The 113783-nt window shown below is 61.7% G+C and carries 105 protein-coding genes and 1 pseudogene (2 of these 106 running past the window's edge); 58 read left to right on the forward strand and 48 right to left on the reverse strand.

The window, feature by feature from the left end; genetic code table 11:
• The 5 genes from V6607_RS31750 to V6607_RS31770 form a co-directional block, all read right to left on the reverse strand.
• On the reverse strand, positions 1-286 hold the 5' end (the start) of the coding sequence (locus tag V6607_RS31750) for a heme biosynthesis protein HemY (RefSeq protein ID WP_003208828.1). 956 nt of this gene lie to the left of the window's left edge; 286 of the gene's 1242 nt are visible here — the first part of the coding sequence; it begins with the start codon at positions 284-286; its stop codon lies off the left edge, out of view.
• 5 nt (positions 287-291) lie between these two features.
• Positions 292-1410 (reverse strand): uroporphyrinogen-III C-methyltransferase, encoded by a 1119-nt coding sequence (locus V6607_RS31755; RefSeq protein WP_256662378.1) that lies wholly within the window; start codon positions 1408-1410, stop codon positions 292-294.
• A gap of 18 nt (positions 1411-1428) precedes the next feature.
• Positions 1429-2196 (reverse strand): uroporphyrinogen-III synthase, encoded by a 768-nt coding sequence (locus tag V6607_RS31760; protein WP_256662379.1) that lies wholly within the window; start codon positions 2194-2196, stop codon positions 1429-1431.
• Positions 2193-3134 (reverse strand): hydroxymethylbilane synthase, encoded by a 942-nt coding sequence (hemC, locus tag V6607_RS31765; protein WP_008439333.1) that lies wholly within the window; start codon positions 3132-3134, stop codon positions 2193-2195. The genes V6607_RS31760 and hemC overlap by 4 nt, the downstream gene beginning before the upstream one ends.
• Positions 3135-3272: 138 nt before the next feature.
• Entirely contained in the window at positions 3273-4019 is a 747-nt protein-coding gene (locus V6607_RS31770; RefSeq protein WP_003208820.1) for a LytTR family DNA-binding domain-containing protein, read from the reverse strand.
• Positions 4020-4581: 562 nt separating this feature from the next.
• On the opposite strand from V6607_RS31770, the gene argH reads away from it, so the two are divergent.
• Entirely contained in the window at positions 4582-5976 is a 1395-nt protein-coding gene (gene argH, locus V6607_RS31775) for an argininosuccinate lyase (protein WP_003208818.1), read from the forward strand.
• A 144-nt stretch (positions 5977-6120) separates the two neighbouring features.
• On the opposite strand, the gene V6607_RS31780 is transcribed toward argH, so the two are convergent.
• Complete coding sequence (locus V6607_RS31780; protein ID WP_134327518.1) at positions 6121-6780, reverse strand: glutathione S-transferase; 660 nt, start codon at positions 6778-6780, stop codon at positions 6121-6123.
• Between the two features lie 125 nt (positions 6781-6905).
• On the opposite strand from V6607_RS31780, the gene V6607_RS31785 reads away from it, so the two are divergent.
• The 3 genes from V6607_RS31785 to V6607_RS31795 all read left to right on the forward strand — a co-directional run bounded on the left by V6607_RS31785 (position 6906) and on the right by V6607_RS31795 (position 10593).
• The gene (locus tag V6607_RS31785; protein ID WP_134327519.1) at positions 6906-7190 is read left to right on the forward strand and encodes a hypothetical protein; all 285 of its coding nucleotides are present in this window, start codon (positions 6906-6908) and stop codon (positions 7188-7190) included.
• 148 nt (positions 7191-7338) lie between these two features.
• Positions 7339-7587, forward strand: a complete 249-nt coding sequence (locus tag V6607_RS31790) for a TIGR02647 family protein (RefSeq protein WP_003208812.1) — start codon at positions 7339-7341, stop codon at positions 7585-7587.
• A gap of 168 nt (positions 7588-7755) precedes the next feature.
• On the forward strand, positions 7756-10593 hold the full coding sequence (locus V6607_RS31795) for a class I adenylate cyclase (RefSeq protein WP_134327520.1): 2838 nt from the start codon (positions 7756-7758) through the stop codon (positions 10591-10593).
• On the opposite strand, the gene rnk is transcribed toward V6607_RS31795, so the two are convergent.
• The 3 genes from rnk to cyaY all read right to left on the reverse strand — a co-directional run bounded on the left by rnk (position 10590) and on the right by cyaY (position 11685).
• Positions 10590-11000 carry a nucleoside diphosphate kinase regulator gene (gene rnk / locus V6607_RS31800; RefSeq protein ID WP_003208808.1) on the reverse strand — a complete coding sequence of 137 codons (411 nt, stop codon included), beginning with the start codon at positions 10998-11000 and terminating at the stop codon, positions 10590-10592. The two genes, V6607_RS31795 and rnk, sit on opposite strands and share 4 nt — an antisense overlap.
• A 131-nt stretch (positions 11001-11131) precedes the next feature.
• Complete coding sequence (locus V6607_RS31805) at positions 11132-11350, reverse strand: DUF1289 domain-containing protein (RefSeq protein ID WP_003208805.1); 219 nt, start codon at positions 11348-11350, stop codon at positions 11132-11134.
• Positions 11351-11352: 2 nt separating this feature from the next.
• Complete coding sequence (gene cyaY, locus V6607_RS31810; RefSeq protein WP_003208803.1) at positions 11353-11685, reverse strand: iron donor protein CyaY; 333 nt, start codon at positions 11683-11685, stop codon at positions 11353-11355.
• Between the two features lie 239 nt (positions 11686-11924).
• Here cyaY and V6607_RS31815 point away from each other — a divergent pair, with 239 nt between their 5' ends.
• Genes V6607_RS31815 through V6607_RS31840 form a run of 6 tightly spaced genes read left to right on the forward strand, consistent with a single transcriptional unit; the run spans position 11925 to position 16505 of the window.
• The gene (locus V6607_RS31815) at positions 11925-12086 is read left to right on the forward strand and encodes a lipoprotein (protein WP_003208801.1); all 162 of its coding nucleotides are present in this window, start codon (positions 11925-11927) and stop codon (positions 12084-12086) included.
• Positions 12087-12095: 9 nt separating this feature from the next.
• Entirely contained in the window at positions 12096-13343 is a 1248-nt protein-coding gene (gene lysA, locus V6607_RS31820) for a diaminopimelate decarboxylase (protein WP_008439346.1), read from the forward strand.
• A gap of 4 nt (positions 13344-13347) precedes the next feature.
• The gene (gene dapF, locus V6607_RS31825; RefSeq protein ID WP_008439347.1) at positions 13348-14178 is read left to right on the forward strand and encodes a diaminopimelate epimerase; all 831 of its coding nucleotides are present in this window, start codon (positions 13348-13350) and stop codon (positions 14176-14178) included.
• Between the two features lie 13 nt (positions 14179-14191).
• The gene (locus tag V6607_RS31830; RefSeq protein ID WP_003208796.1) at positions 14192-14908 is read left to right on the forward strand and encodes a DUF484 family protein; all 717 of its coding nucleotides are present in this window, start codon (positions 14192-14194) and stop codon (positions 14906-14908) included.
• A gap of 2 nt (positions 14909-14910) precedes the next feature.
• Positions 14911-15810 carry a tyrosine recombinase XerC gene (gene xerC, locus V6607_RS31835; RefSeq protein WP_008439350.1) on the forward strand — a complete coding sequence of 300 codons (900 nt, stop codon included), beginning with the start codon at positions 14911-14913 and terminating at the stop codon, positions 15808-15810.
• A complete protein-coding gene (locus V6607_RS31840; protein ID WP_008439351.1) occupies positions 15807-16505 on the forward strand; it encodes an HAD-IA family hydrolase in 699 nt (232 codons plus the stop codon). Before xerC ends, V6607_RS31840 begins: the two co-directional genes overlap by 4 nt.
• Positions 16506-16760: 255 nt before the next feature.
• Here the strand turns inward: V6607_RS31840 and sutA are convergent, their stop codons facing one another.
• From sutA to glnK, 4 genes are all read right to left on the reverse strand, one after another.
• Positions 16761-17087 (reverse strand): transcriptional regulator SutA, encoded by a 327-nt coding sequence (gene sutA, locus V6607_RS31845; protein WP_003208791.1) that lies wholly within the window; start codon positions 17085-17087, stop codon positions 16761-16763.
• A gap of 103 nt (positions 17088-17190) precedes the next feature.
• Positions 17191-17616, reverse strand: a complete 426-nt coding sequence (locus tag V6607_RS31850) for a secondary thiamine-phosphate synthase enzyme YjbQ (protein ID WP_003208787.1) — start codon at positions 17614-17616, stop codon at positions 17191-17193.
• A gap of 209 nt (positions 17617-17825) precedes the next feature.
• Positions 17826-19166, reverse strand: a complete 1341-nt coding sequence (locus V6607_RS31855) for an ammonium transporter (RefSeq protein ID WP_008439352.1) — start codon at positions 19164-19166, stop codon at positions 17826-17828.
• 34 nt (positions 19167-19200) lie between these two features.
• Positions 19201-19539 carry a P-II family nitrogen regulator gene (glnK, locus tag V6607_RS31860; RefSeq protein ID WP_002555808.1) on the reverse strand — a complete coding sequence of 113 codons (339 nt, stop codon included), beginning with the start codon at positions 19537-19539 and terminating at the stop codon, positions 19201-19203.
• Positions 19540-19961: 422 nt separating this feature from the next.
• Between glnK and V6607_RS31865 the strand changes: the two genes are divergently transcribed.
• On the forward strand, positions 19962-20222 hold the full coding sequence (locus V6607_RS31865; RefSeq protein WP_003208783.1) for an accessory factor UbiK family protein: 261 nt from the start codon (positions 19962-19964) through the stop codon (positions 20220-20222).
• A 52-nt stretch (positions 20223-20274) separates the two neighbouring features.
• Here the strand turns inward: V6607_RS31865 and cfa are convergent, their stop codons facing one another.
• Complete coding sequence (gene cfa / locus V6607_RS31870; RefSeq protein WP_338742742.1) at positions 20275-21387, reverse strand: cyclopropane fatty acyl phospholipid synthase; 1113 nt, start codon at positions 21385-21387, stop codon at positions 20275-20277.
• A 233-nt stretch (positions 21388-21620) separates the two neighbouring features.
• Between cfa and V6607_RS31875 the strand changes: the two genes are divergently transcribed.
• Together V6607_RS31875 and V6607_RS31880 are read left to right on the forward strand one after the other, a co-directional pair.
• Positions 21621-22529 carry a LysR family transcriptional regulator gene (locus V6607_RS31875; protein ID WP_134327521.1) on the forward strand — a complete coding sequence of 303 codons (909 nt, stop codon included), beginning with the start codon at positions 21621-21623 and terminating at the stop codon, positions 22527-22529.
• 97 nt (positions 22530-22626) lie between these two features.
• Entirely contained in the window at positions 22627-24123 is a 1497-nt protein-coding gene (locus V6607_RS31880) for a YifB family Mg chelatase-like AAA ATPase (RefSeq protein ID WP_003208777.1), read from the forward strand.
• Here V6607_RS31880 and V6607_RS31885 read toward each other — a convergent pair.
• The gene (locus tag V6607_RS31885) at positions 24110-24694 is read right to left on the reverse strand and encodes a TetR family transcriptional regulator C-terminal domain-containing protein (RefSeq protein WP_003208775.1); all 585 of its coding nucleotides are present in this window, start codon (positions 24692-24694) and stop codon (positions 24110-24112) included. The two genes, V6607_RS31880 and V6607_RS31885, sit on opposite strands and share 14 nt — an antisense overlap.
• A 114-nt stretch (positions 24695-24808) precedes the next feature.
• Here V6607_RS31885 and V6607_RS31890 point away from each other — a divergent pair, with 114 nt between their 5' ends.
• Positions 24809-25732, forward strand: a complete 924-nt coding sequence (locus V6607_RS31890) for an ABC transporter six-transmembrane domain-containing protein (protein WP_008439408.1) — start codon at positions 24809-24811, stop codon at positions 25730-25732.
• 117 nt (positions 25733-25849) lie between these two features.
• Here V6607_RS31890 and V6607_RS31895 read toward each other — a convergent pair whose 3' ends face one another.
• Positions 25850-27826 carry a methyl-accepting chemotaxis protein gene (locus V6607_RS31895; protein WP_008439409.1) on the reverse strand — a complete coding sequence of 659 codons (1977 nt, stop codon included), beginning with the start codon at positions 27824-27826 and terminating at the stop codon, positions 25850-25852.
• 178 nt (positions 27827-28004) lie between these two features.
• Positions 28005-28925 carry a LysR substrate-binding domain-containing protein gene (locus V6607_RS31900; RefSeq protein ID WP_003208769.1) on the reverse strand — a complete coding sequence of 307 codons (921 nt, stop codon included), beginning with the start codon at positions 28923-28925 and terminating at the stop codon, positions 28005-28007.
• 152 nt (positions 28926-29077) lie between these two features.
• On the opposite strand from V6607_RS31900, the gene V6607_RS31905 reads away from it, so the two are divergent.
• Entirely contained in the window at positions 29078-30481 is a 1404-nt protein-coding gene (locus V6607_RS31905) for a NorM family multidrug efflux MATE transporter (RefSeq protein WP_338742747.1), read from the forward strand.
• A 128-nt stretch (positions 30482-30609) separates the two neighbouring features.
• Here V6607_RS31905 and V6607_RS31910 read toward each other — a convergent pair whose 3' ends face one another.
• Positions 30610-32280, reverse strand: a complete 1671-nt coding sequence (locus V6607_RS31910) for a bifunctional diguanylate cyclase/phosphodiesterase (protein ID WP_008439412.1) — start codon at positions 32278-32280, stop codon at positions 30610-30612.
• Positions 32281-32547: 267 nt separating this feature from the next.
• Here V6607_RS31910 and rep point away from each other — a divergent pair, with 267 nt between their 5' ends.
• Together rep and V6607_RS31920 are read left to right on the forward strand one after the other, a co-directional pair.
• On the forward strand, positions 32548-34557 hold the full coding sequence (gene rep, locus V6607_RS31915) for a DNA helicase Rep (RefSeq protein WP_008439414.1): 2010 nt from the start codon (positions 32548-32550) through the stop codon (positions 34555-34557).
• Between the two features lie 57 nt (positions 34558-34614).
• Complete coding sequence (locus V6607_RS31920) at positions 34615-35187, forward strand: xanthine phosphoribosyltransferase (RefSeq protein WP_008439415.1); 573 nt, start codon at positions 34615-34617, stop codon at positions 35185-35187.
• Between the two features lie 130 nt (positions 35188-35317).
• On the opposite strand, the gene V6607_RS31925 is transcribed toward V6607_RS31920, so the two are convergent.
• From V6607_RS31925 to dadA, 6 genes are all read right to left on the reverse strand, one after another.
• Positions 35318-37240, reverse strand: coding sequence for an acetyl-CoA hydrolase/transferase C-terminal domain-containing protein (locus V6607_RS31925; RefSeq protein ID WP_003208758.1), 1923 nt, complete (start codon positions 37238-37240; stop codon positions 35318-35320).
• 135 nt (positions 37241-37375) lie between these two features.
• Entirely contained in the window at positions 37376-37792 is a 417-nt protein-coding gene (locus V6607_RS31930) for a c-type cytochrome (protein WP_003208757.1), read from the reverse strand.
• A 182-nt stretch (positions 37793-37974) separates the two neighbouring features.
• On the reverse strand, positions 37975-38523 hold the full coding sequence (locus V6607_RS31935; protein WP_003208755.1) for a cupin domain-containing protein: 549 nt from the start codon (positions 38521-38523) through the stop codon (positions 37975-37977).
• A gap of 116 nt (positions 38524-38639) precedes the next feature.
• Positions 38640-39716 (reverse strand): alanine racemase, encoded by a 1077-nt coding sequence (gene alr / locus V6607_RS31940; protein ID WP_003208753.1) that lies wholly within the window; start codon positions 39714-39716, stop codon positions 38640-38642.
• A gap of 80 nt (positions 39717-39796) precedes the next feature.
• Positions 39797-40150: a RidA family protein gene (locus V6607_RS31945; RefSeq protein ID WP_003208752.1), complete on the reverse strand. Its 354-nt coding sequence runs from the start codon at positions 40148-40150 to the stop codon at positions 39797-39799.
• Positions 40122-41423: a D-amino acid dehydrogenase gene (gene dadA / locus V6607_RS31950; protein WP_003208750.1), complete on the reverse strand. Its 1302-nt coding sequence runs from the start codon at positions 41421-41423 to the stop codon at positions 40122-40124. Before dadA ends, V6607_RS31945 begins: the two co-directional genes overlap by 29 nt.
• A 156-nt stretch (positions 41424-41579) precedes the next feature.
• Here dadA and V6607_RS31955 point away from each other — a divergent pair, with 156 nt between their 5' ends.
• Positions 41580-42068 carry an Lrp/AsnC ligand binding domain-containing protein gene (locus V6607_RS31955; protein ID WP_003206849.1) on the forward strand — a complete coding sequence of 163 codons (489 nt, stop codon included), beginning with the start codon at positions 41580-41582 and terminating at the stop codon, positions 42066-42068.
• Positions 42069-42106: 38 nt separating this feature from the next.
• Here V6607_RS31955 and V6607_RS31960 read toward each other — a convergent pair whose 3' ends face one another.
• The gene (locus V6607_RS31960) at positions 42107-42460 is read right to left on the reverse strand and encodes a YkgJ family cysteine cluster protein (RefSeq protein WP_003208747.1); all 354 of its coding nucleotides are present in this window, start codon (positions 42458-42460) and stop codon (positions 42107-42109) included.
• A 115-nt stretch (positions 42461-42575) separates the two neighbouring features.
• On the opposite strand from V6607_RS31960, the gene V6607_RS31965 reads away from it, so the two are divergent.
• On the forward strand, positions 42576-43868 hold the full coding sequence (locus V6607_RS31965; RefSeq protein WP_134327523.1) for an FAD-binding oxidoreductase: 1293 nt from the start codon (positions 42576-42578) through the stop codon (positions 43866-43868).
• A gap of 1 nt (position 43869) precedes the next feature.
• On the opposite strand, the gene V6607_RS31970 is transcribed toward V6607_RS31965, so the two are convergent.
• The gene (locus V6607_RS31970; RefSeq protein ID WP_023659297.1) at positions 43870-44106 is read right to left on the reverse strand and encodes a DUF1127 domain-containing protein; all 237 of its coding nucleotides are present in this window, start codon (positions 44104-44106) and stop codon (positions 43870-43872) included.
• A gap of 165 nt (positions 44107-44271) precedes the next feature.
• Between V6607_RS31970 and V6607_RS31975 the strand changes: the two genes are divergently transcribed.
• Complete coding sequence (locus tag V6607_RS31975) at positions 44272-45696, forward strand: PLP-dependent aminotransferase family protein (RefSeq protein ID WP_008439421.1); 1425 nt, start codon at positions 44272-44274, stop codon at positions 45694-45696.
• 62 nt (positions 45697-45758) lie between these two features.
• The gene (locus tag V6607_RS31980; RefSeq protein ID WP_003208738.1) at positions 45759-47321 is read left to right on the forward strand and encodes a phospholipase D family protein; all 1563 of its coding nucleotides are present in this window, start codon (positions 45759-45761) and stop codon (positions 47319-47321) included.
• Between the two features lie 124 nt (positions 47322-47445).
• Here V6607_RS31980 and V6607_RS31985 read toward each other — a convergent pair whose 3' ends face one another.
• Entirely contained in the window at positions 47446-48588 is a 1143-nt protein-coding gene (locus V6607_RS31985; protein ID WP_134327524.1) for an MFS transporter, read from the reverse strand.
• 156 nt (positions 48589-48744) lie between these two features.
• Positions 48745-50238, reverse strand: a complete 1494-nt coding sequence (locus V6607_RS31990; RefSeq protein WP_134327525.1) for an aldehyde dehydrogenase — start codon at positions 50236-50238, stop codon at positions 48745-48747.
• A gap of 230 nt (positions 50239-50468) precedes the next feature.
• Here V6607_RS31990 and V6607_RS31995 point away from each other — a divergent pair, with 230 nt between their 5' ends.
• Positions 50469-50831, forward strand: coding sequence for a cupin domain-containing protein (locus tag V6607_RS31995; protein ID WP_003213261.1), 363 nt, complete (start codon positions 50469-50471; stop codon positions 50829-50831).
• A gap of 70 nt (positions 50832-50901) precedes the next feature.
• Here V6607_RS31995 and rpmG read toward each other — a convergent pair whose 3' ends face one another.
• A complete protein-coding gene (rpmG, locus tag V6607_RS32000; RefSeq protein ID WP_003176906.1) occupies positions 50902-51057 on the reverse strand; it encodes a 50S ribosomal protein L33 in 156 nt (51 codons plus the stop codon).
• Positions 51058-51068: 11 nt separating this feature from the next.
• Positions 51069-51302, reverse strand: coding sequence for a 50S ribosomal protein L28 (rpmB, locus tag V6607_RS32005; RefSeq protein WP_003213263.1), 234 nt, complete (start codon positions 51300-51302; stop codon positions 51069-51071).
• Positions 51303-51760: 458 nt separating this feature from the next.
• Between rpmB and V6607_RS32010 the strand changes: the two genes are divergently transcribed.
• On the forward strand, positions 51761-53353 hold the full coding sequence (locus V6607_RS32010) for an ABC transporter substrate-binding protein (RefSeq protein WP_134327526.1): 1593 nt from the start codon (positions 51761-51763) through the stop codon (positions 53351-53353).
• A gap of 28 nt (positions 53354-53381) precedes the next feature.
• On the opposite strand, the gene radC is transcribed toward V6607_RS32010, so the two are convergent.
• On the reverse strand, positions 53382-54056 hold the full coding sequence (gene radC, locus V6607_RS32015) for a DNA repair protein RadC (protein ID WP_003213267.1): 675 nt from the start codon (positions 54054-54056) through the stop codon (positions 53382-53384).
• 130 nt (positions 54057-54186) lie between these two features.
• On the opposite strand from radC, the gene coaBC reads away from it, so the two are divergent.
• The 4 genes and pseudogenes from coaBC to argB all read left to right on the forward strand — a co-directional run bounded on the left by coaBC (position 54187) and on the right by argB (position 58455).
• Positions 54187-55395: a bifunctional phosphopantothenoylcysteine decarboxylase/phosphopantothenate--cysteine ligase CoaBC gene (coaBC, locus tag V6607_RS32020; RefSeq protein ID WP_003213269.1), complete on the forward strand. Its 1209-nt coding sequence runs from the start codon at positions 54187-54189 to the stop codon at positions 55393-55395.
• 5 nt (positions 55396-55400) lie between these two features.
• Positions 55401-55856, forward strand: coding sequence for a dUTP diphosphatase (gene dut, locus V6607_RS32025; protein ID WP_003213270.1), 456 nt, complete (start codon positions 55401-55403; stop codon positions 55854-55856).
• 297 nt (positions 55857-56153) lie between these two features.
• Positions 56154-57530 (forward strand): annotated as a pseudogene (locus tag V6607_RS32030) (phosphomannomutase/phosphoglucomutase); the annotation flags it as partial.
• Between the two features lie 19 nt (positions 57531-57549).
• Positions 57550-58455 (forward strand): acetylglutamate kinase, encoded by a 906-nt coding sequence (argB, locus tag V6607_RS32035; protein WP_003213275.1) that lies wholly within the window; start codon positions 57550-57552, stop codon positions 58453-58455.
• Positions 58456-58623: 168 nt separating this feature from the next.
• On the opposite strand, the gene pyrE is transcribed toward argB, so the two are convergent.
• Positions 58624-59268 (reverse strand): orotate phosphoribosyltransferase, encoded by a 645-nt coding sequence (gene pyrE, locus V6607_RS32040; RefSeq protein WP_003213276.1) that lies wholly within the window; start codon positions 59266-59268, stop codon positions 58624-58626.
• An 82-nt stretch (positions 59269-59350) separates the two neighbouring features.
• Between pyrE and V6607_RS32045 the strand changes: the two genes are divergently transcribed.
• Positions 59351-60130 carry an exodeoxyribonuclease III gene (locus V6607_RS32045; protein WP_003176915.1) on the forward strand — a complete coding sequence of 260 codons (780 nt, stop codon included), beginning with the start codon at positions 59351-59353 and terminating at the stop codon, positions 60128-60130.
• Positions 60131-60188: 58 nt separating this feature from the next.
• On the opposite strand, the gene V6607_RS32050 is transcribed toward V6607_RS32045, so the two are convergent.
• On the reverse strand, positions 60189-60557 hold the full coding sequence (locus V6607_RS32050; RefSeq protein ID WP_134327527.1) for a DUF4870 domain-containing protein: 369 nt from the start codon (positions 60555-60557) through the stop codon (positions 60189-60191).
• Between the two features lie 22 nt (positions 60558-60579).
• A complete protein-coding gene (gene rph / locus V6607_RS32055; RefSeq protein WP_003213280.1) occupies positions 60580-61302 on the reverse strand; it encodes a ribonuclease PH in 723 nt (240 codons plus the stop codon).
• Positions 61303-61519: 217 nt separating this feature from the next.
• Between rph and V6607_RS32060 the strand changes: the two genes are divergently transcribed.
• The 6 genes from V6607_RS32060 to V6607_RS32085 all read left to right on the forward strand — a co-directional run bounded on the left by V6607_RS32060 (position 61520) and on the right by V6607_RS32085 (position 66824).
• Positions 61520-62383, forward strand: a complete 864-nt coding sequence (locus V6607_RS32060; protein WP_102604063.1) for a YicC/YloC family endoribonuclease — start codon at positions 61520-61522, stop codon at positions 62381-62383.
• Positions 62384-62394: 11 nt separating this feature from the next.
• Positions 62395-63015 carry a guanylate kinase gene (gene gmk / locus V6607_RS32065; RefSeq protein WP_003213284.1) on the forward strand — a complete coding sequence of 207 codons (621 nt, stop codon included), beginning with the start codon at positions 62395-62397 and terminating at the stop codon, positions 63013-63015.
• Positions 63016-63182: 167 nt separating this feature from the next.
• Positions 63183-63446 (forward strand): DNA-directed RNA polymerase subunit omega, encoded by a 264-nt coding sequence (rpoZ, locus tag V6607_RS32070; RefSeq protein ID WP_003176920.1) that lies wholly within the window; start codon positions 63183-63185, stop codon positions 63444-63446.
• A 60-nt stretch (positions 63447-63506) separates the two neighbouring features.
• Entirely contained in the window at positions 63507-65612 is a 2106-nt protein-coding gene (spoT, locus tag V6607_RS32075; protein WP_008439435.1) for a bifunctional GTP diphosphokinase/guanosine-3',5'-bis pyrophosphate 3'-pyrophosphohydrolase, read from the forward strand.
• A gap of 24 nt (positions 65613-65636) precedes the next feature.
• Complete coding sequence (locus tag V6607_RS32080; RefSeq protein ID WP_003213288.1) at positions 65637-66017, forward strand: RidA family protein; 381 nt, start codon at positions 65637-65639, stop codon at positions 66015-66017.
• Between the two features lie 63 nt (positions 66018-66080).
• A complete protein-coding gene (locus V6607_RS32085) occupies positions 66081-66824 on the forward strand; it encodes a hypothetical protein (RefSeq protein WP_003213290.1) in 744 nt (247 codons plus the stop codon).
• Between the two features lie 43 nt (positions 66825-66867).
• Here V6607_RS32085 and V6607_RS32090 read toward each other — a convergent pair whose 3' ends face one another.
• Positions 66868-67719 (reverse strand): SDR family oxidoreductase, encoded by an 852-nt coding sequence (locus V6607_RS32090; RefSeq protein ID WP_134327528.1) that lies wholly within the window; start codon positions 67717-67719, stop codon positions 66868-66870.
• Positions 67720-67908: 189 nt separating this feature from the next.
• On the opposite strand from V6607_RS32090, the gene exbB reads away from it, so the two are divergent.
• The 9 genes from exbB (at position 67909) to V6607_RS32135 (ending at position 76546) form a co-directional block, all read left to right on the forward strand.
• Entirely contained in the window at positions 67909-68895 is a 987-nt protein-coding gene (exbB, locus tag V6607_RS32095) for a tonB-system energizer ExbB (RefSeq protein ID WP_134327529.1), read from the forward strand.
• A 6-nt stretch (positions 68896-68901) separates the two neighbouring features.
• Positions 68902-69327: a TonB system transport protein ExbD gene (gene exbD, locus V6607_RS32100; protein WP_003213296.1), complete on the forward strand. Its 426-nt coding sequence runs from the start codon at positions 68902-68904 to the stop codon at positions 69325-69327.
• Entirely contained in the window at positions 69324-70073 is a 750-nt protein-coding gene (locus tag V6607_RS32105) for an energy transducer TonB (RefSeq protein ID WP_003213297.1), read from the forward strand. The genes exbD and V6607_RS32105 overlap by 4 nt, the downstream gene beginning before the upstream one ends.
• Before the next feature lie 167 nt (positions 70074-70240).
• The gene (locus V6607_RS32110) at positions 70241-70576 is read left to right on the forward strand and encodes a cupredoxin domain-containing protein (RefSeq protein ID WP_003213299.1); all 336 of its coding nucleotides are present in this window, start codon (positions 70241-70243) and stop codon (positions 70574-70576) included.
• Positions 70577-70579: 3 nt separating this feature from the next.
• Positions 70580-71398 (forward strand): FTR1 family protein, encoded by an 819-nt coding sequence (locus V6607_RS32115; RefSeq protein WP_008439439.1) that lies wholly within the window; start codon positions 70580-70582, stop codon positions 71396-71398.
• 19 nt (positions 71399-71417) lie between these two features.
• Positions 71418-71948, forward strand: coding sequence for an iron transporter (locus V6607_RS32120; protein WP_087693714.1), 531 nt, complete (start codon positions 71418-71420; stop codon positions 71946-71948).
• A 114-nt stretch (positions 71949-72062) separates the two neighbouring features.
• Positions 72063-72983, forward strand: a complete 921-nt coding sequence (locus V6607_RS32125) for a hydrogen peroxide-inducible genes activator (protein WP_003213305.1) — start codon at positions 72063-72065, stop codon at positions 72981-72983.
• An 8-nt stretch (positions 72984-72991) separates the two neighbouring features.
• Positions 72992-75067, forward strand: coding sequence for an ATP-dependent DNA helicase RecG (gene recG / locus V6607_RS32130; RefSeq protein ID WP_003213306.1), 2076 nt, complete (start codon positions 72992-72994; stop codon positions 75065-75067).
• A gap of 78 nt (positions 75068-75145) precedes the next feature.
• Positions 75146-76546 carry an aminoacyl-tRNA deacylase and HDOD domain-containing protein gene (locus V6607_RS32135; protein WP_087693715.1) on the forward strand — a complete coding sequence of 467 codons (1401 nt, stop codon included), beginning with the start codon at positions 75146-75148 and terminating at the stop codon, positions 76544-76546.
• Between the two features lie 135 nt (positions 76547-76681).
• On the opposite strand, the gene V6607_RS32140 is transcribed toward V6607_RS32135, so the two are convergent.
• From V6607_RS32140 to tagH, 13 genes are all read right to left on the reverse strand, one after another.
• Positions 76682-77062: a hypothetical protein gene (locus tag V6607_RS32140; RefSeq protein WP_008439448.1), complete on the reverse strand. Its 381-nt coding sequence runs from the start codon at positions 77060-77062 to the stop codon at positions 76682-76684.
• A 125-nt stretch (positions 77063-77187) separates the two neighbouring features.
• On the reverse strand, positions 77188-78111 hold the full coding sequence (gene tagQ / locus V6607_RS32145) for a type VI secretion system-associated lipoprotein TagQ (RefSeq protein WP_003213311.1): 924 nt from the start codon (positions 78109-78111) through the stop codon (positions 77188-77190).
• Positions 78112-78195: 84 nt separating this feature from the next.
• On the reverse strand, positions 78196-79908 hold the full coding sequence (locus V6607_RS32150) for an SUMF1/EgtB/PvdO family nonheme iron enzyme (protein ID WP_003213313.1): 1713 nt from the start codon (positions 79906-79908) through the stop codon (positions 78196-78198).
• Positions 79901-81085 (reverse strand): ABC transporter permease, encoded by a 1185-nt coding sequence (locus V6607_RS32155; RefSeq protein WP_134327530.1) that lies wholly within the window; start codon positions 81083-81085, stop codon positions 79901-79903. The genes V6607_RS32150 and V6607_RS32155 overlap by 8 nt, the downstream gene beginning before the upstream one ends.
• A complete protein-coding gene (locus V6607_RS32160; RefSeq protein ID WP_134327531.1) occupies positions 81085-81789 on the reverse strand; it encodes an ABC transporter ATP-binding protein in 705 nt (234 codons plus the stop codon). The genes V6607_RS32155 and V6607_RS32160 overlap by 1 nt, the downstream gene beginning before the upstream one ends.
• Positions 81789-84797, reverse strand: a complete 3009-nt coding sequence (locus tag V6607_RS32165; RefSeq protein ID WP_134327532.1) for a serine/threonine-protein kinase — start codon at positions 84795-84797, stop codon at positions 81789-81791. The genes V6607_RS32160 and V6607_RS32165 overlap by 1 nt, the downstream gene beginning before the upstream one ends.
• Positions 84794-85513 (reverse strand): protein phosphatase 2C domain-containing protein, encoded by a 720-nt coding sequence (locus tag V6607_RS32170; RefSeq protein WP_003213320.1) that lies wholly within the window; start codon positions 85511-85513, stop codon positions 84794-84796. The genes V6607_RS32165 and V6607_RS32170 overlap by 4 nt, the downstream gene beginning before the upstream one ends.
• Positions 85514-86167 (reverse strand): type VI secretion system-associated protein TagF, encoded by a 654-nt coding sequence (gene tagF / locus V6607_RS32175; protein WP_003213323.1) that lies wholly within the window; start codon positions 86165-86167, stop codon positions 85514-85516. It lies immediately after the preceding gene.
• Positions 86164-89664, reverse strand: a complete 3501-nt coding sequence (gene tssM / locus V6607_RS32180; protein ID WP_134327533.1) for a type VI secretion system membrane subunit TssM — start codon at positions 89662-89664, stop codon at positions 86164-86166. The genes tagF and tssM overlap by 4 nt, the downstream gene beginning before the upstream one ends.
• Positions 89661-90950, reverse strand: a complete 1290-nt coding sequence (locus tag V6607_RS32185) for a DotU family type VI secretion system protein (RefSeq protein WP_134327534.1) — start codon at positions 90948-90950, stop codon at positions 89661-89663. Before V6607_RS32185 ends, tssM begins: the two co-directional genes overlap by 4 nt.
• A 6-nt stretch (positions 90951-90956) precedes the next feature.
• Positions 90957-92291 (reverse strand): type VI secretion system baseplate subunit TssK, encoded by a 1335-nt coding sequence (gene tssK / locus V6607_RS32190; RefSeq protein ID WP_003213330.1) that lies wholly within the window; start codon positions 92289-92291, stop codon positions 90957-90959.
• 14 nt (positions 92292-92305) lie between these two features.
• Positions 92306-92812 carry a type VI secretion system lipoprotein TssJ gene (gene tssJ / locus V6607_RS32195; protein ID WP_003213332.1) on the reverse strand — a complete coding sequence of 169 codons (507 nt, stop codon included), beginning with the start codon at positions 92810-92812 and terminating at the stop codon, positions 92306-92308.
• A gap of 52 nt (positions 92813-92864) precedes the next feature.
• Positions 92865-94196 carry a type VI secretion system-associated FHA domain protein TagH gene (gene tagH / locus V6607_RS32200; protein ID WP_134327535.1) on the reverse strand — a complete coding sequence of 444 codons (1332 nt, stop codon included), beginning with the start codon at positions 94194-94196 and terminating at the stop codon, positions 92865-92867.
• A 403-nt stretch (positions 94197-94599) separates the two neighbouring features.
• On the opposite strand from tagH, the gene tssA reads away from it, so the two are divergent.
• From tssA to V6607_RS32275, 15 genes are all read left to right on the forward strand, one after another.
• Entirely contained in the window at positions 94600-95619 is a 1020-nt protein-coding gene (tssA, locus tag V6607_RS32205; RefSeq protein ID WP_003213337.1) for a type VI secretion system protein TssA, read from the forward strand.
• A 54-nt stretch (positions 95620-95673) separates the two neighbouring features.
• Positions 95674-96180 carry a type VI secretion system contractile sheath small subunit gene (gene tssB, locus V6607_RS32210; RefSeq protein ID WP_003213340.1) on the forward strand — a complete coding sequence of 169 codons (507 nt, stop codon included), beginning with the start codon at positions 95674-95676 and terminating at the stop codon, positions 96178-96180.
• Between the two features lie 2 nt (positions 96181-96182).
• Positions 96183-97679, forward strand: a complete 1497-nt coding sequence (tssC, locus tag V6607_RS32215; RefSeq protein ID WP_003213343.1) for a type VI secretion system contractile sheath large subunit — start codon at positions 96183-96185, stop codon at positions 97677-97679.
• A gap of 153 nt (positions 97680-97832) precedes the next feature.
• The gene (locus V6607_RS32220; RefSeq protein WP_003213345.1) at positions 97833-98321 is read left to right on the forward strand and encodes a type VI secretion system tube protein Hcp; all 489 of its coding nucleotides are present in this window, start codon (positions 97833-97835) and stop codon (positions 98319-98321) included.
• A 78-nt stretch (positions 98322-98399) separates the two neighbouring features.
• Positions 98400-98915 carry a type VI secretion system baseplate subunit TssE gene (gene tssE / locus V6607_RS32225; protein ID WP_003213348.1) on the forward strand — a complete coding sequence of 172 codons (516 nt, stop codon included), beginning with the start codon at positions 98400-98402 and terminating at the stop codon, positions 98913-98915.
• Positions 98912-100771: a type VI secretion system baseplate subunit TssF gene (tssF, locus tag V6607_RS32230; RefSeq protein WP_063033828.1), complete on the forward strand. Its 1860-nt coding sequence runs from the start codon at positions 98912-98914 to the stop codon at positions 100769-100771. The genes tssE and tssF overlap by 4 nt, the downstream gene beginning before the upstream one ends.
• Entirely contained in the window at positions 100735-101778 is a 1044-nt protein-coding gene (gene tssG / locus V6607_RS32235; RefSeq protein ID WP_134327536.1) for a type VI secretion system baseplate subunit TssG, read from the forward strand. Before tssF ends, tssG begins: the two co-directional genes overlap by 37 nt.
• Positions 101771-104428: a type VI secretion system ATPase TssH gene (gene tssH, locus V6607_RS32240; RefSeq protein WP_134327537.1), complete on the forward strand. Its 2658-nt coding sequence runs from the start codon at positions 101771-101773 to the stop codon at positions 104426-104428. Before tssG ends, tssH begins: the two co-directional genes overlap by 8 nt.
• Positions 104429-104586: 158 nt before the next feature.
• Positions 104587-106533 carry a type VI secretion system Vgr family protein gene (locus V6607_RS32245; RefSeq protein ID WP_134327538.1) on the forward strand — a complete coding sequence of 649 codons (1947 nt, stop codon included), beginning with the start codon at positions 104587-104589 and terminating at the stop codon, positions 106531-106533.
• 15 nt (positions 106534-106548) lie between these two features.
• Positions 106549-106983, forward strand: a complete 435-nt coding sequence (locus tag V6607_RS32250) for a DcrB-related protein (protein ID WP_017476738.1) — start codon at positions 106549-106551, stop codon at positions 106981-106983.
• Positions 106984-106997: 14 nt separating this feature from the next.
• Positions 106998-111356 carry an RHS repeat-associated core domain-containing protein gene (locus V6607_RS32255; protein ID WP_134327539.1) on the forward strand — a complete coding sequence of 1453 codons (4359 nt, stop codon included), beginning with the start codon at positions 106998-107000 and terminating at the stop codon, positions 111354-111356.
• A gap of 22 nt (positions 111357-111378) precedes the next feature.
• Positions 111379-111825 carry a hypothetical protein gene (locus V6607_RS32260; RefSeq protein WP_134327540.1) on the forward strand — a complete coding sequence of 149 codons (447 nt, stop codon included), beginning with the start codon at positions 111379-111381 and terminating at the stop codon, positions 111823-111825.
• A 350-nt stretch (positions 111826-112175) separates the two neighbouring features.
• Positions 112176-112739, forward strand: a complete 564-nt coding sequence (locus V6607_RS32265) for a hypothetical protein (RefSeq protein ID WP_338742782.1) — start codon at positions 112176-112178, stop codon at positions 112737-112739.
• A gap of 230 nt (positions 112740-112969) precedes the next feature.
• Positions 112970-113518 (forward strand): hypothetical protein, encoded by a 549-nt coding sequence (locus tag V6607_RS32270; RefSeq protein ID WP_256662381.1) that lies wholly within the window; start codon positions 112970-112972, stop codon positions 113516-113518.
• A 123-nt stretch (positions 113519-113641) separates the two neighbouring features.
• Positions 113642-113783, forward strand: the 5' portion of a protein-coding gene (locus V6607_RS32275) for a hypothetical protein (RefSeq protein ID WP_017476743.1). Its footprint extends 56 nt past the window's final position; only the first 142 of its 198 coding nucleotides appear in the window; its start codon is at positions 113642-113644; its stop codon lies off the right edge, out of view.

Below are 113783 nucleotides of genomic sequence, written 5' to 3' on the forward strand. Positions count from 1 at the left end.
CCATCTGGCCCTGCTCGATGGCAACCTGGACCCGACGGCTGCGGTTGCGCCGCGACCACGGATTGACCACGCCACCCGAGGTCAGCACCAGGCCCAGCAGCACCCTGGCCAAATAGATCACCAGGCCGATGGCAAACAACGCCACCAGCGTCGACCACAGCCCGGACTCGTAATGCAGCACATGGGGATAGGTAATCAGCACGTAGCCGGTATGTTTCGAAATGCCCACGGCCAGTGCCAGGGCGATCGCAATCGCCAGCACCAGGATCACATAGAAGCGCTTCATCGGCTTTACTCCTGGGTCGCCGGCTTGCCAGCGGAAGCCTTGGCTTCCTCGGCAGACAGGTGGCGACGGTCAAGGTAAGCCTGCACGGCAGCCAGGCTCGCGGCCAGGTCCGGCGTGACCACCGAGACGGCCTTGGGCTCAAGCTCGGCAATACGGGCCAGCATGGCTTTGCTTTGTGGGTTGTCTTGATTGAAGTTGTCCTGCAACACGCTGCGAGCCTCGCCCAGGGATCGGCTGTACACCGCCGGCTCGCCGTTGAGCGCCGCCCATTGCGCCTGCTCAAGTGCAAGGCTCAGGGCCAGGCGCACCTGGTTCAGGCCTTGCCCTGCCAGGAGCGGGCGAATGTTGTCATCAGGATTGAAGTCGATGCGGAAATACCGCGAGATCTGCGCCCACCACTGACTCCAACGGCTGTCCGTGTCGGTGGTCGGACGCCCATCATTGGCCGCTTCAGGGAGTTGGTATTCCGGCGCGATGGCCGCCAGTTGCACGACCTGATCGCGCAATGCCGCCAGTTGCAGGTACAGCCCGGTACGGTCGGGCTGTTCGATATTGCGCAACGCGGCGAGGCTCTTGGCCAACTGCTCACGGGCGGCGTAGGAGCCAGGGTCACTTTGTTCGCGGAGGATTTCGTCAGCGCCCTGGACCAGTGCCTGGGCACTGTTGATGTCCTGCAAGGCGGAAAGACGCAGGCTGGCCAGGCGGATCAAGTGCTCGGCCTCGGCCAGGCGCCAGTCCTGGCGGCTGGCCCCCAGCACCGTTTCCAGGCGCTGGCTCAGGCGTTGTTGATCACCCTGCAATTGCGCCACCAGCCGGCGACGGTCTTCCAGCTCATCGGCGCCGGGCAGTTGCCCCAGACGGGCCGACAGCTGCTGCTGGCTCTGCTTGAGGCTCTGGGATTGGTCGTCCAGGGTTTGCACTTGGCCCAGCTGTTGCTGGCTGCTCGCCTGCAGTGCGCGGACCTGCCAGATCCCCCAGCCACCGGCGGCAACGCCGGCGGCGCCGAGCAACAAGGCCACGATGGCCAGGCCGTTGCCACGGCGCGGGGCGGTGGTGACCGGTGTCTCAACAGGCGCATCAAGCGCGGGCTGAGCTTCATCTTTAGGCAAGGCTGTTTCGCTCACGTATCCATCCTTTGCGTATTAGAGAGTGGGAACGGAAACACTCCGTAACGCCACTAACAAAGCCGCGGCACTGGCGCCACGACAATCCACAACTTCTTGCGCGCCAGCGGCACGCGCCATCTCGGCGACTCGCGGGCTGGGCACGAACAACGGCAGCTGTGCCACCTGGGGCCAATCTGTACCGGCCAGCGCTTGCAGGTGTAAAAAACCCTGCCCACTGCTGACCACCACGCCGTTCAAGCGTTCCACGTTTATGCGCTGGGTCAGCGTTGCACGGTCGTAGTCCGGCAGGAAACGGCGATACAACTCCAGATAGTCGACACTAGCACCTTGCTCGCGTAAACGCTCAGCCAGCAGCTCTCGCCCGCCCTCGCCCCGCAGGATCAGCACCCGGGCGCAGGGCTTCGAGATAGCCTCGCGCAAGGCGACCAGTTCAAGCAAGGCTTCACTGTCGTCGCCGTCGTGGGGATAACTGACATCAAGGCCATGCTCGGCCAACACCTGCGCCGTAGCAGCGCCGACACTGAACCACGGTAACGCCGGCGGTTGCGGCCAGTGTTGAGCCAACAACTGCAAGCCCAGGCGCGCGGCCGGCTTGCTCACCACGATCACCGCGCAATAGCGGTCCAGCTCGCGAAAAACAGTCTGTTGTTCAGGCGTGACAGGCAGCGCTTCAATCTCCAGCAACGGCAGGCTGCTGCTGAAAACACCTTCTTCGGATAACGTCGCCGCCAGGGCCGCCGACTCCTCGGCAGGCCGCGTCAGCAGCACACGCCATTGCATCACTGCGGCCCGGCCTCGCCGTACACCGCTTGCAGAATGGCACCGGCGCCTTTTTCCAGCAGCTCCTCGGCGACCTTAATACCCAGGCTGGTGGCCTCGCTTTGCGGCCCGCGAATCTCTGCGGTGAGCAACAACCCACCACTCGGGTCGCCCACCAGGCCACGCAGCCAGAGGTTTTCGCCCTCAAGCACGGCGTAACAGGCGATCGGCACCTGGCAGCCACCGTTGAGGTGCTTGTTCAGGGCACGTTCGGCGGTGACGCGAATTTCGGTGTCCTGGTGATCCAGCGGCTTGAGCAGCGCATGAATTTCGCTGTCGGCGGTGCGGCATTCAATGCCCACAGCGCCCTGCCCGCCGGCCGGCAAGCTGTCTTCGACGCTGATGGCCGAGGTGATGCGGTCTTCAAAGCCCAAGCGGATCAAGCCGGCTGCCGCGAGAATGATCGCGTCATATTCACCGGCGTCGAGCTTGGCCAAGCGAGTATTGACGTTGCCCCGCAGGAAGCGGATTTGCAGGTCCGGGCGGCGGGTCAGCAACTGCGCCTGGCGACGCAGGCTGGAGGTGCCGACGACGCTGCCCAGCGGCAGCTCATCCAGGGAGGCATAGGTATTGGAAACGAAGGCGTCGCGGGGGTCTTCGCGCTCGCAGATGCAAAACAGGCCCAGGCCTTCGGGGAAGTCCATGGGCACATCTTTCATAGAATGCACGGCGATGTCGGCTTCGTTCTCCAGCAGAGCGGTTTCCAGTTCCTTGACGAACAGGCCCTTGCCGCCGATTTTCGACAATGGCGAATCAAGCAGCTTGTCGCCGCGACTGACCATGGGCACCAGGGACACCTTCAGGCCAGGATGAGCCTGCTCAAGGCGTGCTTTGACGTATTCGGCCTGCCATAAGGCCAGGGCGCTTTTACGGGTGGCGATGCGGATTTCGCGAGAGGACATGGATCAATCCGTACTGAATAGATACGGCAGATAATAACAGCTCAGGCAAATGCGCTTTGATTTGAATCAGCAAGTGCGGGGCCTCCCTGGCCGCGTCGCACCGGGATATGGGCGGTGAAGCTCGCCTCGGCCCTCGGGCTAAAGCTGCTGCATCATCTTGCGCACACCAGCGACATGGCGCCGGCTGACGATCAAGGCGTCGCCATTGAGGCCCTTCAGGAACAGCTGAAAGTGCCCAAGCGGCGTGCGCTGCAGACGCTCGATGCGCTCCCGTGCCACCAGCGCGTTGCGGTGGATGCGCACAAAACGGTCGCCAAATTCGTCTTCCAGCGCCTTGAGTGGCTCATCGAGCAGCACTTCACCAGCCTCGTGACGCAAGGTCACGTACTTGTGATCGGCGATGAAGTAGACCACCTGGTCCAGGGGAATCAACTCGATGCCCTTGCGGGTACGGGCGCTGATATGGCTGCGAGGCCCGTTGCCGCCCTGGGCTGCGGGCTGGGTCAAGGCTGCCAGTTGGACACGATTGGGACGCTCGGCCTTTTTCAAGGCGCGAAGCAACGCATCGGCATTGATCGGCTTGACCAGGAAACTGGCGCCGCTGGCATCCAGGGCCTCGGAAGAGAACTCATCCTGGGAGGCGCACAGCACCACCGAAGGCGGCGATTCTCGCTCGCTCAGGCGGGCAGCCACCTGCAAGCCATCAAGGCCCGGCATGCGGATGTCGAGCAACACGACGTCCGGCTTGAGGCTGTCAATAAGGGCCAAGGCTTCCTCGCCACTGGTGGCGCTCGGCTCAAGGACATTGTAACCCTCGAGTTCACTGACCAAACGGCTCAGTCGCTCGCGGGCTTGGGGTTCGTCATCAACGATCAGGACATTCATATTGCGCTGGATTCCTGCGTGAGTCTCGCACAAGGATAGCGTAGACAGGTGCGGTGACTTCCGTCACGGCGATCCACGCTAAGACTAGCGCGAGCGGCAAAAAGTGCCCCGAGAGTGGCACCAATATTTACCCGGACCTGTTCAATCGCGCCCAAAGCCTGCTGCCTTCGGGCATCGTCGTAGGGTTTGCTGATACACAATACGAACACCCCCTCTCTAATGGATAGCCTGGAGTTCGACCTCATCGCCCGGCATTGGTGCAGTGCACCTTCTGTCAGCGCGAAGCTCTATCAGTGCAACTGTAGACGCTGGCGAAGACGATATTGCTCAATCGTCAAATATCGTTTCAATAAACACGCTTTGTTTGACCAAGGACCGCAAGTTTCCCCCCCGATCGGTCCTGGCTCCAGTCTCGTCCTGCGCGAGTCCGGGGGCAAGGCACTTAGCCATCTTGGAAACAAATAAAAATGCCCCGCCCCGCCATCGTCGCCTCCGGGGGCAACCCTGTTATTATCGGCGCCACACTTTCATGCCCTCTTTCCAGCAGATCACGAGCGAATCCATGAGCACCGACAAGACCAACCAGTCCTGGGGCGGCCGCTTCAGTGAACCCGTCGACGCCTTCGTCGCGCGCTTCACCGCCTCCGTCACTTTCGACCAGCGCCTCTACCGCCACGACATCATGGGCTCGATCGCCCACGCCACGATGCTGGCCAAGGTCGGCGTGCTGACCGACGCCGAGCGCGACAGCATCATCGACGGCCTGACCACCATCCGTGGCGAGATCGAAGCCGGCACCTTCGACTGGCGCGTCGACCTGGAAGACGTGCACATGAACATCGAGGCCCGCCTCACCGACCGCATCGGTGTGACCGGCAAGAAACTGCACACCGGTCGCAGCCGTAACGACCAGGTGGCTACCGATATCCGCCTGTGGCTGCGGGACGAGATCGACCTGATCCTGGCAGAAATCACCCGCCTGCAAAAAGGCCTGCTGGAGCAGGCAGAGCGTGAATCCGGCACCATCATGCCCGGCTTCACCCACCTGCAGACCGCACAGCCTGTGACCTTCGGCCACCATCTGCTGGCCTGGTTCGAAATGCTCAGCCGCGACTACGAGCGCCTGGTGGACTGCCGCAAGCGCGCCAACCGCATGCCTCTGGGCAGCGCTGCACTGGCTGGCACCACCTACCCGATCGACCGCGAATACACCGCGCAGCTGCTGGGTTTCGACGCTGTGGGCGGCAACTCCCTGGACGGCGTGTCGGACCGTGACTTCGCCATCGAATTCTGCGCCGCGGCCAGCATTGCGATGATGCACTTGTCGCGCTTCTCCGAAGAGCTGGTGCTGTGGACCAGCGCGCAATTCCAGTTCATTGACCTGCCGGACCGCTTCTGCACCGGCAGCTCGATCATGCCGCAAAAGAAAAACCCCGACGTGCCGGAGCTGGTACGCGGCAAGAGCGGCCGTGTATTCGGTGCGCTGATGGGCCTGTTGACCCTGATGAAAGGCCAGCCGCTGGCCTACAACAAGGACAACCAGGAAGACAAGGAACCGCTGTTCGACGCCGCCGATACCCTGCGCGACTCGTTGCGTGCCTTTGCCGACATGATCCCGGCGATCAAGCCCAAGCACGCCATCATGCGTGAAGCGGCCCTGCGCGGTTTCTCCACCGCCACCGACCTGGCGGACTACCTGGTACGCCGTGGCCTGCCGTTCCGCGACTGCCACGAGATCGTCGGGCATGCCGTGAAGTACGGCGTGGACACCGGCAAGGACCTGGCGGAAATGAGCCTGGAAGAACTGCGCCAGTTCAGCGACCAGATCGAGCAGGACGTGTTTGCGGTGCTGACCCTGGAAGGCTCGGTGAATGCCCGTAACCATATCGGCGGGACTGCGCCGGCGCAGGTGAAGGCTGCCGTGGTTCGCGGCCAGGCATTGCTCGCCAGCCGCTAACCCAAAGGTAAGTACCCCTGCAAACAAGGGCAAACACTGAACCTGTGGCGAGGGAGCTTGCTCCCGTTGGACTGCGCAGCAGTCCCATTTTGGGGCCGCTCCGCTGCCCGACGGGAGCAAGCTCCCTCGCCACAAAAGCAGTTTTTATTTCTTCGCAGCAACCATCGCCATAAACGCCGGCATCGCCGCTTCCTTGTCCGCCGCCACCCGCTGGGCATTCGGCAGCGCCTGCAAGCGCTCCAGCAACGCCTTGGCCTTCGGCAACTCAGCCAACAGATCCAGCCCGAACAGCTTCCCGGCCACGGCACAGGCCAGGTCCACGCTGTACACAAAATACAAATCCGCAATCGTGAAACTGGCCCCCGCCACATACGGCGCAAACTTCCCGTGCCGCCCCAGCGATGCGATCCCCAGCAATAACTCCGCCCTGGACTTTTCCTTGATCGCCTCCGGCACCGGCATTCCGAAAAACGCCTCGGCAAAACACGCCCGGGCCGGCAACTCGATGTACAGCTCGATTTCCCTGCACAACGCCAGCACCTGGGCGCGCTGGAACGGCTCGCTCGGCAGCAGCGATCGTCCGCCCTGGGTCTGTTCGAGGTATTCGAGGATCACGCTGGTTTCGTTGATAAACCCTTGCTCGACACCCAGCACCGGCACCTTGCCCCGCGGGCTCACGGCCAAGGCTTCAGGGGTCTGGCCTGCGTAGAACGGCACCTCTTCGAAGGGCAGCCCTTTCTCCAGCAGCGCCAGTTTGACCATGTTGTAGTAGTTGCTGACCGAAAATCCATAAAGCTTGAGCATCACAAAGCCTCCAGGCCGTGTACGGGGTTGGCAGCAGTGGTTATAGATCGGGAGGCCGCGCCTGGCCAGCAGCATCAGCCGAGTGAATGGGGGTAGACTGGCGCCCTTTCCTCCAGGAGCCTGCCATGAGCGAGCCAACCGATATCGACAACGACGAAGAAGAGTTCGCCGAGACCACCTTGATTGAAGCGATCGAAAACCAGATCGAAAGCGACAACCCGCCCGCCGCCAAGGCCACGTTCAACAAGCTGACCCTGGTGGGCTACGAGCGCGAAGACATCCTGCAAATGATGGCCCACGTCCTCGCCATCGAAATTGACGCGCTGCTCGAAGAAGATCGCGCCTTCAATACCGAATGGTATGAAACTGCGTTGCGTGCGCTGCCGGAGCTGCCGCTCGAGAAGCAATAAGCCTCACACCGCGCTGGCCAGCAAACTCTTGCTGGCCACAATCCTGCCCCACATCAACACCGCATGAGTTCCGACTGGACAGCTCGCCCAAGTGCGTTCACCTTATGGCTGCTAACGTCTAAAAATTCCTAGAAAGTCTGGAGTCCTTATGTCGTATACCCCTGAGTTGGTTGCCGAACTGGAAATCCTTGCACTCTTCAACCTGGGCAGCTCCCAGGAAGGTCTGAAAGTTCATCAGACTGCCGCTCCCACTGCCATTGCCGCCGCCCGGCGCCTGTTTGATAAAGACCTGATCGACCAGCCAGACGGTGGTTACCTCACCAGCCTCGGCCGGGACGCTGCCGAACACGCGCAAAGCCTGCTGACTATTCTGACGACCGCCAAAGAAGCCGCCTGACACCTCGTATCGCCCACGGGATCCTCTCTTCACGGATTCCGCGGGCATTCCCGCGCCCGGGATAAAATTCCGGCGTCAAAAACAAATTCCCTCTAAACCTCCTACGCTACTGGCTGTAAACTCCCACACGGCCGCCCACGTCGGGCCCTGCGAGCCACCGAGTTCGACATGACCCGCACCCACGAAATCCGCCCCGACCTGGACGAAGGCATCGACCGCAAGGTGCTGGCCCAGTTACGCGCGCGGTTTCTGGCCCTGAACGAAGGCCGCATGGCCCGGGCCGTCGAAGGGCTGACGCCACGCCAGCAAAGCGTATTGACCCTGCTGCCGCTGTTTTTCCACGTAAATCACCCGCTGTTGCCGGGCTATGTGTCGGGCAGCACGCCGGCCGGCCTGTCGAATTTTGAACCCGACGCGCAAGCCTTGGCCGAGGCCCAGCGCCTGACCCGCACGTTTTCCTACAAGCCCCGCCACGGCAACCCACCGCGGCCGATTCACGGCCTGTTCCTGATGGGCAGCCTGGGCACCCTGGCCCAGGCCGATCAAAGTGATATGGACGTGTGGGTCTGCCATGCGGCCGATCTCAGCGAGAACGAGCTGGCCGAGTTGCGCAAGAAATGCCAACTGCTCGAAACCTGGGCCCTGAGCATGGGCGCCGAGGCGCACTTCTTCCTGATCGAGCCGACGCGGTTTATCCAGGGCGAGCGCGACACCCAACTGAGTTCAGAAGACTGCGGCACCAGCCAGCATTACCTGCTGCTGGACGAGTTCTACCGCACGGCCATCTGGCTGGCCGGGCGCACGCCGATCTGGTGGCTGGTGCCGGTGTACGAAGAAACCAGCTATGCCGACTTCACCCACGCGCTGATTTCCAAACGCTTTATTCGCGCCGATGAAACCCTCGACCTGGGCCACCTGGCGCACATCCCGCCGGGTGAATTTATCGGTGCCGGCTTGTGGCAGTTGTTCAAGGGCATCGAATCGCCCTACAAATCAGTACTGAAACTCCTGCTGACCGAGGTCTACGCCAGCGAGCACCCGAAGGTGCAGTGCCTGAGCCTGCGCTTCAAGCGCGCTGTGTTTGCCAATCATCTGGACCTGGACGAACTGGACCCGTACATCGTCGTCTACCGCCGGATCGAGGAGTACCTCAAGGCCCGTAATGAGCCGGAACGCCTGGAACTGGTGCGGCGCAGCCTGTACCTGAAGGTCAACCGCAAGCTCAGCGCGGGCCAGCGCACCGGGTGGCAGCGTTTGCTGCTGGAGCGCCTGGCCAGCGAATGGGGTTGGGACCAGCGCCAACTGGCCCTGCTGGACAGCCGCAGCCAATGGAAAGTCCGCCAGGTGGCCTCCGAACGCCGGGCGCTGGTCAACGAGCTGAACTACAGCTATCGCTTCCTGACCCAGTTTGCCCGCACCGAACAGACCGTCAGCCTGATCAACAAGCGCGATCTCAATGTGCTGGGCCGGCGCCTGTACGCCGCCTTCGAGCGCAAGGCCGGCAAGGTCGAGTTCATCAACCCCGGCATTGCGCCCGACCTTGCCGAAGACACCCTGACCCTGGTGCAGTCGCCCAACCGCAAAGAGCCCGGCCAGCATCATTGGGGCTTGTACAACGGCAGCCTGACCGCCCTGGAATGGGAGCACTTCGCGCCGATCAAGCGCAGCCGCGATTTGCTGGAAATGCTCACCTGGTGCCACCGCAACGGCGTGATCGACAGCAGTACCCGCCTGGCGCTGCATCCCGGCAGCAGTGACATGACCGAATTCGAGCTGTTCAACCTGCTGGGCAGCCTGCAACAAACCGTCGTCCTGCCCCTGGCCAGCGTCGATGAAGACCGCCTGCTGCGCTCGGCAGTGCCCGAGGAAGTGCTGCTGCTGATCAACGTCGGCGTCGACCCGCTCAAGCATCACCGGGACTTGAACATCCTGATGACCACCGAGCGCACCGACTCCCTGAGTTACGCGGGCGTACGGGAAAACCTGGTGCTGACCCTGGACCAGGTCACGCTCAACAGTTGGAACGAGGTGATGGTCAGCCGCTATGACGGCCCCCACGCGCTGCTCGACTGCCTGCGCGACTACCTCAATCAGCTACCGCCCAATCACTTGCCGCGCTTGCGGGTGCGCTGTTTCTGCCACAACCGCGCGCAGTTCATTGCCCAGCGCGTGGAGGAAATCTTCGACACCGCGCAAAACCTACTGCTGGGCCAGGAAAACCACCGCTACCTGGTGCAGGTGCAACAGCACTACCACGTGATGGAGCTGACACCCGGCCAGGCCAACCATGTGTCACTGGCGACCCAGGACGCGCTGATCGCCTACCTCAGTGAGGAACTGGCCAGCTACAGCCCGCTGCACCTGGACACCATGGCCCTGGAAGACCACGACCTGGCGCTGCTGCTGCCCATGGGCCTGCCCGACTGTGTGCAGGTGTTCTACCGGATCAACGACGGAGTTGCCGAGCTGTACGTGCTGGATGAGTTCAACGCGCTCTGGCAGCAGCGCCTGCCGTTCCACGACGAGCAAAGCCTGTTGGTGCCGTTGCAGCGCTTCCTGCAGTCGATCATTTATCGCCGCGACGCGCTGCTGCCGCTGGATCCGCAACAGCCCTTCGGCGCGGTGCAAATCCTGTATTACCAGCTGTTGCCGTCAGGCAGCGGCCGTGCACGGCGGGCCGAACCGCGCCCAGCGCCGCAAACCCCGGCCAACAAGCCGTTCTACGACGTGCAGGCGATTATCGGCAAGGCAGCACCGGGCCAGGTGGGGATCACCTTGTACTGCAATCAACGGGAGTTTTCCGAGCTGGAATTTGGCGACCAACTGTTTGCGGTGGTCGCCCAGCAAATCGTCGGGCAACGCCGGGAAGCCGAGCGTTACCGCTGCTACATCACCGATCTGGACCTGTCCGGCCTGCTCGGTGATGTTCAAAGCCCGAGCAATCTGTACCTGCGCTACAAGGCTGATCTGGAACTGGCGCTCAATGAAGCGCTGAACCAGGTTTAGAGAGGAAAGGCGCCACCGTCTTTCGGCTGGCCTTCGACGCCGAGCAATTCAAGCTTGAGGGTCTTGCCACCCGGTGCTGGCCAGTCGATGTGCTGGCCGACTTGCAGGCCCAGCAATGCACTGCCCACCGGCGCCAGGATCGAGATTTTGCCTTCGTCGGCGTTCGCGTCCTTGGGGTAGACCAGGGTCAGGTGATAGTCCTTGCCACTGCCTTGTTCACGGCAATGCACGCTGGAGTTCATGGTCACGACAGATGCAGGCACTTCATCGTGGCCAACCACTTCTTCGGCGCGGTCGAGTTCGTGTTGCAGGGCTTCAACGCCCGGCGACGCCTCGCCGACACGGTCGATCAGTTGCTCAAGACGCTGCACGTCAAGACGGGTGAGGATGATGGAAGGTGCGGTCATGATTCAGGCAGACTCCTTTTTTCTGCACAAAAAAGCAAAACCCCGCCAGGAAAAGGCGGGGTTCTCACGGACCTCGATGAGTTGAGGTGTATCCGGACACTACCACAGCACAATAAATAAACAAGACGGCCTCAGGCGCAGGTCCTGCGCTGCTCGGCCTGGGCGACGATCACGCGGCGTCGCGCATCGTCGGCAGAGCGCCATTCGCGGATGTCTTCCACATGACGGAAGCAACCGAGGCAGACTTTGTGCTCATCCAGCCGACATAAACTGATACAAGGTGACGGCACCGCCGGGCTGACATTGCTGAACAGCGGCTTGGGCGGGCGTACGGGAACGGGCTGCGTCACGATCAGATCTCGTCGAAGTCCAGCTCGACGCCGGCTTGTTCCTGGGTGAGGCGCGCGAGCATTTCGCTCAGCAGCTCATCGGTGGTGTCGTGGGTCCAGCGTTTTTCTTCTTCATCGTAATCGAAGTGAAAACCACCGGAACGCGCCGCCAGCCATAGCTGACGCAGGGGCTCCTGGCGGCTGAAAATCAATTGGGTGCCATTTTCAAACTTGACGGTGAGCACACCGGCCGAGTTCTCCAGGTCCACATCCAGACCGCTGTCGTCGAAAATATCCTCCAGCGCTTGCTGGGTCGCATCCACCAGGTCGTGAAAACGCGCTTCGGTCAAACTCATTGTGGGAACCTCGAAAAGTGTCTGGTCTCGCTCAAGCGCCGCACAATACGGACGCGCCATCATGATTGCAAAGGATACCGATTTCATTACCCGCAGCTGCGTGAATTATCCCTGATTGGTGTAAGCACAATCGCGACAAACTCGGCAAAGCCCCGCCGGACGGGTATTTCGGCGCATAGGCAATCCGGCGGGTGGTCGGTATACTCGGGCGCAATTAATGCATATTCAAGGATTTCGCCATGAAGCGCCTGATCTCTTCCCTTGCTGCGCTCGTCGCGGTCGCTTGCCTCGTTAGTGCCTGTGGTCAAAAAGGCCCGCTGTATCTGCCCGATGACAGCAAAGACCCGAATGAACAGGCGCAATCGTCGCAAACCAAAGCGCACAAGCACGACACCTACTAAGGGAACATCATGGACGCTTTTAACTACCGGGACGGCGAGCTGTTCGCGGAAGGTGTCGCGCTGTCCGCCATCGCCGAGCGCTTTGGTACCCCGACCTACGTGTACTCCCGTGCCCACATCGAAGCGCAATACCGCTCCTTTGCCGATGCGCTGGAAGGCACGCCGAGCCTGGTGTGCTTCGCCGTAAAAGCCAACTCCAACCTGGGTGTACTCAATGTCCTGGCGCGCCTGGGCGCCGGTTTCGACATCGTGTCCCGGGGCGAGCTTGAGCGTGTACTGGCCGCCGGCGGCAAGGCTGACAAAATTGTGTTCTCCGGTGTCGGCAAGAGCCGCGAAGACATGCGCCGCGCCCTGGAAGTTGGCGTGCACTGCTTCAACGTCGAATCCACCGACGAGCTGGAGCGCCTGCAAGTGGTGGCCGCCGAGATGGGCGTTCGCGCGCCGATCTCCCTGCGGGTCAACCCGGACGTCGACGCCGGCACTCACCCGTACATTTCCACCGGTCTCAAAGAGAACAAGTTCGGCATCGCCATTGCCGACGCCGAGGACGTGTACATCCGCGCCGCGCAGTTGCCGAACCTGGAAGTCTTGGGTGTCGACTGCCATATCGGCTCGCAACTGACCAGCCTGCCACCGTTCCTCGACGCCCTCGACCGCCTGCTGGCGCTGGTCGACCGCCTCGGCGAGTGCGGCATCTACCTGCACCACATCGACCTCGGTGGCGGCGTGGGTGTGCGTTATCGCGATGAAGAGCCGCCGCTGGTGTCCGACTACATCAAGGCCGTGCGCGAGCGCCTCGAAGGCCGCGACCTGACGCTGATGTTCGAGCCGGGCCGCTACATCGTCGCCAACGCCGGCCTGCTGCTGACCCAGGTCGAGTACCTCAAGCACACCGAGCACAAGGATTTCGCCATCGTCGACGCGGCGATGAACGACCTGATCCGTCCGGCGCTGTACCAGGCCTGGATGAATGTGACGGCCGTCAAGCCACGCGCAGGCGAAGGCCGCAGCTACGATATCGTCGGCCCGATCTGCGAGACCGGCGACTTCCTGGCCAAGGAACGTCAGCTGGCCCTGGAAGAAGGCGACCTGCTGGCCGTGCATTCGGCCGGTGCCTATGGGTTTGTCATGAGCTCCAACTACAACACCCGCGGGCGTACCGCCGAGGTGCTGGTGGACGGTGATCAAGCGTTTGAAGTGCGTCGCCGCGAGACGGTAGCCGAGTTGTTTGCTGGCGAAAGCCTGCTGCCGGAGTAAGGTCATGTTGCTGCGTTTTACCAAGATGCACGGGCTGGGCAATGACTTCATGGTCCTCGACCTGGTCAGCCAGCACGCGCACATCCTGCCCAAGCACGCCAAGCTGTGGGGCGACCGGCACACCGGTGTCGGCTTCGACCAATTGTTGCTGGTGGAAGCGCCGAGTAACCCGGAAGTGGATTTCCGTTACCGGATCTTCAACTCCGATGGCTCCGAAGTGGAACAGTGCGGCAATGGTGCCCGCTGTTTCGCCCGTTTTGTCCTGGACAAGCGCCTGACCGCCAAGCGGCAGATTCGCGTCGAGACCAAAAGCGGCATCATCGAGCTGGATATTCGCAGCGACGGCCAGATCGGCGTCAACATGGGCGCGCCACGGCTGGTGCCGGCGGACATTCCGTTCCAGGCCACCGAGCAAGCCCTGAGCTACCCGGTGGACGTGGACGGCAAGACCGTCAACCTGGCCGCAGTGTCCATGGGCAACCCCCATGCCGTGCTGCGGGTGGATGACATCAACAACGCGCCGGTGCATGAACTGGGGCCAAAGATCGAAAACCACCCGCGCTTTCCCGCGCGGGTCAATGTGGGCTTCCTGCAGGTCATCGACCGTTCCCGTGCGCAGTTGCGCGTGTGGGAACGCGGGGCCGGCGAAACCCAGGCTTGCGGTACCGGCGCCTGCGCCGCTGCCGTAGCCGCGATCAGCCAGGGGTGGATGGATTCGCCGCTGCTGATCGACCTGCCCGGTGGACGCCTGTCCATCGAATGGGCAGGCCCCGGCCAACCGGTGAAAATGACCGGCCCGGCCACCCGCGTCTACGAAGGACAGGTCCGTCTATGAGTGAGCAAATCTAATGACTGATAAGCCTCAAGTACCCGCGCAAGCATCCCCAAGCGAAAGTCTGGAGGCCGCAGCCGTTGCGGCGTATCTGGAGGCTAACCCGGACTTCTTCGTTGAACACGAAGAACTGCTGCCGGCCCTGCGTATTCCCCACCAGCGCGGCGATACCGTGTCGCTGGTGGAGCGGCAGATGAAGATCCTGCGCGAGCGCAATATCGAAATGCGCCATCGGCTCTCGCAGCTGATGGATGTGGCCCGCGACAACGACCGCCTGTTCGACAAGACTCGCCGCCTGGTCCTGACCCTGATGGACGCCGCCAGCCTGGAAGAAGCGGTGATCGCCGTCGAAGACAGCCTGCGCCAGGATTTCCAGGTGCCCTTTGTCAGCCTGATCCTGTTCAGCGACAACCCGATGCCGGTGGGTCGCTGGGTCAGCGGCAGCGATGCCCAGACCGCGATTGGCGGCCTGCTGTCCGAAGGCAAGACCATCAGCGGCACCTTGCGCGAGCATGAGCTGGACTTCCTGTTTGGCGCCGAGCAGCGCCAGCAGATCGGCTCCACCGCCGTGGTTGCCCTCAGTCATCAAGGTTTGCATGGCGTGCTGGCCATCGCCAGCCGTGATCCGCAGCATTACAAAAGCTCGGTGGGCACGCTGTTCCTGAGCTACATCGCCGAAGTGCTGGGCCGCGTCCTGCCACGCTTCACCAGCGCATTGCGCGCGGTGCGCTAGCCATGGAACGACAACTGGACGCCTACTGCGCTCACCTGCGCAGCGAGCGCCAGGTGTCGCCGCATACCCTGGAAGCCTACCGGCGGGACTTGAACAAGGTCCTGGCGTTCTGCGAGAAACAACACATCGGCAGCTGGAAGGCCCTGGACATCCAGGGTCTGCGCAGCCTGATCGCCCGCCTGCACCAGCAAGGCCAATCCTCCCGCAGCCTGGCGCGCCTGCTGTCGGCGGTACGCGGCCTCTATCACTACCTGAACCGCGAAGGCCTGTGCGACCACGACCCGGCCAACGGCCTGGCGCCGCCCAAGGGCGAACGCCGCCTGCCCAAGACCCTCGACACGGATCGCGCCCTGCAATTGCTCGATGGCGCCGTGGAGGACGACTTCCTGGCCCATCGCGACCAGGCAATCCTCGAACTCTTCTACTCCTCGGGCCTGCGCCTGTCGGAGCTGACCGGGCTTAACCTCGATCAACTGGACCTGGCGGATGGCCTGGTGCAGGTGCTCGGCAAAGGCAGCAAGACCCGCGTATTGCCGGTGGGCAAGAAGGCCCGCGAAGCCTTGCTGCTATGGCTGCCGCTGCGCGCCCTGGCCAACCCGGCGGACGACGCGGTGTTTATCAGCCAGCAAGGCCGGCGCCTCGGGCCCCGGGCCATACAAGTGCGGGTCAAGGCCGCCGGCGAGCGCGAGCTGGGGCAGAACCTGCACCCGCACATGCTCCGGCACTCCTTTGCCAGCCACTTGCTGGAGTCCTCCCAGGACCTGCGTGCGGTGCAGGAACTGCTGGGCCACTCCGACATCAAGACCACCCAGATCTACACCCACCTGGACTTCCAGCACCTGGCAACGGTGTACGACAGCGCCCATCCACGGGCCAAACGCATTAAGGGCAGTGACTCATGAGCATCAAGCTGATCACCTTCGACCTGGACGATACGCTCTGGGATAACGTGCCGGTCATCATCAGCGCCGAGGCATCGATGCGCGAGTGGCTGGCGACCCACGCCACCAAGGTGGGCGACTTGCCCCTGGAGAAGTTTGCCAGCCTGCGCCAGCAGGTGCTGGAGCGTCATCCCGAGCTGAAATATCGCATCAGCGTGTTGCGTCACAAGGTGCTGCAATACGCCTTCGAGGAAGCCGGGTACCCGTTGCCGGAAGCGGCGCAGATGGCGGATGTGTGCTTTGAAGCGTTCATCCATGCCCGGCATCAACTCACCGTATTCCCCGAAGCGGAACCGATGCTGCAAGCACTGCGCCGCGACTATCTGCTGGGGGTGATTACCAACGGTAATGCCGATGTGCAACGTGTGGGGTTGGCGGACTACTTCCACTTTGCACTCCGGGCTGAAGACATTGGTATTGCCAAGCCGGATGCGCGGTTGTTTCAGGAAGCCTTGCAGCGCGGTGGCGTAGCGCCGGGCGCGGCAGTGCATGTGGGTGACCATCCAGGGGATGACATTGCCGGTGCGCAGCAGGCGGGGCTGCGGGCGGTGTGGTTCAACCCGGCAGGCAAGGCCTGGGAGGCCGAGAAATTGCCGGATGCCGAGATTCGCAGCCTGACCGAGCTACCCGACGTGCTAGCCCGCTGGAACGCATAACCTGATGATGAAGGGCTTTTGTGGCGAGGGAGCTTGCTCCCGCTGGGCTGCGAAGCGGCCCCTGAACCAGCCACGACGGCCTTTCTGAAAGACCGCGTCGACCCAACCAGGGGCCGCTTCGCGCCCCAACGGGAGCAAGCTCCCTCGCCACACACGCTCTTCATCCTTGGATGGGTGTTAGCCCTGACCATTTTGTTTCGCCCATGAAAAAGCCCGCAGCGACGGCGGGCTTTTTCAGCAAGCAGACAGCAGGCCTTAGATAGGCCGGCTGCCGTACTTGTTATCCGGCTTCTTCGGTGGATCTGCCACCACGTTAGCCTCGACTTCCTGCACTTTGCCGCCTTTGGCGAGGAATTCTTCCATCGCCCGGGCCAGCGCATCGCGCTCTTTGTTCTTGGCTTCTACGCTCGGCAACTCGTCAACCGACACTGCAGCCTTGGCCTTGCCCTTGGCTGCCGGGACCGGTGCATCGTCGCCACCGTCGTCGTCAGCCACGTCTTCGGCAGCCGCCTCAAGACCTTCCTCGGTTTCGTCGTCGTCGCCTACTTCGAGGTCGTCGTTTTCCAGATCATCGTCGCTCATGTTCTACCTCATGACTTGCGAAAAGCAGATTAGTTATAGCCCAGCTTCGCCGCCTGTCGACGGCCGCCGGAAAAAAATCAACATCCACCGGTTAACCAGTGGCTTATGCCCCATCACCGTGCAAGGTGGCGAGGACTTTACGAGCACCGCCATGATCACGGTGCTCGCCCAGATAAACACCTTGCCAGGTCCCCATCGCCAAGCGGCCGGCCCTTACCGGCAAACTCAGCTGACAGCCCAGCAGACTGGCCTTGAAGTGCGCCGGCAGATCATCCGGACCCTCGTCGTTGTGTTCATATCCCGCCGTGCCTTGCGGCACCAGCGCATTGAAAAAACGCTCGAAGTCACGGCGAACCGCCGGGTCGGCATTCTCGTTGACCGTCAACGAGGCCGAGGTGTGCTGCAGCCACAAATGCAACAGTCCCACCCGACAGGCCTTCAATTCAGGCAGGCCGGCGAGCAACTCGTCCGTCACCAGATGAAAGCCCCGGGGCTTGGCCCGCAGGGTTATCAGGGTCTGTTGCCACATACAGTTCTCCGCCTATCGGCGCGCATTCTAGCGCGCTCAGGGAAAAAACAAAGTGCCGAATACGCCTACATGCCTGTAAGACATTCGCACACTGAAAAGTGCAGTGCGGATCCCATCACAAAGTCGCAAAAAAACCCATACACCTTTAGCCACAGACAAACCCAAGGCAAAAAAATGCCCGGCAAGCCGGGCATCTTTTTTTCGCGTACTTACAAGTTGTAGCCGCGCTCGTTGTGTTGCGCCAGATCGAGGCCAACCGCCTCTTCTTCTTCGGTCACCCGCAGGCCCATCACCACGTCCAGCACCTTGAGGATGATGTACGTCACGATAGCGGTGTAGATGACGGTGAAGCCGACGCCTTTGGCCTGAACCCAGACCTGTGCGGCAATGTCGGTAGTAGCGGCGTTGAAGCCACCCATCGACGGTGCGGCGAACACGCCGGTCAGGATCGCGCCGAGGATACCGCCGATACCGTGCACGCCGAAGGCGTCCAGGGAGTCGTCGTAGCCCAGTTTGCGTTTCAGGGTAGTGGCGCAGAAGAAGCACACCACACCGGCAGCCAGGCCGATCACCAGGGCGCCCATCGGGCCCACGGTGCCAGCGGCTGGGGTGATTGCCACCAGGCCCGCAACCACACCCGAGGCGATGCCCAGTGCGCTCGGCTTGCCGTGGGTGACCCACTCGGCGAACATCCAGCCCAGGGCCGCAGCAGCGGTAGCGATCTGGGTCACCAGCATCGCCATGCCGGCAGTGCCGTTGGCAGCAGCAGCGGAGCCGGCGTTGAAGCCGAACCAGCCGACCCACAGCATGGCCGCGCCCACCAGGGTGTAACCGAGGTTGTGCGGGGCCATTGGGGTGGTTGGGAAGCCTTTACGCTTGCCGAGTACCAGGCACGCTACCAGGCCGGCCACACCGGCGTTGATGTGCACCACGGTGCCGCCTGCGAAGTCGAGCACGCCCCAGTCGCCCAGCAACGAACCCGGACCGCCCCATACCATGTGGGCGATCGGTGCGTAGACCAGGGTGAACCAGACGCCCATGAAGATCAGCATCGCGGAGAACTTCATCCGCTCGGCGAATGCACCGACGATCAGCGCCGGGGTGATGATCGCGAAGGTCATCTGGAAGGTCACGAACACGGCCTCAGGGAACAACGCCGCCGGGCCGGTGATGCTGGCCGGGGTCACACCCGAGAGGAACAGTTTGGACAAGCCACCCACAAACGAGTTGAGGTTGACGACGCCTGCTTCCATACCGGTGGTGTCGAACGCCATGCTGTAGCCGTACACGAACCACAGGATGGTGATCAGGCCGGTGATGGCAAAGCACTGCATCATCACGGAAAGAATGTTTTTGGAGCGAACCATGCCGCCGTAGAACAGCGCGAGGCCTGGAATGGTCATGAACAGCACCAGCGCGGTGGACGTGAGCATCCACGCGGTGTCGCCGGAATTGAGGACTGGAGCAGGTACTGGGTCCGCCGCCATGGCCAGGGCCGGCATTACGAGGGACAACAGGGCTCCTAGCCCTGCGAATTTACGCAGAGTCATATTGTTTTCTCCTGGGGCGTTGGGGTTTGGCGGCTTAGATTGCGTCGGTATCGGTTTCGCCGGTACGGATGCGAATAGCCTGTTCCAGATTGACCACGAAGATCTTGCCGTCACCGATCTTGCCGGTGTTGGCGGCCTTGGTTATCGCCTCGATGACCCGGTCAAGATCCTTGTCGTCAATGGCGACGTCAATCTTCACCTTTGGCAGGAAATCGACCACGTATTCCGCGCCGCGATACAGCTCGGTGTGACCCTTCTGCCGACCGAAGCCTTTGACCTCAGTAACGGTAATGCCCTGCACGCCGATCTCGGACAGTGACTCGCGTACATCGTCCAACTTGAACGGCTTGATGATGGCAGTGACTAGCTTCATGAAAACTCTCTCCCGAATTGGTGGACTTGCCCCAGGAAAACAAACCCGTCTCAAGTCTAAGCGCAGTGCCTGGCTTTGTAACGCTTCGTCGCCCTGGCATTTGCCATTGCGACGCTCGCTAACCACTGGTGACGAAACATGTACCGCTGGTCCGTCGGCGCACTGCATCGTCACAGCGACTGCATCAGTGCATGGGTCATGATCGTCTAAGCAGAAAGCTTGCCAGCTCCGTAAAAATCACTGAAATCAGTCCTTTGTTCGCCTGTGCCCACCTACCGGGCGCCACGACAGCGAAGATACGCACGAAAACGGTGCGCGACCGCCCGTCCTCATGCGCGAAAAGCGTGCGCCGCAGGGGCTGGAAAAGACTATAGACGCTGCGTGATACACTGCCGGCCAACAGATTTTCCGGACTATTTCCCATGCTCGCGCCCAAAGACCTCCTCGACGCCCTGAGCGGCCACGCCTCCCGCCTGTTCAGCAGCGACACGCCGCTGCCACGCAATGAAATTGAAAGCCAGTTCAAGGCACTGCTGCAAAGCGGTTTCAGCAAGCTGGACCTGGTAAGCCGGGAAGAGTTTGATAGCCAGATGGTGGTGCTGGCGCGCACTCGGGCGCGGTTGGAAAGCCTTGAGGCCAAGGTGGCGGAGCTGGAAGCGCGATTGACGCCTGCCGCCGAATAAGCCGGCCCAACCGGGGCAGGTTTCGCCTGTCCCCGTTAAACCGTTGCAACCCTCAGCTCACCCGCTGATACCCGCCGACAACCCCCTTCTTCGACAATACCCACTGCCACAGCTGGATATCCCGCGCGCGAAACGCCCCTGCACACGACAGCAGGTAATAGCGCCACATCCGGTAGAAACGCTGGCCAAAGGTGTCTGCGAAATCCGGCCACGCCAGTTCGAAGTTTTCGCACCAGGCCATCAGCGTCTTGTCGTAGTCGGCGCCAAAGTTGTGCAAATCCTCGGCAACAAATAACCCGTCCATGGCGTCGCCGATCTGCCCGATCGAGGGCAAATCACCGTTGGGAAAGATGTATTTGTCGATCCACGGATCCGGCGTGCTGTTGCGTTGGTTCTTGCCGATAGTGTGTAGCAGGAACAACCCATCGTCTTTCAGGCAGCGGTTGGCGACCTCCATATACGCCCGATGGTTCTTGCGCCCCACATGTTCGAACATGCCGACACTGGCGATATGGTCGAACTGCTCGTCGATATCCCGATAGTCCTGCAGACGAAACTCGATCGGCAGATGTGAATACTTGGCCCGCCCCCACTCCGCCTGCTCCTTGGAGATGGTCACGCCGACACACTCGACCCCATAGTGCTCGGCCGCATGGCTCATGAAACTGCCCCAGCCACAGCCGATATCCAGCACGCGCATGCCCGGCTTGAGCCCCAGTTTTTTACAGATCAGGTCCAGCTTGGCGAACTGCGCCTGCTCCAGGGTGGTGGCATCTTTCCAGTAGCCACAGGTGTAGGTCATGCGCGAGTCGAGCATGCGTGCGTAGAAGTCATTGCCGAGGTCGTAATGTGCTTCGCCGACTTGCCAGGCGCGCTTCTTGTTTTGCAGGTTCAGCCAGCGGGAGCTGAACGCGTGAAACAACAAGGTGGCCGGGTTGGCCTGGTCGATCACGCCGGAGCGCATGAGGCGGAAAAAAAACTCATCCAGCGCCTCGGCGTCCCAGCCGCCATCCATGTAGTCTTCGCCAAGGCCAAGATTGCCCTTGGCCAGGGCGAGATCAAATGTGGCACTGTAGTGCAGTTGCATATCGGCAGCCGATGGCCCGTTGACCTCGATCTGCGCCTGCGCCAGCAACTCCTTAACGAAGCGCGCTCCCTGAGACATCTCATCAGAACCGGAAAAAGAATGACGCGTTTTGTTAAGCACAGTTGCTCTCCAGAAATAGCGTTGCCTTTGATTCATACACTGCGAGAAATCTGGCCATGGAAGCGTCTGGCAAGGCCCTTAAGGCGTCATGGAAGCGCTGGCTGGGAACAGATGTAACAAATCTTATCCAGCCATTTTTTAAAGATATAATGAATTAATATTATGAAAACCATGCAAAATTGGAATGCAAGATGGACATTCGGGCGCTCCGTTATTTCGTAGAAGTCGTCGACCAGCAGAGCTTTACCAAAGCCGCTGTGAAGCTGCACCTGACCCAGCCAACAGTCAGCAAGATGGTGCAGCAATTGGAGTCGAGCCTTGGCCTGAAGCTGCTCGACCGCATGGGAAAACGCTTCACCCTGACGGACGCCGGGGAAATTGTGCTCAAGCGCGCCAAGGAAATGATCGCGCTGCACGATGAAATGACGGTAGAGCTGCAAGACTTGCAGCATGTCGGGCGCGGCGCCCTGCGCATGGGGCTTTCGCCCTCTACCCACCTCGCACTGGCGCCGATCTTTGCGGAGTATCACGCCCGTTACCCGAAGATCGAACTGAAACTGTTCGAAAGCGGCGGCAATATCACCATCCAGGATCTGCGCCAGGGCACGCTGGAGTTCGGCACCATCCTTGACTCGCCGCGCGTGGCGGATATCTGGTCCGAATTCGAATCCATGCCCTTGTTCGAATCGCCACTGTGCCTGCTCGCGCCCCATGACTCGCCCTGGCAAGGCCGCAGCTCGGTGGAGTTGAGCGAACTGCAAGCCTGCGAATTCATCTTTTACGATGACACCTTCACCCTGAACCAATTCGTACTTGATGCCTGTGCACAAGCCGGTTTTGAGCCGCGGATCAGTGGCCGCAGCAGCCAATGGGACTTTATCGCCTCCCTGGTACGACTGGGCGTGGGCATCACCCTGCTGCCCCGGGCATTCTGCGAAACCCTTGATACGAGCCAGTTCAGCATCGCGGAAATACAGTCGCCGGCCCTGAACTGGAGGCTGATGCTGGCGTGGCGTCGGCAGTGCAAGTTGTCGTTTGCGGCGCAGGCGTGGTTGACGCTGGCGAAAGAGTTTCTGTGTGTGCCGCCGTCGGACCGCTAGCGCGATACGTTCTGTAAAACCTCGCCGCCGCGCGTCGCCATCACTCAACTACCCTTGAAAAACCGCAGGAAGCGGCCACTCATTTCAAGGAACGAGCATGTCCCTCGCCATCGTCCACAGCCGCGCCCAGATAGGCGTCGAAGCGCCCGCCGTCACTGTCGAGGTGCACATGGCCAACGGCTTGCCGTCGCTGACGCTGGTGGGCCTGCCGGAAACCGCCGTCAAGGAAAGCAAAGACCGCGTGCGCAGCGCCATTCTCAATTCTGCGCTGCAATACCCGTCCCGCCGCATCACCCTCAACCTCGCGCCCGCCGACCTGCCCAAGGACGGCGGGCGCTTTGATTTGGCGATTGCCCTGGGGATTCTCGCCGCCAGCGTGCAGGTACCGGCGCTGACCCTCGATAACGTGGAATGCCTGGGCGAGCTGGCGCTGTCCGGTGAGGTGCGGCCGGTGAAAGGTGTGTTGCCCGCAGCCCTGGCGGCGCGCAAGGTCGGGCGCACCTTGATCGTGCCGCGGGCCAATGCCGAGGAAGCCTGCCTGGCTTCGGGGTTGAAGGTGATTGCCGTGGATCACCTGCTGCAAGTGGTGGCGCACCTGAACGGTCACGTGCCGATCGAGCCCTTCGTTTCCAGTGGCCTGATGTACTTGAACAAACCCTACCCGGACCTGAGTGAAGTGCAGGGCCAGCTGGCAGCCAAGCGTGCGCTGTTGATCGCTGCGGCGGGCGCCCACAACCTGTTGCTCAGCGGGCCACCGGGCACCGGCAAGACCTTGCTCGCCAGCCGTCTACCAGGGTTGTTGCCGCCCTTGAGTGAACAGGAAGCGCTGGAGGTGGCGGCGATTCAATCGGTGGTCAGCCTGGCGCCGCTGAGCCATTGGCCACACCGGCCATTTCGCCAGCCGCATCATTCGGCATCCGGCCCGGCGCTGGTGGGCGGCGGCTCGAAACCGCAGCCGGGGGAAATAACCCTGGCCCATCACGGTGTGTTGTTTCTCGACGAGTTGCCGGAGTTTGATCGCAAGGTCCTGGAGGTGCTGCGTGAGCCGCTCGAGTCCGGGCATATCGTGATTTCCCGCGCTCGCGACCGGGTGCGTTTCCCGGCGCGCTTTCAGTTGGTGGCGGCGATGAACCCCTGCCCTTGCGGCTATGTGGGCGAGCCCAGTGGGCGCTGTCGCTGCACGCCGGAGCAGATTCAGCGCTATCGCAACAAACTCTCGGGGCCGCTGCTGGACCGGATCGACCTGCACGTGACCGTCGCCCGGGAAAGCACCGCGCTGAACCCGGGCATACAGTCCGGTGATGATACCGCCAGCGCCTCCGTCCTCGTCGCCGATGCCCGGGACCGCCAACAACGGCGCCAGGGCTGCGCCAATGCGTTTCTCGACCTGCCGGGGCTACGCCAGCACTGCAAACTGGAAAAGGCTGATGAAGGCTGGCTGGAAAGCGCCTGCGAACGGCTGACGCTGTCGTTGCGGGCAGCCCATCGCCTGCTCAAGGTCGCCCGCACCCTGGCCGACCTGGAACAAGTGGAAGCCATCGCCCGCCATCATCTGGCGGAGGCCTTGCAGTACCGCCCTGCTAGCGCGTCCTAGGCAACGCCAGAAGCAGCCCCGCCACTTCCATCACCTCATCCATCACCGCTTCAGCTGACTCAACGGAGGGTTTGAGCAACAAGTCATCGGCATAGCCCATCGCTACGGCAAAGAGTTGTCGCGCAGCGCGCTTGGGCGACTCACAGCGGAACACTTTGGCCGCCACACCTTGCTCGATGATCTCGGCGAGCATGGCTTGCCATTGGGCGTTGATCACCAGGTAGGCCTGGGCCAATGGCTCGTCATGCATGGCTTCGTCCCAGGCATCCAGCCATAGCGCCCAACCGGCGTCTGCCGTGGAGGGCAGGCAGTCACGCAGGAAACCTTCGAGGGCTTCCAATGGTGGCAGATCCACCAGCGGCGCCCTCACCTCGTCCAGTTGCTCGTTGGCGAACCGCACGAACGCTTCGCGGCGCAGCTCTTTCCAGTCGCTGAAGTAGTGATAGACGTGGCTGCGGGACAGCCCGGCATGCTCCGCCAGGTCGCGGGTGGAAACATCGGCAAACCCTTTGCTGCGAAACAGCTCCAGGGCGGCGGCGATGATCTGGTCTTTACGGTCGATACGCGACATGAGGCTTTTCCTTCAGGCACCGGCAGATCGACGGCGCTTGCTTTTTGAGCGGTCGCTCAAGGATACTTGAGCAGTCGCTCAATAATAGCGTTTATCTCACTCTCGGTGCACCCCATGTCATCCGTAACACCCCAGATCCTGATCGAAGAAAGCAAAAAGATCGGGCAACAATCCGCCAGCCAAACCCTTAAGGCGATCGCCAAGGCCTATCCCGGCAAGTTGTTCTGCACCTTGTCGCTGGTGGCCCTGGAGAACGCATTGCTGCTGGCCTACCCACTGTTTGCGGGGTTCGCGGTGGACTCGATCATCCGCGGCGATGCCGGCAGCGCGCTGTTCTACGCCGCCGTGGTGCTGGCGTTCTGGGTGGTCGGGGCGGCGCGACGGGCGCTGGATACACGCACCTTCACCCGTATCTACGCGGACCTTGCGGTGCCGGTGATTCTCAACCAGCGTCTGCAAAACCACAGCACTTCCCGGGCGGCAGCGCGGGTGGTGCTGGCGCGGGACTTTGTCGACTTCTTCGAAAAACACGTGCCGATCATCGCGACGGCGCTGGTTTCCATCGTCGGTGCGGCAGTGATGCTGTTGGTGATCGAGCCGTGGATAGGCCTGGCGTGCCTGACCGCGCTGGTGCTGTGCACAACTTTGTTGCCACGTTTCGCCCGGCGCAATCAGGAACTGCATGAGCGCTTGAATGACCGCCTGGAAAAGGAAATCGGCCTGGTGGAAAAGGTCGGCGCACAGACCTTGCAGCGCCACTACCAGGTGCTGTCACGCCTGCGCATCTGGCTGTCGGACCGCGAGGCCGCAGCGTTCCTGTTTATCGGCACGCTGGCGGCGCTGTTGTTTGTGGTCGCCATCAGCCAGTTGGCGCTGTCGCCGGCGGTCAAGGCCGGCCATGTGTATGCGGTGATGACTTACCTGTGGACCTTTGTCAGCAGCCTGGATGAAGCGCCAGGGATGGTTGATCAACTGGCACGACTCAAGGACATTGGCAAGCGTGTGGACCCGGGGCTGGGCGACCGATCCGACGTTTGACGCGTCGGGTAGGCCGTCATCGCGGGCAAGCCCGGCTCCCACAGTGGACCGCTTACTCCAGAACAACACGGTCAACTGTGGGAGCGGGCTTGCCCGCGATGAGGCCCGAACAGTCAATCAACGAAACCGGTCAACCTCATGCCGCAAGCCCGCCGCCAGGGTCTCCAGTTCCTTGGCGGTGATCGCCAGGTTGGACACCACTTCACGCTGCTCGCTGTTGGCCAGGGCGATGCTCTGCAAGTTGCTGCTCAGCAGGGTCGCCGTGCTGCTCTGCTCCTGGGTCGCCGTGGTAATGGCCGCAAACTGCTGGCCCGCCGAGCGGCTTTGCTCGTCGATCCGCGCCAGCGCAGAGGCGACGTCAGCGTTGCGAGCCAGGCCTTCCTGCATCAGCACGTTGCCTTGCTCCATGGTGCTGATGGCGTTGCCGGTTTCCTGCTGGATACTCTGGATCATCCCGGAAATCTCATCCGTGGCCTGACGAGTGCGCGATGCGAGGTTGCGCACTTCATCGGCCACCACCGCAAACCCGCGCCCCTGCTCACCGGCCCGCGCCGCTTCGATGGCGGCGTTGAGCGCCAGCAGGTTGGTCTGTTCGGCAATCGCGGTAATCACCCCGACGATCCCGCCGATTTCCTGGGAGCGCTGGCCCAGGGTGTTGATCACCGTGGCCGTGCTGTTCAGCGCGGTGGCGATGTGTTCCAGGGACGACGACGCTTCCTGCATCGAGGTGCGGCCGATCCTGGTTTGCTGGGCGTTGTCCTGGGCCAGGCGCTCGGTGTTGCCCATGTTGTCGGCAATATTCAGCGAGGTGGCGCTGAACTCTTCCACCGCGCCGGCCATGCTGGTGATCTCGCCGGACTGTTGCTCCATGCCTTCGTACGCACCGCCGGACAAACCCGACAACGCCTGGGCGCGGCTGTTCACGTCTTCAGCCGCCTTGCGGATATGCGACACCATGGTCGACAGCGCTTCGCCCATCTGGTTGAAACTGCGGGCCAACTGGCCGATTTCGTCATGGCTGGAAACGTTCAGCCGTGCGCTCAAATCACCGGCGCCCAGGGCTTCGGCCTGACGCACCAGGTCGCCCAACGGCTGCAACTTGCTGCGCAGCAACCAGACCGCCGCGCCCACCGCCAGCAGCATCGCGAGCAAGCTGCCGATCGCCAGGCGAATCCCCACCGACCAGGTCACCGCGCGAATTTCGGCTTTCGGCATGCTCGCCACCACCGACCACGGGCCGCCTTCAAACGGCACGGCAACGCTGTAGAAGTCTTCGTTCTTGTCGCTCCAGAAACGGCCTTTTCCAGGTTTGGCGGCCAGGTCGAGCATCACCGGAATCGACTGATCCAGCGCCTGCACGCCAGCGGGCGGTACCAGCCAGTGCTTCTGTTCGTCCAGCAGCGCCAGGGAACCGGTCTGGCCGATGCGGAAACGCTTGAGGTTGTCGAACTGGGCGTTCTGCGCATCGGTGTAGTCGAAGCCGACAAATAGCACCGCAATCACTTTGCCGCTGGCGTCCCGCACCGGGCTGTACTGGGTCATGTAGGAGCGATCGAACAATACCGCACGGCCAACGTAGCCCTGCCCGCCCAGCAAGCGTTGATAGGCCGGATGCTGGTGATCCAGCGCCGTACCGATGGCGCGGCTGCCATCCTGCTTGGTCAGGGAGGTGCTGACGCGGATAAAGTCCTCGCCGCTGCGTACGAACAAGGTCGCCACGCCGCCGGACATCTGCTTGAACTCATCGACTTCAGCGAAGTTGTTGTTGAGCACTTCCTCGCCCAGGTACAGGCCCGGCGTCTGCACGCCCGCCACCGTCACCGGTTGCTCAGGGCGCGTACTCAAGCCGGCGCTGAAGCGCTTTTCAAACAGCCCGCTCAAACGCTGGGTACTTTCGCGCAAGGTGCTGTGGAAGGTATTGAGTTGGTCGGCCAGCAAGCGGGCCTCGCTGGCCAGGTGCTCCTCGCGGGTGTCGAGGTTGGCGGAATCCAGCGAACGCAACGCGAATACCGTGCTGCCGCTGATGACGACAGCCAGTATCACGGCGAGGGCAAGCCCCAGTTGAGAGGCAATCCGGGCGCGAGGTTGAGACATGAAGGCTCCTGGCCGAGGCCAGGATCATCCTGATCTCATAGCGCTGCTCGGCAAAATTCTAATAGGGGAAACGTTGCAGAACGGTAGTTCCAACAACCCTACTTCGGCGGGCAGGCTCAATACTTGAGCGAATCACAGGGGTATCGCGCAAACGATTGCTGGCCGGTGCGCAATCCACTCAGTCGAGGCGCTCGACCTGGGGCAATTCCATGGCCTGCACTTCGCCCTGGAGAAAGTCACCCAGCCGTCGCAAACGCTCGCCACCCGGCCGGGTCTTCGGCCACACCAGATAGTAATTTTCCCCACTGGCCACAGCGGTGGGCCATGGCAGGCTCAGGCGGCCCTGGGCCACGTCTTCGGCCACCATCAGCAAGTCGCCCATGGACACGCCGTACCCTCGGGCAGCGGCGATCATGCCCAACTCCAAGGTGTCGAACACCTGCCCGCCCTTGAGCGAAACCTGGGATGACAGCCCCATGCGCTCCAGCCAGTTGCGCCAGTCACGCCGGTCCGGCGTCGGGTGCAGCAGTTCGGCAGAGGCCAGGCGTGCAACGTCCCAGGGTCCGTCGCTCAACAGGTTCGGCGCGCCCACCGGAATCAGCAACTCCGGAAACAGGTAGCTGGCTTCCCAGTCCGGCGGGAAATGCCCGTTGCTCAACAACACCGCGCAATCGAATGGTTCCTGGTTGAAATCCACCTCATCGACGCTCATCCAGGCGCTGGTCAGTTGCACTTCATTGCCCGGCTGCAGGTGCCGGAAGCGACTGAGGCGCGCCAGCAGCCAGCGCATGGTCAGGGTGGACGGCGCCTTCATGCGCAAGATGTCGTCCTCGGCATTCAAGGTATGGCAGGCGCGCTCCAGGGCCGCAAAGCCTTCACGCACGCCCGGCAGCAACAGGCGCGCTGCCTCGGTGAGTTGCAAGGTGCGGCCGCTGCGCTGGAACAGGCGGCAGGCGAAATGCTCTTCCAGGGTACGAATGTGCCGGCTCACCGCACTTTGGGTAATCGACAACTCTTCCGCCGCCCGGGTGAACGAGTTGTAGCGGGACGCAGCTTCAAACGCGCGCAAGGCGTAAAGAGGAGGAAGACGACGAGACATGGCGAAAACTCCGACGGCGCAATATCGAAACCCTACCAGAATCATTCAGGCATGAGTTTTAATCATGCGAACCATCGGATTTATCCCTTTGTGCAATGCGCTGTGAGCGCCGAGAATCAACCCTTCCACCCTTCCCTGACTTTTTGAGCGTGATGATCATGCGGCATCCGGCACGTACCGAACTCTGGGCCATTCTGCGGCTGTCAGGGCCGCTGATTGCCTCACAGTTGGCCCACATGCTGATGGTGCTGACCGACACCCTGATGATGGCCCGCCTGAGCCCCGAGGCCCTGGCCGGCGGAGGCCTGGGTGCGGCGAGCTATTCGTTCGTGTCGATTTTCTGCATCGGCGTGATCGCTGCCGTGGGCACGCTGGTCGCGATCCGCCAGGGCGCCGGCGACATCGAGGGCGCCACCCGCCTGACCCAGGCCGGGCTGTGGCTGGCCTGGTTGATGGCGCTGGTGGCTGGTTTGCTGCTGTGGAAACTCAAGCCAGTGCTGCTGATGTTCGGCCAGACCGAAACCAACGTCGCGTCCGCCGGCCAGTTCCTGACCATCCTGCCGTTCGCCCTGCCCGGCTACCTGACGTTCATGGCCCTGCGCGGCTTCACCAGTGCTATCGGCAAGGCCACGCCGGTGATGGTGATCAGCCTGGGCGGCACGGTGATCAACTACCTGCTCAACCACGCGTTGATCGAAGGCATGTTCGGCCTGCCGAAACTCGGGCTGGTGGGCATTGGCCTGGTCACCGCCATCGTTGCCAACTGCATGGCGTTGGCGTTGATCTGGTACATCAAATACAACCGTGCCTACGACGCGTATCCGCTGCGCAAGGGTTTGCTGCGGCCCAACCTGCACTACCTGCGGGAACTGTGGCGCCTGGGCCTGCCGATTGGTGGCACCTATGCGGTGGAAGTCGGGCTCTTTGCGTTCGCCGCGCTGTGCATGGGCACTATGGGCAGCACGCAGCTGGCTGCGCACCAGATCGCCCTGCAGATCGTGTCGGTGGCGTTCATGGTGCCGGCGGGCATGTCGTACGCGATCACCATGCGTATCGGCCAGCATTATGGTGCTGGGCAGTTGCTGGAAGCGCGGCTGGCCGGGCGAGTTGGCATAGGCTTTGGCGCGGTGGTGATGCTGGGCTTTGCAGCGGTGCTGTGGTTGTTCTCGCACCCACTGATCAGCTTGTTCCTCGACCAGCATGACCCGGCGTTTCGCGACGTGATCAACCTCGCCGTCAGCCTGCTGGCGGTGGCCGCATGGTTTGAGCTGTTCGACGGCGTGCAGACCATCGCCATGGGCTGTATTCGCGGACTCAAGGATGCCAAGACCACCTTCCTGGTCGGGCTGGGCTGCTACTGGCTGATCGGCGCACCGGCCGCATGGTTGATGGCGTTCAATCTCGGCTGGGGGCCGACGGGCGTTTGGTGGGGCCTGGCCCTGGGCCTGGCGTGCGCGGCAGTCAGCCTGACCTGGGCGTTTGAACGGAAGATGAAGCGGATGATTCGCCAGGAGCCTGAAACCCACCAAGGATTTCAAGCCGCGCAGCCGGAGTAACGGCTGTACTCGGTCAAATGTGGGAGCGGGCTTGCTCGCGAATGCGGTGGGTCAGCCATGAATTGGTTGGCTGAAATACCGCATTCGCGAGCAAGCCCGCTCCCACATTTTTGATCGGGTTCACAACATCAGATCACGCCGCCCACCAGTTCCTGGCTGTCACCAAATGTCAGGTAGTCCACCAGTTCCGCCAACGGCAACGGCTTGCTGATCAGGTAGCCCTGGGCCTGATCGCAGCCGAACAACCGCAGCAACGCCAGTTGCTCGGCGGTTTCCACGCCCTCGGCGACCACTTCCAGGTTCAGGTTATGAGCCAGGTTGATCATGGCGTGCACCAGCTTGCGATTCTCTTCGCGCTCTTCCATGCCGCCGACAAAGCTCTTGTCGATCTTCAGCAAGGCAATCGGCAGGCTGTTGAGGTGCACGAACGACGAAAAGCCGGTGCCAAAGTCATCCAGGGAAAAGCGCACACCCAGGCGGCCCAGCGCATCCATGGTCTGCTTGACTAGGTCGCTGCGGCGCATCACGGCGGTTTCCGTCAGCTCAAATTCCAGCCACTGGGCTTCCACGCCGCGCTCGGCAATCAGCCGGCTGAGGGTGCTGAGCAGTTGGCTGTCCTGAAACTGGCGGAACGACAGGTTGACCGCCATGTGCAACGGCGCAATCCCGCGTTCGCGCAGGTCCTGCATGTCGCGCAGGGCCCGGGAAATCACCCAGTAGCCCAGCGGCACGATCAAGCCGCTCTGCTCGGCCAGCGGCACGAACTCGCTCGGCGGCAACAGGCCGCGCTCACCGTGGCGCCAGCGCACCAGCGCTTCCAGGCCGACGATATGCCCATCGTCGAGGTCCAGGCGGGGCTGGTAATGCAGTTCCAGTTCGTCACGGCGCAACGCCCGGCGCAGTTCGCTCTCAAGGTCGGCGAGGCTGCGGGCATTGCGGTTGATGCGTTCGTTGAAGATATGAAAGGTGCAGCCCTGGGTGCTTTTGGCTTGCTGCATGGCGATGTGGGCGTGCCACATCAACGGGTCGGCGCCAGCCTTGGCGCGGGCATGGGCCACGCCGAGGCTGCAACCGATCAGCAGGCTTTCGCCATCGACCCAATAGGGTTCGGCCATGGCTTCGACGATGCGCTCGGCCATCCATTCGGCGCGCTGGGGCGCACGGCGGGTGTCGATCAGCAGGGCAAATTCGTCGCTGCCCAGGCGCGCCAGTTGATCGCCGGCCTCCAGCTGGCTCTTGAGCCGCGAGACCACTTGCAGGATCAGCCGGTCGCCGGCCTGGTGGCCGAGGGCGTCGTTGGCGTGACGGAAGTTGTCCAGGTCGAGGTGGCCGAGGGCAACGCCACGGCCTTCGTTTTCCGCCAGGCGGGCGGTCAGCAGGGTCTGGAAGCCCTGGCGGTTGGCGATACCGGTCAGCGGGTCCTGTTCGGCCAGGCGTTGCAGGGTGTTTTCCAGTACACCGCGCTCGCGCACATGCCGCAGGCAACGGCGCAATGTATCGACATCCAATGCATTCAGGATCAGCCAGTCGCTGACGCCGAGGGGCGAAACCAGGGGTTCCTCTTCCAACAGCAATACCGTTGGCAAGCTGCAGCGACCGGGGCCGGGCTGAAGGTTGGCCGTGGTCAACAGCACCGCGCTGTGATCGTCGTCGAACAGGTTGCTCACAGACTCCCAGTTTGGCGCGCTGATCAGCACAGCTCCGTCGCCCATCGGCGCCAGGCACTCGCGCAATAACGCTGCCCACGCTGGCTCATCGGCCAGTAGCAGCAAACGCAAGGGTTCGACAGGCGTAGACAAGCTAGCTCCCTAGACTCTGCAAAATTTCGTTGGCGGCGGGCATTATGACGTGCGCCCCGATAATGACCAATGATATGGGTTATCAAATGCGCACTGTGCAGCTCTAGACCGAACAATAGTCCTAAATACCCTGCACATCCTGCGGCAAAGTAACAAAACCGGCAAATTTAGATCGAGTGGTACGTCACACTGTCGTTCAGAGGCAGCAGAATCTTGCCAGCCTGTTAAAATGCCCGCCCTTTTGATCAATGACCTCCTGAATTTCGTATGTCCCGACTCAATCCCCGGCAGCAAGAAGCCGTGAACTACGTCGGCGGCCCTCTATTGGTGCTCGCCGGTGCCGGTTCCGGCAAGACCAGCGTGATCACCCGCAAGATCGCGCACCTGATCCAGAGCTGTGGCATCCGTGCCCAGTACATCGTCGCCATGACCTTTACCAACAAGGCGGCGCGGGAAATGAAAGAGCGCGTCGGCACCCTGCTCAAGGGTGGCGAAGGCCGTGGCCTCACCGTGTGTACCTTCCACAACCTGGGGCTGAACATCATCCGCAAGGAGCACGTGCGGTTGGGCTACAAGCCGGGCTTCTCGATCTTTGACGAGACAGACGTCAAGGCGCTGATGACCGACATCATGCAGAAGGAATACGCGGGCGACGACGGCGTCGACGAGATCAAGAACATGATCGGCTCGTGGAAAAACGACCTGATCCTGCCCGCCGAAGCCCTGGAAGCTGCGCGCAACCCCAAGGAGCAGACTGCCGCCATTGTCTACACCCACTACCAGCGCACGCTGAAGGCGTTCAACGCGGTGGACTTCGACGACCTGATCCTGCTGCCGGTGAAGCTGTTCCAGGAACATGCCGACATCCTCGAAAAGTGGCAGAACAAAGTCCGCTACCTGCTGGTGGACGAATACCAGGACACCAACGCCAGCCAATACCTGCTGGTGAAGCTGCTGATCGGCAAGCGCAACCAGTTCACCGTGGTAGGCGATGACGACCAGTCGATCTACGCCTGGCGCGGCGCCCGCCCGGAAAACCTGATGCTGCTCAAGGACGACTACCCGTCCCTGAAAGTGGTGATGCTGGAGCAGAACTACCGCTCCACCAGCCGCATCCTGCGTTGCGCCAACGTGCTGATCTCCAACAACCCCCACGAGTTTGAAAAGCAACTGTGGAGCGAGATGGGCCACGGCGACGAGATCCGCGTGATCCGCTGCCGCAACGAAGACGCCGAAGCCGAGCGCGTGGCCGTCGAACTGCTCACCCTGCACCTGCGTACCGACCGGCCCTACAGCGATTTCGCGATCCTGTACCGCGGCAACTACCAGGCCAAGCTGATCGAGCTGAAGCTGCAGCACCACCAGATTCCGTATCGCCTGTCGGGCGGCAACAGCTTTTTCGGACGCCAGGAAGTGAAAGACCTGATGGCCTACTTCCGGCTGATCGTGAACCCGGACGACGACAACGCCTTCCTGCGGGTGATCAACGTCCCACGCCGGGAAATCGGTTCGACTACCCTGGAAAAGCTCGGCAACTACGCCACCGAACGCAAGATCTCGATGTACGCCGCCACCGACGAAATCGGCCTGGGCGAGCACCTCGACACTCGTTTCACCGACCGCCTGGCGCGCTTCAAGCGCTTCATGGACAAGGTGCGCGAGCAGTGCGCCGGCGAAGATCCGATCAGCGCCCTGCGCAGCATGGTCATGGACATCGACTACGAGAACTGGCTGCGCACCAACAGCTCCAGCGACAAGGCTGCCGATTACCGCATGGGCAACGTGTGGTTCCTGATCGAGGCGTTGAAAAATACCCTGGAGAAGGACGAAGAAGGCGAGATGACCGTCGAGGACGCCATCGGCAAGCTGGTGCTGCGGGACATGCTTGAACGCCAGCAGGAAGAGGAAGACGGCGCCGAAGGCGTGCAGATGATGACCTTGCATGCGTCCAAGGGACTGGAATTCCCCTACGTGTTCATCATGGGCATGGAAGAGGAAATCCTCCCGCACCGCTCCAGCATCGAAGCCGACACCATCGAAGAAGAACGGCGCCTGGCCTACGTGGGCATTACCCGCGCGCGTCAGACCCTGGCCTTCACCTTTGCCGCCAAGCGCAAGCAGTACGGCGAGATCATCGATTGTGCCCCCAGCCGGTTCCTCGACGAACTGCCGCCGGACGACCTGGCCTGGGAAGGCAACGACGACACACCGACCGAAGTCAAAGCCGTTCGCGGCAACACCGCACTGGCGGATATACGCGCGATGTTAAAGCGCTAGAATCGACTACTTTTTAATCTACTTTCGGCGCGTGTTGCGCCAACAGAGGAAGCTTTCGTGGAAGCACTGCACAAGAAAATTCGCGAAGAAGGCATCGTGCTTTCCGATCAGGTACTCAAGGTCGACGCCTTTCTGAACCACCAGATCGACCCGGCGCTGATGAAACTGATCGGTGACGAGTTTGCTGCGTTGTTCAAGGATTCGGGGATCACCAAGATCGTCACCATCGAAGCCTCGGGCATTGCACCGGCGATCATGACCGGCCTGAACCTCGGCGTGCCGGTGATTTTCGCCCGCAAGCAACAGTCCCTGACCCTGACCGAAAACCTGCTGTCGGCGACGGTGTATTCCTTCACCAAGAAAACCGAAAGCACCGTGGCGATCTCCCCGCGCCACCTGACCAGCAGCGACCGCGTGCTGATCATCGATGACTTCCTGGCCAACGGTAAGGCGTCCCAGGCGCTGATCTCGATCATCAAACAGGCCGGCGCGACCGTTGCAGGTTTGGGGATTGTGATCGAGAAGTCGTTCCAGGGTGGCCGTGCGGAGCTGGATGCCCAGGGTTACCGGGTTGAGTCGCTGGCGCGGGTGCAGTCGTTGGCGGGTGGGGTTGTGACCTTTATCGAGTAATCGGTGCGGGCACGGTTAAACATGTGGGAGCGGGCTTGCTCGCGAAAGCGGTGTGTTAGTCACCGGATAGGTCGACTGATCCACCGCTTTCGCGAGCAAGCCCGCTCCCACATTTGATCTCCTGTGTTTGTTAGTGCGCGGTAGCTTGTAGGCCCGCTAGCAACAGGCGCTGATACAAGTCCTCCTTCAACCCCTCCGGCTTATCCAGTCGCATCCGTACCAAATGCTCGGGAAACGCTTCCGGCTCCGGTGCATCCAGCGCCGCCTTGCCCAGCTCCAGAATCTCCGTCAGCTTGAATTTGCTCTTGAGCCAGTTCAACGCCCGCAACAAATCCCGCTCTTCATCCGTGAAGTCACTGCCGAGCGGATACTCCGGGAACAGCCGTGGATGCCGCGCCTGAATCCCCTGCAGACGCTCCGGCGTGTTGTCGGCAAACCGCGGATCCAGCTGGAAATCCTTCGGCAACTTCCCGGCCTTCTGCGCCTGTTCGATCAAATCTTCCTGGAACCGTGAGTCGGTGATATTCAGCAGCGCCTCGATTACCCTGGCATCGGTCTGCCCACGTAAATCCGCGATGCCGTATTCGGTGATGACGATGTCTCGCAGGTGCCGGGGAATCGTACAGTGCCCGTATTCCCAGACGATATTGGAACTGACCTCGCCGCCCGATTCGCGCCAGCTGCGCAGGATCAGGATCGAGCGCGCGCCTTCCAGCGCATGGCCCTGGGCGACAAAGTTGTATTGCCCGCCAACACCGCTGAGCACGCGGCCATCTTCCAACTGGTCGGCCACGCCCGCGCCCAACAGGGTCACGGTAAACGCGCTGTTGATGAAGCGCGCATCCAGGCGCTGCAAACGCTTGAGTTCTTCCTGGCCGTACAGCTCGTTGATGTAGCTGATGCGGGTCATGTTGAATTCCAGGCGCTTGCTCTGTGGCAAGTCCCGCAAACGCTCGTAAAAGCTACGAGGCCCGAGGAAGAAGCCGCCATGCACAGAGATGCCGTCGGTCTGTGCCGCTTCGTCCAGGGTGCCGGCGTTGGCCCGCTCCTGGGTCGCGACGTCCGGGTATACCTTGCGCCGCACAATCCCGGCATCGGCCAGCACCAGCAGGCCATTGACGAACATTTCGCTGCAACCGTACAGCCCACGGGCAAACGGCGCGACTCCTCCTTCGTGGCTGATCAGCGGTGCCCATTGGTACACATCCAGGTCGGTGAGCAACAGGCGATACGCCTCGTTATCGGCCTGGCGCGCCAGCAAGGCCGCAGTCAGTGCATCGCCCATGGAGCCGATGCCGATCTGCAAGGTGCCGCCGTCGCGCACCAGGGTGCTGGCGTGCAAACCGATAAAGTGATCCTGGAAACCCACCGGCATGTTCGGGGTGGAGAACAGCGTGGTGCTGTCCTTCTCGTCGATCAGGAAGTCGAACTCATCCATGCCCAGCTCGGCGTCGCCGGGCATGTAGGGCAAATCACTGTGAACCTGGCCCACCACCAGGATGGTTTCACCGGCCTCGCGGCGCTTGGCGATCATCGGCAACAGGTCGAGGGTGATGTCGGGGTTGCAGCTCAGGCTCAGGCGATCCGGATGTTCGGCGCTGCTGGCCACCAATTGCGCGACGAGGTTCAGGCCGGCGGCATTGATATCACGGGCAGCGTGGCTGTAGTTGCTGCTGACGTAATCCTGCTGCGCCGAAAGGCTGTGAAGCAAACTGCCGGGCTGCATGAAGAACTGCTGCACGTGAATGTTCGACGGCAGGCTGTCCTTGCGCAGTGCGGCGAGGAAGTCCAGCTCGGGATAGTCACCGAAGACCCGTTCGATAAAGGGCTCGAGAAAGCGCTTCTGCAAACCATCGCCCAAGGTAGGGCGACCCAGGGCCAGGGCTGTGTAGATGGTCAGCGCCCGGTCCGGCAACTTGGCGATACGCCGGTACAGCGCGTTGACGAACAGGTTGGGTTTGCCCAGGCCCAGGGGCATGCCCATGTGAATATGCGCCGGCAGCCGTGCCAGTACGTCGTCGACTGCTTGCTCGATTGAACACAACTGCACCATCCGACTTCTCCCGAACATTCCATGAATTGGGGTTGGACCGAGCTTGCCGGGTCTTTGCTGCAAAGAACAGCCTCAAAAGGCAAATCGCGGGCACAAAAAAGCCGCTGGTCAGCGGCTCTTTTGGCGAAGATCGGTTTATTTCAGACCCGACATCTTCTCGATCGCGCCTTTAAGCTCGGCATCCGAGCAATCGGCGCAGGTGCCTTTTGGCGGCATGGCGTTCAGACCGGTAATGGCCTTGGCCAGCAGGCCATCGAGGCCACCCTGATGGTCCGCGCGGTCTTTCCAGGCGGCGGTGTCACCGATTTTCGGTGCGCCCAACAGGCCGGTACCGTGGCAAGCGTTGCAGTGCTTGGCGATTACGTCATCCGGCGATTTCGCACCGCCGCCGCCGCCCGCAGCCACTGCCACTTCCATCCCCTTGCACTCTTGCCCCTGGACGCACACCTGGCCTACAGGCTCCAGGCGCTTGGCAATTTCATCATTGGTCGCAGCTTGAGCGCTGACAGCCCATAGGGCCAGTACGGTTGCTGGTGCAGCCAGCATTTTCATAATTAGGTTCACGCGTTCACCCTCAATGGTGGCTATTCACGCCTGCGGCCACGGTTTCGCAGGCGGCGAAAGTATAACGGTTAGCCCGCCCCGCCGAAACAACCCTATTAACCAAGGGGAGATTCAGCAAGACAGAATGCTGCTACGGGCGTCTCTGCGACATAGGCAGGACGCCTCTTTTCTTAAAAGTTCGCGGGTGTGGCTGCGCTGATTAGTCGCGCCGGCACTTCGAACGGATTGCGAAAACGGTGCGGCTTGGTGCTTTCAAAGTAGTAGCTATCGCCGGCTTCGAGCACAAAAGTTTCAAGGCCGACCACCAGCTCCAGGCGACCTTCCACCAGGATCCCGGTTTCCTCGCCCTCGTGGGTGAGCATCTCTTCGCCGGTATCAGCACCTGGCGGGTAGATCTCGTTGAGGAACGCAATCGCCCGGCTCGGGTGCGCGCGGCCCACCAGTTTCATGGTGACGGCGCCGTCGGAGATATCGATCAGCTCATTGGCTTTATAGACGATCTGGGTCGGTTTTTCCTGGAGGATCTCCTCGGAAAAGAACTCCACCATCGACATGGGAATGCCGCCCAGCACCTTGCGCAAGGAGCTGATGGAGGGGCTGACACTGTTTTTTTCGATCATCGAAATGGTGCTGTTGGTGACGCCCGCGCGCTTGGCTAGCTCACGCTGGGAAAGACCTTTCAGTTTACGGATGGATTGCAGTCGTTCGCCGACGTCCAATGCAGGAGCCTCCTAGGATTCAGGCGTTGTTGTAATTGAGCGTTATCATGGCGACAGCGTTCAGTATTTACAACACTTTGGCCTAAATCCCGGGATCTGCCATTCGTGGGTGCCGCTCAAGCGCCGGAATAGAGCCGTGGCACTCGGCGCAGGTTGCAGAAGATCTGGTACGGAATGGTGTCGGCGGCGGTGGCAACGTCACTGGCGAGGATGTTTTTGCCCCACAATTCGACGGTGGAACCGAGCCCGGCCTGGGGCACGTCGGTCAGGTCGACACACAGCATGTCCATCGACACACGGCCCAGCAACTGGCTGCGCTGGCCGGCCACCAGCACCGGGGTGCCGGTGGGTGCGTGGCGCGGGTAGCCGTCGGCGTAGCCCATGGCAACTACCCCGATGCGCATCGGTTTCGGGGTAATGAACCTGGCGCCGTAGCCCACAGGTTCGCCGGCCGGCAGTTCACGTACGCAGATGACTTTCGATTCGAGGGTCATCACCGGCTGCAAACGCGCGGCGATGGCCTGGCCTTCGCCAAACGGCGTGGCGCCGTAGAGCATGATGCCCGGGCGTACCCAGTCACTGGAAACGTTCGGCCAGCCCAGCACCGACGGCGAGTTGCGCAGGCTGACCTGGGCCGACAAGCCCTGGCGCGCCGCTTCAAACACCGCTACTTGCTCTTCGCTGCTGGTGCTGTCCAGCTCATCGGCGCGGGCGAAGTGGCTCATCAGCACGATCTTCGCGACTTTGCCGCTGGCCAGCAGGCGCTGGTAAGCGTCGTGATAATCCTTGGGGTGCAAGCCAACGCGGTGCATGCCCGAATCAAGCTTGAGCCAGACGGTCAGCGGCTTGCTGAGTTGCGCCTGTTCAATCGCGTCCAGCTGCCACAGCGAATGCACCACGCACCAGAAATCATGCTCGATGATCAGCGGCAGCTCGTCGGCTTCGAAAAAACCTTCGAGCAACAGCACCGGCCCGCGAATCCCGGCGGCCCGCAGCTCCAGCGCTTCCTCGATGCAGGCCACGGCAAACCCGTCCGCCTCGGCTTCCAGCGCCTGGGCAACACGCACGGCACCGTGGCCGTAGGCATCCGCCTTGATCACGGCGAGGGCCTTGGCCCCACCCGTGACTTCACGGGCCAGTTGGTAGTTATGGCGCAGGGCTTGGAGGTCGATCAGGGCACGGGCAGGACGCATGGCGGCAGGCTTCTAGGCGGCGGTGGGAAGAAAAAACCGGTACCCGCTGACAACGCAGGCACCGGGAGAGGATTTTTTGCTTACGGCAGAGCGGCCACAACCGACAGCTCCACCAGGATTTCCGGTTCGCAGAGTTTCGCTTCAACCGTGGCACGGGCCGGCGCGACGCCTTTTGGCAGCCACTTGTCCCATACCGCGTTCATCCCGGCGAAATCGGCGTCAATGTCTTTCAGGTAGATGGTCACCGACAGCAGCTTGGTCTTGTCGGTACCGGCCAGGTCCAGCAAACGCTCAATATTGACGAGGGTTTCGCGGGTCTGCTGTTCAATCCCGGCACTCATGTCGTCGCCGACCTGCCCTGCCAGATACACGGTACCGCTGTGAACAACGATCTGGCTCATGCGCTCATTGGTGAGCTGGCGCTGGATTGACATGTTTTGCAGACTCCTGGTGGTTGCCATAACGGGAAATATCGAGGCCTTCGGCACTGATTTGCGGGGTTTTCTTCGCCATCAGGTCGGCCAGCAAACGACCAGAGCCACAGGCCATGGTCCAACCGAGGGTGCCGTGGCCGGTGTTCAGGAACAGGTTTTTGAACGGGGTTGCACCCACGATCGGCGTGCCGTCCGGGGTGGTCGGGCGCAGGCCGGTCCAGAAACTGGCCTGGCTCAAATCACCGCCCTGAGGATAAAGGTCGTTGACGATCATCTCCAGGGTTTCCCGCCGACGCGGGTTCAGCGACAGGTCAAAACCGGCTATCTCAGCCATGCCACCGACGCGAATACGGTTGTCGAAACGGGTGATCGCGACCTTGTAGGTCTCATCGAGAATGGTCGAGGTCGGGGCCATCGCCGGGTTGGTGATCGGCACGGTCATCGAGTAACCCTTGAGCGGGTACACCGGCGCCTTGATTCCCAGCGGCTTGAGCAATTTCGGCGAGTAGCTGCCGAGGGCCAGCACGTAGCGGTCGGCAGTTTCCAGCTTGCCGTCGATCCACACGCCGTTGATCCGGTCACCGGCGTAGTCCAGGCGCTGGATATCTTGCTCGAAGCGGAATTCGACACCCAGTTGCTTGCACATGTCGGCAAGGCGGGTGGTAAACATCTGACAGTCGCCGGTTTGGTCGTTCGGCAGGCGCAGGGCACCGGCAAGAATATCGGTGACGCTCGCCAGGGCCGGCTCGACGCGGGCAATCCCGGCGCGGTCCAGCAGCTCGTAAGGCACACCGGACTCTTTCAATACCGCGATGTCCTTGGCAGCACCGTCCAGCTGAGCCTGCGTACGGAACAGTTGGGTAGTCCCCAAAGTGCGCCCTTCGTAGGCGATGCCGGTCTCGGCACGCAGCTCGTCGATGCAATCGCGGCTGTATTCGGACAGGCGCACCATGCGCTCCTTGTTCACCGCATAACGGCTGGCGGTGCAGTTACGCAGCATTTGCGCCATCCACAGGTACTGGTCGATATCGGCGGTGGCCTTGATCGCCAGGGGCGCATGGCGCTCCAGCAACCATTTGATAGCCTTGAGCGGCACACCCGGCGCAGCCCATGGCGAGGCGTAGCCCGGCGAGATCTGCCCGGCGTTGGCGAAACTGGTCTCCATGGCCACAGCCGGCTGACGGTCGACCACGACCACTTCAAAACCAGCTCGTGCCAAATAGTAGGCACTGGCCACGCCAATGACACCGCTACCCAAGACCAGAACGCGCATTTTTATTCCCTCATCACGGCTTGACCGCTGACGTTTGTTGTTCAGCACAAAGATGTGGGCAGTATAAAAAGCAATCACCAGTGCATTTCACTATATAACTGCCTATATTTGGCGACAATTCTCGGCAAAAACCCTTTTCACGGAGGAGCATCCCCTATGCGGACCAACACTCAGACCAAGCGGGAGCTGGACAAGATCGACCGCAACATCCTGCGCATCCTGCAGGCCGACGGGCGAATTTCGTTTACTGAACTGGGGGAAAAGGTCGGGCTGTCGACCACGCCGTGCACCGAGCGGGTCCGGCGCCTGGAGCGCGAAGGGATCATCATGGGCTACAACGCCCGGCTCAACCCGCAGCATCTGAAGGGCAGCCTGCTGGTGTTTGTCGAGATCAGCCTCGACTACAAGTCCGGCGACACCTTTGAAGAATTCCGACGCGCCGTGCTGAAACTGCCCCACGTGCTGGAGTGCCACCTGGTGTCGGGGGATTTCGACTATCTGGTGAAGGCGCGCATTTCGGAGATGGCGTCGTACCGCAAATTGCTCGGCGATATCCTGCTCAAGCTGCCCCACGTACGGGAGTCCAAGAGCTATATCGTGATGGAAGAGGTGAAAGAGAGCCTGAACCTGCCGATCCCGGATTAAGACAGCACCACAGGCCAATGTGGGAGCGGGGACATCCGCTAGACCAATACCTGACGCGTCGACGCCATGTACGCATGAATCTGCTTTTCCACCCGTGGGTGGATCAACTCCACCGGGCGGCGGTCGTTGGGGCATGGCAAGGTCGGCGTGGTGCCGAACAAGCGGCAAATCAGCGGGCGCTCGTCGTACACGGTGCAGCCATTGGGGCCAAGGTGCACGCAGTTGAGTTCGTCCATCGCCGCTTCCTGCTCGGCAGCGGTCTTGCGCGGCAGGCGCGACATTTCCTCGGGGGACGTGGTCACCGGCCCACAGCAGTCGTGGCAACCCGGGACACACTCGAACGAGGGAATCTGCCGGCGCAGCGCGTTGACTTTCTGACTGTTGCAACTCATCGACACAGGGACCGAACGGCGAATAGGCGTGGATTCTGCCCTAAAAGCCCCCGGTGAGACAGCTTCGCCCGACCGCTGTATCCTGCGTCAAATTTTCCAAACAGGGATGCTCCCCATGACCGCCAGCGCCCGGCACGCCAATTCCTACTACGCCGCAAGCAGTTTCCCGCAGCCTGATTATCCGGTGCTGACAGGTGAAATCGTGGCCGATGTGTGCGTGGTCGGCGGCGGCTTTTCGGGGCTCAACACCGCTCTGGAACTGGCCGAACGGGGTTTCAGCGTGGTCCTGCTGGAAGCCCGCAAGATTGCCTGGGGCGCCAGCGGGCGTAATGGCGGGCAACTGATTCGTGGCGTCGGTCATGGCCTGGATCAGTTCACCAACGTCATCGGCACCGAGGGCGTGCGCCAGATGAAATTGATGGGCCTGGAAGCCGTGGAAATCGTGCGCCAGCGGGTCGAGCGTTCGCAGATCGCCTGCGACCTGACCTGGGGCTACTGCGACCTGGCCAACAAACCCCGCGACCTGGAACACCTGGCCGCCGACGCCGAAGAGCTGCGAAGCCTCGGTTATCGCCACGAAGTGCGCCTGCTGCAAGCGGGCGAAATGCGCAGCGTGATCGGTTCCAACCGCTATGTTGGCGGCATGATCGACATGGGCTCCGGCCACCTGCACCCGCTGAACCTGGCTCTCGGCGAGGCAGCCGCTGCACAGCAGTTGGGCGTCCAGTTGTTCGAGCATTCCGAGGCGGTGCGGATCGATTACGGCCCGGAGGTCAACGTTCATACCGCCCAGGGCAATGTGCGCGCCAAGACCCTGGTGCTGGGCTGCAATGCTTATTTGAACGGCCTCAACCCGCATCTGAGCGGCAAGGTGCTGCCCGCCGGCAGCTACATCATCGCCACCGAGCCCTTGAGCGAAGTCCAGGCAGCCGAGTTGCTGCCGCAAAACATGGCGGTGTGTGACCAGCGGGTGACGGTGGATTACTTCCGGCTGTCCGCCGACCGACGCTTGCTGTTCGGCGGTGCCTGCCATTACTCCGGACGGGATCCGAAGGACATCGGTGCCTATATGCGTCCGAAAATGCTGCAGGTGTTCCCACAACTGGCCAACGTGAAAATCGACTACCAGTGGGGCGGGATGATCGGCATTGGCGCCAACCGCCTGCCGCAGATTGGCCGACTGGCCGACCAGCCCAATGTGTATTTCGCCCAGGCCTATGCCGGCCATGGCCTCAACGCCACCCACCTGGCAGGCAAGCTGTTGGGCGAAGCCATCAGCGGCCAGCAAAGCGGGCGCTTTGATCTGTTTGCCAAGGTGCCGCACATCACTTTCCCGGGCGGCAAGCATTTGCGCTCGCCGCTGCTGGCGCTGGGAATGCTCTGGCACCGATTGAAAGAACTGGTCTGAATCAGCCGCGCCAGAAGGGCTTCAAGCCTTCCCGGCGCGCCTGCTCGGCACTCAGGCCCACGTCTCGCAGTTGCTCGGGGGTCAGCTCCAGCAAGGTTTTGCGCGTATGCATGCGGTGCCAGAACAACGCCCATGAACTGAGTGTGGGGGCCTTGGTACGCGCCGCCATGCGCCGCTCCTGCCCGGCTTCCAGTTCCTGACTGTGTAACGCCAACCGCACATCGCTCATACCGCTCATTTTCCTGCCCCTCATTAACGTGTTGCCATGAGTACGTAGGATGAGCCGGCGCGTAAAACCATGACAGATTCAACCACCCTGTATTAAATCCATACAGATACTGCCTATCGGCCGCTGAATCCTGTATTTTCGGCCTATCTGTACTGGTAACCGGGAAGCACCGCCATGACCCTATACGTCAACCTCGCCGAACTGTTGGGCACGCGCATCGAGCAGGGCTTCTATCGCCCGGGCGACAGATTGCCGTCAGTTCGGGCCTTGAGTGTGGAGCATGGGGTCAGCCTGAGCACCGTGCAGCAGGCCTACCGCGTACTGGAAGACAACGGCCTGGCGATGCCCAAACCCAAATCCGGCTACTTCGTACCGGTGGGCCGCGACTTGCCGGCATTGCCCGCCGTAGGCCGCCCGGCCCAGCGCCCGGTGGAAATTTCCCAGTGGGACCAAGTGCTGGAGCTGATCCGCGCGGTGCCACGCAAAGACGCCATACAGTTGGGCCGGGGCATGCCGGATGTATTGTCGCCGACCATGAAACCCCTGCTACGCAGCCTCGCCCGGATCAGTCGGCGCCAGGACATGCCGGGGCTGTATTACGACACTATCCACGGCAACCTGGACCTGCGTGAACAGATTGCCCGCCTGATGCTCGATTCAGGCTGCCAACTGACGCCCCAGGACCTGGTGATCACCACCGGCTGCCACGAGGCCCTGTCCGCCAGCATCCACGCCATTTGCGAGCCCGGCGACATCGTTGCCGTCGACTCGCCAAGCTTCCACGGCGCCATGCAAACCCTGAAGGGCCTGGGCATGAAAGCCCTGGAAATCCCCACCGACCCACTCACCGGTATCAGCCTGGAAGCGCTGGAACTGGCACTGGAACAATGGCCGATCAAAGTCATACAGTTGACCCCCAACTGCAACAACCCACTGGGCTACATCATGCCGGAGTCGCGCAAACGCGCACTGCTGACCCTGGCCCAGCGCTTTGACGTGGCGATCATCGAAGACGACGTGTATGGCGAACTGGCCTACAGCTACCCGCGGCCACGCACCATCAAGTCCTTCGACGAAGATGGCCGCGTCGTACTGTGCAGCTCTTTCTCGAAGACCCTCGCACCCGGCCTGCGGATTGGCTGGGTCGCACCCGGTCGCTATCTGGAGCGTGTGCTGCACATGAAATACATCAGCACCGGCTCCACCGCGACCCAGCCGCAGATCGCGATTGCCGAGTTTCTGAAAGGTGGGCATTTCGAGCCACATTTGCGGCGGATGCGCACGCAATACCAGCGCAATCGCGACCTGATGCTCGATTGGGTCAGCCGCTATTTCCCGGCAGGCACCCGCGCCAGCCGCCCCCAGGGCAGTTTCATGCTGTGGGTGGAACTGCCGGAAGGCTTCGATACCCTGAAACTCAACCGGCTGCTGGTGGATGAAGGTGTACAGATTGCCGTGGGAAGTATCTTTTCCGCCTCCGGCAAGTACAGGAACTGCCTGCGCATGAACTACGCTGCCAAACCAACGCCGCAGATTGAAGAGGCTGTACGCAAGGTCGGCGCGACCGCCATCCGGTTGCTGGCCGAAGCGATGGACTGACCTTTTACGGGAAATAGCCGTCATATGCCGACAATCGCCCTGATTCGGAACCCATGTCATTGATGACCCACCGGCTATTACCGTTTTTCCTGCTGGGCATCCTGGCCCTGGGCGGCTGCGCCACCATCGACGCGCCACGCACACCCAGCGAGGCGCTGCCGGCCAGCGAATCTTCCTTCGGCCGCTCGATCCAGGCCCAGGCCGCTCCCTACAAAGGCCGCTCCGGGTTCCGCCTGCTGCCCAACAGCAGCGAAGCCTTCATGGCCCGCGCCGAACTGATCCGCAACGCCCAGACCAGCCTCGACTTGCAGTACTACATCGTCCACGACGGCATCAGCACCCGCATGCTCGTGGATGAACTGCTCAAGGCCGCCGACCGTGGCGTGCGCGTGCGCATCCTGCTGGACGACACCACCAGCGACGGCCTGGACCAGATCATCGCCACCCTCGCCGCCCACCCGCAGATCCAGATTCGCCTGTTCAACCCGCTGCACCTGGGCCGCAGCACCGGCGTGACGCGGGCCATGGCGCGGCTGTTCGACCTGTCGCTGCAACACCGGCGCATGCACAACAAGCTGTGGCTGGCAGACAACAGCGTGGCCATCGTCGGCGGGCGCAACCTGGGGGATGAGTATTTCGACGCCGAGCCCAACCTCAACTTCACCGATATCGACATGCTCAGCGTGGGCCCGGTGGCCGAGCAACTCGGCCACAGTTTCGATCAGTACTGGAACAGTGCCCTGAGCAAACCCATTGGTGACTTCGTCAGCAGCGCTTCCAAAGGCGACCTGGCCAGTGCCCGCGTACGCCTGGAAGATTCCCTTGCCGAGTCTCGCCAACAAAACCATGCCCTGTACAACCGCCTGCGCACCTACAAGACCCAGCCGCGCATGGACATCTGGCGCCGTGAGCTGATCTGGGCCTGGAACCAGGCACTGTGGGATGCGCCGAGCAAGGTGCTGGCCAAGGCCGATCCGGATCCACGGCTGCTGCTGACGACCCAACTGGCGCCGGAGTTGGAAGGTGTCAGCCATGAGCTGATGATGATTTCGGCTTACTTCGTGCCCGGGCAGCCCGGGCTGGTGTACCTGACCGGGCGTGCGGACGCCGGCGTATCGGTAAGCCTGCTGACCAATTCCCTGGAAGCCACCGACGTACCGGCCGTGCACGGCGGTTATGCGCCCTATCGCAAGGCGCTGCTGGAACACGGGGTGAAGCTATACGAGTTGCGCCGCCAGCCGGGAGACGGTGGCGGCAGCGGACCTCATCTGTTCCGCAAAGGTACATTCCACGGTTCGGATTCCAGCCTGCACAGCAAGGCGATCATCTTTGATCGGGAGAAATCCTTCATCGGCTCATTCAACTTCGACCCGCGCTCGGTGCTGTGGAACACCGAAGTCGGGGTGCTGGTGGACAGTCCCGAACTGGCGGAACACGTGCGCAACCTGGCACTGGAGGGCATGGCGCCCCCGTTGAGCTACCAGGCGAAGCTGCAGGATGGCCAGGTGGTATGGGTGACCGAAGACAACGGCCAACTGCACACCCTGACCCGCGAACCCGGCAGTTGGTGGCGCCGGTTCAATGCCTGGTTTGCCACATCCGTCGGGCTGGAACGCATGCTTTAAGAACAGCGACGGGACCTGTGGGAGCTGGCTTGCCTGCGATGGCGGAGTGTCAGTTTACGTATCCGGTGCTGACACTCCGCCATCGCGGGCAAGCCCGGCTCCCACAGGTGATCGCATTTCAAGTTCAGGCGGGTTGTGCGGCGCCGAACGCACCTTGGCGCAGCAACAGGATCACCAACCCCAACGCCCCCGCCGCCATCAACAACGGCAACGCATGCCCGCTGATCCACTGGCTGCCGGCACCGGCCACCAGCGGGCCGATCAGGCAGCCAATGCCCCACAGCTGCGCGATATGCGCATTGGCGCGCACCAGTGCGTCGTCGCGGTAGCGCTCGCCAATCAGGATCAGCGACAGGGTGAATAACCCGCCGGCGCTGGCCCCGAACAGCACCCACACCGGCCAGATCATCAGCGTATCGAGCAACAGCGGAATCGCCAGGCTCGTCACCAGCAGCATCAGCGCGCAGCCGAGAAACAGCGTGCGCCGAGGCAGGTAGTCCGCCAGCGCGCCAATCGGCAGTTGCAGCAACGCATCACCGACCACCACCGTGCTGACCATCGCCAGAGCAATCTCGGCGGTGAAACCCTGTTGCAGGCAATACACCGGCAACAACGTAAGAATCATCGCCTCGAATGCGGCGAACAACGCCACCGCCCAGGCAATCGCCGGCAAGCCCTGGCAGAAGCGCAGCAGGTCGCCAAAGGTCACGCTGAAAGACTCGGCAGTCGGCGCACCGGTGCGGCCCAGCAGCAGGATCGGCGAGCACGTCAGCAGGCCGACACCCACCCAGAAGCCAATGTCGTTGTCCGTACCCAGCGCGCCTAGCAGCAACGGGCCCGACAGCTGGCTCAAGGCATAGCTGCAGCCATACAGCGCCACCAGACGGCCGCGCCAGCGCTCGATCACCAGTTGGTTGATCCAGCTTTCGCCGAGGATAAACACGATGGTCAGGATCACCCCGATCATCAGCCGCAACACCAGCCATACCGGGTAGCTGGGCAATACCGCCAGCAAGCCGATGGAAATCGCCCCCGCCCACAGGCACAGGCGCATCAGGTTCGCCGTGCCCAGGCGCGAGGCCAGGCCGCTGGAGACCTTGGCACCCAGTAGCACACCAAAGGCCGGCATCGCCGCCATGACTCCGATGGCGAAGCTGCCATAGCCCCAGCTTTCCAGGCGCAGGGACACCAGCGGCATGCTCACGCCCAAGGCCAGGCCCACGCTCAAGACCGACGCCAACACGGCGAAATAGGTCGCCCAACGCATTTCCACGCTCCTGTGGATGATTTGGAGATCACACAAAACAGTGTGGGAGCGGGCTTGCTCGCGAATGCGGTGTACCAGTCAATACATCAGCGACTGTGATACCTCATTCGCGAGCAAGCCCGCTCCCACATTTTTTTCAGCGGTGTTCCTGGAGGCTTACAACTTGATCCAGGTCGCCTTCAGCTCGGTGTACTTGTCGAACGCGTGCAGCGACTTGTCGCGGCCGTTACCCGACTGCTTGAAACCACCGAACGGTGCGGTCATGTCGCCGCCATCGTACTGGTTGACCCATACGCTGCCGGCACGCAGGGCCTTGGCAGTCAGGTGCGCCTTGGAGATATTCGACGTCCACACCGCAGCGGCCAGGCCGTATTGGGTGTCGTTGGCGATCGCAATGGCTTCTTCCACGCTGTCGAAGGCAATCACCGACAGCACCGGGCCGAAGATTTCTTCCTGGGCGATCTTCATGGCGTTGGTCACGCCGTCGAAAATCGTCGGCTCGACATAGGTGCCACCGCTTTCCTGCAGCGTGCGCTTGCCGCCGGCCACCAGCTTGGCGCCATCGGCATGCCCGGCTTCGATGTACGACAGCACGGTGTTCATCTGCTGGGTGTCCACCAGCGCACCGACCGAGGTGGCCGGGTCCAGCGGGTTGCCCGGCTTCCAGGCCTTGAGGGCCTCGATCACCAGCGGCAGGAATTTATCCTTGATCGAACGCTCCACCAGCAGGCGCGAACCGGCGGTGCACACTTCGCCCTGGTTGAAGGCGATGGCGCCAGCCGCGGATTCGGCGGCGGCTTGCAGGTCCGGGGCATCGGCAAACACGATGTTCGGGCTCTTGCCGCCAGCTTCCAGCCAGACGCGCTTCATGTTCGACTCGCCGGAGCGAATCAGCAGTTGCTTGGCGATCTTGGTGGAACCGGTGAACACCAGGGTGTCGACGTCCATGTGCAGCGCCAGGGCGTTGCCCACGGTATGGCCATAACCCGGCAGCACATTGAACACGCCTTTCGGGATGCCGGCTTCAACCGCGAGGGCAGCGATGCGGATGGCGGTCAGCGGTGATTTTTCAGACGGCTTGAGGATCACCGAGTTACCGGTGGACAACGCCGGCCCGAGTTTCCAGCAGGCCATCATCAGCGGGAAGTTCCACGGCACGATGGCCGCAACAACGCCGACGGGCTCACGGGTCACAAGGCCCAGCTGGTCGTGAGGGGTGGCTGCGACTTCATCGTAGATCTTGTCGATGGCCTCGCCGCTCCAGCTCAGCGCTTGCGCCGCGCCTGGGACGTCGATGTTCAGGGAGTCGCTGATCGGCTTGCCCATGTCCAGGGTTTCAAGCAGTGCCAGCTCTTCGGCGTTGGCCTTGAGCAGGCCGGCGAAACGGATCATGGTGGCTTTGCGCTTGGCTGGCGCCAGGCGCGACCAGGCACCGGAATTGAACGTGGCACGGGCGTTTTCTACGGCACGCTGGGCGTCGGCGACGTCACAGCTGGCAACGGTTGCCAGCAGGCGACCATCGACTGGGCTCAGGCATTCGAACGTGTCGCCGGAAACGGCGGCGGTGTATTCGCCATTGATGTAGGCGCGGCCTTCGATCTTCAGATCCTTGGCGCGTTGTTCCCAGTCGGCACGGGTCAGGGTGGTCATGCGAGTGTCCTCCTCTTATTGAATACAAGGGCCGGGCGATGTACCCAGGCACCTTCGAAGAATTCTTGCCCTGCCAGCCAGCTGTTCGGCTCAAGGCAGCTGCCACCCTAAACCAGCGGCGATGGATGTTTCAATATATTTGACATAACGGCAGCAAACGCCCTTGCGATGTTCATTTTAATAAACATAGACTTTGAGCTCTCCAACCGCAGGCCAGACGGGACACGCCCATGAACATCCAGAATATCGTCGACTTCAGCCAGGCCAGGACCGAGCCTGATCGCTACCGTCCGGCTGCGGAGAAAATCCTCAAGGGCGACCCGGAGCAAACCGTCTACAACCACTACAACAGTCCGTGCGGCCAGATGAGCGCCGGGGTCTGGGAAGGTGAAGTCGGACAGTGGAAGGTCAACTACACCGAGCATGAGTATTGCGAGATCGTGCAGGGTGTTTCGGTGTTGCGCGATGCCGACGGCAACGCCAAGACCTTGCGGGCCGGTGATCGCTTCGTCATTCCGGCCGGCTTCAGCGGCACCTGGGAAGTGCTGGAACCCTGCCGCAAGATCTACGTGGTGTTCGAAGAAAAGGCCTGATCATTTATCAGGCACAAAAAAAAGCCCGCATCGTGAGATACGGGCTTTTTTTCACAAGAAAGAAAACCAATTACTTGATTTTGCCTTCTTTGTAGATCACGTGCTTGCGAACGCGCGGGTCGAACATTTTCTTTTCGAGCTTGTCCGGGGTAGTACGCTTGTTCTTGTCGGTAGTGTAGAAGTGACCAGTACCGGCGCTAGAGATCATTCGAATCAATTCACGCATGATTTAGCTCCTTAGATTTTGCCGTCGCGGCGCAGTTCGGCCAGCACGACAGTGATGCCGCGCTTGTCGATAACACGCATGCCTTTGGCAGATACGCGCAGACGAACAAAACGTTTCTCTTCTTCAACCCAAAAGCGGTGATGCTGCAGGTTTGGCAGGAAACGACGACGGGTTTTGTTGTTTGCGTGGGAAATGTTATTCCCAGTCACCGGACCCTTACCGGTAACTTGACAGACTCTCGACATGCCTCAGCCCTCTAAAACCACATGCCCAACCCGGCATGGGTTGGCCGCTTAATCTCTCAGTCATTTGGCGCCAGGCGCCGCGTTTCTTTAGGGTCTTACCGGCTACACCTACTAGCGAAGGAACCGGGCCCCTAGAAAAGAGCGCTGCTTTATACCAGAAAGACCCCAGTGCAACAACAGGCCGTGTACTTTTATACGCGTAAATCCAGGCCATGGACGCCTGAACCGTTGCCAGGGTGGGCCGCTATAGAAGCTAACCGCTCGTCGCACAGAATGATTTACAGCGCCCGCGCGCACTGCAAAGTGCTCGGCAAAACGACCTGAGGCGCCATCAAAACAGTATTTGCGGCAAAAGCACAGGCAAAAATGGGCTAGTCATTTGTCAATCAGCCCACTACGGTAGGACTTTTCCAGACTGCACTCGCAGATGGGCCTTCGATCTGCAAAGGAAACCGAATATGCGCCTCGCTGCCCTACCGCTATTGCTAGCCCCTCTTTTTATTGCTGCACACGCCCAGGCGGCCACGACCCTGAGCGTCTGCACCGAAGCCAGCCCCGAAGGCTTCGACGTGGTGCAATACAACTCGCTGACTACCACCAACGCTTCGGCAGACGTATTGATGAACCGCCTGGTGGACTTCGACGCCACCAGCGGCAAGCTGGTCCCGAGCCTCGCGGACAGCTGGGAAGTATCGCCGGACGGCCTCACCTACACCTTCAAGCTGCACCCAGACGTTAAATTCCACCGCACTGACTACTTCACGCCAAGCCGCAGCCTGACCGCCGAAGACGTGCGCTTCAGCTTCGAGCGCATGCTCGACCCGGCCAACCCCTGGCACAAGATCGCCCAGAGCGGCTTCCCCCACGCCCAGTCGCTGCAGTTGCCCACGCTGATCAAGAAGATCGACGCCCTCGACCCGCTGACCGTGCGCTTCACCCTGGACCACGCCGATTCGACCTTCCTCGCCGCCTTGAGCATGGGCTTTGCCTCGATCTACCCGGCGGAATATGCCGACAAACTGCTCAAGGCCGGCACCCCGGAGAAGCTCAACAGCCAGCCTATCGGCACCGGGCCGTTCATTTTCGGGCGCTTCCAGAAGGACGCGACGATTCGCTACAAGGCCAACCCGGATTACTTCGCCGGCAAGCCTGCGGTAGATAACCTGATCTTTGCGATCACCCCGGACGCCAACGTGCGCCTGCAGAGACTGCGTCGCGACGAGTGCCAGATCGCCTTGTCGCCCAAGCCCCTGGATATTGATGCCGCCCAGAAAGACGCCGACCTGAAGATCGAGAAAAACGCGGCCTTCATGACCGCGTTTGTCGCCATCAACAGCCAGCATCCGCCACTGGACAAGCCGGAAGTTCGCCAGGCAATCAACCTGGCCTTCGACAAGGCCAGCTATCTGAAGGCCGTATTCGAAGGCACCGCCGAAGCCGCCAACGGCCCTTACCCGCCCAATACCTGGAGCTATGCCAAGGACCTGCCGGGCTATCCGCAGGACATTGCCAAGGCCAAGCAACTGCTGGATCGCGCCGGGCTCAAGGATGGCTTCAAGACCACAATCTGGACCCGGCCTTCGGGCAGCCTGCTGAACCCCAACCCCAGCCTGGGCGCCCAACTGCTGCAGGCAGACCTGGCCAAGGTCGGCATCCAGGCTGAAATCCGCGTAATCGAGTGGGGCGAACTGATCCGCCGCGCCAAGGCCGGCGAGCACGACCTGCTGTTCATGGGCTGGGCCGGTGACAACGGCGACCCGGATAACTTCCTGACGCCGCAGTTCTCCTGTGCGGCCGTGAAGTCCGGGACCAACTTCGCCCGCTACTGCGACCCGGCGCTGGACAAGCTGATCAGCGCCGGCAAGACCACCAGCGAACAAGGCGTGCGCAGCAAGCTGTACCAGCAGGCCCAGGCGCAGATCCAGCAACAGGCGCTCTGGCTGCCACTGGCGCACCCGACCGCGTTTGCGCTGACCCGCAAGAATGTCGAGGGGTATCAGGTGAGCCCGTTCGGGCGCCAGGATTACTCCAAGGTCAGCGTCAAGCCCTGACCCCTGCCAGGGGCTGGCATGCCAGCCCCTACATCCACCCAAATTCCGCCATCGACAGCGGGTCACCCTCCCCCACAATGATGTGGTCCAGCACACGCACGTCCACCATCTCCAGCGCCTTTTGCAGCACCTTGGTCAATTTTCGATCAGCGATGCTGGGCTCGGGGCTGCCGGAAGGATGGTTGTGGCACAGGATCAGCGCCGCGGCGTTGTAGTCCAGCGCGCGCTTCACCACTTGTCGCGGGTAGACGATGGCGTTGTCGATGGTGCCTTGAAACAGCTTTTCGAAACCCAGCACTCGATGCTTGGCGTCGAGAAACAGGCAGCCGAATATCTCGTGAGGCTCGTGGCGCAGCAGTGCCTTGAGGTAGTCGCGCACGGCCTCCGGGCTTTCCAGCACCGAATCGTTGCGCAGGCGTTCAGCCAAATGACGGCGCGCCATCTCCAGTACGGCTTGAAGCTGGGCGAACTTCGCCGGCCCCAACCCCAAATGCTGGCTGAACACCGGCTGCCTCGCCTCCATCAGCGCCCGAAGGCTGCCAAATTGCGCCAGCAGATGGCGCGCCAGGTCCACGGCACTTCTGCCGGACACCCCGGTGCGCAGGAAAATCGCCAGCAATTCCGCGTCGGAAAGGTTCTCCGCTCCCAGCTCCAACAGCTTCTCCCGCGGACGCTCTGCCGCAGGCCAATCGCGAATACTCATGGCACCTCCGTGTGCATGTGCGCCGCTGTTGCATGGCGGACGCTGTGGTATCTTAGGCCATCTTTTTGCGTGCGATTTCACCTGGGGAGGGGGCATCGCAACGCCATCACTGAACTGGAAAGGCAAGCCAATGCAGCGTCTGTATCGGAAACGCATCGTTCTCGGCGTCGGCGGCGGCATTGCCGCCTACAAGAGCGCAGAGCTGGTTCGCAGGCTTCTCGACCAAGGCGCCGAAGTGCGCGTGGTCATGACCCGTGGCGGCAGTGAATTCATCACCCCGTTGACCATGCAGGCCTTGTCCGGCCACCCGGTTCACCTCGACCTGCTGGACCCTGCGGCCGAAGCCGCCATGGGCCACATCGAGCTGGCCAAGTGGGCCGACCTGGTGCTGATCGCCCCGGCCACCGCCGACCTGATCGCCCGCCTGGCCCAAGGCATTGCCGACGACCTGCTGACCACCCTGGTACTGGCCACCGACGCCACCGTCGCGATCGCCCCGGCCATGAACCAGGCCATGTGGCGCGACCCGGCCACCCAGGCCAACACCCAACTCCTGCAAAGCCGCGGCCTCAAGGTTTTCGGCCCGGCCTCCGGCAGCCAGGCCTGCGGCGACGTGGGCATGGGCCGCATGCTCGAAGCCACCGACCTGGCCCAATGCGCCGCCGACTGCTTCCAGCACCTGGCCCTGACCGGCAAGCACGTGCTGATCACCGCCGGCCCGACCCAGGAAAACATCGACCCGGTGCGCTACATCACCAACCATAGCTCAGGAAAAATGGGCTTTGCCCTGGCGGAAGCGGCGGTCGAGGCAGGCGCCCGTGTGACGTTGATCACCGGCCCGGTGCATCTGCCGACCCCGGATCGCGTCACCCGAATCGACGTAGTCAGCGCCCGCGACATGCTGGCGGCCTGTGAAGCGGCGATTCCCTGCGACCTGTTCATCGCTTCGGCTGCGGTAGCGGACTACCGCCCCGAGGTGGTTGCGCCGCAGAAACTCAAGAAAGACCCTACAAGCGGCGACGGCCTGCTCCTGCAAATGGTCCGTAACCCGGACATCCTGGCGACCATCGCCACCCGTGAGGACCGCCCGTTCAGCGTCGGTTTTGCTGCCGAAACCGAGCATTTGCTGGACTATGCCGCACGCAAATTGAAAGACAAAAACCTCGACCTGATTGTCGCCAACGATGTCGCCAACCCGAGCATCGGCTTCAACAGCGAGGAAAATGCCATCAGCGTGATCGACCGCGAGTTGCACGCTACCGTTTTCGCCCAGACCAGCAAGGGCAAGATTGCCCGCCAACTGATCTCTTTTATCGCCCAACGGCTGAATCAGGTTTAATTTCCATGCACGCTTTGCAAGCCAAGATCCTCGACCCCCGCATCGGCAACGAATTCCCGCTGCCGGCCTACGCCACACCAGGCTCCGCCGGCCTCGACCTGCGCGCCATGCTCAAGCAGGACACCGTGCTTGAACCAGGCCAGACCATTCTGATTCCGACCGGCCTGTCGATCTACGTGGGCGACCCGGGCCTGGCGGCGCTGATCCTGCCGCGCTCCGGCCTGGGCCACAAACACGGCATCGTCCTCGGCAACCTGGTGGGGCTGATCGACTCGGACTACCAGGGCGAGTTGATGGTGTCCTGCTGGAACCGTGGCCAGACCGCGTTCAATATCGCCGTCGGCGAGCGCATTGCCCAACTCGTACTGGTACCGGTGGTGCAGGCGCACTTCGAGCTGGTCGAAGAGTTCGACGAAACACAACGCGGCGCAGGTGGCTTCGGGCATTCCGGCAGCCACTGACTAAGCTGAATTGACTTAGCCGAACAAGCCGGGTGCCTCACCCGGCCTGATGCCAACGCATGGCCTTTCAGGATGAAGAATGCGCGGAACTTACCAGCAAGGTTTCCCCAGTGAAATCAGGGCATTAAGGGGGCAAAAGGGCGGAGCTTCGGCGCCGATGGCACTTTTGCACCACGAACTCTATGCCAAAAACGCCGTCTTACCCTTCAGTTTGAGCCTGCCGGTCAGCACCCTTGAGGCCAGCCCAGCCCCTTATCGATGGAGTTCCCCCCCGCAATGAGCAACCCAGCCCGAGTCGCCCCGACATTTCCCGACAGCATTTTCCGCGCCTATGACATTCGTGGCGTGGTCCCCAAGACCCTGACCGCCGAGACCGCCTACTGGATCGGCCGCGCCATTGGCTCCCAGAGCCTGGCACAGGGCGAGCCCAACGTTTCCGTAGGCCGTGATGGCCGCCTGTCCGGCCCTGAACTCGTCGAGCAACTGATCCAGGGCCTGGCCGACAGCGGCTGCCACGTCAGCGACGTGGGCCTGGTGCCGACGCCTGCGCTGTACTACGCAGCCAACGTACTGGCCGGCAAGTCGGGCGTGATGCTCACCGGCAGCCATAACCCGTCGGACTACAACGGCTTCAAGATCGTCATCGCTGGCGATACCCTCGCCAACGAACAGATCCAGGCCCTGCACACCCGCCTGAAGACCAACGACCTGACAAGCGGCGAAGGCAGCGTCACCAAAGTCGACATCCTGCAGCGCTACTCTGACCAAATCACCGGCGACGTCAAACTCGCGCGCCGCCTCAAAGTGGTGGTGGACTGCGGCAATGGCGCGGCCGGCGTGATCGCCCCGCAACTGCTCGAAGCCCTGAACTGCGAAGTGATCCCGCTGTTCTGTGACGTCGACGGCAACTTCCCGAACCATCACCCGGATCCAGGCAAGCCCGAGAACCTGGTAGACCTGATCGCCAAGGTCAAGGAGACAGGGGCTGACGTCGGCCTGGCCTTCGACGGTGACGGCGACCGCGTTGGCGTGGTGACGGACACCGGCGAAAACGTGTTTGCGGACCGCCTGCTGATGCTGTTTGCCCGCGACGTGGTTGCGCGCAACCCAGGTGCCGAAATTATCTTCGACGTGAAGTGCACCCGCCGCCTCACACCGCTGATCAAGGAATACGGCGGTCGCCCGCTAATGTGGAAGACTGGCCACTCGTTGATCAAAAAGAAAATGAAAGAAACCGGCGCGCTGTTGGCCGGCGAAATGAGCGGCCATGTGTTCTTCAAGGAGCGCTGGTTCGGCTTTGACGACGGCATTTACAGCGCCGCTCGTCTGCTGGAGATCCTCAGCAAGGAAAAATCGACCGCGCAGGAGCTGTTCCAGACCTTCCCGAATGATATTTCTACGCCAGAGATCAATATCCATGTGACCGAGGAGAGCAAATTCAGCATCATTGACGCACTGCACGATGCGCAATGGGGCGAAGGCGCCGACCTGACCAGCATTGATGGTGTGCGAGTCGATTACGCCAAAGGCTGGGGCCTGGTTCGCGCATCCAACACCACACCGGTGCTGGTGCTGCGTTTCGAGGCGGATACCGAGGCTGAGTTGCAGCGCATCAAGGACGTGTTCCACGCCCAGTTGAAACGTGTTGCCCCTGATCTCCAATTACCGTTCTGATTTTTTACCGGAGCCCTGAATGACCCTCGAACGCGAAGCCGCCGCCAATACCGCCAAGGTCCTTTCCGAAGCGTTGCCTTACATTCGACGCTACGTCGGCAAGACGCTGGTGATCAAGTACGGCGGCAATGCCATGGAAAGCGACGAGCTGAAAACCGGCTTTGCCCGCGACATCGTGTTGATGAAAGCCGTCGGGATCAACCCGGTGGTGGTACACGGTGGCGGCCCGCAAATCGGTGACCTGCTCAAGCGCCTGTCCATCGAGAGTCACTTCATCGACGGCATGCGTGTGACCGACGCCCAGACCATGGACGTGGTGGAGATGGTCCTGGGCGGCCAGGTGAACAAAGACATCGTCAACCTGATCAACCGCCATGGCGGCAGCGCCATCGGCCTGACCGGCAAGGACGCCGAACTGATCCGGGCGAAGAAGCTCACCGTGACCCGCAAGACCCCGGAGATGACCCAGCCGGAAATCATCGACATCGGCCAGGTGGGCGAAGTGATCGGCATCAACACCGACCTGCTGAACCTGCTGGTGAAAGGCGATTTCATTCCGGTGATCGCGCCGATCGGTGTCGGTGCCAACGGTGAGTCCTACAACATCAACGCCGACCTGGTGGCCGGCAAGGTGGCCGAGGCGCTGAAGGCCGAGAAGCTGATGCTGCTCACCAACATCGCCGGCTTGATGGACAAGGAAGGCAAGGTCTTGACCGGCCTGACGACCCAGCAAGTGGACGACCTGATCGCCGACGGCACCATCTACGGCGGCATGCTGCCGAAGATCCGCTGCGCGCTGGAAGCGGTGCAAGGCGGCGTTGGCAGCTCGTTGATCCTGGATGGCCGGGTGCCGAATGCGATCCTGCTGGAAATCTTCACCGATACCGGTGTGGGTACCCTGATCAGCAACCGCAAGCGCCCCTAAGCGCTGGTAAACAAAAACGCCCCGTTCAATTCGATTGAACGGGGCCTTTTCTATGTACTCGGTCTAAAAATGTGGGAGCGGGCTTGCTCGCGAAAGCGGCGGGTCAGTCGACACATATATCAACTGACAAGCCGTATTCGCGAGCAAGCCCGCTCCCACATGGATCTTCTAAACGCCGAATTGCTCGCGATAAGCCTTGACCGCCGGCAAATGCTGCTTGAGCTGCGGGTCATCTTCCAGGAACTGCAACACCTGGTTCAGGGACACGATGCTCACCACCGGAATCGCGAAATCACGTTCCACTTCCTGGATCGCCGACAATTCACCGTTGCCGCGCTCCTGGCGGTTCAGCGCGATCAACACGCCGGCCGCCTTGGCGCCGTCCTGTGAAGCGATGATCTGCATCACTTCGCGAATCGCCGTACCGGCAGTGATCACGTCGTCGATGATCAGCACGTCGCCCTTGAGCGGCGCACCCACCAGGCTGCCGCCTTCGCCGTGGGCCTTGGCTTCCTTGCGGTTGAAGCACCAAGGCAGATCCAGCTCGTGATGTTCAGCCAACGCCACGGCGGTCGCGGCCGCCAGGGGGATGCCTTTGTAGGCAGGACCGAACAGCACGTCGAAGGAAATACCGCTTTCAACGATGGCGGCCGCATAGAAACGACCCAGCTGCGCCAGGGCAGAACCCGAGTTGAAAAGGCCGGCATTGAAGAAGTAAGGGCTGGTGCGCCCGGACTTCAAAGTGAACTCACCGAAGCGCAATACGCCGCGATCGATGGCAAAACGAATGAAATCGCGTTGATACGCCTGCATGAAAAAAGCCTCAGATACCACGGATTTAGCTAATTAGGTAGACGGCGTGTATCATACACGCACGCGATTTTTGGGGCCATTTATGCGGATCATCAGTGTGAACGTCAATGGTATTCAGGCTGCAGTCGAGCGTGGTTTGCTCAGTTGGCTGCAAGCCCAGAATGCCGACGTCATCTGCCTGCAGGACACCCGCGCCTCCGCCTTTGAACTGGACGACCCAGCCTTCCAACTGGATGGCTACTTCCTTTATGCCTGTGATGCCGAAGTTCCCGCCCAAGGCGGCGTGGCTTTGTATTCGCGGTTGCAACCCAAGGCGGTCATCAGCGGCCTCGGCTTCGAGACAGCCGACCGCTACGGGCGCTACCTGCAAGCCGATTTCGATAAGGTCAGCATTGCGACCTTGCTGCTTCCATCAGGGCAGAATGGCGATGAAGACTTGAACCAGAAGTTCAAGCTAATGGACGACTTCGCCCGTTATCTGGATAAACAGCGACGCAAACGTCGCGAGTACATTTACTGTGGCTCGCTGTACGTGGCGCAACAGAAGCTGGATATCAAGAACTGGCGCGACAGCCAGCAATCCCCGGGCTTCCTGGCGCCGGAACGGGCCTGGATGGACGAGATTGTCGGCAACATGGGCTATGTCGATGCCCTGCGGGAAGTCAGCCGCGAAGGCGACCAGTACAGCTGGTGGCCGGATAACGAACAGGCCGAGATGCTCAACCTCGGCTGGCGTTTTGACTACCAGCTGCTGACGCCAGGCTTGCGTCGCTTCGTGCGCAGCGCACGTCTGCCACGCCAGCCGCGCTTCTCGCAGCACGCGCCGCTGATCGTGGACTACGACTGGACCTTGACCATCTAAGGTCTTTTTCCAGGCACAAAAAAACCGACATCACTGTCGGTTTTTTTGTGGGCGGTGGTTATTTGATCAACCGCAATGTCCACGGATAACGATAAGCCACGCCCTTGTTGGCCTTGATGCCCCCAATGATCGTCATCACCACCGCGCCGATCACCAGCACGGTCATCAACACGAAGCCGATCACGATAAAACCCAGCAGGAAGCAGACCGCCCAGGCAATGCCCACGGTGATCTGGAAATTCAGCGCTTCCTTGCCTTGGTCATCAATGAACGGGTCTGCATCCTTCTTCACCTGCCAGAGAATCAAGGGCCCCAGCAGGCTGCCGAACGGGAACATCAGCCCGAAGAACGCCGCAAAATGACAGAGCATCGCCCACTGGCGAACTTCCTTGGACGGTGTCGGCAGTGGAAGTTGGCTGTCACTCATGGCGTCGCTCCTTGGGATTGAATCAGTCGGCCAATGCGGCGTTCTGCAGTTCGAAGATTTCGGTCATGCCCTTCTGGGCCAGGGCCAGCATGGCATTCAGGTCCGCCGGCTGGAATGGCGCGCCTTCGGCGGTGCCCTGCACTTCGATGAAACCACCGGTGCTGGTCATCACCACGTTCAGGTCGGTCTCGGCAGCCGAATCTTCAAGATAGTCCAGATCCAGCACCGGCTCGCCCTGATACATGCCGACCGATACAGCCGCGATCATCTGCTTGAGCGGATCGCCGCCTTTCAGGCCGCCACGTTTCTTGATGACTTTGAGCGCGTCGACCAGGGCAACCATGGCGCCAGTGATGGAGGCAGTACGGGTACCACCGTCGGCCTGGATCACGTCGCAGTCGACGTACAGGGTCACGTCGCCCAGCTTGGACATGTCCAGGGCTGCACGCAGGGAGCGACCGATCAGGCGCTGGATTTCCAGGGTGCGGCCGCCTTGCTTGCCACGGCTGGCTTCACGCTGGTTACGCTCGCCGGTGGCGCGCGGCAGCATGCCGTATTCGGCGGTCAACCAACCCTGGCCCTGGCCCTTGAGGAAACGCGGCACGCCGTTTTCGACGCTGACGGTGCAGATAACCTTGGTATCGCCAAACTCGACCAGTACAGATCCCTCGGCGTGTTTGGTGTAGTTGCGGGTGATGCGGATCGAGCGGAGCTGATCGGCAGCGCGACCACTTGGACGTTTCATAGGGGATACCTGTACGGAGGACGAAAAACTGCCGAGCATTATAGAGCCGCCAGCCCTGATCGGCACGGCTAAAAAATCCTGTTACAAACCCGGGCACCGAAGCCACTGTTTGGGGCCACCCGTCCCCTTGAGCTACAATCCTGCGCCTTCGCAGCCTGTCGGCTTCAATCTACCCATCAGCCCGCCTGTTTGCGGGACTGCATCGCGAGGTACCTCCATGGTGCACAGCATGACCGCCTTCGCCCGCGTCGAAAAAGCCGGCGTCCAAGGCACCCTGAGCTGGGAATTGCGCTCGGTCAACAGCCGCTACCTGGAGCCGCACCTGCGCCTGCCGGAATCGTTTCGCGACCTCGAAGGCGCGGTTCGTGAGGCACTGCGCCAGGGCATCTCCCGCGGCAAGCTGGAATGCACCCTGCGCTTTACCGAGGAAACCACCGGCAAGCCGTTGCAGGTGGATCGCGAGCGCGCCGCCCAATTGGTCGCCGCCGCCGAAACCATCGCCGGCCTGATCAAGCAGCCTGCCGCCATCAACCCGCTGGAAGTCCTGGCCTGGCCCGGCGTGCTGGTGGCCGATGCCACTGACCCACAGGCGTTGAACGCCGAGGCGCTGACCCTGTTCAACCAAGGCTTGAAAGAACTCAAGGCCGGCCGCGAGCGTGAAGGGGCCGAACTGGCCCGCCTGATCAGCGACCGCCTGACCTCCATTGAAGAAGACGTGGTGACCCTGCGCGAACTGGTGCCGCAGATGCTTGCCACCCAGCGCCAGAAGGTCCTGGACCGCTTCGCCGACATGCAGGCCGAACTGGATCCGGTGCGTCTGGAGCAAGAGATGGTCCTGCTGGCGCAAAAAAGCGACGTGGCCGAAGAACTCGACCGCCTGAGCACCCACATCCTGGAAGTGCGCCGCGTGCTCAAGTCTGCCGGTGCCGCCGGTCGGCGCCTGGACTTCCTGATGCAGGAACTCAACCGCGAAGCCAATACACTGGGCTCCAAAGCCTTTGATCCGCGCAGTACCCAGGCGGCGGTCAACCTCAAAGTGTTGATCGAGCAAATGCGCGAACAAGTACAGAATATCGAGTAAGGCACCCTGACATGACCCACAGCACCGGCACCCTGTACATCATTTCCGCCCCATCGGGCGCGGGCAAAAGCAGCCTGGTCAAGGCCCTGACCGACGCTGACGAGCAGATCCGCATCTCGGTATCCCACACCACCCGCGCCATGCGCCCGGGTGAAGTGAACGGCGTGCACTACCACTTCGTCGAGCGCACCGAGTTCGTCAAGATGATCGAGCACGGTGATTTCCTCGAGCGCGCCGAGGTCTTCGGCAACCTCTACGGCACCTCGCAAAGCCACCTGCAGCAGACCCTGGACGAAGGCCACGACCTGATCCTGGAAATCGACTGGCAGGGCGCCGAGCAAGTGCGCCAGTTGATGCCCAAAGCCCGCTCGATCTTCATCCTGCCGCCTTCGCTGGAAGCGTTGCACCAGCGCCTGACCAATCGCGGCCAGGACAGCGACGAGATCATCGAAGGTCGCATGCGTGAAGCCGTCAGTGAAATGAGCCACTACGTCGACTACGACTACCTGATCATCAACGACGATTTCGCTCACGCGCTGGACGATCTGAAAGCGATTTTCCGCGCCAATCAGCTCCAGCAAAAGCGTCAGCAGCAGCGTTTCGGCAAATTATTGGCCGAACTGCTCGGCTGATTGGCTCTTCCCAAAACCGCTGCAGGGGCTTTACATTGGCACTTGTAGCGCGTTTGCGATGGCCTGCGAAAAATCAGCGCTTCCCTAAACGCTGGTGATTTTTTAAACTGTTCAGTCCGCTCGCCCAACCGGGCAGCGCGCATATTGCATTCGCTCCGAGGAATACCATGGCCCGCGTAACCGTTGAAGACTGCCTAGAACACGTGGATAACCGCTTTGAGCTGGTCATGCTCTCTACCAAGCGTGCCCGTCAACTGGCCACTGGCGGCAAAGAGCCTCTGGTCCAGTGGGAAAACGACAAGCCTACCGTTGTAGCCCTGCGTGAAATCGCTGAAGGCCTGATGAGCTACGAGTTCATCGCCAACGCCGAAATCGTTGAAGACGAACCGCTGTTTGCAGCGTTCGAGGACGAGTCCAACGAGGCCGTCTAAGCCTATGCCTGGTCGACGTAGCACGGCACGGGGTCACAGCCAACGGCAGGAGTTAATACTTTGCCGAGCATAGACGCCCTCGCCGATCGCTTATCGACCTACCTCGGCCCAGACCAGGTCAACCTGGTCCGCCGAGCGTATTTCTACGCCGAACAAGCCCACGACGGCCAACGCCGCCGCAGTGGCGAGGCGTATGTCACGCATCCTCTTGCCGTGGCCAATATTCTTGCCGACATGCACATGGACCATCAGAGCCTGATGGCCGCGATGCTGCATGACGTGATCGAAGACACCGGCATTGCCAAGGAAGCGCTCAGTGCGCAATTTGGCGAAACCGTGGCCGAACTGGTCGACGGGGTCAGCAAACTGACCCAGATGAACTTCGAGACCAAGGCCGAAGCCCAGGCGGAAAACTTCCAGAAGATGGCCATGGCCATGGCCCGGGACATCCGGGTGATCCTGGTCAAGCTGGCCGACCGGCTGCACAACATGCGCACGCTGGAAGTGCTGTCCGGTGAAAAACGCCGGCGCATCGCCAAGGAAACCCTGGAAATCTACGCGCCCATCGCCAACCGGCTGGGCATGCACGCCATTCGTATCGAGTTCGAAGACCTCGGCTTCAAGGCCATGCACCCGATGCGTTCCGCGCGCATCTACCAGGCAGTGAAACGCGCCCGGGGCAATCGCAAGGAAATCGTCAACAAGATCGAAGAATCCCTGAGCCATTGCCTGGCGATCGATGAGATCGAGGGCGAGGTCAGCGGCCGGCAGAAACACATCTACGGCATCTACAAGAAGATGCGCGGCAAGCGCCGGGCCTTCAACGAGATCATGGACGTGTACGCGTTCCGGATCATCGTCGACAAGGTCGATACCTGCTACCGCGTGCTGGGTGCTGTACATAATTTGTACAAGCCCCTGCCGGGACGCTTCAAGGATTACATCGCGATTCCCAAGGCCAACGGCTATCAGTCGCTGCATACCACGCTGTTCGGTATGCACGGGGTGCCGATCGAGATCCAGATCCGCACCCGCGAAATGGAAGAGATGGCCAACAACGGCATCGCCGCCCATTGGCTGTACAAATCCACCGGCGACGAGCAGCCAAAAGGCACCCATGCCCGCGCCCGCCAGTGGGTCAAGGGCGTGCTGGAAATGCAGCAACGTGCCGGCAACTCCCTGGAATTTATCGAAAGCGTGAAGATCGACCTGTTCCCGGACGAGGTCTACGTGTTCACGCCCAAAGGCCGGATCATGGAGCTGCCAAAAGGCTCCACGGCGGTCGACTTTGCCTACGCGGTGCACACCGACGTGGGTAACAGCTGCATAGCCTGTCGGATCAATCGTCGACTGGCCCCGCTGTCGGAACCGCTGCAAAGCGGCTCCACGGTGGAGATCGTCAGCGCACCGGGCGCGCGCCCGAACCCGGCCTGGCTCAACTTTGTGGTCACCGGCAAGGCTCGCACCCACATCCGTCATGCCCTGAAACTGCAACGCCGTTCCGAGTCCATCAGCCTGGGCGAACGCCTGCTGAACAAGGTGCTCAACGGCTTCGACAGTTCCCTGGACAAGATCCCGGCCGAACGCGTGCAGGCGATGTTGCATGAGTACCGCCAGGAACTGATCGAAGACTTGCTGGAAGACATCGGCCTGGGCAACCGCATGGCCTATGTGGTCGCGCGCCGCCTGCTGGGCGAAGGCGAACAGTTGCCAAGCCCCGAAGGCCCGCTGGCGATTCGCGGCACCGAAGGCCTGGTGCTCAGCTACGCCAAGTGCTGCACGCCGATCCCTGGCGACCCGATTGTCGGCCACCTGTCCGCCGGCAAAGGCATGGTGGTGCACCTGGACAACTGCCGCAATATCAGTGAAATCCGCCACAACCCCGAGAAATGCATCCAGCTTTCGTGGGCAAAGGATGTCACTGGCGAATTCAACGTCGAGCTGCGGGTCGAGCTGGAACACCAACGCGGCCTGATCGCCCTGCTGGCCAGCAGCGTGAACGCGGCCGACGGCAATATCGAGAAAATCAGCATGGACGAACGCGATGGCCGCATCAGCGTGGTCCAACTGGTGGTCAGCGTGCACGACCGCGTGCACCTGGCCCGCGTGATCAAGAAACTGCGCGCCCTGACCGGGGTCATCCGCATCACCCGCATGCGCGCCTAGCCCATCCATTACAAGGAGTCATTCATGACCAAGACTGTTATCACCAGCGACAAGGCACCAGCAGCAATCGGTACTTATTCCCAGGCGATCAAGGCGGGCAATACCGTCTACATGTCCGGCCAGATTCCACTGGACCCAAAAACCATGGAGCTGGTTGAAGGCTTTGAAGCCCAGACCATCCAGGTCTTCGAAAACCTGAAGTCGGTTGCCGAAGCTGCGGGCGGTTCGTTCAAGGACATCGTCAAACTGAACATCTTCCTCACCGACCTGAGCCACTTCGCCAAGGTCAACGAGATCATGGGCAAGTACTTCGAACAGCCGTACCCAGCCCGCGCCGCCATCGGCGTTGCCGCCCTGCCAAAGGGCGCGCAGGTTGAGATGGACGCCATTCTGGTCATCGAGTAAAACATCCGGCGCAGCGCCTCCACGGGAAGGCTGCGCCGAATTGGTTCTTGGAAGGATTTCGTAATGCGCAAAGCGCTCGTTGCCTCTTCGTTGCTCGCCCTGTTGCTCGGCGGCTGCGCCAGCAATCCCGCCGACCTGGATGTGAGCGGCACCTGGATCAACCAGGCCGCCATCGACGCGGCAGCCAAGGGCGGCCCTTTGCGTGAAGCCCTGCAGAGCTATGGTCCGAACCTCGAATGGGAGGTGAACACCAAAGCGTCCCAGGCCCGCTACTACAACGGTTTTGAAGTAGCTGAAGGCAAATTGCTGGGTGAAAAATCCGGCGCCTGGAGTGTCGATTTCTACGGCAGCTCCGCCACTGAACTCAAGCGTAAAGGCAAGCTGCTGCTGCAAGGGGCCAATGATAACGAGCCCGAGCAACTGTTCGCCCGTGCCAAGGATCCAGCCCCCGAAGGCGCGCCACTGGGTGCCAACTTCGAACGCACCCTGTACGCCGCCTACATGGGCGGCACCTGGAAAATCAGCAGCGGCACTGGCGAAGGCGCCACCGTACAGTTCCAGGCCAATGGCCAGGTGACCGGCTTGCCCGGCGCCGATCAGTACTCGCTGTGCCTGGCGGGCGATTGCGCCTCCATGAGCGGCGGCTACGACAGTATCTGGCTGCAGTTGAACGGCCAGGGCAACCCGTGGATCTTTGCGCGCAAGGGCAAGCAACTGGAGATCTTCCAGGCGATCAACACCGCCCAGGCCGACGAGGTACCCTCGTTTACCCCCGGGCCACGACAGTGGTTGCTGGAAAAACAGTGACGCAAAAAAGGAGCCCTCAGGCTCCTTTTTCTTCACGCCGCGATCAACCCTCCAGGATCGCCGCATACCCTTCGCGATAACTCGGATAACGCGGCACCCAGCCCAACGCCTTGGCCCGGGCGTTGCTGCACTGCTTGCTACCGGCGCGTCGCACGCTGGCGTTCTCGGCCCATTCGGTCACGCCAAGGTACTCGCGCAACCAGGCAACCACCTCGGCCAGCGGGGCCGGAGCATCGTCAACGCCGATGTAGCACTTATCTAGCACACCCCCCTGCTCCACGTGCTGCAGCAAAAACGCCAGCAAACCCGCCGCGTCATCCGCGTGAATCCGGTTGCCATATAAAGGCGGATCAATCGCCACGCGATAGCCTTGGCGCACTTGGCTCAACAACCACTCCCGACCTGGACCATAAATCCCGGTAAGGCGCACGACACTGGCGGGAATGCCGCTATCCAACGCCACTTGCTCGGCTTCCAGCATGACTTGGCCGGAATAACCGCCTGCCTTGGTCTCGGAGCTTTCGTCGACCCACTCACCGTTCTGCTGCCCATACACACTGCTGCTGGACACAAACAGCAGGTGCTTGGGCTCCTGGCCGTAGTCGTTCAGCCACTCCAGCACATGCCGCAACCCTTGCACGTATGCCGCACGATAACCCGCCTCGTCGTGATCGGTGGCGGCCGCGCAATACACCAGGTAATCCACCCCGCCCACCGGCCAGGTATCGGGGCAGTCTTCATTGAACAGGTCGCCGACAATCCCGATAACGCCCTTGGGAAGGCGCGAAATATCCCGCCGCAGGCCATGAACCTCCCAGCCCTGGGCCAGCAATTGGGTGGCCAGACGGCTACCGACATCGCCGCAACCGGCAATCACCACAGAAGGCGCAGACATCACAAAACTCCGTTCTTAAAGGTCAAGGTTAGCCCCCGCAGATGACCAGCGGCCAGCAAAACGACAAATAAAGTAACTGTATTACTTCTGTTAACAAGAATTACTTGCAATAATAACCGCCCATTTGTCCTCGACCCGTTACGGTCTGGAAGGACGCTCACTCATTTTTTTCTCTCAGGTCCGGCCAGCATGACACGCAATACATCCCCCGCTTCGCCAACCAAGCCTCACAGCCCATCCCGCGCCTGGCGTGCGATTGCTGCAGTGCTGTTCAGCGTCCTGCTGGCACCGACCGCCGCGTTCGCCGACAACACCGCGCCGGCCGCCCCGCCTGCAGCGAGCGCGCCAGCTACAGAGCAAAGCGCTCCTGCGCCAGCCGCCGCACCGGCCGCGACCGACCCGGCCCTGGCCGCCGAAGGCGCACCGGCTGACGAATCCGGCGTCGTGCTGGAAGAAGACAACAGCCTGGGCATGGCCCACGACCTGTCGCCGTGGGGCATGTACCAGAACGCTGACATCATCGTGAAGATCGTGATGATCGGCCTGGCCATCGCTTCGATCATCACCTGGACCATCTGGATCGCCAAGGGCTTCGAACTGCTGGGCGCCAAGCGTCGCCTGCGCACTGAAATCGTCCACCTGAAAAAAGCCACCACCCTGAAAGAAGCCAGCGAAAGCGCGGCGAAGAAGGGCACCCTGGCGCACCTGCTGGTTCACGACGCACTCGAAGAGATGCGCCTGTCTGCCAACACCCGTGAAAAGGAAGGCATCAAGGAACGCGTGAGTTTCCGTCTTGAGCGCCTGGTTGCCGCCTGCGGTCGCAACATGAGCAACGGCACCGGCGTGCTGGCCACCATCGGTTCCACCGCGCCCTTCGTCGGCCTGTTCGGTACCGTGTGGGGCATCATGAACAGCTTCATCGGCATCGCCAAAACCCAGACCACCAACCTCGCCGTCGTGGCTCCCGGCATCGCCGAAGCCCTGCTGGCAACCGCACTGGGCCTGGTTGCCGCGATTCCTGCGGTGGTGATCTACAACGTCTTCGCCCGTTCGATCGCCGGCTACAAGGCGCAGGTGTCGGACGCTTCGGCAGAAGTCCTGTTGCTGGTCAGCCGTGACCTCGATCACCTGCCTTCCGAGCGCAGCTCGCAACCGCACATGGTGAAAGTGGGGTAATCGGCCATGGGCCTGCATTTGAATCAAGGCGACGACGAGCTCGTCGAGAACCACGAAATCAACGTCACGCCGTTTATCGACGTGATGCTGGTGCTGCTGATCATCTTCATGGTGGCAGCACCGTTGGCCACCGTGGATATCAAGGTCGACCTGCCCGCTTCCAGCGCGAAACCTGCGCCGCGGCCGGAGAAACCGATATTCCTCAGCGTGAAGGCGGACCAGCGTCTGTTCCTGGGCGAAGAAGAAGTCAAATCCGACACCCTGGGCGCGGTGCTCGACGCCAAGACCCAGGGCAAGAAAGACACGACCATCTTCTTCCAGGCCGACAAGGGCGTGGACTACGGCGACCTGATGAGCGTGATGGATGCCCTGCGGGCGGCCGGCTACCTCAAGGTAGGCCTGGTCGGACTTGAGACGGCAGCCAAGAAATGATCACGACGCGCCACAAACTGACGCGTTATGGCACCAGCCTTGCCGTCGTGCTGGGCGTCCACGCCGTCGCGATCATCATCGCGCTCCAGTGGTCGGCGCCACATATGGTCCAGCTGCCTCCGGCCGCCATGGTCATCGACCTGGCACCGATGCCGGCGCCACCACCTCCGGCCCCGCCGAAGGTGATCACGCCGCCACAGCCGCCTGCGCCAGTCGAAGAGCTGCCATTGCCAAAACTGGCCGAGGCACCTAAGCCGACGATCCAGGTGCCAAAGCCGGTCAAGCCCAAGCCAAAACCACAGCCGCCCAAGCCTGTGGAGAAGAAGCCCGATCCGCCCAAGGAAAAACCTTCCGAAGAGCCGCCGAGCGAAACTCCGCAGAACAACGCGCCTACGGAAAAATCCGCCCAGCCACAACCGGGCCCTTCACCGCAGCAGATCGCGGCCAAGGCCACCTGGGAAAGTACCCTGCTGGGCCACCTGCAGAAGTACAAGAAGTACCCGCCGGGCGCCCAGGCGCGTGGCAAGGAAGGCCTGAACCGCCTGCGTTTCGTGGTTGATGCCGATGGCAACGTGCTGTCCTACGAACTGGTGGGCCGCTCCGGCAACGCCGACCTGGACCGCGCCACCCTCGACATGATCCGTCGTGCCCAGCCGCTGCCCAAGCCGCCGGCCGACATGTTGAAAGGCGGAAGCATCGAGATCGTTGCACCGTTCGTTTACAACATCGAAAAACGTCGCCGCTAACCCCCACCGTGGGCACTCTCGGGTGCCCACGGCTGTTGCTCCCTCCCCCCGCATCACCGCAACCTGAACCAGGCTTGAACGAGTCAACACCTAACTCGATCTTCACTTGTAACACTTAAAGACAACGCTAATTATCCGCGAATAGTTCTCATTAGCGGACATTCGGCATGCCCAACCTTGCCCGGCTGGCTCTCCTCCTACTGGCTTTACCCGTCGCTGCACAGGCGGACCAGCTGGTCACCCTGGTCATTCAGAACCACACCTTCAGCCCCTCGACGTTCGAGGTGCCGGCCGGTGAGCGCTTTCGCATTCAACTCACCAGCCACGATGAAAGCGTCGACGAGTTCGAAAGCTACGACATGAAATTCGAAAAAATCATCGTCCCCGGCAACACCATCACGGTGTTTGCCGGCCCGCTGCATCCCGGCACCTACACCTTCTTCGATGACTACCACCCCGACCAGGCCAAAGGCACGGTCACCGCCGTCGCAGCCAAGGAGTAAGCCATGCTGGCCTGTCTGTTGATCGTGTTTCGTGAAGTGCTGGAAGCCGGGATTGTGGTGGGCATCGTGATGGCCGCCACCCAGGGCCTGGCAAGACGTGGGCTGTTCATTGGCGGCGGAATCGCAGCCGGCGTGCTCGGTGCCGGCATCCTCGCACTATTTACCGGCGCAATTACCCAGGCGCTGCAGGGCTTTGGCCAGGAGATTTTCAACGCAGCCATCCTGGTGGTCGCCGTAGTCATGCTGGGCTGGCACAACTTGTGGATGGCCAGTCATGGTCGCGAGCTGGCGACCCAACTGCGCAGCGCAGGCAATTCAGTACTCAAGGGTGAAAAATCACTCTGGGCCCTGGCCGTGGTCATCACCGTGGCCGTGCTGCGCGAAGGCTCGGAAATCGTGCTGTTCCTCTATGGCATCGCCGCCTCCAGCCAGACAGACCCACTGTCGATGTTGGCCGGCGGCGTGCTCGGCATCGTCGCCGGCGCCGCGCTGTCCTGGCTGATGTACCGCGGCCTGGTCGCCATCAGCCTCAAGCGCCTGTTCTCGATTACCGGCTGGATGATCGCCTTGCTTGCCGCCGGCATGGCTGGCCGGGCCGCCGCGATCCTCGCCGGTATCGACCTGATTCCCGCCTGGGGCTACCAGCTCTGGGACACCTCCTGGCTGGTCTCCGATGGCAGCCTCACCGGCCGCGCATTGACCGCGCTGGTGGGCTACACCGACCGACCTCTGGGCGTTCAATTGGTGGCGTGGCTCGTCACCCTCTCGCTCCTGGTGCTGGGTAACCGTTTACTGCATTCACGCCCGACACAATCACATTAACCGCCCCAGGAGCCCCACCATGAAACACCTGCGCAACCCCTTCGCCGCCGCACTGCTGCTCGTCAGCGCCGTGGCCGCTTCCTCCCTCGCCCAAGCCCGCGAATACCCGATTGGCGGACCGGTGCAGATCAATGACATGGAGATCGCCTCCTCGTACCTGGTGGGCATCGAAATGGCGCCCATGCCGCCAGGCATGGTGATGAGCAAGGACTCGGTACACCTTGAGACCGATGTGCACGCCACCGCCGACAACAAATACGGCCTGTCCAACGGTGAGTGGGTGCCCTACCTGACCATCAGCTACTCACTGGTCAAGGAGGGCTCGCCCGACTACAAGGAAATCGGCACGCTGTTGCCGATGGTGGCCAAAGACGGCGCCCACTACGCCAACAACGTGAAAATGGACGGCCCCGGCACCTACACCGTGGTGCTGCGCTATGAAAGCCCACAGATCAAGGGTTTCTTCCACCATGTAGACAAGGAAACCGGCGTGCCTGAATGGTGGGCTCCCTTCACCGAAACCTTCACCTTCAAGTACCCGCAAAAGTGAAATACGGGGCGGCGATACCCGATTAACCGGTGTCGCGGCCCCTACGCTGTCTGATAACGTGCGTCTATCGATTGCAGCCGGTATGCTTGGCCCGCAACCTCATGGACGCCCGCTATGACTCTTACAGAATTACGCTACATCGTTACCCTCGCCCAAGAGCAGCACTTCGGCCACGCGGCCGAGCGTTGCCACGTCAGCCAGCCGACGCTGTCGGTGGGTGTGAAGAAGCTTGAAGACGAACTCGGTGTGCTGATTTTCGAGCGCAGCAAAAGCGCCGTGCGCCTGACGCCCGTCGGCGAAGGCATCGTCGCCCAGGCCCAGAAGGTTCTGGAACAGGCCCAAAGCATTCGCGAGCTGGCCCAGGCCGGCAAGAACCAGCTGACCGCCCCGCTGAAAGTCGGCGCCATCTACACCGTCGGCCCGTACCTGTTCCCGCACTTGATTCCGCAACTGCACCGCGTCGCGCCGCAGATGCCGCTGTATATCGAAGAAAACTTCACCCACGTGCTGCGCGACAAACTGCGCAACGGCGAGCTGGACGCGATCATCATCGCCCTGCCGTTCAACGAGGCGGATGTGCTGACCCTGCCGCTCTACGATGAACCGTTCTACGTGCTGATGCCGGCGTCCCACCCATGGACGCAGAAAGACACCATCGACGCGGGCCTGCTCAACGACAAGAGCCTGCTGTTGCTGGGCGAAGGCCATTGCTTCCGCGACCAGGTGCTGGAAGCCTGCCCGACCCTGACCAAGGGCAACGACGGCGCCAAGCACACCACCGTGGAGTCCAGCTCCCTGGAAACCATTCGCCATATGGTCGCCTCCGGCCTGGGTATCTCGATCCTGCCGCTGTCGGCGGTCGACAGCCATCACTACGCCCCCGGCGTGATCGCCGTGCGCCCACTGACGCCGCCGGTACCGTTCCGCACCGTGGCGATTGCCTGGCGTGCGAGCTTCCCGCGTCCGAAAGCGATTGAAATCCTCGCCGACTCGATCCGCCTGTGTTCGGTGGCCAAGCCGCCTGCTGCGAGCTAAGTAACGGTATGACTGAGCTGTCGCAGGTATCGGTGACGGCACTCAAGGGTGTCGGGGAGGCCATGGCCGAGAAGTTGGCCAAGGTCGGGCTGGAAAATCTCCAGGACGTGCTGTTCCACCTGCCCCTGCGTTACCAGGACCGCACCCGCGTGGTGCCCATCGGCCACTTGCGCCCTGGGCAGGACGCCGTGGTTGAAGGCACCGTCAGCGGCGCCGATGTGGTGATGGGCAAGCGCCGTAGCTTGGTGGTGCGCCTGCAAGACGGCACCGGTGGCCTGAGCCTGCGCTTCTACCACTTCAGCAACGCCCAGAAGGAAGGCCTCAAGCGTGGTACCCGCGTGCGCTGCTACGGCGAAGCCCGGCCCGGTGCTTCGGGGCTGGAAATCTATCACCCGGAATACCGCGCGATTACCGGCGACGAACCGCCGCCGGTAGACACCACCCTCACGCCAATTTACCCGCTCACCGAAGGCCTGACCCAGCAGCGCTTGCGCCAACTGTGCATGCAGACTCTGACGATGCTCGGGCCAAAAAGCCTGCCCGACTGGCTGCCCCAGGAACTGGCGCGCGACTATCAACTGGCGCCGCTGGATGATGCGATCCGCTACCTGCATCACCCACCCGCCGATGCCGACGTCGACGAGTTGGCTCTCGGGCATCACTGGGCCCAGCATCGCCTGGCGTTCGAAGAACTGCTGACCCATCAACTGTCCCAGCAGCGCCTGCGCGAGAGCATGCGTTCGCTGCGCGCGCCGGCCATGCCCAAGGCCAAGCGCCTGCCTGCGCAATACCTGGCCAACCTGGGGTTTGCACCGACGGGCGCCCAGCAACGGGTCGGCAATGAAATCGCCTACGACCTGAGCCAGAAAGAACCGATGCTGCGGCTGATCCAGGGCGACGTGGGCGCGGGTAAAACCGTGGTCGCCGCCCTCGCCGCGTTGCAGGCCCTCGAAGCCGGCTATCAGGTGGCGCTGATGGCGCCCACCGAGATTCTCGCCGAGCAGCACTTCATCACCTTCAAGCGCTGGCTCGAACCGCTGGGCCTGGAAGTCGCGTGGCTGGCCGGCAAGCTCAAGGGCAAGAACCGCGTAGCCGCCCTGGAGCAGATCGCCGCCGGCGCCCCGATGGTGGTGGGCACCCACGCGTTGTTCCAGGACGAAGTGAAGTTCAAGAATCTGGCGCTGGTGATCATCGACGAACAGCACCGCTTCGGTGTGCAGCAGCGCCTGGCCCTGCGCCAGAAAGGCGTGGGCGGCCGCATGAGCCCGCACCAGTTGATCATGACCGCCACACCGATCCCACGCACCCTGGCCATGAGCGCCTACGCCGACCTCGACACTTCGATCCTCGACGAACTGCCGCCGGGCCGAACGCCGGTCAACACCGTGCTGGTCACCGACACCCGCCGCGTCGAAGTCATCGAACGGGTGCGCGGCGCCTGCGCCGAAGGCCGTCAGGCGTATTGGGTGTGCACGCTGATCGAAGAATCCGAAGAGCTGACCTGCCAGGCCGCCGAAACCACCTATGAAGACCTCACCAGTGCCTTGGGTGAACTCAAGGTCGGGCTGATTCACGGTCGCATGAAGCCGGTGGAAAAGGCCGCGGTAATGGCCGAGTTCAAGGCCGGCAACCTGCAATTGCTGGTGGCGACCACGGTGATCGAAGTCGGCGTCGACGTCCCCAACGCCAGCCTGATGATCATCGAGAACCCCGAGCGCCTGGGCCTGGCGCAACTGCACCAATTGCGCGGCCGCGTCGGCCGGGGCAGCGCCGCCAGCCACTGTGTGCTGCTGTACCACCCGCCGCTGTCGCAGATCGGTCGCCAGCGCCTGGGGATCATGCGCGAAACCAACGACGGCTTCGTGATCGCCGAAAAAGACCTCGAACTGCGCGGCCCCGGCGAGATGCTCGGCACCCGCCAGACCGGCCTGCTGCAATTCAAGGTCGCCGACCTGATGCGCGATGCCGACTTGCTGCCCGCCGTGCGCGACGCGGCCCAGGCGTTACTGGAGCGTTGGCCGGAACACGTCAGCCCGCTGCTGGATCGCTGGCTGAGACATGGGCAGCAATACGGCCAAGTGTGACGGCTGACTCACTTAGACAACCCTCACTTGTATCAAGCTGGTTATACTCCAATGACTGTAGGAAATTGGATTCAGGCCATGTCAGAAGTTGCCCTCGCCACAGCCCCACCGACTGCACCCTCGGTGATTCGGACGCTGCTTGCAAAGCTCGCCATCAGCTACACGGAAGTTGCCGAACGCCCCGGCCTGAACCCGGCGCAGAAGGTTCAAGCCGTACTGCTCGATGATGCCGTGGGTGCACTCATGGTGCTGTTTCCACAGAACCAGTTGCTGGACCTTAATCGCCTCGCCGAGCTCACCGGTCGGCGCCTCACGGCCGTGTCGCCGGAGCGCCTGGAGCGCATGCTCGGCAAGCACAGCCTGAGCCTGCTGCCCGGCCTGCCGCCGCTGACCAGCTCTCCCTGCCTGTACGAAGAAAGCCTGTTGCGTGAGCCGACCGTGCTGGTGCACTCGGGCGAAGCCGGGCTGCTGCTGGAGATTTCCAGCGACGCGTTCAAGAGCATGCTGACCAAGGCCAGCGCCGCGCATTTCGGCGAGCCGCTGAGCAACATCCGGCCAAACCTGGATCGCCCCAATGACGACCGCGAGGAAATCACCCAGGCGATGCAGGCGTTCACCGCCCGCCGTATCCAGCAGCGCCTGGAAGCCACCATCGAAATTCCACCGCTGGCCGATACCGCCCAAAAGATCATCAAGCTGCGGGTCGACCCCAACGCCACCATCGACGACATCACCGGCGTGGTCGAAACCGACCCGGCCCTGGCTGCCCAGGTGGTGAGTTGGGCCGCGTCGCCCTACTACGCCTCGCCGGGCAAGATCCGCTCGGTGGAAGACGCCATCGTGCGCGTGCTGGGCTTTGACCTGGTGATCAACCTCGCACTCGGCCTGGCCCTGGGCAAGACCTTGAGCCTGCCCAAGGACCACCCGCAACAGGCCACGCCGTACTGGCACCAGTCGATCTACACCGCCGCCGTCATCGAAGGCCTGACCCGCGCCATGCCCCGCGCCCAGCGCCCGGAAGCCGGCCTGACGTACCTCGCCGGCCTGCTGCACAATTTCGGCTACCTGTTGCTGGCCCACGTCTTCCCGCCGCACTTCTCACTGATCTGCCGGCACCTGGAGGTCAACCCGCACCTGTGCCACAGCTACATCGAGCAGCATCTGCTGGGCATCAGCCGCGAGCAGATTGGTGCGTGGTTGATGCGCTATTGGGACATGCCGGACGAACTGTCCACCGCCCTGCGCTTCCAGCACGACCCGACCTACGACGGCCAATATGCGGAATACCCGAACCTGGTGTGCCTGGCCGTGCGCTTGTTGCGCAGCCGCGGCATCGGCTCGGGGCCGGATGAATCCATCCCGGACGAACTGCTTGAGCGCCTGGGGCTGACCAGGGACAAGGCAGAGGACGTGGTGAGCAAGGTGCTGGATGCGGAGACGTTGTTGCGCGAGTTGGCGTCGCAGTTCAGCCAGGGATAAATCGGGCGCCTGTTACACCGTATTCGCGAGCAAGCCCGCTCCCACATTCGACCGAGTTCCAACTTTGGAATGGGATTGAATGTGGGAGCGGGCTTGCTCGCGAATGCAGGCGACGCAGTATTGCTGAAGAACCCCCTAGCCTTTGGGCTTTTTCTTCGGCTTCAAATACTTGGTCAACCCCTGGAACCAGATCACCAGCGCCGGGTTGCCCTTGATCTGGATCGACTTGTCCTGAATCCCCGTCATGAACGCCAGTTGCTTGTTCTTCGCCTGCATCGTGGCGAAGCCGTAGGCGGCGTCTTTGAAGGCGATGGCAAACGCAGGCGCGGGATGAACACCCGAGCGGCTGGTAATGCGCTGGTCTTTGACGATGAAGTGACGGGCAACCTTGCCGTCGAGGGTCTGCAACTGGAACGCCAGGTCCTTGTCACCCAACTGCTGCTGAAACGCAGGGTTGGTGCGGCTGGCTTTGCCCATCAACAGGCCAAGCATCCAGAGAAGAAAACGAAATTTCATGCACACGGCCTCAGTGTAATTATTGGGTGGCCGCAGCAGTTTAACGATTTGTGCAAATAACGCTACCGATCTCCCGTTTTAGCAGGAGATCGGCTGGCGTTTAACGCTTATAGCAACAACTTGCCTCAGACGTTAGGGCAAGGAACCGGTGCCCAGTCCGCCAGGTTTGGATCACGGCAAGTGCCTTCGATCTGCGCTTTACCGGCGCTGGCAACCTGCTTACTTTCAGCTTGCTTGGTCTGGGCGGTCTGGATGGTTTTCTCGGTGGCTACGGCTTCTTTCGGCACGGTTGGCAGTACCGGCTTTTTCGCGACTTTTACCGGCTTCTTGCCTTTGGCTGGCGTCACCACCGGCGTGGTATCGGCAGTCGCAACAGTGACCACGTCGGCGCGTTGTACGCCCACTTGTTGCAGATCCTGCTCGTACGCCTGGGTGTAGTTGTTCAGGTCTTCGCTGGCCTTGCCGTTCACCGCGACGATCAGGTCGTTGGACTCTTTCAGGCCCGAGACGATTTCTGCCAGGCGCTTGCGGCCTTCAACGTCGTTGACGGTCTTGGCCTTGCGGTCGGCCACCAGCTTGGTGAACGCGCTCTGGTAGCACTGCTGGGACGCCTTGGCGTACGCGGTGCTGCGGTCGATGTCCGAAGCGCGCTTGTTGACGTCGGTGGCGTAGGAGGCGATGCGCTGGTTGTCATCGGTGATCTGCTTCTGGCGCTCGGTGTAGTAACCCGCAGCACCACCGGCCAGGGCGCCGCCCGCTGCACCGATGGCAGCGTTGCGGCCGCGCTTGTCGGAGTCGCCGGTCAGGGCGCCCAGCAATGCACCACCGGCCGCACCCAGGGCGGCACCGGTGACCACCGACTTGGTCAGGTCCGAATCGGTAGCACGCAGGTGCTGCACCGGCTCGTAGCAGTTCGGGTAGTACTCGACCTTGGTGGTCGAGGCGACCTTGTTGGTCGGCGACGTTGCGCAACCGGTCAGCACCGTGCTGAAGCCTGCGGCAATCAGCAGCAGATGACGCTTGGAAACCGCCTTACGGGAAAAAATCATCGTTGTGTTCTCTTTTAAGTTTGACTTGCCCAGCGCGGCCCACCGCCGCCTGAGTCCCTTCCAAGCTCGCTGTACAACCAGCGGTCAAGACCGCTGACCGCTCGCTGCGAGCAATTCCTTCAAAATCGTCGCCGGGTCGGCCCGCTGTTGCTTGCGGTAGTTGCCCACATGGCGAACGAATAACGTCGCACGCGTCACCAGGCTCTTGCCCAGTACCGGCTTGCGATCCAACTCTTCCTTGATCCGTTGAAACTGCGCCTGGATCACCGCATCGGTGTAGCGCGTGCCGGTGGCCAGGTTGTCGATGTAGATCGCCACCGCGCCGTCCAGCGCACTGCGCCCATTGGTGATCGCCGTGGCGAACAGCTGCGCGCTGGCCTCGTCCTTGGCGTCGATGGCCTGCTGGCGGCTCTTCTGCAAATTGATCAGGCGGATGTTGTAGTTGTTGATGGTCTCGGCCACCAGGGCCGCGGACTGAATCAGGTTGCCGGCCGCTTCTTCGCGCTGCTGGGCGATCAGCGAGACGTTGCGCTTGAGCTCTTCGTTGACCAGGCCGAGTTCGGCTTGCAGGCGCGGGTCGACGCTGGCGGCGATGATGCTGTCCAGGCGCTTGGTCGGGTCCTGGGCGTCGTCGATGGCATCGGTCAGCGAGGCCAGGCGACCTTCCTTCTGCCACTGGGCGAACAGTTCCTTGTAGCGCGAACGCGGTGCCGACAAGGCGCCAATCGCCACGCGAAAGCCGGTGGTCTCGTTGCTTTGTTCGGTACCGTCGGCGGCGAACAACGGGTACTCGCGGCGCATGCCGGTGAACAGCGTGCCCTCGCCTTCCAGGTAGTTGCCGCCCTTGACCACGAACCCACCATAGGTGCCCTGGCGACGCCCGGCGTGCACCAGTTGAAAGGACTCCTGGACCATTTCCGCTGCGTTGCCGATCACATCGAACATGCCGATCGGGTTGGGCAGCTTGGTGCCGATGGGCATCAGCCGTGCGGCCTGGCCGGTGCCACCCGCGACCTGATTGAACACCGCGTAATCGGCAAGGGGACCATCGCTTTCGCTGCCCTCGGTACGCCGTGGAAACAGTCGGCCTTCAAGGTCCTGACGGCTGACCGCCTGGCCACCGCGCGCGGCAAACTCCCACTCCACTTCGGTAGGCAGGCGCACAAAGCCCAGGCCGCCGTCGTCCGCCGAAGCACCGCGACCACTCACCGGCAGCAGCTCGCGGTGATATTTCATCAACCAGGCGCTGTACACCGCCGAGAAACGTTCGGCTTCAAAGCGCGACAGCTTGACCTTCGGCAAGCGCGCCGCCATCCCGGTAGGTACATCGCACGCCGGGGCGGGTTCGCCACTGGCCAGGGATTGCGCCTGGGACATGACCTGCGCATATTGCCGCGCAGTGACTTCGTACTTGCCGATGAAGTACAGCATCGGCTTGAGCGGGGTCTTGGCGTCGGTCTTCGGCATCAGCGGCGCAATGACCTTGTTCCAGTCCTTGGGCAGGTCCTTGAGGGTGAACTGGCCGTTGATGAAGTCGCGGCGATAACCGGAAATGAACGACTGCTGATAGCCCGCTTCACCTTCGCTGAACGGGTAGCCGAGGCTGATCTCGCGGTCATCCAGGGTGCCCTGGGCCAGCACGTAGGCATAGCGGAACACCATGTTGCCTTCGCAGGGCAGCGGCAGGCTGACGTCGTCCGGCAACGGCTTGGGGTTGTCCAGCTTGTCGCTCGCCTCATCGGCCCAGGCCACACAGGACAGGGTCAGCGCCATGGCGGCGCCCAGTAACTTATACATCTCTGATTCCTTCAGAAGCCTGGATACGCGCCACACGCCAACCACCACACGCCGCCGCCACGGCGCTGACGCCGAGGACAGCTGCCAGGGCCAGGCCGTAGTGACGCGCCAGCAGGTGACTGGCGTATTCGCCCGGCACCTGCACGAATAATTGGTTCAGGCCGGACTCTGCCAAGCCATATAAAAGCCCACTCAATGCAGCGGCAAACCCCGCGCTGTAGAGCGCCTGCAACACCACAAACAGCAACAACCCGGCGGTGGAAAACCCCAACAACCGCAATACCGACAGCTCCCGGCGCTTGCGTGCAACCGACGCCAGCGCCGCGGCAAAGATCGCGGCAAACGCGCCCGCCAACGCCAGCCCGGCGATGATCCAGAACACGATCGACAGGTTGCGGCTCAACGACTGCACCTGGGCGATGGTCTGGGCCTGGGTCGACACCAACAGATTCTGCCCGGCGAAATACACCCGCAGCGGCTCCACATCCACCAAGCGCCGCGCATACAAACGGAACGCCGGGTATACCCGTTGCTCGCTGACGCCCACCGCATCGCCGTCCCAGCCAAACGCCGGCACCGCGCGGCCATCGCGATAATCTTCCGCCGCTTCCAGCAAGCCCAAGGGCGCAAACAATCCATCCCGCGCGAAGGCTTCCAGCGGCGCTACCTGCAGCACTTGAACCCGTAGGCGTTGCGACTCGATGCGCCCCGCCACCTGGCGCCCAAAACTCGCCTCCAGCCAATCCCCGGCCTTTGCCCCGAGCTTTTCGGCAGCGGTGTGGCTCAGCACGATCTGATCCAGGCCCTTGGGCATCGGCAGGCCGGCCAGCAATGGGTCGTTGGCGGCGGTCGGCAGCATCTCCACCGTCACCGCCCCCAACTGCGCCGTCGCCGCAATCTGCCGGGTGCGCGGCAAAGCGAACGCCACGTCGCTGCGCTGGCGGAGCTGCTCGACAAATTCACTGCTGAATCGACCACCGCCCAACGGAATAATTTCCCGGGTGGCCGGGTCGTTCTCCAAACGTTCGGTCAAACTGCTAACCAGTCCAAATTTCAGGCCGAATAACACCAGCAACGGCGCGATCACCGCCACCAGCGCCAGCACCGAACACACCGACAGCCACGCATCGTTGCGGTAATCCTGCCAGGCCAGGGAAGCCACCAGGGCGATACGCATCAGCACGCCTCCCCAAGGGTGGCGGTGACGCCGCCGTCGGCGTCGCGACGGCAACTGATGCGCCGCACCTGCAAGCCGCTGGCCCGGGCCAGGGGTTCATCATGGGTGGCGATCACGCAGCACGCGCCGTTATTCCGGGCCTGGGCCAACAGCGCCTGCATCACCCGCTCGGCGTTCAACGGGTCGAGCGCAGCGGTGGGCTCATCCGCCAGCAACAGCTGCGGACCGTGGGCCAGGGCTCTTGCGCAACTGACCCGCTGACGCTGGCCGACGGACAACGCCGCCGGCTTCTTGTCCAACTGATCAGTGATTTCCAACTGCTCGGCCAACCGCGTCACGCTGCCGTCGTCTTTCAAACCCAGGAGTTGCCGCGACAACGCAATGTTGCCGCGCACATCGAGAAAACCCAGCAGGCCGCCGGTTTGCAGCACATAACCCAGGTGCCGACTACGCAGGTCCGCCAGCGCGCTTTGCTGATCACCACGCCAAAGCCCGGCAATGTCGACGCGGTTGAAATCGAACTGCCCGACCTGGTCCGGCGCCAACACCAGCGCGAGTAAATCCAGCAAGGTGCTCTTGCCACAGCCACTCGGCCCGACCACCGCCAACTGTTCACCCGCACGCAGTTGCAAGCCCGGTATCACCAGGCTGTAGCGCTGGGCACCAACGCCCCGGCTCTTGTGCACTGCGCTCAAGTTCAGCATTACGGCAGCGTCGACAGCGGCACGCGGTACAACGCATCACCCGGCTCGGCATCGCCGAAACGGACCCAGTTGGCCACATCGTTATGGAAGGTTTCGTAGAGGCGGATCTTCGAATCCAGCTCGTCGATAAAGTCTTCCTGCTCGGCCACGCTCAACGACAGCCACAAATCCTGGGTCATGTTCAGCGACTTGCTGCGGTACGGCAGGCCTTCCAGGTATTCGCCAAGGATGCCGCCGTCCGCCAGGTTGCCACCTTTTTTCAAGGCCTGTGGATCGCGGCTCATATAGGCCGAGGCGCTGGCGATTTCCTGGAAGAAATCCTTCGGTGAGGTCTGGGTTTTGCGCGCCGCATCGACGATCAGTTTCAAGGATTGCTGCAAATCGTTGAGCTGCAATTTGGTCAGCATCACGCACACCTGGAAGGCCGGCAGCGCGGTGTTGGTCAGGTCGCGGTCGGCGGTCCAGGCACTCACCAGTTGCGGCGCCTGGCTCGCGGTTTTGCGGCCGAGGAAATCCATGTGCATCGCGTAACCGACGGCGGCGGATTTGTCCGCCAGGGTCGGCGCGGCACTGAGCAGCGGCACCGGCTGCGGCGTGTTGCTGCGCACCTGATGCACCAGGTTGGCGAACACCGTGCCGATCTCGTCGACCCGCTCGCCGAACTTGCGCACATCGCCACCGGGCACCGGCGTGTACAGGTCGCCGATCTGCGGGTTGGCGTCGGCGGTCAGGGTGCGGTACTGGGTTTCGGCGCCGCTGTGGGTTTTCTTCCCGGCGTCGGTGCGCAGGTGCAAGGCGTAGATCTTGATCTGCTTGCCCAATGCAGCCTGGCGTACTTCGGCTTCGTTCATCTGGGTGGTGGCGAACGGGTCGTTCTTGCGCAACGCACCGGCGTCGGTCACCAGCAGGATCAAGCGCCCGCCGTAGCCGGACCAGTCCATGCCTTCCACCGCCTGCATGACACCGGCGAACGCGTCTTCGTTGAACGAGTGGCTGGACACCGTCGACGCTTTGACCTGCCGCGCCATGTCGAGGAAGCGTTGCGGGTCGCGCCCTTGGTCGAGGGTGATCAGGGTCTTGGCCACATACTCCAGGCCGGGGGTTTTCTTGATGCTGTTGCGAAAACCCACCAGGCCAAAGCTCACGCTGTCCAGTTCGCCACGCTCGGCGATGCGGGTTTGCAGTTCGTGGACCACATCGCGAACCTGGTCGATGTAGGGCTGCATCGACACCGTGGTGTCGACCACCAGCACCACGGCCGTGCGGAAGGCATCGGCATTGGCATCAATCACCGGCGTTCGACCGACAGCCTTGGCGATGACATCAGGTGTGCTGCCAGGGTCGATGGAGGCGACGTTGAGCAGTTGCACCGGCTGGCCGTTTTCGTCGAAGCTCTCCTTGGAGTCGAAGATCGGCAGCAAATAGAACTGGTTCTGCGGGACGGCGCTGGCGGTCGGCTCCAGGGCCAGCACCTGCTGGTTGTCCTCGGTGTTTTTCTGCACCTTGAGCAGCAGGTTTTTCGCCGCTGCGGGATCGGCTAAAAGCTTCTCCACTTCAGCGGACTGACGCAGGAACATCACCGGCGCCCGGCCCGAACGCTCGGTGAACTTGAGCACCAGGCTCTGCTTCCAGTCGCTGGCTTGCGCCGCCGGCAGCCAACCGTCGCTGCGCCCGTCGGTGGCGGCGCCAACCCGCAGCCAGGGGCTGCCGTCGACGTCCTTGCGTTGGTAGACATAGAGCACGGAAAACGCCGGCAAACCTTCGCCAGGCGCCCCGCCCGCTTCGTGGGAAAGCTTGGCGCCAGGCTTGCTCAGTACCCGCTGGAACAGGGTTTTCTTGCCGGCCATCAGCAACGGGCGTTGACCGCCGTCAACCTGCGCCGCTACCGGTTGCGCGGCAGGCGGCGCGATGGTCTTGGCCGCCTCGGCAACCGGCTGCGCGGCGGCTGGCGCGTCATCTTTCAACCACCAGTAACTTGCGCCCGCAATTGCCAGCGCGACCGCCACGGCAACTGCCGCCAACGCCAACACCGGCCCACGGTTTTGTCCGGACACGGCCGAGTGTTGCGTCGGCGTCACCACCGGTTGCCGCACGGGTTGTGGCTGCGGCTTTTCGGTCGGGATTTCGATGGAAACCGGCGTGAGTCCGGCCAGGTCATTGGAGACCGCAACCGGAATCGGCAGGGGCCGAATCAACGTCGCCTCTACCTGCTCCTCCTTCGGCAACTGATCCAGCGCCAGCAGCAACGCCGCCGCATCCGGGAAGCGCTCCGCCGGGTCCTTGGCCAGCAGCTTGCGCAGCACCTCCTGATAGCGCCCGTGGTGCACCGGCAATTCCGGCAGCGGTTCAGTCAGGTGTGCCAGTGCTGTGGAAAGCGCATCGGTGCCGTTGTAAGGCAACTTGCCCACGAGGATTTCATAGAGCACCACGCCCAGCGCATACAGGTCGGCGCGCCCGTCAATTTCCTGGCCCCGGGCCTGCTCCGGGCTCATGTAGCTCGGCGTGCCGACGGCAAATCCGGCCTGGGTGAACTGCGTGCGGTCATCCAGGGACTTGGCGATGCCAAAGTCCGACAACACCGCCGTGCCATCCGCGCGGAACAGAATGTTCGCCGGCTTCACATCGCGGTGCACCAGGCCCTGGGCGTGGGCATAACCCAGCGCCGAGGCGATCTGGCGGATATACGTCAGCCCTTGCTCCGGCGTCAGGCCCGCGGCGATGCGCTCCTTGAGCGTGCCATTGGGCAGGTATTCCATGGCCATGTAGTACAGCTCACCGACATTGCCGATGTCATGGATGGTCACGGTGTGCGGGTGGGACAGGCGCGCCAGGGTCTTGCCTTCGCGCAGGAAGCGCTCGCAGAAGCTCGGGTCGGCCGCCAGCGCCGCCGCCATGATCTTCAGCGCCACCTTGCGCTCCAGGGAACGCTGGGTCGCCAGGTACACGCTGGCCATGGCGCCAACGCCGATTTCGCCTTCGATGTCGTAGCCGGGAATGATGATGTTCATGTCGACACCTTCACAACGATGGCGGTGATGTTGTCCGGCGCGCCGCGATTGAGCCCCAGGTGCACCAGGCTGCGGACGATTTCGTCCGGCTCGGCATGGCTCAGTACTTCGCGGATCTCGTGGTCTTCGACGGTCTTGTTCAGGCCGTCGCTGCACAGCAGGTAACTGTCGCCGGGGGCGATCAACAGGTCGACCGACGACAACGCCAACTGTGCTTCCACGCCAATCGCGCGGGTGACGATATTCGCCCGTGGATGCACCCGCGCATCGGCTTCGCTGAGCAGGCCGCTGTCCTGCAAGTCCTGCACGTAGCTGTGGTCGCGGGAAATGCTTTCCAGCAGGCCGTCGCGCAGGCGATACAGGCGGCTGTCGCCGGCCCACAGGCACACGCCGCGCAAGCCTCGGGTGGCGAGCAACACCACGGTGCTGCCCATCATGGTCACGCCACGGTGGGCGGTTTCTTCGCGCACCGCGCCGTTGACTCGCAGCAGGTCGCTGCGCAACGCCGCCGTGTATTCCTCAAGAGAACGGCCCACGGGAATGCTGCGCAGGCTGTCGACAATCAGGCTGCTGACGTAATCCCCCGCCGCGTGCCCGCCCATGCCGTCGGCCACCACCCACAGGCCGTTTTCCGGCAGGTCGAGGCAAGCGTCTTCATTGACTTGGCGAACCATGCCGACGTGGCTTTTGCTGGCGGATTTGAACGTGGACCGCATCTACACAACACCTTCTTGGCCGAGCAAAAATTGCGCAAAATCGTCGGCAGCAGGCAAGCCCTGACACCGCATTAAACCGGGAGAAATCTGTTGCGAACCACGGCCCCACCACAGGCTCGCGCCTTCGCAGGCCTGTTCGGCAAGCGCAGTCATCCGCGCTTGAGGGTCTGTGGCGTTGACACGCTGCAAGCCCGCAAAGCGACTACCCAAGGTGCGAGGTTGGCAGGCTGGAGCGCCGAGGGATTCGATCCCGCCGCTGAAACCTTCGAAGCTGGCGCCGGCATCCAGCGTGCTCAACAGCAGCTCTTCCACCTGCTCAAACCAGGCATCCGGCCCGCCGATGATGGAGGCAGGGTCGGTGTCATGATCCAACAGCGCAGCCACCGTCAGCGGGAAATAGCGCCCCACCCGGTCGATGCTCGGCATCACCACGCCCACCGCCGCGTCCGGCCCGCACACACCCGGCGCCAACACGAAGCGCCACAATGGGCTGACCAGGTAAGCATTCAGCCAGTCAGCCCCGAGGCGGGTCTGGCTGGCGAGCAATCCGGACGCCAGCCAACTGTCCCAAGGGCCGATAAAACTCTGGGGCAGCGCGCGGCTGACAAAGTCGCCGCGGCACGCCAACTTGCCATAGAAACCCAGCGTGGTCATAGCCGCTCCGGCAGGCTGAAGCCGTTAAGCACGCGGCTCTTGAACGGGTTGAAGGCACTGTTGGCCCGCAACTCGTAGGAGATGCTCGCGCCGTCGACCCGCAGACGCAGGTTGAAGCGGTCCGGCGAATTGCCGGCGGTCAGGTCCGATTGCTCCAGCAGACGAAACCAGGCCCACGGGCCGTCCAGCGTCACGCCGGAGCGCCCGCTGGCTGACGGCGGCATGATGGAAATGCGCACCACGCCAATGCTGCCGGGATTCGGCCACTGCATCGCGACCGGCCGGCTCGGGCCGTGGTCATAGCTCAGTTGCTGGCCGTCCAGGTCCAGCAGGAACTGGGTGATGGTCGCGTCCATCGCCACCGGTTTGAGTTCAAAGCGCACGATCGGCTGGGTGCCACCGGCACGGAAAAACGCATCCCGAATGGTCGCCGCACGCTGGAAGGTTTGCAGCACGCCCGGCGCGATGCCGAGCTTCTGCGCCGCGCCCGGCTGCCAGCGCCAGGTTTGCGTGGAGGTGTCGACGTAAGGTTGCAGGTACTTGCGGAAGTAATTGTCCATCACCCCGCCCACCCCGAAGAACTGGCCGAAGTCATCCAGGGTCGCGTCCCGCGCACTGCCGGGCGACATCGGATAACGCCCGGCCAGGGACTGGCGATACACGTTCACCACTTCGCTGACCCACGCCGCATTCAGCTGGTTACGCACCCCGCCCATCATGCTGTTGGTGGTGGAGTTGACCACTGACTTGACCATGCCCTGCACCAGCGGCGGCTGGCGTTCGGCATTCAGGCTGACCCGCGTGGCCGCAGCCGCCGCCTGGTTTTTCGCTTCGCCGAGCAACGCATCGCCACTGGCACCGACCATGGCGCTGACCTGCACATACAGCGCGTTCATGTCCGCCAGCAGGCCATCGATGGCTGCCGGTTCGCCTTCGTTCTTGCTGACGATGCTGTTGAGTTCGGCGAAGTGCGTCGTCACCGGGTCTTCACTGGCCGCCGGTGCATCCGCGGTCGGCTGGTCCTGGCCAAGCAGGCTGCCGAGGCGTTCCTTGAGCTTGTCCACGCCACCTTCCACCGGCGCGCCCTTGGCGGCCAGCAAGCGCTCTTCCGCTTGCAAGTCGGTCTCTTTGGAGACCGCCACCAGCAGCTTCTTCAGCGGCGAGGTCGGCCCGGAAATCACCCGCAAGACGTCGGCCGCCTGGGCCACGCTGGTGATCGGCACAAAGTCGATATCCGCCAGCAACGCATCCCACTGGCGTTGATAGTCCTGGAAGTACAGGCGGCGCACATCGGCGGCGAGGCTGACGACGTTTTGTTGGTCGGCCTGCTCGTGGCCCAGTACCCATTGCTCTTCAGCGAGGGTGCCAGTCTGGTTCAGGCTGGCCAGCAGGAAGCCCTGGCGATAACCCTTGGCGGTGAAGAAACCGCTCAACGGTTCGCCCAACGGCTTGCCGCTCTTGCGACTGAACACCAGCGCCGCATCACGGCCCGCCGCTTCGTTGATGCGAAAGTCCGGCACGCCTTCCGGCAGTTTCTGGCGCTTGATACGGTCGTAGACGCGCTGGGCCACCGGCAGTTGCTGCAGTTGCCGACGCAGGTCGTCGATCAAGCGCGGGTCGAGACGGGCGCTGGGCGGATGCCGCTCGAACAGGGCCTGCAAGTGCCCGATCAGTGCCTGGCGTTGGTCTGCCGGCAGGTCGCGCGGCAGGTTGCGGTCCCAGTCGAGGGCGATCCAGGCCTTGATGAAGTCCGGGTCGTAATGCTCGCTGTCGGCGAGCATCAGGTAGGCCTTCAAGCCTTCGTAGAGGAAGTCGGAATTGCCGCCGCCGTGCAGTTGCTCTTCGATGCGCGTCACCAAACGGGGCGCGAACACGGCGATCAACAGCTTGCGGTAGACGCTGGCGGATTCGGCTTCGAGCATGTCGCCCTGATACAGGCCCAAGCCTTCGGACCAGCTCGGCGAGTCGCCCGCGAGGTTCTTCACGGCGTTAAGCAGGGGCAGCACCGCGAGTACTTCGCGCTGTGCCGGGCTGAGGTTCTGCACGGTCTGGCCCAACGGCGCGACCTTCTGGTCAACCTGGGCGATGTAGGCCTGGTTGGCGCGATAACTCACCCACCACAACGTGCTGACGACCAGTACCAGCGCCACGGTTGCGGCCAGCACACCCCGGGCAATCCACTTGCGACGGCGCTCGACCTTCGGGTTGACGCCCACCAGGCCACGCTCGGCAAACGCCACGGCGGTGAACAGTTTTTCGATGAAGTAACTGCGCCCGGTGCCGGTCTGGCGCGCCAGGTGCTGGCGGTCCAGGTTCATGCTCTGGGCCATGGCGCCGATCAAGCGGTCAATCGGGCTGCCTTCCTGGGTGCCGCTGGTGAAGTACACACCGCGCAGCAAGACGCGCTCTTCAAAGGCGTTGGGTTTGAACACGCCTTCGAGGAAGCCTTGCAGGCAATCCTTCAACGCGCCGAACTGCTGCGGGAAACCGTAGATCAGGTCGCGCCGCGCCGGGTCGCGTTCCTGTTGCAGGCGCTCCACCAGGCGCTCGTTGAGGCGCTGTTCCAGGCCGGCGAACTCGCTTTGCAGATGGGCCAGCGGGCTGTCGCTGTTCTTGCCGTCGTCCAGGGCGAAGGTCATGCCCCACACTTGGGCGCGCTCTTCCTTGCTCAGGTTGTCGAAGAACTCCATGAAGCCCGGCACCAGGTCGAGCTTGGTGAGCATCAGGTAGATCGGGAAGCGCACGCCCAGTTGGGTGTACAGCTCCTGGATGCGCAGGCGGATCGCGGCGGCATGGGCGGCACGCTCGGCATCGCTGCCCAGCAGCAGGTCCGAGAGGCTGATGGCGATAAACGCACCGTCAATCGGGCGCCGGGATCGCTGCTTTTTCAGCAGGTCGAGAAAGCCCAGCCAGGCGGCTTTATCCACCGTGGAGTTGCTGTCCTGGGTGGTGTAGCGGCCAGCGGTGTCGAGCAATACGGCCTGGTCGGTAAACCACCAATCGCAATTGCGCGTACCGCCCACGCCCCGTACCGCACCGGCACCCAACTGCGCCGCCAAGGGAAAGTGCAGCCCGGAATTGACCAGCGCGGTGGTCTTGCCCGAGCCCGGTGGGCCGATGATCACATACCACGGCAGCTCATACAGGTTGCGGCGCTCGTCACCGCCCAGCTTGGCCTTTTTCAACAGGGCCAGGGCTTCATCCATGCGCTGGCGCAGGGTCGCCAGCTCTTCGGCGGTGGCGACGCTGGCAGGGTCTGGCGGGGTTTCCGCCGCGAGGCTGCGCATCACTTCGGCAGCCTGGCGCCGGGCCTGGATAATCCGGAACACGCGGTAGGCAATCCACACCGCGAACACCAGGATGATCAGCGCCCAGCGGCGTCCTTCCGGCACCAGCACATCGAGCAACGGGCCCACAAACCAGATGATCAGGCTCAAGGCAATCAGGCCCAGCAGCGGGATCACCCAGCGAATCACAAAACTGAAAAACGCCTTCACTCGACGCCCTCCGCCAATACGGTGATTTCTACCCGGCGATTGCGCGCACGGCCTTCGGCTGTGGCGTTGGTCGCCACCGGCTCGGTGTCGCTGCGGCCTTCGGCGCTGAAGCGTTCCGGCTGGCCGGTCTTGGCCGCGAGAATCTCCAGCACCGACTTGGCCCGCGCCTCGGACAGCGCCCAGTTGGACGGAAAGCGCAGGGTCGCAATCGGACGGTTATCGCTGTGGCCGGTGACCCGCACCTGGCCCTTGACCTTGCGGATGGCGTCGGCAATACGCAGCATCAGCGGCTGGAAGTCATCGACGATGCTGGAGCTGGCCGAGGCGAACAGTTCATCACCACGGATGGTCACCACGGAGCGGTCGACGGCATCTTCCACGGCTACGCGACCGGCCTTGATGTCTTCCACCAGGAAGCCTGCCAGACGCGGTCGCTCGATGATTTTCGGCTGGGCCACCGGACGGTCGATGGCCTGCACCGGGATCTCCCCCAGGGCATGAATATTCTTGAACACCGGCTCGGCATCCGACGCCAGTTTCATCCGCAACCCGAACAGCAATGCCAACAGCAGTGCCAGGCCGATGGCCACGGCGATCCATGGCGGCATGAACTGCGCCAGGCGATCACGGGCCACGGTCACGCCGCGCCAATGGGGTGACAGCTCGCGCTCATGCTCGCCACGGGCACTGCGAATCGCCGCAGCGGTACGCTCGCGCAAGGCTTCCAGCTGGCTGCGGCCATCGTTCATCACGCGGTAGCGACCTTCGAAACCCAGGCACAGGCACAGGTACAGCAGTTCCAGCAGGTACAGGCGTTCCCGCGGGCTTTGCAGGCAGTGATCCAGCAATTGGAAGACCTTTTCGCCGCCCCAGGCTTCGTTGTGCACGGTGATCAGCAGGCTCTGCTTGCCCCAGTCACTGGCACTGCCCCACGGCGTACTCAGCACGGCTTCATCGAGGGCGGTGCACAGCGCGTAACGCGCCAGCAGCACGTCATTGCGGGCCACGCCGGCCGCCTCGGCACGCTCTTCAAACTGGCGCAGGTAGGCCAACAATTGTGCGCGCAGGCTCGACGGCGCCGGGTGAGAAATCGTGTTGCGCAAGCGCGTCAGCAGCGACAGCAACGGACCGGCGGCGCTTTCCAGCGGGTTCAGGCCCTGGGCCTTGCCGGTCAGGATCGGCGCAGCGGGCATCGACAGCGGCGCCGGCTCTGCGCGAACAGGCTCCGGCGCGCGGCCACCGGGACGCGGCATGAACTGGGTGCGGTCATCGTCATTCGGATGCATCGCGGATTACCCTCGGATGGCCCAGAAAGCCAGGTTCAACCCCGGGAACTGGCCGGCGATGTGGAACGCAAAGCCACCGGAATTACCCAGTTGCTGCCAGTGCTCGCTGCCCCGGTCCAGCTCGTAGTAGGTGGAGCCTGCGTGGTACGGAATCTGCCGTGGCGCCACCGGCAGCGGCAGCAGGCCGATGCCCGGCAGTTGCAGGTTGACCAGGTCGCGGATGTGTTCCACCGAGCCAACTTTGCTTTGCTGGCCGAAGCGCGCGCGCAGGGTTTCGCCCGGCACATCGGCGCGCACCACCAGGATGAAACTGGCGCTGTCGATCAGGGTTTTGTCGGCCAGCATCGCCACGTGCACGCCGTAGGCTTTCTCGACAATCGGGATCGGCGTGGCCTTGCTGTCGATCAGCATCGACAGCGCCTCGCGCAGGGCCTGCATCACCGGGGTGAAGCTCAGGGCCAGGTCGTCATGCTGGTACTGCGGATATTCGTGGGGGCGGCGGCCAGTGGTGGAGAAGGTCGAGAACTCGCCGGCCAGGCTCACCAGCTCACTGAAGAAACGCTCCGGGTGCAGCGGGCTCAACTGACTCAGGTGCTGGATCAGCGGCTGGGCGCGGTTGACCAGTTGCAGCAGCATGAAGTCGGCAATCTCCGAAGCACCACCGGCGCCCGAAGCCACCACGCGCCCGGCCAACGCTTCGCCGCGCTGGTGCAGCAGGCCCAGCAGTTCGCTGCGAAACGCGGTCAGCGGTTTGCTGGCCGTCACGTCGAGGACCGGCGGGATGTAGCTCTCGTCCAGCACCAGGGCGCGATCGGCGCGTTTTTCCTTGATGCGCACCAGGCCGATGGCCGCGTAATCGCTGATGCCATCCTGGGCGGTCAACAGGCGCAAGGCGCGGGAGCCGACCGCCACCGGCGCACGGTTTTCGAAGGGCGCGTTGTCGTCGCGCACTTCACGCACCTGGCTGACATAGCGCGCGGCTTCCAGGGCCTCGCCTTCGTCGACGGTGTCGCGGGCGCCGGCACGCTTGAGGGGCAACGCCAGGTACACCAGGCCATCGCGCAAGTTGTCGTCGATATTCAGCGGGCTCGGCGCCAGGTCGTCCTGGGGGATATTGAACGGCGTGCCATCCGGTAACAGGCCACGTGCCGAGACGATCGCCAGCTTGCCCTGGGCCAGCAGGCCCTGGTCGATCAACAGTTCGGAAAAGCCCCAGGCCCCCGCCGACAACGGGCGGCTGCGCGCATCGATCAGGTTTTCCAGGTAACGGTCATGCTGCTGGAAGTGCTGCGTTCCGATGAACATGCCTTCCGACCAGACCACGCGATTGTTCCAGGACATGGGGGCTCCGATTCTTATTGGGCAGGGCTGGATGGGGGGACCACGACGTCGGCACGCACGGCATGCACATCGAGGCTGATCTGGTATTCGGTGTATTGGCGTGCCGGCACGTTGAGCACCGTGCGCCACTCGGCACGGTCCAGTTCGCGATAGCCCACCAGCAGGCCGATCTGGCGGGTGGACGGGTCGAGGTCGCGCTGGATGCTCAATTGCTGGCCGGGCAGGATCACCACTTCGTCCTGGTCGAGCAGGTCGAGGCCGAGGGTCGACTGTGCGCGATCGGCCAGGGCGAAGTAGTCGGAACGGCTGAAGGTGGCGGCGTTTTTCAGTTCGAAAATCCGCACCCGTACCGGGGCTGCCTGGCCATTGGCGCCGGGGTTGAGCCCGGCGATCGCATGGAAATGCAGCTCGACGGCGGCGGTGTCTGCCTCAGCTTCGGCGGCCTCGGGCTTGGCCGCATCCTTGGCACACGCCGTCAGCAGAAGCGCGGTGGCGACTGCGAGTAAAAACCTGGGAATCATCCTGCGTCCTCAATGACGTACTTAGCTATCCGTTGTTCCATGTACTGCGTTGTTAGTGACGCTGTCGGCTGCTGTGCGCTTCGTAGGCACGGCTGAATTCACGCCCGAACAGGTCCTGGAAATCTTCCTGGGCCTCGCGGGAAATATTGCTGTAGAGCTCGGTGAACTGCTGCCAGTACTGGGCCTGGCGCGAGCCGTTGAAAATGCTCGATAGCCCGCCGGGCTTGCCCATGCGCTCTTCGAGCTGCGCCGGTTCAAAGCGCGTCAGCAGGTGCTTGATGGCGGCTTCGACCCCGGCCATGACGGCCAGTTGGTGGGCGCGCAGATCGTCGAAACTGTCGCGCACGGCCAAGTCCGGTGCCATAAACGCCTGATTGCTGTGGCGTAGGAGCAGCAGTAGCGCTTCATCGGCATTCGGGGCGAATTTCAACGGATTGTTTTCCACCGGTTGAATCACCGTCTGCTGCATGCGGAACTCGCCCTTGAGGCTGCTGCGGGCACGCAACACGTCGATCAGGCCTTCGACCATCAGCCGGTAACTGCGGCCGATGCTTTCCATCTGGGCTTCGGCCTGGGCCTTGTCCAGGCGCAACTGATCGAGGCCCGCACCACGCAGGAAGGCTTGCAACAGGTCGGGCTGGCTGGCATCAGCCACCGGGAGCGGGCGCTCGACCTTGGGCGGGTCGATGACCGGCGGCGGTGGCGGTGTTGGCGCCGGCGGTGCAACAGGCCTGGGTGCCGGGGCATCGCCGAACAGATCCCAGTCTTCGGGGATTACTGAGCCCGAGACCACCGGCGCAGGCGGCTCAGCCACGGGCAGCGGTGTCGGCGGGCGGAAGTCGTGCTGCTCGGCCGGCACGTGATCGTGCACGGTGGCCGGCGGTACGCTGGTGGGCGCGAGGAAGTCGAACAGGTCCGGCAGGGTGTCCATCGACGAGGCGCCCTGGAACTGCGGCGCGATCACCGGAGGTGGCGTCGGGGCCTTCACGGCGGCGCCCATCAGGGCTTCGAAACTGTTGGAAGCGTCACCGGTGAAAGACGGGGTATCTGTCACTTTCAGGTTGAAATCGATACGCGCCTGGATCTCGTAATCGCCGATGCGGATCAGTTCGCCGTCCTGCAATGGCTCGCTGCTTCCCCGCCGCAAACGAATACCGGCATGCACTAACTCAACTCCATTAGTGCTGTTATCAGTTAAGTAGTAACGACCATCTTTGTACTGAATAACGCAATGTTGCGTGGAAACAAGACGTTCTGGATCAGGCAGTACCCAGTCATTTTCGGAACCGCGGCCAATAGCCATCACTCCCTGGTCCAGGGACTTTTCAGAACACTGGCCAGGGGTAATCTTGTGATAACTAGTGATAGTCAAGCACAGCGACATCTTGCCTCCTTGCTGATACTTCGCGCGCGGCCGTTCCCTGGGAGAAATGCTCCGAGAGATCCACGACAGATCCTTTCAAAACCTTGAAAGCCTGCTTCAACCCGCGTAATTGCTGATCTTAACCGGCCTGTATGACAAAAATCCTGCCTCGGCACCTGCTTCGACTGATCAGTCGCACAAGATGTTAAGCACCGCACATCTGTCATAGAGGGCGAATAGCTTACCTTGACAAGGCATAAGTACTACACCAAAAATGCACAACTTCTTGAACACCAATGATGGCACTTTGAAATCGGCATGATGTCAAAGCGCTAAATAAGACCAAGAAAACATGCAAAGTTCCTCGCGCAACTAATGCATGAGTTGCCCGTCATCTAACGGGCTGATAGGGAGATCGAATTTAGTGGATGTGCCTCTGCTGCTCGCCGCCGTTTCCGCGACTTCGCCTTGTGGCGAAGACTTGGAATATGACGCCGATTACTTGCATCTTGAGCGTGCCGCACAGGGTCAACCCGAGCGCAGCATGGGCGACTCGATCCTGCCTGCCGAACCTCCGGAATGGCGCAGCATCCAGCAGCAAAGTCTCGACCTCCTGCAACGCAGCAAAGACCTGCGCATCACCCATTTCCTGTTGCAAGCCGCCCTCGCCCTCCAGGGCATTGCAGGGCTTGCCGACGCACTCGCGCTGATCAACGCGCTGCTGCGCGAATACTGGGCCGACCTGCATCCGCGCCTGGATGCCGATGACGACAACGACCCCACCGTGCGCATCAACGCCCTCAGCGGCGTGGCCAGCGACGCGAACATCCGCCTGCTGCGTGAGGCCATTCTCACCCGTTCGCGCACCTTCGGGCCCGTCAGCCTGCGCGCCGCGCTGAATGCCAGCGGGCTGCAGAGTTTCCCCGGCGAAAACCTCGGTGCCGAACAGCTTAACGGCGCATTCCTCGACAGCGATGCCGAGCAACTGCAAGCCACCCGCGACGCGCTGAACGCCGCCCGCGACGCCTGTGAGGCCATCGAACAATACGTCAGCGACCAGGTCGGTTCCGCCCAGGGCGTGGACCTCGCCCCCTTGAAGCAACTGCTCAAGCAGGCCGTGCAGATACTTAACCAATACGCCCCGCACAGCGGCGCCGCCAGCGAGCCCGAGGTTGTCAGTGACGACAATGCCCCCTCGGTTGAATACGCCGCCGCGCCCGTTGCAGCACGCCCGACCGGCGACATCGCAAGCCGCGATGAAGTGCTGCGCAGCCTCGACAAGATCCTTGCGTACTACACCCGGCACGAGCCTTCGAGCCCGCTGCCGGTGCTGTTGAACCGGGCGAAGAATCTGGTGCACGCCGACTTTGCGGCCATCGTGCGCAACCTGATTCCCGACGGCATGTCCCAATTTGAAAATCTGCGCGGGCCGGACAGCGAATAAGCGTACGGATCGCGCAGTTACAACACCGTCGCTCAAGCGACCAGGAGCAGCAACGTGGCGAAGCAAAGTTCTCAGAAATTCATCGCGCGCAACCGTGCGCCTCGGGTGCAGATCGAGTACGACGTCGAGCTCTACGGCGCCGAGAAAAAGGTCCAGCTGCCCTTCGTCATGGGCGTGATGGCCGATCTCGCCGGCAAGCCCGCCGAACCTCTGGCGCCTGTGGCCGACCGCAAGTTCCTTGAAGTGGACGTCGACAACTTCGACTCGCGCCTCAAGGCCATGCAGCCACGCGTCGCGTTCCACGTGCCCAACGAGCTGACCGGCGAAGGCAACCTGAGCCTGGACATCACCTTCGAAAGCATGGACGACTTCAGCCCCGCCGCTGTGGCGCGCAAGGTCGATTCGCTCAAGCAACTGCTCGAAGCCCGCACCCAGCTGGCCAACCTGCTGACCTACATGGACGGCAAGACCGGCGCTGAAGAAATCATCATGAAGGCGATCAAGGACCCGGCACTGCTTCAGGCACTTGCCAGCGCGCCCAAGCCTGCAGGGGAGCAGTAATCATGACTGACAATACCGCCCGCGAAGGCACCCAGATCCTGGGTACCACCGAAGAAGCCAGCGAGTTCGCGAACCTGCTGCTGCAAGAATTCAAACCCAAGACCGAGCGTGCCCGCGAAGCCGTGGAAACCGCTGTGCGCACCCTGGCCGAGCAGGCTCTGGCCCAGACCGACCTGGTGTCCAACGACGCGATCAAGTCGATCGAATCGATCATCGCCGCCATCGACGCCAAGCTCACCGCCCAGGTCAACCAGATCATCCATCACCAGGATTTCCAGCAGCTGGAAAGCGCCTGGCGTGGCCTGCACTACCTGGTGAACAACACCGAGAGCGATGAGCAGCTGAAGATTCGCGTGCTCAACATCTCCAAGCCGGACCTGCACAAGACCCTGAAGAAATTCAAGGGCACCGCGTGGGACCAGAGCCCGATCTTCAAGAAGATGTACGAAGAAGAATACGGCCAGTTCGGCGGCGAACCTTACGGTTGCCTGGTGGGCGACTACTACTTCGACCAGTCGCCTCCCGACGTGGAGCTGCTGGGGGAGCTGTCGAAAGTCTGCGCCGCCATGCACGCACCGTTCATTGCCGCCGCTTCGCCAACCGTGATGGGCATGGGCTCGTGGCAGGAACTGTCGAACCCGCGCGACCTGACCAAGATCTTCACCACCCCGGAATACGCCGGCTGGCGCTCGCTGCGTGAATCGGAAGACTCGCGCTACATCGGCCTGACCATGCCGCGCTTCCTGGCGCGCCTGCCGTACGGTGCCAAGACCGATCCGGTGGAAGCCTTCGCCTTCGAAGAAAACACCGACGGTGCCGACAGCTCCAAGTACACCTGGGCCAACGCCGCTTACGCGATGGCGGTGAACATCAACCGTTCGTTCAAACACTTCGGCTGGTGCTCGCGCATCCGTGGCGTGGAGTCGGGCGGTGAAGTCGAGAACCTGCCGGCCCACACCTTCCCGACGGATGACGGTGGCGTGGACATGAAGTGCCCGACCGAAATCGCTATCAGCGACCGCCGCGAAGCGGAACTGGCGAAGAACGGTTTCATGCCGCTGCTGCACAAGAAAAACACCGACTTCGCTGCCTTCATCGGCGCCCAGTCGCTGCAGAAACCGGCCGAATACGATGACCCGGATGCCACCGCCAACGCCAACCTGGCCGCGCGCCTGCCGTACCTGTTCGCCACCTGCCGTTTCGCCCACTACTTGAAATGCATCGTGCGCGACAAGATCGGTTCCTTCAAAGAGAAGGACGAGATGCAACGCTGGTTGCAGGACTGGATCCTCAACTACGTCGACGGTGACCCGGCGCACTCCACCGAAACCACCAAGGCCCAGCATCCATTGGCTGCCGCCGAAGTGATCGTGGAAGACGTCGAAGGCAACCCGGGGTACTACAACTCCAGGTTCTACCTGCGCCCGCACTACCAACTCGAAGGGCTGACCGTGTCGCTGCGCCTGGTATCGAAGCTGCCTTCGGCGAAAGGCGCGTAACACCGTCGCTCGTTCCCACGCTCCGCGTGGGAATGCCGCCCGGGACGCTCCGCGTCCCAGTGACGCAGAGCGTCACAAGATGCGTTACCACGCAGAGCGTGGGAACGATCAGCGTTAACAAATTCTGTGGCTGAGACCACACAGGGAGAAAACATGGCTGTTGATATTTTCATCAAGATCGGCGACATCAAGGGCGAGTCCATGGACAAGGCCCACAAGGACGAAATCGACGTGTTGAACTGGAGCTGGGGCATGGCCCAGTCCGGCAACATGCACGTGGGCGGTGGCGGCGGTGCGGGCAAGGTGAACATCCAGGACCTGTCGCTGACCAAGTACGTCGACAAGGCCTCGCCCAACCTGATGATGCACTGCGCGAGCGGCAAGCACATCGACAAGGTCACGCTGACCGTGCGCAAGGCCGGCGGTGAAAGCCAGGTCGAGTACATGATCATCAACCTGGAAGAAGTGCTGGTCACCTCCCTGAGCACCGGCGGTTCGGGCAGCGATGACCGCCTGACCGAAAACGTGACCCTGAACTTTGCCCAGGTGATGGTGGACTACCAGCCACAGAAAGCCGACGGCACCAAAGACGGCGGCGCGATCAAGTTTGGCTGGAACATTCGCTCCAACACCAAACGCTGATTGCCCCTGTAGCCGCCACCCCAAGTGGCGGCTGCAAGCCCCCTGTTCCTCTCGCAACCCGTCCGTGGAGCTGCTTTGGTGGTAACTGAAATTGCTTCCCGCGATCGCCTGCAACCGTCCCTGCTGGACCGGTTGACCGACGATGACCCGACCAATCCCAAGGAAAGCGCCGACAAACGCGTGCTGTCCCTGAGCCAATTGAAAGCCTCGGTGCTGCGTGACCTGACGTGGCTGCTCAACACCACTTCACTGCTCAACGCCGATGCCACGCTGCACACGCCTGCCGGTACATCGGTGGTCAATTACGGGCTGCCGGCGCTGGCGGGCAACAGTGTCTCCAGTGTCGACATCAGCGCCCTGGAAGCCTTGATCCGACAAGCCATCGCCACCTTCGAGCCGCGCATCCTGCGCCACACCTTGCGGGTCAAGGCACGCGTCGGCCACGGTGAGATGAACCACAACGCCCTGAGTTTCGAGATCGAAGGCGACCTGTGGGCGCAGCCGGTGCCGTTGCGCCTGTTGCTGCAAACCGACCTGGACCTGGAGTCCGGCCATGTACGTGTGGTCAACGCCGACCAGCGGAGACGCCCATGAACCCGCGCTTGCTGGAGCTGTATAACCAGGAACTGCACCACGTGCGCGAAAGCGCCGCCGAGTTCGCCAAGGAATACCCGAAGATTGCCAGTCGGCTGACCCTGTCCGGCATGGACTGCGCCGACCCGTACGTCGAACGCTTGCTCGAAGGCTTTGCGTATCTCACGGCCCGGGTCCAGCTCAAGCTCGACGCCGAGTACCCGACCTTCACCAACAACCTGCTGGAGATCGCCTACCCGCACTACCTGGCGCCGACCCCGTCGATGACCGTGGTGCAGTTGCAGGCCGATCCCGATGAAGGCTCCCTGGCCAGTGGTTTTCCACTGCCCCGCGACACCGTCCTGCGCGCCGCCTTGGGCCGCGAAACCCAGACCTGCTGCGAGTACCGCACCGCGCACCCGGTGACGCTGTGGCCGTTGCAGGTCGCCCAGGCCGAGTACTTCGGCAACCCGTCCGCCGTGCTCGGGCGTTTGGCTGCCAGCGAACCCAAGGCCAAGGCCGGCCTGCGCCTGACCTTGCGTACCGGCGCCGAGCTGCCGTTCAACAGCCTCGCGCTGGATAATTTGCCGCTGTACCTCAGCGGTGCCGACGAACAACCGTTCCGCCTCTACGAACAACTGCTGGGCAATGCCTGCGCGGTGTTCGCGCGCAAGCCCGGCGGTGACTGGGTTGAACGCCTGCCGCCGGATGCCTTGCGCTCCCGGGGTTTCGATGACGCCGATGCGGCGATGCCGGTGGTGCCGCGGGCGTTCCAGGGCTATCGCTTGCTCCAGGAATACTTCGCCCTGCCCCACCGTTTTCTGTTCGTCGAATTCGCTGAACTGAGCCGTGCAGTCAAACGCTGTGACGGCCAGGAGCTGGAACTGATCGTGCTGTTCGACCGCCACGATCCGAGCCTGGAAGGCAGCGTCGGCAAGGCGCAGTTCGTGCCTTTCTGCACCCCGGCAATCAACCTGTTTCCCAAGCGCGTGGACCGGATTCACTTGTCCGAGCGGGTCAACGAACACCATGTGATCGCCGACCGTACGCGGCCGATGGATTTCGAGATTCACTCCTTGAGCGGCATCACGGGCCACGGCACCGGGCCCGAGCAACCGTTTTTGCCGTTCTACGCAGTACGCGATCCATCGCGCTATGGCCGTGACCAGGCTTACTACACAGTGCGTCGCGAACCCCGCGTGTTGTCCAGCGACCAGCGCCGCAACGGGCCGCGCTCCACCTATGTGGGCAGCGAAACCTTCGTCAGCCTGGTGGACACCCAGCAAGCCCCGTACCGCCATGACCTGCGCCAACTGGGCGTGACCGCACTGTGCACTAACCGCGACTTGCCCCTGTTCATGAGCGTGGGCAACGGCAAGACCGACTTCACCCTGGCCGACAGTGCGCCGGTATTGGCCGTGCGCTGCGTCGCCGGGCCAAGCCGCCCGCGCGCCAGCCATGCCCATGACGCCAAGGCCTGGCGCCTGATCAGCCAGTTGTCGTTGAACTACCTGTCGCTGAGCGAGCAAGGCCAGGGCGCCGCCGCGCTGCGTGAACTGCTGCGCCTGTATGGCGACAGCAACGACGCCGCCCTGCAATTGCAGATCGAAGGCCTGCGGGAAGTCAGCAGCAAGGCGGTGACCCGGCGCCTGCCGATGCCCGGCCCGATCGTGTTTGGCCGCGGCCTTGAGATCACTCTGGAATTTGATGAAAACGCGTTCCGCGGCACCGGCGTGTTCCTGCTCGGTGCGGTGTTTGAACGGTTCCTGGCACGCTATGTGTCGATCAACAGTTTTACCGAGACGGTGATCCGTACCACCGAACGCGGCGAGATCATGCGATGGAAAGCCAAGCCCGGACGCCGTCCGACCCTGTGAGTACCCTGGATGCGATGCATCAGGAGCCCTGGGAATATGACTTCTTCCAGGCGCTGCGGCGCATCGAGTGCGAATCGCCGGACCTGCCACGCCTGGGGCACTCCCTGCGCCTGGCGGATGACCCGCTGCGTCTCGGGCAGCAGGCCGATTGCACCTTTGCGCCGGCCACACTGGCCTCGGTCGAACCTGGGGCCGAAGGCCAGCCGGCACGGCTGGAGCAGTTCTTCTTCGGCCTCGGCGGCCCCAACGGCCCGCTGCCGCTGCACATCACCGAGTACGTGCGTGAGCGCCAACGCAACAACGCCGACAGCACCAGCAAGCGCTTCCTGGATGTGTTCCACCATCGCCTGCTGACCCTGTTTTATCGTGCCTGGGCCGAGGCACGGCCGACCGTCAGCCATGACCGCCCGGACGATGACTACTGGTCGGCGCGCCTCGCCGCATTGAGCGGTCGCGGCACCCCGAGCCTGCTCAACCAGGGCCTGATCCCCGACACGGCGAAGCTGCATTACAGCGGCCACCTGTCGGCACAAACCCGCTATCCGGACGGCCTGAAGGCGATTCTCGGCGAGTACTTCGGCCTGCCGGTGGAGATCGAAGAGTACGTCGGCCAATGGCTGGAGCTGCCCGAACGCAGCCGCGTGAGTGTCAGCGCCAACCAGCTGGGCGTGGACTTTTGCCTCGGCAGCCACGTATGGGACCGCCAGCATAAATTCCGCATTCGCCTGGGCCCGCTGAAGCTCGATGACTACATGGGCATGCTGCCCGGCAGCCAGCCGTTCAACGAGCTGGTGGCGTGGGTCGCCGAGTACCTGGGCCACGAACTGGACTGGGACCTGAACCTGGTTCTGCACCAACCGGAAGTGCCGGCCCTGCAACTCAACGGCCAGTTCCGCCTGGGCTTCAACACCTGGCTCGGCCAACCCGAGCATGACGCCAACGACCTAATCCTGGCCCGGCATTACGCCGAACACGCCAACACCTCAAGGAATCCAGAGCATGGGTGAAATCAGTCGCGCCGCACTGTTCGGCAAACTCAACAGCGTGGCCTACAAGGCCATCGAAGCCGCCACCGTGTTCTGCAAGCTGCGGGGCAACCCGTACGTGGAACTGGCCCACTGGTTTCACCAGTTGCTGCAACTGCAGGACTCTGACCTGCACCGCATCATTCGACAGTTCAATGTCCAGCCGGCGCGTCTGGCCCGCGACCTGACCGAAGCCCTGGACCGCCTGCCCCGTGGCTCGACGTCGATCACTGACTTGTCGTCCCATGTGGAAGAAGCGGTCGAGCGTGGCTGGGTCTACGGCAGCCTGATGTTTGGTGAAAGCCAGGTACGCACCGGTTACCTGGTGCTGGGAATTCTCAAGACGCCGAGCCTGCGCCATGCGCTGTTGGGCTTGTCCGGTGAGTTCGACAAGATCAAGGCCGAAGCCCTGAGCGAACGCTTTGATGAATACGTCGGCGACTCGCCCGAAAATGCACTGAGTGCCAGCGACGGTTTCAATGCCGGTGCTGTACCGGGCGAGGCCAGCGGCGCCATGGCCCCGAGCGCGATGGGCAAGCAGGAAGCCCTCAAGCGCTTCACCGTCGACCTGACCGAACAGGCCCGCAGCGGCAAGCTCGACCCGATCGTCGGGCGTGACGAAGAGATCCGCCAACTGGTGGACATCCTCATGCGTCGCCGCCAGAACAACCCGATCCTTACCGGTGAAGCCGGCGTCGGCAAGACCGCCGTGGTCGAAGGCTTCGCCCTGCGCATCGTCGCCGGCGACGTACCACCCGCGCTGAAAGATGTGGAACTGCGCAGCCTCGATGTCGGCCTACTGCAAGCCGGCGCGGGCATGAAAGGCGAGTTCGAACAACGCCTGCGCCAGGTCATCGAAGACGTCCAGGCTTCGCCGAAACCGATCATCCTGTTTATCGACGAAGCCCACACCCTGGTAGGTGCCGGTGGCGCCGCCGGGACCGGTGACGCGGCCAACCTGCTCAAGCCTGCCCTGGCCCGCGGCACCTTGCGTACCGTGGCCGCCACCACCTGGGCCGAGTACAAGAAGCACATCGAAAAAGACCCGGCCCTGACCCGCCGTTTCCAGGTGGTGCAAGTGGCCGAGCCGTCGGAAGACAAGGCGTTGCTGATGATGCGCGGCGTGGCCTCGACCATGGAAAAACACCATCAGGTGCAGATTCTCGATGAAGCCTTGGAAGCTTCGGTGAAGCTGTCCCACCGCTACATTCCGGCGCGTCAATTGCCGGACAAATCCGTGAGCCTGCTGGACACCGCCTGCGCCCGCGTCGCCATCAGCCTGCACGCGGTGCCGGCAGAAGTCGACGACAGCCGCCGCCGTATCGAGGCACTGGAAACCGAGCTGCAAATCATCGCCCGCGAGCACGCGATCGGCATCGCCATCGGTGCGCGCCAGACCAACAGCGAAGCGCTGCTGAGCACCGAACGCGAGCGCCTGGCCACCCTGGAAAGCCGTTGGGCCGAAGAGAAAACCCTGGTGGATGAGTTGCTCGCCACCCGTGCGACGTTGCGCGAAAAATCCGGTGTCGTGGACAGCGGCGATGATCAATTGCGTGCCCAATTGGTAGACCTGCAACAACGCCTCAGCACCCTGCAAGGCGAAACCCCGCTGATCCTGCCGACCGTGGACTACCAAGCGGTGGCCTCGGTGGTCGCCGACTGGACCGGCATCCCGGTGGGCCGCATGGCCCGCAACGAACTGGAGACGGTGCTCAACCTCGACCAGCACCTGAAGAAACGCATCATCGGCCAGGACCACGCCTTGCAGATGATCGCCAAGCGCATCCAGACCTCCCGCGCCGGCCTCGACAACCCGAGCAAGCCGATTGGCGTGTTCATGCTCGCCGGCACCTCCGGCGTGGGCAAGACCGAAACCGCCCTGGCCCTGGCCGAAGCCATGTACGGCGGTGAGCAGAACGTGATCACCATCAACATGAGCGAGTTCCAGGAAGCCCATACCGTGTCCACCCTCAAGGGTGCGCCACCGGGCTACATCGGCTATGGCGAAGGTGGCGTGCTGACCGAAGCCGTGCGGCGCAAACCCTACAGCGTGGTGCTGCTGGACGAGGTGGAAAAAGCCCACCCGGACGTGCATGAAATCTTCTTCCAGGTGTTCGACAAGGGCGTAATGGAAGACGGCGAAGGCCGGGTGATCGACTTCAAGAACACCTTGATCCTGCTGACCACCAACGCCGGTACCGAGCTGATTTCCCAGGTCTGCAAAGACCCGGCGAACATCCCCGAGCCCGAGGAAATCGCCAAGGCCCTGCGCCAGCCGCTGCTGGAGATTTTCCCGCCGGCGCTGCTCGGCCGCTTGGTGACCATTCCGTACTACCCGCTGAGCGACGAGATGCTGAAAGCGATCACCCGCCTGCAACTCAACCGCATCAAGAAGCGCGTGGAGAACACCCACAAAGTCGCCTTCGATTACGACGACGACGTGGTCGACCTGATCGTGTCCCGCTGCACCGAAACCGAAAGCGGCGGGCGGATGATCGACACCATCCTCACCAACAGCCTGCTGCCGGACATGAGCCGCGAATTCCTCACCCGCATGCTCGAAGGCAAGGCGCTGGCGGGCGTGCGGATCAGCACACGGGATAACGAATTGCACTACGACTTCAACGATTGACCTGACGGAATGCGATCAAAACTGTGGGAGCGGGCTTGCTCGCGAAGACGGCGTATCAGTTGATGCATCCGGTGACTGATTCACCGCGTTCGCGAGCAAGCCCGCTCCCACAGTTGGAGCCGGTTCCTACAGTTATTACGCTATTTACGGGTTAACCGATGTTATTCAACCAAGCCTCACGCCTGGCCAAGATCACCAGCCCCCTGGGGCCGGATGTGCTGCTGCTCAATGAAATGGGTGGCGGCGAAGAGCTGGGTCGGCTGTTCAATTTCGAACTGCAGCTGACCTCGCTGGACGCCAACATCGACCTCAACCAGTTGCTGGGCAAGCCCATGAGCCTGAACCTGCAACTGGCGGACGGTGGCGAGCGGCACTTCCACGGCATCGTCGCCCGCTGCAGCCAGAACATCGACCAGGGCCAGTTCGCCAGCTATCAAGTGACTTTGCGCCCGTGGTTGTGGCTGCTGAGCCGCACCTCCGACTGCCGGATTTTCCAGAACCTGAGCATCCCGCAGATCATCAAGCAGGTGTTTCGCGACCTGGGCTTTTCCGACTTCGAAGACGCCCTGAGCCGGCCGTACCGCGAGTGGGAATACTGCGTGCAGTACCGCGAGACCAGCTTCGATTTCGTCAGCCGCCTGATGGAACAGGAAGGCATCTACTACTTCTTCCGCCACGAGCAGGACCGCCACGTGCTGGTGCTGGCCGATGCCTACGGTGCCCACGCCAACGTGCCCGGCTACGCCTCGGTGCCTTACTACCCCAAGGACGAGCAGCAGCGCGAACGCGACCATATGCACAACTGGCACCTGGCACAGGAAGTACAGCCCGGCTCCCTTGAGCTCAACGACTACGACTTCCAGCGCCCCAGCGCGAGCATCGACGTGCGCTCGGCCATGCCGCGCCCGCACACCGCCGGCGACTACCCGCTGTACGACTACCCCGGCACCTACGTCAAAAGCGAAGACGGCGAACACTACGCCCGCACCCGCATCGAAGCCCTGCAAACCCTGCACGAACAAGTGGAGTTCAGCGGCAACGCCCGGGGCCTTGGTTCCGGCCACCTGTTCAGCCTCACCGGCTTCAGTCGCCGCGACCAGAACCGCGAATACCTGATCGTCGGCGCCCGCTACTACATCTCCCAGGAAAGCCTCGAAAGCGGCGGTGGCGCGCCTTCGGCGCAGTTCGAAAGCACCCTTACCTGCATCGACGCGCAACAGAGTTTCCGCCCGCTGGCCAACACCTACCGGCCCATCGTCAAAGGCCCGCAGACCGCGCTGGTGGTGGGGCCCAAAGGCGAAGAAATCTGGACCGACCAATATGGCCGGGTCAAGGTGCATTTCTATTGGGACCGCCACGACCAGTCCAACGAAAACAGCTCGTGCTGGATTCGCGTATCGCAGTCCTGGGCCGGAAAAAACTGGGGCTCGATGCAGATTCCACGGATCGGCCAGGAAGTGATTGTGAGCTTCCTGGAAGGCGATCCCGACCGGCCGATCATCACCGGCCGGGTGTACAACGCCGAGCAGACCGTGCCTTACGACTTGCCGGAAAACGCCACCCAAAGCGGGATGAAAAGCCGCTCCAGCAAAGGCGGCACACCGGCCAACTTCAATGAAATCCGCATGGAGGACAAGAAGGGGTTGGAGCAGCTGTACATCCATGCCGAGCGTAATCAGGACATCGTGGTGGAGGTGGATGAAAGCCATTCGGTGGGGCATGACCGGAACAAGAGTATTGGGCATAACGAGACGGTGACGATTGGCTCAAACCGCCTGCGGGTCGTGCGCAACAACGACACCGTGATTGTGGGCGGGGCCAAGTCCGACAGCGCCGCCACGACCTACACCGTCGAGGCTGGCGACAGTATTCGCCTGGTGTGCGGCGACAGTGTGATTGAGCTCAAGGCTGGCGGAGACATCAACCTGACCTGTGGCTCGTTCAACCTGTTTTCCACCGGCAGCAGCAAAATCCAGACGAAGGGCAAACTGGATATCAACCTTGGCAGCGACAAGGGCACGGTGCCCGGCGCCCAAGGCGTGCAAAGCACGATCAAGTCCGCCGTCGAATCAAAATTTCCCGGCAAGCCCGGCGCCGGTCAATAACGAGATTTCTCCACGATGAATTACCTGATCAACGAAGCCCAATTCACCCTGCCCGATGCAGAGGTACAGGACACCTCAATCAATATCCTCAAGTTCGCCAAGCTGGGCACCACCCTGGTGGTGAGTCGCAGCCCGTTGGCAGATGGCGAGACCTTGCAAAACAACTTCGAGGGCCAGCTGAAAAAGCTCGAACAGCAGGTCAAGGACCTTCGTTATTCGCCGGCGCAAGCCATCAAGGTGGGGCCGGCGCAGGACATCGACGCCTTTGAAGTGCAGAACCGTTTCAACAAAGGCAGCGACAATATTTACCAATATCAGTTGGCAATGCAGATACCCGGCACACGCAACCTGATCGCCTTGAGCTACGTCAAGACCCAGCCCCTGGGACCTGCCGAGGCGGCACATTGGGCAACGCTCAAGAACACGCTCAACTTTGCCGTCACCCCCTGAGCAGAGTCTGAACAATGAGTGAAGACCTCTGGGCTGCCCGCGAAGGCGACGCACTGCTGCACACCTCGGTGATGGCCGATATTCTCGGCGGCGTGCTGGAAGTGGCCGCCTATGCCGCACTCACTACCGTGGGCTGCCTGGCCGTTGCAGGGGCGGTTTTCCTCGCGACCGGTGCGACCATCGCCACAGGCGGCGTTGCATTGGTCTTGGTAGTGGGGGCAGTCGTTGGGATCACCGCAGGGCTCACAGGGGCTGACCTGAAAATATCCAGTTGGTGCGAGTCCGCCGCCAACTGGGTGTTCCCGCCGGTGATTGATGCCTTCATCACCAGCGGTTCGGACAACGTCTTCATCAATGGCAAAAAAGCTGCCCGCGCCGCAGGCAAGATGACTGCGGTTCCGGTCGCACCCAGCGAACCGCCAGCCCCCAGCTTCCTGGACATGGCCGGGGAGTTTTTCTCACAGATGTGGCGCCCGACCGTCGCCTCCCCCGCCCCCGGCACCGAGCCTTGCCCGCTGGACACCGTGGCGTGCAACAAGCACCCGCCCATGCCCCTGCAATTCATTGCCGAGGGGTCCAGCTCGGTATTCATCAATGGCCAGCCTGCGGCGCGCAGTGGAGATCGCAGCACGTGCGACGCCAAGATCGGCACAGCCCCGGGCCTGATCTCGCCGGATGTGCGCATCGGTGGCGGGACCATCGTGGTGCAAGAGATTCGCAGCGGCAAGACGCCGGGCGTGGGTTTGGCGATTGCGGTGGTGATGGCGTTGCGGGGCAACCTGAAGTGTTTCTGGACCAAGCTGCCGTGCCTGGTCGGTGGCTTGGTGGTGGGCGGTGCCATTTCGTATGCAACCAGCAAGGTCACCTCTGCGCTCAAGAGCGCCATGAATGGCTCGCCCAATCCGGTTCACAGCGCGACCGGGGCCAAGGTCCTGGGTGGGGACGAGGAGCTGGACTTCGTGCTGCCGGGCTTGCTCCCGATAGATTGGCAGCGTTTCTACAGCAGCCTCGACACACGCCAGGACGGCCTCTTTGGCGCGGGCTGGAGCGTTGCGTATGAAGTTTCGATCGAGATAGATGCAGACGAAAACCTGCTCTACATCGATGAGCAAGGACGCCGTCTGGAGATCGGCTACATCCCCTTGTCCGGCGGAGCATTCGACCCGGGCGAAGGCCTTGCGGTCAGGCGCAGTGCCGACGGCGCGGTATTGATCGAGAGCATCGACGGCCTGTATCGCCTGTTCGAGCCCGACCCGCTGAACAGCGCGCGCATGCGTCTGCAGCTGCTGGGTGATCGCAATGAAGGGCGGATCTTTCTCGACTACGACGCTCAGGGGCGGCTGTATCGCCTGCGCGACACCCATGACTTGATGCACGTCGAACTGAGCTACTCGGCTGAACACCCACGGCGCGTGAGCCACATCGAACGGCGTTATCTGCGCCAGGAACATTTCGATGCGCGCAGCGATGTGCTCGTCAGCTACCGCTATGACAGCAACGGCGACCTGGCTGAAGTGTTGGATGTGCAAGGCACAACCCTTCGACGCTTTGCTTATGACAATGGCCGGCGAATGGTCGAACACCAGTTGCCGAGTGGCCTGCGCTGCTTCTATCAATGGAGTGCAGTGACCGGCCCGGACGGTGAAGAGTGGCGCGTGAGCCGCCACTGGACAGACGCAGGCGATGAATACACCTTCGACTACGATCTCGACGCCGGCATTACCCGCGTGACCGATGGCCTGATGCGCGTCAGTACACGGCATTGGAACCCGCAGTACCAGATCACTCGCTACGTCGACAACCTGGGCCATACGTGGCTGTTCGAGTGGAGCGAAGACCGCCAGTTGCTCGGCGCGACTGACCCGCAAAACGGTCAGTGGCGCTTCAATTATGACGCGTCCGGCAACCTGAGCGCGGTGATCGATCCACTGTCCAGAACCAGCGGCACGCAGTGGCTCGCGCACTGGGCGTTGCCCCAAGTAGAGACCGACCTTGCGGGCAACAGTTGGCACTATCGCTATGACCAGCGAGGCAACTGCATCGAGGAAATCGACCCGCTGGGCAATAGCACGCGCTACGTCTACGACGGGTTCGGTCAACCAGTGCGCATCATCGACGCCACGGAAAAAACCAAAACGCTGCATTGGAACGAATGGAGCCAACTGGTCGAAGCGGTGGATTGCTCGGGTTATCCCACCCGTTATCAATACGATGCCTTTGGCAATCTGGTGGTGCAGACCAATGCGGAAGGTGAGTCGGTTCGCTACCGGTACGGTCCCCAGGGGCTATTGCTGGAATGCCAGCTCCCGGATGGCCGCGTGGAACAGTTCCAACGCAGCGCCAGCGGTTACCTGACGGCCCATGTCGACCCGGCCGGCAGCACCACGCGCTATGCCTATGACCTGCGTGGCCTGGTCAAACAGCGCTGGGATGCGCACAACCGCACGGTCATGTTCGACCATGACGCCTATGGCCGATTGCGCAGGCTGTCCAATGAGAACGGCGAAAGCTATCGCTTTGAGTGGGATGCATGCGACCGCATGGTGCGGCAGCAAGACCTCGACCAGAGTCAGCGCTGCTACACCTATGATCCGCTGGATGATGTCGTCGCCGTGGACTTCCTGCCGGGGACAGAAGGCGAACCGGTAGCGCCATTGTCACACCAGTTTCAGCGAGATCCGGTTGGACGCCTGGTCAGCAAAGTCACCGCCGACGGCACCACCGTTTACGAACATGACCTGAACGACCAACTGGTCGGCGTCACATTCACCGCGCTTGACGGTCAGCAGCAGCGACTGGGTTTCAGCTACGACGCGCTGGGGCAACTGCTGCAGGAGCAAGGCACAGCGGGCTCCTTGCAGCATCACTACGACGAATTGGGGAACCTGATTCAGACCCAGTTGCCCGACGGTCGATGGCTGAACCGCCTCTACTACGGCAGCGGTCACCTGCATCAGTTGAATCTCGATGGGAAGGTCATCAGCGACTTCGAGCGTGATCGTTTGCATCGCGAAGTGCAGCGCACTCAAGGCCAACTCAGGACGAACACCGCGTATGACCGCAGTGGAAGGGTTCGCTCGCGCCAGCGCCGCAGTATTGACCAACCGTGGCAGTTGCCGCCATTGGTTGAGACTGACTACAGCTACGATCCCAGCGATAACCTGATCGGGCGTCGGCGTGTTGACCGTGTTCATGATCGTCAAGAGCAGTTGGGTTACGACAGTACCGAACGTATTCTCGTCAGCCACCAAGTAGGACAGACCGAAACCTTTGCTTATGACGCGGCAGCCAACCTGCTTGACGGCCCACAACAGGGTGGCTTGGTAAGGCATAACAGGCTGCTCACCTACCAAGACAAACGCTATAAATACGATGCTTTTGGTCGAATGATCGAAAAGCGCAGCTCTGTTCGTGGCGTGCAGCGTTTCGCCTACGATGCTGAAAGCCGATTAGTTGAAGTACGCAATGAAAATGGCAACGTGGTCAAAATGGCCTACGACCCTCTGGGCCGTCGCATCGAGAAGACTGAACACGACAGCGTCGGGTACGCATTGGGCATAACGCGCTTCATTTGGGATGGATTGCGGCTGCTGCAAGAATACAAACACAGTCAGACCAGCCTCTATGTCTATGAAGACGAAGGTTACATGCCGCTTGCTCGCATAGATGGCTCCGGCCCACAGCAAAAAGTCCGTCACTATCACAATGACCTCAACGGCATGCCGGAGCAGCTAACCGAAACCGATGGGCACCCCCTCTGGCGGGCAAGCTTTCGAGTGTGGGGCACTGCCATGGAGGAAGTACGCGAGGCCTCGTACATCGAAGATCAGAATCTTCGGTTTCAGGGACAGTACCTGGACCGGGAAACTGGGCTTCATTTCAATACCTACAGGTTTTATGACCCGGACGTGGGACGGTTTACCACGCCAGATCCTATTGGATTGGCGGGGGGCGTCAATCTATATCAATATGCCCCGAACCCATTGGCCTGGGTCGACCCCTGGGGCTGGAAATGTTGGAGCACCGCAAGGAAAGGCGTCTGGAAAAGTGCTGCAGCCAAGGCGCCACCCGGCAAATATTCCTCTAGAAACCTAGCGCGGATGTCGGAAGGTAAAGCGCCCAGGATGAGAGTTGAAGTTCGTTATCGTGACAGTGCGAGGAACAGGCGACTCGGGCGTGTTGGCAAAACCAAAGTCATCGATGTGCCGATGGAGCTGAATCATCAGTACATTCCTCAGCGATCTCGATCAAACGTTGCTCACGGGGAGTGGAACCTGACTAAAGCTACCCCTTGGGGGCACGAATCAATGGATAAATTTCGCCATACCGGCTGGGACTTGGTGAGAGTTGTGAAAACCACAGGGCAATGGTAAGTCACGCCTTGAAGGAGCAGACATGAGTGAGTTGACTGATTTTCACGTTTTCTGGGGCGCGGCGATGGCTGTTGCTGAGAAGAAATCCGCCTCGATGGAGGCTGACGGAGCGGAGGATTTCGCCCGGCTGCTTTACGATGAATATGTTGAGCAAGGCGCGCCGAAGAATAAAAAGAAATGGCTGGCAGAACGACTTGAAAATGAATTCCTGTGTTTGAAGGAGCGCCCGGCATGGGTAGGAGAGCCGGCTTGGTTGTACCATCAGGGCCAACCTATGGTGTTTTTACACCAGTTTTCAGTTTCACCTTCAGCACAGCACATTAAAGAAAAAATCTCTCTTGGTGACACCGTTTACGTGTTTGGCGCAAAACATCGCCTCAAAAGGCCGGCAGGGGATACGTGGACTGATATATATCGCACGGCCGTTCAAACCCTTGAAGGTGAAACCACAGTGGAAGTACTGGTCTAGACCGTACAAAAAAGCGAGGTCAGGTATCTCACGTACGCCTTCGCACAGACACCTGAAACAGATAACGTTCTGACAAGCAATCAAAGTGGAACAAAGAACAATAAAGGGGGCAGATTTATTTAGATAAAAGGCCGTCAGATAAATTAAATAAATCCGTCCCTATTACCCAAAGTCGTCAATGGAAGCCCTGTACATATGCGGCCACAACGGGGCAACAGCGGTGCAAAAACTCAAGCAAACTTCACCAGAACTGAAAGGCTCCAGGCGCTTGCTGACTTCTACAAAGGAAAATGGGCACAATACAAAGATGCTGTTGTCGACTTCTTCACACAACATCCGGGACTAAAGTAATGACTAGATTTTTGACCATCGCCTACGACTTAAGTGCCATCAATAATCATGCCTACTTTTTTGAGGAGGCACCTGAAAACATATTTTGCAAGAGCTGTGGTTGCTGCATTGATCCTAGCTACCAACCCGCAGAACTTAGAACACCAAACAAAACTGATATTGGCGTAACTTATGATCGGAGGTTCATCGCATCACTGCGCTTCAAGGAATACATTGACAGTTTAGATCTGAACGTTGATTTTTCATTGATCAATGAAAAAAAACAACTATTTCTCATCCGACCCAAGCACGTTATCAGCTACAGCGCTCAACAGCAGGAAAACCTCTGCGGTACCTGTCATCAGTATTTTGACTGTGTGGCCCCTCTCCCGACATTCTATCAGGAAACTGGAAAACCTCTTGAGCACGGAATGTTTTTCACAAGTATTAGCTTCGGTAGCGGAAAGGAAAAAAGTCCTTCCATTATTCTCGGCATCGAAACGGCACTTGAGATTAAAAGCGCAATAAAGTCATTGAAATTCAGAGGAGCCGACATAAGCAAAATTATTTCTCCTCAAAATTAATTGGCATAAAGGGAGCCGATACAAATGGACGGGGTTATTTAGACTTACAGCCATAAGATAAATTAAATAAATCAGCCCTTCACCAGTATGTCACACCCGTTAACCGTTAGTTTTTCGAAGCGAACAATGCAATGTATCTGAGTATACTCATCCTACAAGAAAGTGACGCAGCCGCTCTGAATGAGAGTATCTGTATTCGCCATCTGGGCCACCACATCACGCAGATATTCATGACACTGTTGCCCAAGGTGAACATCAACGGCAGTAGTAAAATCGTCGTTTCTTTAGGCCCCTGCGGCGACGAAGACGTGTTTGACAATGTGTTGGGCGTGACAAACATATTTATAGAAGACTTCGACTTTAAACTTTTTTTATCCCTAGATCGTCTCAACCAAGACAAAAAACTTTTAGAGACATTACGAAATGCACTCATTGATATCGCTACGAAAAAAGGAATCAACGAGGCGACTGTTGAGGTCATAAACTCTACTGCTGACAGCGTCTTAGAAACACACTTTCAGCTGGAGACTTCGATTAAAAAGCTTGCAAAAAACAGCAAAGACAAAAAGCACAAAATTGCTATTTTCAGGCTCTTGAACGCAGAAGTCGGAGAAAGCTGGTATTGCAACGTGCAGGGTCCAACAAAAAACAAAACCTGGATGCACGAAGTTCCAACTTTCATTGATCGAAGTGATTTTTTCAAGAGCGCAGAACTCCACGAAAATAATTACAAGGTAAAAAATCGATTGGGGAACGTCGTTTTTGAGCTGACTTTTTAATAATTAATAAAAAACAGCTTTGAGGGGGCGGCCGTTTAATTACCGCACACCCATCTGCCCTCCTACGCCTATAAACTCAATTGGATGTACTAGGCAGAGAAAATCACTTATTAGGAGTTGCCTATGTCTCGCCACGAATTAATAAAGCTTATATTGAAAATCCAGCACAACGAAGGAACTGAAGAAGAGGCAAGTGCGAACATAGACTTATTGGCAAATAGTGTTTTAGATCCGGATGCTGTCGACTATATCTTCCAACATGACT

It is taken from the genome of Pseudomonas sp. KK18 (assembly GCF_037094675.1).
Taxonomy (GTDB): Bacteria; Pseudomonadota; Gammaproteobacteria; order Pseudomonadales; family Pseudomonadaceae; genus Aquipseudomonas.

Excerpts from the sequence above, each read along its gene's own strand:
- hemC (WP_008439333.1), bottom strand. The coding sequence starts at position 3,134 with ATGTCCTCTCGCGAAATCCGCATCGCCACCCGTAAAAGCGCCCTGGCC.
- V6607_RS31770 (WP_003208820.1), bottom strand. The coding sequence starts at position 4,019 with ATGAATGTCCTGATCGTTGATGACGAACCCCAAGCCCGCGAGCGACTG.
- argH (WP_003208818.1), top strand. The coding sequence starts at position 4,582 with ATGAGCACCGACAAGACCAACCAGTCCTGGGGCGGCCGCTTCAGTGAA.
- V6607_RS31780 (WP_134327518.1), bottom strand. The coding sequence starts at position 6,780 with ATGCTCAAGCTTTATGGATTTTCGGTCAGCAACTACTACAACATGGTC.
- V6607_RS31785 (WP_134327519.1), top strand. The coding sequence starts at position 6,906 with ATGAGCGAGCCAACCGATATCGACAACGACGAAGAAGAGTTCGCCGAG.
- V6607_RS31790 (WP_003208812.1), top strand. The coding sequence starts at position 7,339 with ATGTCGTATACCCCTGAGTTGGTTGCCGAACTGGAAATCCTTGCACTC.
- V6607_RS31795 (WP_134327520.1), top strand. The coding sequence starts at position 7,756 with ATGACCCGCACCCACGAAATCCGCCCCGACCTGGACGAAGGCATCGAC.
- rnk (WP_003208808.1), bottom strand. The coding sequence starts at position 11,000 with ATGACCGCACCTTCCATCATCCTCACCCGTCTTGACGTGCAGCGTCTT.
- cyaY (WP_003208803.1), bottom strand. The coding sequence starts at position 11,685 with ATGAGTTTGACCGAAGCGCGTTTTCACGACCTGGTGGATGCGACCCAG.
- V6607_RS31815 (WP_003208801.1), top strand. The coding sequence starts at position 11,925 with ATGAAGCGCCTGATCTCTTCCCTTGCTGCGCTCGTCGCGGTCGCTTGC.
- lysA (WP_008439346.1), top strand. The coding sequence starts at position 12,096 with ATGGACGCTTTTAACTACCGGGACGGCGAGCTGTTCGCGGAAGGTGTC.
- dapF (WP_008439347.1), top strand. The coding sequence starts at position 13,348 with ATGTTGCTGCGTTTTACCAAGATGCACGGGCTGGGCAATGACTTCATG.
- V6607_RS31830 (WP_003208796.1), top strand. The coding sequence starts at position 14,192 with ATGACTGATAAGCCTCAAGTACCCGCGCAAGCATCCCCAAGCGAAAGT.
- xerC (WP_008439350.1), top strand. The coding sequence starts at position 14,911 with ATGGAACGACAACTGGACGCCTACTGCGCTCACCTGCGCAGCGAGCGC.
- V6607_RS31840 (WP_008439351.1), top strand. The coding sequence starts at position 15,807 with ATGAGCATCAAGCTGATCACCTTCGACCTGGACGATACGCTCTGGGAT.
- sutA (WP_003208791.1), bottom strand. The coding sequence starts at position 17,087 with ATGAGCGACGATGATCTGGAAAACGACGACCTCGAAGTAGGCGACGAC.
- V6607_RS31850 (WP_003208787.1), bottom strand. The coding sequence starts at position 17,616 with ATGTGGCAACAGACCCTGATAACCCTGCGGGCCAAGCCCCGGGGCTTT.
- V6607_RS31855 (WP_008439352.1), bottom strand. The coding sequence starts at position 19,166 with ATGACTCTGCGTAAATTCGCAGGGCTAGGAGCCCTGTTGTCCCTCGTA.
- glnK (WP_002555808.1), bottom strand. The coding sequence starts at position 19,539 with ATGAAGCTAGTCACTGCCATCATCAAGCCGTTCAAGTTGGACGATGTA.
- V6607_RS31865 (WP_003208783.1), top strand. The coding sequence starts at position 19,962 with ATGCTCGCGCCCAAAGACCTCCTCGACGCCCTGAGCGGCCACGCCTCC.
- cfa (WP_338742742.1), bottom strand. The coding sequence starts at position 21,387 with ATGTCTCAGGGAGCGCGCTTCGTTAAGGAGTTGCTGGCGCAGGCGCAG.
- V6607_RS31875 (WP_134327521.1), top strand. The coding sequence starts at position 21,621 with ATGGACATTCGGGCGCTCCGTTATTTCGTAGAAGTCGTCGACCAGCAG.
- V6607_RS31880 (WP_003208777.1), top strand. The coding sequence starts at position 22,627 with ATGTCCCTCGCCATCGTCCACAGCCGCGCCCAGATAGGCGTCGAAGCG.
- V6607_RS31885 (WP_003208775.1), bottom strand. The coding sequence starts at position 24,694 with ATGTCGCGTATCGACCGTAAAGACCAGATCATCGCCGCCGCCCTGGAG.
- V6607_RS31890 (WP_008439408.1), top strand. The coding sequence starts at position 24,809 with ATGTCATCCGTAACACCCCAGATCCTGATCGAAGAAAGCAAAAAGATC.
- V6607_RS31895 (WP_008439409.1), bottom strand. The coding sequence starts at position 27,826 with ATGTCTCAACCTCGCGCCCGGATTGCCTCTCAACTGGGGCTTGCCCTC.
- V6607_RS31900 (WP_003208769.1), bottom strand. The coding sequence starts at position 28,925 with ATGTCTCGTCGTCTTCCTCCTCTTTACGCCTTGCGCGCGTTTGAAGCT.
- V6607_RS31905 (WP_338742747.1), top strand. The coding sequence starts at position 29,078 with ATGATCATGCGGCATCCGGCACGTACCGAACTCTGGGCCATTCTGCGG.
- rep (WP_008439414.1), top strand. The coding sequence starts at position 32,548 with ATGTCCCGACTCAATCCCCGGCAGCAAGAAGCCGTGAACTACGTCGGC.
- V6607_RS31925 (WP_003208758.1), bottom strand. The coding sequence starts at position 37,240 with ATGGTGCAGTTGTGTTCAATCGAGCAAGCAGTCGACGACGTACTGGCA.
- V6607_RS31930 (WP_003208757.1), bottom strand. The coding sequence starts at position 37,792 with ATGAAAATGCTGGCTGCACCAGCAACCGTACTGGCCCTATGGGCTGTC.
- alr (WP_003208753.1), bottom strand. The coding sequence starts at position 39,716 with ATGCGTCCTGCCCGTGCCCTGATCGACCTCCAAGCCCTGCGCCATAAC.
- V6607_RS31945 (WP_003208752.1), bottom strand. The coding sequence starts at position 40,150 with ATGTCAATCCAGCGCCAGCTCACCAATGAGCGCATGAGCCAGATCGTT.
- dadA (WP_003208750.1), bottom strand. The coding sequence starts at position 41,423 with ATGCGCGTTCTGGTCTTGGGTAGCGGTGTCATTGGCGTGGCCAGTGCC.
- V6607_RS31955 (WP_003206849.1), top strand. The coding sequence starts at position 41,580 with ATGCGGACCAACACTCAGACCAAGCGGGAGCTGGACAAGATCGACCGC.
- V6607_RS31960 (WP_003208747.1), bottom strand. The coding sequence starts at position 42,460 with ATGAGTTGCAACAGTCAGAAAGTCAACGCGCTGCGCCGGCAGATTCCC.
- V6607_RS31965 (WP_134327523.1), top strand. The coding sequence starts at position 42,576 with ATGACCGCCAGCGCCCGGCACGCCAATTCCTACTACGCCGCAAGCAGT.
- V6607_RS31970 (WP_023659297.1), bottom strand. The coding sequence starts at position 44,106 with ATGAGCGGTATGAGCGATGTGCGGTTGGCGTTACACAGTCAGGAACTG.
- V6607_RS31975 (WP_008439421.1), top strand. The coding sequence starts at position 44,272 with ATGACCCTATACGTCAACCTCGCCGAACTGTTGGGCACGCGCATCGAG.
- V6607_RS31980 (WP_003208738.1), top strand. The coding sequence starts at position 45,759 with ATGACCCACCGGCTATTACCGTTTTTCCTGCTGGGCATCCTGGCCCTG.
- V6607_RS31985 (WP_134327524.1), bottom strand. The coding sequence starts at position 48,588 with ATGCGTTGGGCGACCTATTTCGCCGTGTTGGCGTCGGTCTTGAGCGTG.
- V6607_RS31990 (WP_134327525.1), bottom strand. The coding sequence starts at position 50,238 with ATGACCACCCTGACCCGTGCCGACTGGGAACAACGCGCCAAGGATCTG.
- V6607_RS31995 (WP_003213261.1), top strand. The coding sequence starts at position 50,469 with ATGAACATCCAGAATATCGTCGACTTCAGCCAGGCCAGGACCGAGCCT.
- rpmG (WP_003176906.1), bottom strand. The coding sequence starts at position 51,057 with ATGCGTGAATTGATTCGAATGATCTCTAGCGCCGGTACTGGTCACTTC.
- rpmB (WP_003213263.1), bottom strand. The coding sequence starts at position 51,302 with ATGTCGAGAGTCTGTCAAGTTACCGGTAAGGGTCCGGTGACTGGGAAT.
- V6607_RS32010 (WP_134327526.1), top strand. The coding sequence starts at position 51,761 with ATGCGCCTCGCTGCCCTACCGCTATTGCTAGCCCCTCTTTTTATTGCT.
- radC (WP_003213267.1), bottom strand. The coding sequence starts at position 54,056 with ATGAGTATTCGCGATTGGCCTGCGGCAGAGCGTCCGCGGGAGAAGCTG.
- coaBC (WP_003213269.1), top strand. The coding sequence starts at position 54,187 with ATGCAGCGTCTGTATCGGAAACGCATCGTTCTCGGCGTCGGCGGCGGC.
- dut (WP_003213270.1), top strand. The coding sequence starts at position 55,401 with ATGCACGCTTTGCAAGCCAAGATCCTCGACCCCCGCATCGGCAACGAA.
- argB (WP_003213275.1), top strand. The coding sequence starts at position 57,550 with ATGACCCTCGAACGCGAAGCCGCCGCCAATACCGCCAAGGTCCTTTCC.
- pyrE (WP_003213276.1), bottom strand. The coding sequence starts at position 59,268 with ATGCAGGCGTATCAACGCGATTTCATTCGTTTTGCCATCGATCGCGGC.
- V6607_RS32045 (WP_003176915.1), top strand. The coding sequence starts at position 59,351 with ATGCGGATCATCAGTGTGAACGTCAATGGTATTCAGGCTGCAGTCGAG.
- V6607_RS32050 (WP_134327527.1), bottom strand. The coding sequence starts at position 60,557 with ATGAGTGACAGCCAACTTCCACTGCCGACACCGTCCAAGGAAGTTCGC.
- rph (WP_003213280.1), bottom strand. The coding sequence starts at position 61,302 with ATGAAACGTCCAAGTGGTCGCGCTGCCGATCAGCTCCGCTCGATCCGC.
- V6607_RS32060 (WP_102604063.1), top strand. The coding sequence starts at position 61,520 with ATGGTGCACAGCATGACCGCCTTCGCCCGCGTCGAAAAAGCCGGCGTC.
- gmk (WP_003213284.1), top strand. The coding sequence starts at position 62,395 with ATGACCCACAGCACCGGCACCCTGTACATCATTTCCGCCCCATCGGGC.
- rpoZ (WP_003176920.1), top strand. The coding sequence starts at position 63,183 with ATGGCCCGCGTAACCGTTGAAGACTGCCTAGAACACGTGGATAACCGC.
- V6607_RS32080 (WP_003213288.1), top strand. The coding sequence starts at position 65,637 with ATGACCAAGACTGTTATCACCAGCGACAAGGCACCAGCAGCAATCGGT.
- V6607_RS32085 (WP_003213290.1), top strand. The coding sequence starts at position 66,081 with ATGCGCAAAGCGCTCGTTGCCTCTTCGTTGCTCGCCCTGTTGCTCGGC.
- V6607_RS32090 (WP_134327528.1), bottom strand. The coding sequence starts at position 67,719 with ATGTCTGCGCCTTCTGTGGTGATTGCCGGTTGCGGCGATGTCGGTAGC.
- exbB (WP_134327529.1), top strand. The coding sequence starts at position 67,909 with ATGACACGCAATACATCCCCCGCTTCGCCAACCAAGCCTCACAGCCCA.
- exbD (WP_003213296.1), top strand. The coding sequence starts at position 68,902 with ATGGGCCTGCATTTGAATCAAGGCGACGACGAGCTCGTCGAGAACCAC.
- V6607_RS32105 (WP_003213297.1), top strand. The coding sequence starts at position 69,324 with ATGATCACGACGCGCCACAAACTGACGCGTTATGGCACCAGCCTTGCC.
- V6607_RS32110 (WP_003213299.1), top strand. The coding sequence starts at position 70,241 with ATGCCCAACCTTGCCCGGCTGGCTCTCCTCCTACTGGCTTTACCCGTC.
- V6607_RS32115 (WP_008439439.1), top strand. The coding sequence starts at position 70,580 with ATGCTGGCCTGTCTGTTGATCGTGTTTCGTGAAGTGCTGGAAGCCGGG.
- V6607_RS32120 (WP_087693714.1), top strand. The coding sequence starts at position 71,418 with ATGAAACACCTGCGCAACCCCTTCGCCGCCGCACTGCTGCTCGTCAGC.
- V6607_RS32125 (WP_003213305.1), top strand. The coding sequence starts at position 72,063 with ATGACTCTTACAGAATTACGCTACATCGTTACCCTCGCCCAAGAGCAG.
- recG (WP_003213306.1), top strand. The coding sequence starts at position 72,992 with ATGACTGAGCTGTCGCAGGTATCGGTGACGGCACTCAAGGGTGTCGGG.
- V6607_RS32135 (WP_087693715.1), top strand. The coding sequence starts at position 75,146 with ATGTCAGAAGTTGCCCTCGCCACAGCCCCACCGACTGCACCCTCGGTG.
- V6607_RS32140 (WP_008439448.1), bottom strand. The coding sequence starts at position 77,062 with ATGAAATTTCGTTTTCTTCTCTGGATGCTTGGCCTGTTGATGGGCAAA.
- tagQ (WP_003213311.1), bottom strand. The coding sequence starts at position 78,111 with ATGATTTTTTCCCGTAAGGCGGTTTCCAAGCGTCATCTGCTGCTGATT.
- V6607_RS32150 (WP_003213313.1), bottom strand. The coding sequence starts at position 79,908 with ATGTATAAGTTACTGGGCGCCGCCATGGCGCTGACCCTGTCCTGTGTG.
- V6607_RS32155 (WP_134327530.1), bottom strand. The coding sequence starts at position 81,085 with ATGCGTATCGCCCTGGTGGCTTCCCTGGCCTGGCAGGATTACCGCAAC.
- V6607_RS32160 (WP_134327531.1), bottom strand. The coding sequence starts at position 81,789 with ATGCTGAACTTGAGCGCAGTGCACAAGAGCCGGGGCGTTGGTGCCCAG.
- V6607_RS32165 (WP_134327532.1), bottom strand. The coding sequence starts at position 84,797 with ATGAACATCATCATTCCCGGCTACGACATCGAAGGCGAAATCGGCGTT.
- V6607_RS32170 (WP_003213320.1), bottom strand. The coding sequence starts at position 85,513 with ATGCGGTCCACGTTCAAATCCGCCAGCAAAAGCCACGTCGGCATGGTT.
- tagF (WP_003213323.1), bottom strand. The coding sequence starts at position 86,167 with ATGACCACGCTGGGTTTCTATGGCAAGTTGGCGTGCCGCGGCGACTTT.
- V6607_RS32185 (WP_134327534.1), bottom strand. The coding sequence starts at position 90,950 with ATGCATCCGAATGACGATGACCGCACCCAGTTCATGCCGCGTCCCGGT.
- tssK (WP_003213330.1), bottom strand. The coding sequence starts at position 92,291 with ATGTCCTGGAACAATCGCGTGGTCTGGTCGGAAGGCATGTTCATCGGA.
- tssJ (WP_003213332.1), bottom strand. The coding sequence starts at position 92,812 with ATGATTCCCAGGTTTTTACTCGCAGTCGCCACCGCGCTTCTGCTGACG.
- tagH (WP_134327535.1), bottom strand. The coding sequence starts at position 94,196 with ATGTCGCTGTGCTTGACTATCACTAGTTATCACAAGATTACCCCTGGC.
- tssC (WP_003213343.1), top strand. The coding sequence starts at position 96,183 with ATGACTGACAATACCGCCCGCGAAGGCACCCAGATCCTGGGTACCACC.
- V6607_RS32220 (WP_003213345.1), top strand. The coding sequence starts at position 97,833 with ATGGCTGTTGATATTTTCATCAAGATCGGCGACATCAAGGGCGAGTCC.
- tssF (WP_063033828.1), top strand. The coding sequence starts at position 98,912 with ATGAACCCGCGCTTGCTGGAGCTGTATAACCAGGAACTGCACCACGTG.
- tssG (WP_134327536.1), top strand. The coding sequence starts at position 100,735 with ATGGAAAGCCAAGCCCGGACGCCGTCCGACCCTGTGAGTACCCTGGAT.
- tssH (WP_134327537.1), top strand. The coding sequence starts at position 101,771 with ATGGGTGAAATCAGTCGCGCCGCACTGTTCGGCAAACTCAACAGCGTG.
- V6607_RS32245 (WP_134327538.1), top strand. The coding sequence starts at position 104,587 with ATGTTATTCAACCAAGCCTCACGCCTGGCCAAGATCACCAGCCCCCTG.
- V6607_RS32250 (WP_017476738.1), top strand. The coding sequence starts at position 106,549 with ATGAATTACCTGATCAACGAAGCCCAATTCACCCTGCCCGATGCAGAG.
- V6607_RS32255 (WP_134327539.1), top strand. The coding sequence starts at position 106,998 with ATGAGTGAAGACCTCTGGGCTGCCCGCGAAGGCGACGCACTGCTGCAC.
- V6607_RS32260 (WP_134327540.1), top strand. The coding sequence starts at position 111,379 with ATGAGTGAGTTGACTGATTTTCACGTTTTCTGGGGCGCGGCGATGGCT.
- V6607_RS32265 (WP_338742782.1), top strand. The coding sequence starts at position 112,176 with ATGACTAGATTTTTGACCATCGCCTACGACTTAAGTGCCATCAATAAT.
- V6607_RS32270 (WP_256662381.1), top strand. The coding sequence starts at position 112,970 with ATGACACTGTTGCCCAAGGTGAACATCAACGGCAGTAGTAAAATCGTC.